Annotated in this window: 105 protein-coding genes and 1 riboswitch (2 of these 106 only partly in view); of the genes, 61 read left to right on the forward strand and 44 right to left on the reverse strand. The window is 61.9% G+C overall.

Features of this window, described 5'->3' with window-relative positions; translation table 11 throughout:
* Positions 1-551: the 3' portion of a WecB/TagA/CpsF family glycosyltransferase gene (locus R0J92_RS00465; protein WP_411050355.1), read on the forward strand. The gene continues 226 nt to the left of window position 1, outside the view; 551 of the gene's 777 nt are visible here — the last part of the coding sequence; its start codon lies beyond the left edge, outside the window; it ends in the stop codon at positions 549-551.
* An 8-nt stretch (positions 552-559) separates the two neighbouring features.
* Here the strand turns inward: R0J92_RS00465 and R0J92_RS00470 are convergent, their stop codons facing one another.
* From R0J92_RS00470 to R0J92_RS00485, 4 genes are all read right to left on the reverse strand, one after another.
* Positions 560-1546, reverse strand: coding sequence for a glycosyltransferase (locus R0J92_RS00470; protein ID WP_411050356.1), 987 nt, complete (start codon positions 1544-1546; stop codon positions 560-562).
* A 69-nt stretch (positions 1547-1615) separates the two neighbouring features.
* Positions 1616-5626: a translocation/assembly module TamB domain-containing protein gene (locus tag R0J92_RS00475; RefSeq protein ID WP_411050357.1), complete on the reverse strand. Its 4011-nt coding sequence runs from the start codon at positions 5624-5626 to the stop codon at positions 1616-1618.
* Positions 5623-7455, reverse strand: coding sequence for an autotransporter assembly complex protein TamA (locus R0J92_RS00480; protein WP_411050358.1), 1833 nt, complete (start codon positions 7453-7455; stop codon positions 5623-5625). The genes R0J92_RS00475 and R0J92_RS00480 overlap by 4 nt, the downstream gene beginning before the upstream one ends.
* A 165-nt stretch (positions 7456-7620) precedes the next feature.
* Positions 7621-8610, reverse strand: a complete 990-nt coding sequence (locus R0J92_RS00485; RefSeq protein WP_317384182.1) for a type I glyceraldehyde-3-phosphate dehydrogenase — start codon at positions 8608-8610, stop codon at positions 7621-7623.
* A 158-nt stretch (positions 8611-8768) separates the two neighbouring features.
* A riboswitch (glycine riboswitch) is annotated at positions 8769-8871 on the forward strand.
* A gap of 187 nt (positions 8872-9058) precedes the next feature.
* On the opposite strand from R0J92_RS00485, the gene gcvT reads away from it, so the two are divergent.
* From gcvT to gcvP, 3 genes are all read left to right on the forward strand, one after another.
* Positions 9059-10183 (forward strand): glycine cleavage system aminomethyltransferase GcvT, encoded by a 1125-nt coding sequence (gcvT, locus tag R0J92_RS00490; protein ID WP_411050359.1) that lies wholly within the window; start codon positions 9059-9061, stop codon positions 10181-10183.
* A gap of 42 nt (positions 10184-10225) precedes the next feature.
* On the forward strand, positions 10226-10585 hold the full coding sequence (gene gcvH / locus R0J92_RS00495; protein WP_106162027.1) for a glycine cleavage system protein GcvH: 360 nt from the start codon (positions 10226-10228) through the stop codon (positions 10583-10585).
* Positions 10586-10711: 126 nt separating this feature from the next.
* Positions 10712-13561 carry an aminomethyl-transferring glycine dehydrogenase gene (gene gcvP, locus R0J92_RS00500; RefSeq protein ID WP_411050360.1) on the forward strand — a complete coding sequence of 950 codons (2850 nt, stop codon included), beginning with the start codon at positions 10712-10714 and terminating at the stop codon, positions 13559-13561.
* 289 nt (positions 13562-13850) lie between these two features.
* Here gcvP and R0J92_RS00505 read toward each other — a convergent pair whose 3' ends face one another.
* Complete coding sequence (locus R0J92_RS00505; RefSeq protein WP_411050361.1) at positions 13851-14786, reverse strand: 2-hydroxyacid dehydrogenase; 936 nt, start codon at positions 14784-14786, stop codon at positions 13851-13853.
* Positions 14787-14884: 98 nt separating this feature from the next.
* Here R0J92_RS00505 and R0J92_RS00510 point away from each other — a divergent pair, with 98 nt between their 5' ends.
* Positions 14885-16120 (forward strand): acyl-CoA dehydrogenase family protein, encoded by a 1236-nt coding sequence (locus R0J92_RS00510; protein ID WP_411050362.1) that lies wholly within the window; start codon positions 14885-14887, stop codon positions 16118-16120.
* On the forward strand, positions 16117-16908 hold the full coding sequence (locus tag R0J92_RS00515; protein WP_411050363.1) for a thioesterase family protein: 792 nt from the start codon (positions 16117-16119) through the stop codon (positions 16906-16908). The genes R0J92_RS00510 and R0J92_RS00515 overlap by 4 nt, the downstream gene beginning before the upstream one ends.
* 43 nt (positions 16909-16951) lie before the next feature.
* Here the strand turns inward: R0J92_RS00515 and truA are convergent, their stop codons facing one another.
* Entirely contained in the window at positions 16952-17731 is a 780-nt protein-coding gene (gene truA / locus R0J92_RS00520) for a tRNA pseudouridine(38-40) synthase TruA (protein ID WP_411050364.1), read from the reverse strand.
* A 172-nt stretch (positions 17732-17903) separates the two neighbouring features.
* Between truA and R0J92_RS00525 the strand changes: the two genes are divergently transcribed.
* The 3 genes from R0J92_RS00525 to R0J92_RS00535 are packed head-to-tail and all read left to right on the forward strand — an operon-like array spanning position 17904 to position 20760.
* The gene (locus R0J92_RS00525; protein ID WP_411050365.1) at positions 17904-19322 is read left to right on the forward strand and encodes a YcjX family protein; all 1419 of its coding nucleotides are present in this window, start codon (positions 17904-17906) and stop codon (positions 19320-19322) included.
* Positions 19319-19783: a GNAT family N-acetyltransferase gene (locus R0J92_RS00530; protein ID WP_411050366.1), complete on the forward strand. Its 465-nt coding sequence runs from the start codon at positions 19319-19321 to the stop codon at positions 19781-19783. The genes R0J92_RS00525 and R0J92_RS00530 overlap by 4 nt, the downstream gene beginning before the upstream one ends.
* Positions 19780-20760, forward strand: coding sequence for a YcjF family protein (locus tag R0J92_RS00535; RefSeq protein ID WP_411050367.1), 981 nt, complete (start codon positions 19780-19782; stop codon positions 20758-20760). Before R0J92_RS00530 ends, R0J92_RS00535 begins: the two co-directional genes overlap by 4 nt.
* Positions 20761-20812: 52 nt before the next feature.
* Here the strand turns inward: R0J92_RS00535 and R0J92_RS00540 are convergent, their stop codons facing one another.
* Positions 20813-21235: a group III truncated hemoglobin gene (locus tag R0J92_RS00540; protein WP_106162035.1), complete on the reverse strand. Its 423-nt coding sequence runs from the start codon at positions 21233-21235 to the stop codon at positions 20813-20815.
* Between the two features lie 369 nt (positions 21236-21604).
* Here R0J92_RS00540 and ileS point away from each other — a divergent pair, with 369 nt between their 5' ends.
* Complete coding sequence (gene ileS, locus R0J92_RS00545) at positions 21605-24529, forward strand: isoleucine--tRNA ligase (protein WP_411050781.1); 2925 nt, start codon at positions 21605-21607, stop codon at positions 24527-24529.
* Positions 24530-24622: 93 nt separating this feature from the next.
* On the opposite strand, the gene R0J92_RS00550 is transcribed toward ileS, so the two are convergent.
* The 6 genes from R0J92_RS00550 to fsa form a co-directional block, all read right to left on the reverse strand.
* Positions 24623-25081 carry a hypothetical protein gene (locus tag R0J92_RS00550; RefSeq protein WP_411050368.1) on the reverse strand — a complete coding sequence of 153 codons (459 nt, stop codon included), beginning with the start codon at positions 25079-25081 and terminating at the stop codon, positions 24623-24625.
* 349 nt (positions 25082-25430) lie between these two features.
* Positions 25431-25745, reverse strand: a complete 315-nt coding sequence (locus R0J92_RS00555; RefSeq protein ID WP_106162037.1) for a hypothetical protein — start codon at positions 25743-25745, stop codon at positions 25431-25433.
* A gap of 188 nt (positions 25746-25933) precedes the next feature.
* Positions 25934-26626, reverse strand: coding sequence for a CDP-alcohol phosphatidyltransferase family protein (locus R0J92_RS00560; protein ID WP_106162038.1), 693 nt, complete (start codon positions 26624-26626; stop codon positions 25934-25936).
* Between the two features lie 239 nt (positions 26627-26865).
* On the reverse strand, positions 26866-27801 hold the full coding sequence (locus tag R0J92_RS00565; RefSeq protein WP_411050369.1) for a tyrosine recombinase XerC: 936 nt from the start codon (positions 27799-27801) through the stop codon (positions 26866-26868).
* The gene (locus R0J92_RS00570; protein WP_106162040.1) at positions 27798-28511 is read right to left on the reverse strand and encodes a DUF484 family protein; all 714 of its coding nucleotides are present in this window, start codon (positions 28509-28511) and stop codon (positions 27798-27800) included. Before R0J92_RS00570 ends, R0J92_RS00565 begins: the two co-directional genes overlap by 4 nt.
* A 196-nt stretch (positions 28512-28707) precedes the next feature.
* A complete protein-coding gene (gene fsa / locus R0J92_RS00575) occupies positions 28708-29361 on the reverse strand; it encodes a fructose-6-phosphate aldolase (protein WP_411050370.1) in 654 nt (217 codons plus the stop codon).
* 176 nt (positions 29362-29537) lie between these two features.
* On the opposite strand from fsa, the gene R0J92_RS00580 reads away from it, so the two are divergent.
* From R0J92_RS00580 to R0J92_RS00595, 4 genes are all read left to right on the forward strand, one after another.
* Positions 29538-31745, forward strand: coding sequence for a primosomal protein N' (locus R0J92_RS00580; RefSeq protein ID WP_411050371.1), 2208 nt, complete (start codon positions 29538-29540; stop codon positions 31743-31745).
* A 130-nt stretch (positions 31746-31875) separates the two neighbouring features.
* A complete protein-coding gene (locus tag R0J92_RS00585) occupies positions 31876-33111 on the forward strand; it encodes an MFS transporter (RefSeq protein ID WP_317384167.1) in 1236 nt (411 codons plus the stop codon).
* A gap of 118 nt (positions 33112-33229) precedes the next feature.
* Positions 33230-34099 (forward strand): 50S ribosomal protein L11 methyltransferase, encoded by an 870-nt coding sequence (locus R0J92_RS00590; RefSeq protein WP_411050372.1) that lies wholly within the window; start codon positions 33230-33232, stop codon positions 34097-34099.
* Positions 34100-34210: 111 nt separating this feature from the next.
* Complete coding sequence (locus R0J92_RS00595) at positions 34211-34558, forward strand: hypothetical protein (RefSeq protein WP_411050373.1); 348 nt, start codon at positions 34211-34213, stop codon at positions 34556-34558.
* A gap of 163 nt (positions 34559-34721) precedes the next feature.
* On the opposite strand, the gene R0J92_RS00600 is transcribed toward R0J92_RS00595, so the two are convergent.
* Positions 34722-34940, reverse strand: coding sequence for a DUF1127 domain-containing protein (locus tag R0J92_RS00600; RefSeq protein ID WP_106162045.1), 219 nt, complete (start codon positions 34938-34940; stop codon positions 34722-34724).
* Between the two features lie 370 nt (positions 34941-35310).
* On the opposite strand from R0J92_RS00600, the gene ruvC reads away from it, so the two are divergent.
* The 18 genes from ruvC (at position 35311) to folD (ending at position 52162) form a co-directional block, all read left to right on the forward strand.
* The gene (gene ruvC / locus R0J92_RS00605) at positions 35311-35808 is read left to right on the forward strand and encodes a crossover junction endodeoxyribonuclease RuvC (RefSeq protein ID WP_106162046.1); all 498 of its coding nucleotides are present in this window, start codon (positions 35311-35313) and stop codon (positions 35806-35808) included.
* On the forward strand, positions 35805-36494 hold the full coding sequence (gene ruvA, locus R0J92_RS00610; RefSeq protein WP_411050374.1) for a Holliday junction branch migration protein RuvA: 690 nt from the start codon (positions 35805-35807) through the stop codon (positions 36492-36494). The genes ruvC and ruvA overlap by 4 nt, the downstream gene beginning before the upstream one ends.
* A gap of 133 nt (positions 36495-36627) precedes the next feature.
* Positions 36628-37647, forward strand: a complete 1020-nt coding sequence (gene ruvB, locus R0J92_RS00615; protein ID WP_106162319.1) for a Holliday junction branch migration DNA helicase RuvB — start codon at positions 36628-36630, stop codon at positions 37645-37647.
* A gap of 211 nt (positions 37648-37858) precedes the next feature.
* Positions 37859-38518, forward strand: a complete 660-nt coding sequence (locus tag R0J92_RS00620) for a hypothetical protein (RefSeq protein WP_317384163.1) — start codon at positions 37859-37861, stop codon at positions 38516-38518.
* Positions 38515-38901, forward strand: a complete 387-nt coding sequence (gene ybgC / locus R0J92_RS00625; RefSeq protein WP_106162049.1) for a tol-pal system-associated acyl-CoA thioesterase — start codon at positions 38515-38517, stop codon at positions 38899-38901. Before R0J92_RS00620 ends, ybgC begins: the two co-directional genes overlap by 4 nt.
* 114 nt (positions 38902-39015) lie before the next feature.
* Entirely contained in the window at positions 39016-39711 is a 696-nt protein-coding gene (gene tolQ / locus R0J92_RS00630; RefSeq protein WP_106162050.1) for a protein TolQ, read from the forward strand.
* 3 nt (positions 39712-39714) lie between these two features.
* The gene (gene tolR / locus R0J92_RS00635) at positions 39715-40212 is read left to right on the forward strand and encodes a protein TolR (protein ID WP_317384162.1); all 498 of its coding nucleotides are present in this window, start codon (positions 39715-39717) and stop codon (positions 40210-40212) included.
* 13 nt (positions 40213-40225) lie between these two features.
* Positions 40226-41374, forward strand: coding sequence for an energy transducer TonB (locus tag R0J92_RS00640; protein ID WP_411050375.1), 1149 nt, complete (start codon positions 40226-40228; stop codon positions 41372-41374).
* Entirely contained in the window at positions 41371-42696 is a 1326-nt protein-coding gene (gene tolB, locus R0J92_RS00645) for a Tol-Pal system beta propeller repeat protein TolB (protein WP_106162053.1), read from the forward strand. Before R0J92_RS00640 ends, tolB begins: the two co-directional genes overlap by 4 nt.
* Positions 42697-42799: 103 nt before the next feature.
* The gene (gene pal, locus R0J92_RS00650; RefSeq protein WP_411050376.1) at positions 42800-43303 is read left to right on the forward strand and encodes a peptidoglycan-associated lipoprotein Pal; all 504 of its coding nucleotides are present in this window, start codon (positions 42800-42802) and stop codon (positions 43301-43303) included.
* A 5-nt stretch (positions 43304-43308) separates the two neighbouring features.
* A complete protein-coding gene (locus R0J92_RS00655) occupies positions 43309-44163 on the forward strand; it encodes a tetratricopeptide repeat protein (protein ID WP_411050377.1) in 855 nt (284 codons plus the stop codon).
* Positions 44154-45434 (forward strand): tRNA lysidine(34) synthetase TilS, encoded by a 1281-nt coding sequence (tilS, locus tag R0J92_RS00660; RefSeq protein WP_411050378.1) that lies wholly within the window; start codon positions 44154-44156, stop codon positions 45432-45434. The genes R0J92_RS00655 and tilS overlap by 10 nt, the downstream gene beginning before the upstream one ends.
* 89 nt (positions 45435-45523) lie before the next feature.
* The gene (gene ftsH / locus R0J92_RS00665; RefSeq protein WP_106162057.1) at positions 45524-47437 is read left to right on the forward strand and encodes an ATP-dependent zinc metalloprotease FtsH; all 1914 of its coding nucleotides are present in this window, start codon (positions 45524-45526) and stop codon (positions 47435-47437) included.
* 190 nt (positions 47438-47627) lie between these two features.
* Positions 47628-48350, forward strand: a complete 723-nt coding sequence (locus R0J92_RS00670; RefSeq protein WP_411050379.1) for a hypothetical protein — start codon at positions 47628-47630, stop codon at positions 48348-48350.
* Between the two features lie 55 nt (positions 48351-48405).
* On the forward strand, positions 48406-48987 hold the full coding sequence (locus tag R0J92_RS00675; protein ID WP_411050380.1) for an MOSC domain-containing protein: 582 nt from the start codon (positions 48406-48408) through the stop codon (positions 48985-48987).
* A gap of 183 nt (positions 48988-49170) precedes the next feature.
* On the forward strand, positions 49171-50847 hold the full coding sequence (locus R0J92_RS00680) for a formate--tetrahydrofolate ligase (RefSeq protein WP_411050381.1): 1677 nt from the start codon (positions 49171-49173) through the stop codon (positions 50845-50847).
* A 62-nt stretch (positions 50848-50909) separates the two neighbouring features.
* A complete protein-coding gene (locus R0J92_RS00685; RefSeq protein ID WP_411050382.1) occupies positions 50910-51215 on the forward strand; it encodes a chorismate mutase in 306 nt (101 codons plus the stop codon).
* A gap of 44 nt (positions 51216-51259) precedes the next feature.
* On the forward strand, positions 51260-52162 hold the full coding sequence (gene folD, locus R0J92_RS00690; protein WP_411050383.1) for a bifunctional methylenetetrahydrofolate dehydrogenase/methenyltetrahydrofolate cyclohydrolase FolD: 903 nt from the start codon (positions 51260-51262) through the stop codon (positions 52160-52162).
* Between the two features lie 88 nt (positions 52163-52250).
* Here folD and pdeM read toward each other — a convergent pair whose 3' ends face one another.
* The 15 genes from pdeM to R0J92_RS00765 all read right to left on the reverse strand — a co-directional run bounded on the left by pdeM (position 52251) and on the right by R0J92_RS00765 (position 67715).
* On the reverse strand, positions 52251-52937 hold the full coding sequence (gene pdeM / locus R0J92_RS00695; RefSeq protein WP_411050384.1) for a ligase-associated DNA damage response endonuclease PdeM: 687 nt from the start codon (positions 52935-52937) through the stop codon (positions 52251-52253).
* Entirely contained in the window at positions 52934-55351 is a 2418-nt protein-coding gene (locus R0J92_RS00700) for a ligase-associated DNA damage response DEXH box helicase (RefSeq protein WP_411050385.1), read from the reverse strand. Before R0J92_RS00700 ends, pdeM begins: the two co-directional genes overlap by 4 nt.
* A gap of 248 nt (positions 55352-55599) precedes the next feature.
* Entirely contained in the window at positions 55600-56907 is a 1308-nt protein-coding gene (locus R0J92_RS00705; RefSeq protein WP_317384152.1) for an ATPase, read from the reverse strand.
* Positions 56908-57065: 158 nt separating this feature from the next.
* Entirely contained in the window at positions 57066-57563 is a 498-nt protein-coding gene (locus R0J92_RS00710) for a prepilin peptidase (protein WP_411050386.1), read from the reverse strand.
* A 15-nt stretch (positions 57564-57578) separates the two neighbouring features.
* Complete coding sequence (locus R0J92_RS00715) at positions 57579-58430, reverse strand: tetratricopeptide repeat protein (protein ID WP_317384150.1); 852 nt, start codon at positions 58428-58430, stop codon at positions 57579-57581.
* Between the two features lie 32 nt (positions 58431-58462).
* Positions 58463-59068, reverse strand: a complete 606-nt coding sequence (locus R0J92_RS00720; protein ID WP_106162067.1) for a tetratricopeptide repeat protein — start codon at positions 59066-59068, stop codon at positions 58463-58465.
* Between the two features lie 11 nt (positions 59069-59079).
* Positions 59080-60051: a type II secretion system F family protein gene (locus tag R0J92_RS00725; protein ID WP_106162068.1), complete on the reverse strand. Its 972-nt coding sequence runs from the start codon at positions 60049-60051 to the stop codon at positions 59080-59082.
* A 10-nt stretch (positions 60052-60061) separates the two neighbouring features.
* Positions 60062-61030 (reverse strand): type II secretion system F family protein, encoded by a 969-nt coding sequence (locus tag R0J92_RS00730; protein WP_106162069.1) that lies wholly within the window; start codon positions 61028-61030, stop codon positions 60062-60064.
* The gene (locus R0J92_RS00735) at positions 61030-62478 is read right to left on the reverse strand and encodes a CpaF family protein (protein ID WP_411050387.1); all 1449 of its coding nucleotides are present in this window, start codon (positions 62476-62478) and stop codon (positions 61030-61032) included. The genes R0J92_RS00730 and R0J92_RS00735 overlap by 1 nt, the downstream gene beginning before the upstream one ends.
* 30 nt (positions 62479-62508) lie before the next feature.
* Positions 62509-63753, reverse strand: coding sequence for a CpaE family protein (locus tag R0J92_RS00740; RefSeq protein ID WP_411050388.1), 1245 nt, complete (start codon positions 63751-63753; stop codon positions 62509-62511).
* Positions 63754-63987: 234 nt separating this feature from the next.
* Positions 63988-64608, reverse strand: a complete 621-nt coding sequence (locus R0J92_RS00745; RefSeq protein WP_106162322.1) for an OmpA family protein — start codon at positions 64606-64608, stop codon at positions 63988-63990.
* A gap of 22 nt (positions 64609-64630) precedes the next feature.
* Positions 64631-66022: a type II and III secretion system protein family protein gene (locus tag R0J92_RS00750; protein WP_106162071.1), complete on the reverse strand. Its 1392-nt coding sequence runs from the start codon at positions 66020-66022 to the stop codon at positions 64631-64633.
* Between the two features lie 215 nt (positions 66023-66237).
* A complete protein-coding gene (cpaB, locus tag R0J92_RS00755) occupies positions 66238-67101 on the reverse strand; it encodes a Flp pilus assembly protein CpaB (protein ID WP_411050389.1) in 864 nt (287 codons plus the stop codon).
* 134 nt (positions 67102-67235) lie between these two features.
* Positions 67236-67409, reverse strand: a complete 174-nt coding sequence (locus R0J92_RS00760; RefSeq protein WP_165798079.1) for a hypothetical protein — start codon at positions 67407-67409, stop codon at positions 67236-67238.
* 99 nt (positions 67410-67508) lie between these two features.
* Positions 67509-67715, reverse strand: coding sequence for a Flp family type IVb pilin (locus tag R0J92_RS00765; RefSeq protein ID WP_106162073.1), 207 nt, complete (start codon positions 67713-67715; stop codon positions 67509-67511).
* 361 nt (positions 67716-68076) lie between these two features.
* On the opposite strand from R0J92_RS00765, the gene R0J92_RS00770 reads away from it, so the two are divergent.
* Positions 68077-68889 (forward strand): lytic transglycosylase domain-containing protein, encoded by an 813-nt coding sequence (locus R0J92_RS00770; RefSeq protein WP_411050390.1) that lies wholly within the window; start codon positions 68077-68079, stop codon positions 68887-68889.
* Between the two features lie 91 nt (positions 68890-68980).
* On the opposite strand, the gene R0J92_RS00775 is transcribed toward R0J92_RS00770, so the two are convergent.
* From R0J92_RS00775 to R0J92_RS00785, 3 genes are all read right to left on the reverse strand, one after another.
* Positions 68981-69607 carry a 3-oxoacid CoA-transferase subunit B gene (locus R0J92_RS00775; RefSeq protein ID WP_106162075.1) on the reverse strand — a complete coding sequence of 209 codons (627 nt, stop codon included), beginning with the start codon at positions 69605-69607 and terminating at the stop codon, positions 68981-68983.
* 3 nt (positions 69608-69610) lie between these two features.
* Positions 69611-70315 (reverse strand): CoA transferase subunit A, encoded by a 705-nt coding sequence (locus tag R0J92_RS00780; protein ID WP_411050391.1) that lies wholly within the window; start codon positions 70313-70315, stop codon positions 69611-69613.
* A gap of 157 nt (positions 70316-70472) precedes the next feature.
* Positions 70473-70898 carry a VOC family protein gene (locus R0J92_RS00785; protein WP_411050392.1) on the reverse strand — a complete coding sequence of 142 codons (426 nt, stop codon included), beginning with the start codon at positions 70896-70898 and terminating at the stop codon, positions 70473-70475.
* Between the two features lie 61 nt (positions 70899-70959).
* Between R0J92_RS00785 and R0J92_RS00790 the strand changes: the two genes are divergently transcribed.
* Positions 70960-71544: a TetR/AcrR family transcriptional regulator gene (locus R0J92_RS00790; RefSeq protein ID WP_411050393.1), complete on the forward strand. Its 585-nt coding sequence runs from the start codon at positions 70960-70962 to the stop codon at positions 71542-71544.
* A 97-nt stretch (positions 71545-71641) separates the two neighbouring features.
* Here R0J92_RS00790 and topA read toward each other — a convergent pair whose 3' ends face one another.
* The 3 genes from topA to tldD all read right to left on the reverse strand — a co-directional run bounded on the left by topA (position 71642) and on the right by tldD (position 77369).
* Positions 71642-74311 (reverse strand): type I DNA topoisomerase, encoded by a 2670-nt coding sequence (gene topA, locus R0J92_RS00795; RefSeq protein ID WP_411050394.1) that lies wholly within the window; start codon positions 74309-74311, stop codon positions 71642-71644.
* Between the two features lie 140 nt (positions 74312-74451).
* Complete coding sequence (gene dprA, locus R0J92_RS00800; RefSeq protein WP_411050395.1) at positions 74452-75603, reverse strand: DNA-processing protein DprA; 1152 nt, start codon at positions 75601-75603, stop codon at positions 74452-74454.
* A 344-nt stretch (positions 75604-75947) separates the two neighbouring features.
* Positions 75948-77369 (reverse strand): metalloprotease TldD, encoded by a 1422-nt coding sequence (tldD, locus tag R0J92_RS00805; protein WP_411050396.1) that lies wholly within the window; start codon positions 77367-77369, stop codon positions 75948-75950.
* Positions 77370-77550: 181 nt separating this feature from the next.
* Between tldD and coxB the strand changes: the two genes are divergently transcribed.
* The 10 genes from coxB (at position 77551) to R0J92_RS00855 (ending at position 86948) form a co-directional block, all read left to right on the forward strand.
* On the forward strand, positions 77551-78465 hold the full coding sequence (coxB, locus tag R0J92_RS00810) for a cytochrome c oxidase subunit II (protein ID WP_411050397.1): 915 nt from the start codon (positions 77551-77553) through the stop codon (positions 78463-78465).
* Between the two features lie 121 nt (positions 78466-78586).
* A complete protein-coding gene (cyoE, locus tag R0J92_RS00815) occupies positions 78587-79528 on the forward strand; it encodes a heme o synthase (RefSeq protein WP_106162083.1) in 942 nt (313 codons plus the stop codon).
* A 5-nt stretch (positions 79529-79533) separates the two neighbouring features.
* Positions 79534-79695, forward strand: a complete 162-nt coding sequence (locus R0J92_RS00820) for a cytochrome C oxidase assembly protein (protein WP_106162084.1) — start codon at positions 79534-79536, stop codon at positions 79693-79695.
* Positions 79696-79700: 5 nt separating this feature from the next.
* Complete coding sequence (locus tag R0J92_RS00825; protein WP_106162085.1) at positions 79701-80288, forward strand: cytochrome c oxidase assembly protein; 588 nt, start codon at positions 79701-79703, stop codon at positions 80286-80288.
* Between the two features lie 25 nt (positions 80289-80313).
* On the forward strand, positions 80314-81129 hold the full coding sequence (locus R0J92_RS00830) for a cytochrome c oxidase subunit 3 (RefSeq protein ID WP_106162086.1): 816 nt from the start codon (positions 80314-80316) through the stop codon (positions 81127-81129).
* 139 nt (positions 81130-81268) lie between these two features.
* Positions 81269-81931: an SURF1 family protein gene (locus tag R0J92_RS00835; RefSeq protein ID WP_411050398.1), complete on the forward strand. Its 663-nt coding sequence runs from the start codon at positions 81269-81271 to the stop codon at positions 81929-81931.
* A 14-nt stretch (positions 81932-81945) separates the two neighbouring features.
* Positions 81946-83337, forward strand: a complete 1392-nt coding sequence (thrC, locus tag R0J92_RS00840; RefSeq protein WP_411050399.1) for a threonine synthase — start codon at positions 81946-81948, stop codon at positions 83335-83337.
* Positions 83334-84596 carry a M16 family metallopeptidase gene (locus R0J92_RS00845; protein ID WP_106162089.1) on the forward strand — a complete coding sequence of 421 codons (1263 nt, stop codon included), beginning with the start codon at positions 83334-83336 and terminating at the stop codon, positions 84594-84596. Before thrC ends, R0J92_RS00845 begins: the two co-directional genes overlap by 4 nt.
* The gene (locus R0J92_RS00850) at positions 84596-85186 is read left to right on the forward strand and encodes a GNAT family N-acetyltransferase (RefSeq protein WP_106162090.1); all 591 of its coding nucleotides are present in this window, start codon (positions 84596-84598) and stop codon (positions 85184-85186) included. The genes R0J92_RS00845 and R0J92_RS00850 overlap by 1 nt, the downstream gene beginning before the upstream one ends.
* Before the next feature lie 340 nt (positions 85187-85526).
* Positions 85527-86948: an FAD-binding oxidoreductase gene (locus tag R0J92_RS00855; RefSeq protein ID WP_411050400.1), complete on the forward strand. Its 1422-nt coding sequence runs from the start codon at positions 85527-85529 to the stop codon at positions 86946-86948.
* Between the two features lie 85 nt (positions 86949-87033).
* Here R0J92_RS00855 and R0J92_RS00860 read toward each other — a convergent pair whose 3' ends face one another.
* The 4 genes from R0J92_RS00860 to R0J92_RS00875 all read right to left on the reverse strand — a co-directional run bounded on the left by R0J92_RS00860 (position 87034) and on the right by R0J92_RS00875 (position 91128).
* On the reverse strand, positions 87034-87516 hold the full coding sequence (locus R0J92_RS00860; protein WP_106162091.1) for a fasciclin domain-containing protein: 483 nt from the start codon (positions 87514-87516) through the stop codon (positions 87034-87036).
* A 228-nt stretch (positions 87517-87744) separates the two neighbouring features.
* The gene (locus tag R0J92_RS00865; protein ID WP_106162092.1) at positions 87745-88284 is read right to left on the reverse strand and encodes an adenine phosphoribosyltransferase; all 540 of its coding nucleotides are present in this window, start codon (positions 88282-88284) and stop codon (positions 87745-87747) included.
* Positions 88285-88500: 216 nt separating this feature from the next.
* Positions 88501-89376 (reverse strand): S-methyl-5'-thioadenosine phosphorylase, encoded by an 876-nt coding sequence (locus tag R0J92_RS00870; protein ID WP_411050401.1) that lies wholly within the window; start codon positions 89374-89376, stop codon positions 88501-88503.
* Positions 89377-89478: 102 nt separating this feature from the next.
* The gene (locus tag R0J92_RS00875) at positions 89479-91128 is read right to left on the reverse strand and encodes a hypothetical protein (RefSeq protein ID WP_411050402.1); all 1650 of its coding nucleotides are present in this window, start codon (positions 91126-91128) and stop codon (positions 89479-89481) included.
* Positions 91129-91409: 281 nt separating this feature from the next.
* On the opposite strand from R0J92_RS00875, the gene R0J92_RS00880 reads away from it, so the two are divergent.
* Positions 91410-93044, forward strand: a complete 1635-nt coding sequence (locus R0J92_RS00880; protein ID WP_106162095.1) for a SulP family inorganic anion transporter — start codon at positions 91410-91412, stop codon at positions 93042-93044.
* Positions 93045-93313: 269 nt separating this feature from the next.
* Here R0J92_RS00880 and R0J92_RS00885 read toward each other — a convergent pair whose 3' ends face one another.
* Both R0J92_RS00885 and R0J92_RS00890 read right to left on the reverse strand, forming a co-directional pair.
* Positions 93314-93955 (reverse strand): CatB-related O-acetyltransferase, encoded by a 642-nt coding sequence (locus tag R0J92_RS00885; protein ID WP_106162096.1) that lies wholly within the window; start codon positions 93953-93955, stop codon positions 93314-93316.
* 1 nt (position 93956) lies between these two features.
* Positions 93957-94562, reverse strand: a complete 606-nt coding sequence (locus R0J92_RS00890) for a flavin reductase family protein (RefSeq protein ID WP_411050403.1) — start codon at positions 94560-94562, stop codon at positions 93957-93959.
* Positions 94563-94673: 111 nt separating this feature from the next.
* Here R0J92_RS00890 and R0J92_RS00895 point away from each other — a divergent pair, with 111 nt between their 5' ends.
* From R0J92_RS00895 to rpiB, 6 genes are all read left to right on the forward strand, one after another.
* Complete coding sequence (locus R0J92_RS00895; RefSeq protein WP_411050404.1) at positions 94674-95174, forward strand: GNAT family N-acetyltransferase; 501 nt, start codon at positions 94674-94676, stop codon at positions 95172-95174.
* A gap of 90 nt (positions 95175-95264) precedes the next feature.
* The gene (locus R0J92_RS00900) at positions 95265-96029 is read left to right on the forward strand and encodes an EcsC family protein (RefSeq protein ID WP_411050405.1); all 765 of its coding nucleotides are present in this window, start codon (positions 95265-95267) and stop codon (positions 96027-96029) included.
* Positions 96030-96234: 205 nt separating this feature from the next.
* The gene (locus R0J92_RS00905) at positions 96235-96708 is read left to right on the forward strand and encodes an NUDIX hydrolase (RefSeq protein WP_317384125.1); all 474 of its coding nucleotides are present in this window, start codon (positions 96235-96237) and stop codon (positions 96706-96708) included.
* An 81-nt stretch (positions 96709-96789) separates the two neighbouring features.
* A complete protein-coding gene (locus R0J92_RS00910) occupies positions 96790-97293 on the forward strand; it encodes a DUF1178 family protein (RefSeq protein ID WP_317384124.1) in 504 nt (167 codons plus the stop codon).
* Between the two features lie 55 nt (positions 97294-97348).
* A complete protein-coding gene (locus R0J92_RS00915) occupies positions 97349-97990 on the forward strand; it encodes an SDR family oxidoreductase (protein WP_106162102.1) in 642 nt (213 codons plus the stop codon).
* A gap of 133 nt (positions 97991-98123) precedes the next feature.
* Positions 98124-98573, forward strand: coding sequence for a ribose 5-phosphate isomerase B (rpiB, locus tag R0J92_RS00920; protein ID WP_106162103.1), 450 nt, complete (start codon positions 98124-98126; stop codon positions 98571-98573).
* A gap of 116 nt (positions 98574-98689) precedes the next feature.
* Here rpiB and R0J92_RS00925 read toward each other — a convergent pair whose 3' ends face one another.
* Positions 98690-100465: a trypsin-like peptidase domain-containing protein gene (locus R0J92_RS00925; protein ID WP_411050406.1), complete on the reverse strand. Its 1776-nt coding sequence runs from the start codon at positions 100463-100465 to the stop codon at positions 98690-98692.
* 297 nt (positions 100466-100762) lie between these two features.
* On the opposite strand from R0J92_RS00925, the gene R0J92_RS00930 reads away from it, so the two are divergent.
* From R0J92_RS00930 to glmM, 8 genes are all read left to right on the forward strand, one after another.
* Positions 100763-101701, forward strand: a complete 939-nt coding sequence (locus tag R0J92_RS00930) for a glycine--tRNA ligase subunit alpha (RefSeq protein WP_411050407.1) — start codon at positions 100763-100765, stop codon at positions 101699-101701.
* Between the two features lie 22 nt (positions 101702-101723).
* Complete coding sequence (locus tag R0J92_RS00935; RefSeq protein WP_411050408.1) at positions 101724-102242, forward strand: DUF6446 family protein; 519 nt, start codon at positions 101724-101726, stop codon at positions 102240-102242.
* Between the two features lie 85 nt (positions 102243-102327).
* Positions 102328-104568, forward strand: a complete 2241-nt coding sequence (gene glyS, locus R0J92_RS00940) for a glycine--tRNA ligase subunit beta (RefSeq protein WP_411050409.1) — start codon at positions 102328-102330, stop codon at positions 104566-104568.
* Between the two features lie 160 nt (positions 104569-104728).
* Positions 104729-107293 carry a putative PEP-binding protein gene (locus R0J92_RS00945; RefSeq protein WP_106162325.1) on the forward strand — a complete coding sequence of 855 codons (2565 nt, stop codon included), beginning with the start codon at positions 104729-104731 and terminating at the stop codon, positions 107291-107293.
* 170 nt (positions 107294-107463) lie between these two features.
* Complete coding sequence (locus tag R0J92_RS00950; RefSeq protein WP_243394914.1) at positions 107464-108108, forward strand: cell wall hydrolase; 645 nt, start codon at positions 107464-107466, stop codon at positions 108106-108108.
* A gap of 151 nt (positions 108109-108259) precedes the next feature.
* Entirely contained in the window at positions 108260-109180 is a 921-nt protein-coding gene (locus R0J92_RS00955) for a dihydroneopterin aldolase (protein WP_411050410.1), read from the forward strand.
* Entirely contained in the window at positions 109177-110172 is a 996-nt protein-coding gene (gene folP / locus R0J92_RS00960) for a dihydropteroate synthase (protein ID WP_411050411.1), read from the forward strand. The genes R0J92_RS00955 and folP overlap by 4 nt, the downstream gene beginning before the upstream one ends.
* Positions 110173-110234: 62 nt before the next feature.
* Positions 110235-111578 carry a phosphoglucosamine mutase gene (glmM, locus tag R0J92_RS00965; RefSeq protein ID WP_411050412.1) on the forward strand — a complete coding sequence of 448 codons (1344 nt, stop codon included), beginning with the start codon at positions 110235-110237 and terminating at the stop codon, positions 111576-111578.
* Between the two features lie 218 nt (positions 111579-111796).
* Here glmM and R0J92_RS00970 read toward each other — a convergent pair whose 3' ends face one another.
* Both R0J92_RS00970 and ilvC read right to left on the reverse strand, forming a co-directional pair.
* On the reverse strand, positions 111797-112717 hold the full coding sequence (locus tag R0J92_RS00970) for a DMT family transporter (RefSeq protein WP_411050413.1): 921 nt from the start codon (positions 112715-112717) through the stop codon (positions 111797-111799).
* A 188-nt stretch (positions 112718-112905) separates the two neighbouring features.
* The gene (gene ilvC, locus R0J92_RS00975; RefSeq protein WP_317384114.1) at positions 112906-113928 is read right to left on the reverse strand and encodes a ketol-acid reductoisomerase; all 1023 of its coding nucleotides are present in this window, start codon (positions 113926-113928) and stop codon (positions 112906-112908) included.
* A 135-nt stretch (positions 113929-114063) separates the two neighbouring features.
* On the opposite strand from ilvC, the gene R0J92_RS00980 reads away from it, so the two are divergent.
* Positions 114064-114519 (forward strand): Lrp/AsnC family transcriptional regulator, encoded by a 456-nt coding sequence (locus tag R0J92_RS00980; RefSeq protein ID WP_411050414.1) that lies wholly within the window; start codon positions 114064-114066, stop codon positions 114517-114519.
* Positions 114516-114741, forward strand: the 5' end (the start) of a protein-coding gene (locus R0J92_RS00985; RefSeq protein WP_411050415.1) for an Lrp/AsnC family transcriptional regulator. Its footprint extends 233 nt past the window's final position; the window shows 226 of its 459 coding nt (coding positions 1-226); its start codon is at positions 114516-114518; its stop codon lies off the right edge, out of view. Before R0J92_RS00980 ends, R0J92_RS00985 begins: the two co-directional genes overlap by 4 nt.

Here is a 114741-nt window from a genome sequence, read left to right on the forward strand (position 1 = left end):
TTGCGAACCGGCCTGTTGAGCTGATGCCCGGATCTGATCTGGTCACGCCCCTATGCAAAATGGCAGCGCAGAGCGGCGTCAAGGTGGCATTGGTGGGATCAACGGAACCAGTTCTTGAAGAGGCGCGGACCGCCTTGATGCACTGGGTGCCGGGACTGGAGATCACCTATGTGCGAGCGCCCAGCAGGAATTTTGATCCCGAGGGGGCCGAATCTCGGCAGATCTTGACCGAATTGGCAGGGCAGAAGGTGGGCATGTGCTTTATCGCGCTTGGTGCTCCGAAGCAGGAACGCTTTGCCGCGCTTGGACGGCAATTGGCACCGCAGGTCGGGTTTGCATCGATCGGCGCGGGGCTCGATTTCGTGACCGGGGCGCAACGACGTGCGCCGCTGTGGATGCGTAAACTGGCGTTGGAGTGGTTGTGGCGCATGTTGAGCAGCCCGGCCCGCCTCGTGCCGCGTTATGCGCAGTGTTTCGCGATCCTGCCGAGACAGGTCACGCAAGCCCTGCGGATCCGGCGACAGAGGGATGTGCGCGCTCAGGACAGCTGACGTGGGCTCTACTTGTACTCGATCAGGGCGCGATGCCTGCCGCGCAAGCGGTTGAGGTGAAACTCAACGACACCCTGTGCCTCGGCAAACTTGCCCAGCATGCTATACCACGCCCGCAGTGGGCCATCGAGTCGGGACAGGCGCAGAAACTGCAGCGGGTAGATCAAGCTGAGCACGCTACCAAGAAGGGGAAGCAGGGGCCATGTCAGTGCAATGAGGCCCGGCAAGACCGCCCCCCAGACCATGGCCCGCCTCGTTTCGGTGACCCAATGACACTCGGGCGGCGCACCATGCAAGTGTGCGCCCTCCGCAAAGGCATGACCTGCCCGTCGCGCCCGTTTCCACCATTGCGAAAACCGTGTCATCTGAGCATCGTGACGGGTCATTTCCTCATCTAGTCGCCAGATTTTCCACCCCGCCTTGCGCAACCGCACACAAAGCTCAGGCTCTTCGCCCGCGATCAAGGTGTCGCGGTATCCGCCAACCTGAAGGATCGCATCGCGGCGCATCAAAGCATCGCCGCCGCAGGCCTTGGCCTCACCGATGGGCGTATCCCACTCCAAGTCACACAGCCAATTGTAGATGCTGCCGCTTGGGTTTTGTTCCCGTCGCCGCCCGCAAGCGACGGCGACATCTGGATGCTGTGCTAAAAAATCCGCGCCTTGCCGCAGCCAGCCAGGGTCAAGACTACAGTCGCCATCCAGAAATTGGACCAACCCGCCGCTGGTATTTGCAGACAGCCGATCCAGTCCTGCGTTGCGGGCCCGCGCCGCGGTGAACGGGCGCGACATATCAAGCGAGACGACCTCCGCCCCGCGGGCTTTTGCGGCTGCAACAGATCCGTCGCTGGAGCCGCTGTCGACATAGATGATACGCCTGACCTGTCCTGCAAGGCTGTCGAGGCAGGCCAGCAGGCGCTCGCCTTCATTGCGACCGATCACAACCGCGTCGATCTGCGGCTGCGGCGCGTCAGGCGGCGGGGGGGCGGTGCTCATGACATGCGGCCTCTGTGGTGCCTTTCGGCCACCCGGACCGTAGTCAGCCTATATGGACGAAATCGCAGCTCAATAATCCCGCTTGAAGAAAACACCAAGCCCGGTTTCGCCCTCGCTATCGGCTTTGCCTGTGACGGTCAGGGATTTGGTAAGATCCAGGTTGATGGTCAGCTCGCTATCGCCTGCGGACGTGATGTTGAGGTCGGTGTAGACGTTGTCTGCGAGATATCCGCCCAGCCCGAGTTGCCCAATCCCGAGGTTATCGGCCCCGATGTCCACGTTGTCGGCGCCGGTACTGTCCCGCAGGGCCTTCTGCGCGCCTCCTCCGCGACCGCTGAGCGTCAGGGCGGAGCTTGCCAGTCGGGCCAGAGCGAGCGGCGAGATATCCTGAATATTGTCCCCGAACAAAAGCAGGGCCAATGCTTCTTCGCTGGGGCGCGGAGGGTCGGATGTGACCTTGATTTGTGGGCTGTCCACCTGACCGGAAATCGACAGGGTTGCGGTGCCCTGTTCCGTGCTCGCGGTGGATGTGAACTCCAGATAGGGCTTCAGGTCTCCAAGCAGAGTGATGCGCCCTTCGTCGAGGTTCAGCCTACGGCCAAGGATGTCGAAGGTGCCGCGGATCAGGCCAATCTGTCCCGAGGGCGCAAGATTTGAAGTTGTGCCCCGCACCGTGATGGCGCCGCCAAGCTCTGCATTGAGGCCGCGGCCTCGGGCAAAGATACGGTTGGGGGCGCTGATCAGCACATTGAGCGCGATATTGGTCTTGCTGCCACCGCCACCGGACCCGGTCTCGATCAGCCCGGCCCGTGCTCTGGTGGTGATCTGTGCCCTTGATTGGCCGCGATGTCGGATGGGTGGGATCGGGGCAGCAGAAACGGCACCACCTGCGGTGTTGAGGTTGATATTTGTCTCACCGACATCGATGCGCCCACCAAGGCTGCTGTTGCCGGCCAGCGCACCGGACAGACGCAAATCGCCGCCCAACGAGGTCTTGTAGGAGAGATTGTCGGTCAAGACGACCTCTGCCAGGGAGATCTGCAAATTGCCGTTGTAAGGCGCATTGAGCGAGACCGGCCCGCTGACTTGAATTTGTCCGCCATCCCGCGGGCGCGCGCTGAGCGACAGCGAGGCAGAGCCATTGCTGAGCGAGACTCGGGTGGTGATACCATCTATTGCTTGGGCCGCTTGCGGCAGGACCAGCTGCGCGTCTGCGGTCGTTACGGTTCCGCTGACGGAGCTGAGTTGTGCCGGTCCGCGCAGGGCCAGATCGAACCGTGCCAGCCCCTTTAGCAGGTTCGGCTTCAGAAAGGCATTGGCGCCTTCAAGGCGCAGCGAGCCTTTGGCGGTGATATCCGCAACCGCCTGTGCTTCGTCCCATGTGCCCGCAATGCGAGAGTCGATCCCAAGTGGGCCATCCGCTGTGGTTTCGACGCTCCAGACGCCATTTTCTCGGCTGGCGTCGCCCTTTGCGGTGAGGACACCATCGAGGCCGGGTATCACCTGCTGCAGTTGCCGCACCATTGCATCGAAATTGATACGGGCTGATCCATCATTCTCATTGAACTGCCCGTCCAGCGTTGCAGAAGCCCCTGCTGGCCCCGTGACATCGCCACCGCCGTTCCATTCGCCGGCGCGGCGGGTGGCCGTGATATCTGCGGAGGCGGAACCTCCGAGGCTGGCGGTGAAAGCGCGTACATTTGCGACCTCGGCTTTCAAGCTCAGATCGACATCGCCGGAGGCTTCGGTAAATGACCCATCAAAGCGCGCCGTGCTGTCGCCGGGAGCGGTCAGATCACCTTCGGCCTGCCATTCACCGTTGCGGCGTGTGGCTGTCAGCTTGGTGGTGGCCTGCCCTTTGATAGAGGGGGCAAATTGTTCGATGCGCGCAATCAAGGCTGAGAGATTCAGATCCACAGCGCCCTGTGCTTCGTCAAACGCGCCCTTGATGCGGGCCTGTGCGCCACCGGTCGCACTGAGATCGGTTTGTGCGGTCCAGCGCCCGTCGCGGCGGGTGGCGGTGCCCTTTGCAGCCAGCGGGGCTCCGGCCAGTTGCGGGGCAAAGGCCTCTGGTGCGGCGACGAAGGCGTCAAACGCAAAATCCGCCGCGCCTTCGAGGGTGAAGCTACCGTCCAGATCCATCGACGTCTTGCGCGGGCCGCGTAACTCCGCTGTCCCATCCAGCCGGTCACCTGTGCGGTCAAAATTCGCAGATAAGGTCAGGGGGCCGGGCAGTTCCGGGACGAAGCGATCAAGCCGCGCGAGCCGGGCGTCCAGACGCAAGGCGCCTTCGCCGCTGTCGAGGGTGCCCTGGCCGGTGGCGCTGATCTCGGTCGCCTGCAGGTCAAACTGATCGATCCGCACACCGGATGTGTCGCGCGCGGCCACCAGTTTCAACGTGCTCTCGCCGGTCAACAAGGGGTCAACATCGGCGATCCCGGTGCCCAGGTCCTGTCCGGTCAATGCCAGATCAACACCAAAGGCGCCGCTCAGCGGTTGGAAATGGCCTGTTATATCGGCGATTGCTGACCCAGACAGCGACAGCCCGGCAATCTCGGAAAAACGTTTCAGGTCGTCGGCGGTCAGCGCAAGCTCGGTTGCAATGCGAAGGTCGTTCTCGACGCCGTTGAAGCGCACATCTCCGCGCGCCGCGTAGCTCTCGCCCTGTACGTCCAGATCGCGGATCAGGAAATCGGCACCCTCTTTGGTGGTCAGGCGGGCGCTCAGGGTAAGGTCGCTGCCAGTGGCGGCGGCGAGGGCTGGATCTGCCAGAACAAACCCGTTCAACCGCGCGTCAATGGCCCCGTCAAGCGCAAAGCCTGTGCTTTGATCCAATGCGCCAGCCGCGTTGATGACGGCGCGGGAAATGGCCATATCGGGTGTTCGTAGTTGGTCCAGCTCACCGTTGATCTGCCAGTTCTCGTCCGCCGGTTTCTGCAGGGTCAGGGAGACACCGGCAACAGTCGTGTCTGCACCGGGCACCGGCAATATGACAGCAGCCTGACCGTCAGGTGGCGTGATCGCAGCCTTCAGGTTTGCGGTCTGCAGGTTTCCCGCCTCCAGGGAGAGGGCTCCGGTCAGTTGCAAGGCGCGGGTGCGTAGCGCGAGGCTCTCCAGCTCTACGCCGCCGCTTGGCAAGGTACGCCCTTTCAGATTGGCCCGCAGGCCCGGACCGAAAAACGGACGATAGGTCGGCCGTAATAGCGGATCGATATTGCCACCCAGATCGGCGGCAAATGCCAGACCTGCGTCCGCGCCGCCGGCAACATCGGCAAGCCCGGTAAGGCTGACAGTCCCGCTGATCCGGTCGTTGCCATTGGTTGCAAATCCAATGTCTGCGGTGAAATCCTCAAGCGGGCCCGCGCCTTTGATCGCGAGGCTTAGGTCCGGACGTCCGGGAATGTCCATCACATCGGACAGCAACCCACCGGAGGCCTCTTTCAAGGCAAGATCCAGTGACAATTGCTCTGTCGAGTTTGAGAACGATGCCGCCAGAGAGAGTGCGTCGCCGCGCCGGTCGAGACGGGCGACACGCAGAGTGGTGTCCAGCGCACCGTCCGCAAGAGACAGGGCGCCGGTCACGGAGAGGGAGGCTTCCTGCCCTGCAAGCTCCTCTCCCAGAAGGATTTCATTTGCGGCGATTTCGCCGATCTCTAGCGCAACGGGCAGATCCGGCAGCGAGAAGGGCGTCGCCTCAGGTGTTGGCAGGTCCGGATCGGCAGGCAGGGATTTGGGGCTGCGTTCAACGATGATACGATCTGCTTTGAGGCGGTTGACCGAAAACCGCCCTCGTACCAGCGCCAACCGGTTCCAGTCGAGTTCAGCGCCTTCGACGGTCAGCCAGACGCCGTCCTCGTCCGAAACTGTCAGACGGGCAATCTTGGCCTGTGAGGAGAATGCCCCTTCGAGCCCCTGCACGTTTATGGAGCGGCTGTCGCCTGATAGCGTGTCTTCCAGAAAAGAAACCAGCAACCCGCCCGATTCCGAGGCGTCTTGCTGCGCAACTGCAGACAAAGGCGTCAGGGCGGTGCAGGTGGTTAGGCCGGTGACGGTGACGAGGGTGCGAACGGTATGTTTCAAAACGCCTGTCCTATGCCGATGTAAAACTGCAGCCCGTCCTCGGTATCACCTGAAACAGGCATCGCCAGATCAAGGCGGATCGGACCGATCCCGGTGACATTATACCGCACGCCGAGGCCCGCGCCTGCGTGGAATTCGCTGTCACCGCTGACAAAGCTGTCTTGGTCAACAAAGCCTGCGTCGTAGAACCCGACGAGCGAAATCGTGTCGGTGATCCGGCCACGCACCTCGCCCGACAGCGCCAGGTATCCGCGCCCGCCTGCTGTCTTGCCGCCGACGTCGATGCCGAGGGACTGGAACTCCTGCCCGCGCACGGAACCGGCCCCGCCAGAGAAATAGAGCAATGTGGGTGAGACGTTATTCTGGTCGGGCCCGATCAGGGAGCCCAGCTGAACACGCCCGGCCAATACGATGCGACCAGAACTGCCGAGCGATTTATATCCACGGGCGTCGATGTTGATCTGCACGCCGGGGTCGCCGCCACCCAGACCGACGAAGGGCACGATCTCGCCATCAAGATAGTAGCCGGCGGACGGATCGGTCTTGACGTTTCGTTTGTCCTTTTCGCCCCTCAGGCGCCCGGCAAAATACTTGAATTCCCGGTTGTCGCCAAAGGCATCATCGGCTTTGACATAGCGCAGTCCCAAAGCACCTTCGACAAATGTGGTGTCAGAGACGATGCGCCGAACCCCGATGGCAGCCGTGGCGCTTCTGGCGGTGTAATGCTCTTCCTGCAATTGCTCCAGCGCAGCGAGGTAAAACAGCGTTCTGTCCGTGCCAAGGGCCGCAGGGCGGTCCAGACGCGCCGAGACGCTTCCGTCGAGTTCGCTGGTGCCAAGGCCGCTGACAGACAGGTCGATCTTCAACCGCTCTGCCGCGCCGAAGAGATTGCGGTGCATCCAGCTGCTGCTGAGTTTTACCGCTTCGGACGAAGACACCTCAACGCCGAAGGTAAAACGGCGCTTGGGCTGGTCTTCCACCTCGGCGATGAAATCAAGCGTGCCGTCCGGGTTTGGTGTCTCTGCCTGCTTTACCGTCACGGTTGAAAAAGCGCCGGTGCGGCGCAGGCGGGTGGCGGATTTCGACACTAGATCCGGGTGATAGGTTTGCCCCGTTGCAAACCCTGCAATGCGCTGTATCGCTTCGCGCCGCACGTCGGACTGTCCGGTGATCCGCAGATTGCCCAGCTGCAGCCGGGGCCCCGGCGCGATCTGTAGGTCCGCATCGAGGCGCTGTTTGACCGCATCGGCGGTGATGGACTGATTTGACAGTTCTGCCTTGGCGTGGCCCGCGCGGTCCCATGCGCCCAGTCCTGCAGTCGCCGCCTGTTGAATGACACCCGTGCTTGCAGGGCGCCCGGATGCAAAATCCGCTGGCAGATCGGCAGGTTCATTGGCTGGCAGTGGTCTGACTACGGCGCGACCGAAGGTGAAGGAGGGGCCGGGATCAACCGAGATGTCGATCTTGTCCACTGATCTCGGCGGGTTCAGCAAATTGATTGCCGCGGCTTCGCGCCCATCGAGACGAATGTTCACGACCGGTGCAAAATATCCGGCGTCATAGAGCACCTGCACCAAAGTACGGTAGTCGGACAGCGCGGCGGCAATGATTTCCTGCAGTTCTGCACCGTCGCCGAGGATCAGCGCGGCGCTAGCGCCCTCCAGCTTGTCGGTGAGCTCCTCCGGTGCTTTGGGTGCGGAGAGGTTTGCCTCAAGCGCATGAAGCGCGGCCCCCGGAAGCGCCACGCCAAAGCCGATAGCCAGAGACAGGGGCCGCAGGGCGCGAAGAAGGCGGCGCGCGGTCGGGCGCGGGTGGCGAAAGCTGGTCATTGGGTCTCCGGCAGCGAGCAATCGGTTTTCTTGTTGTCCGAGGCAGGTAGGCCGGCGGAACATTATGTCGACGCTACACGCTTGGCGAATGTCAGAAAACCTTCGCGCAAGATACAGCTCTACGTGGAGTTGCAGTTGTGGCGCAAGGCGGCGGAAATCTGCCGACTACTCAGGCGCTGTCATGGCCCGTGCAACATCGAGCATCCGAGCCGAAAATCCCCATTCATTGTCATACCAGCCAAAGACCCGCAGTTGCTGACCCTCCACCATGCGGGTCTCAGGGGCCGCCAAAATCAGCGATTCCGGGCGTGCACGCAGATCGGAGGACACCAGTGGTTGATCGGTCCAGCCAAGAATGGGCGACTGCGAAGCCGCCGCTTTCAGTGCCGCGAGGAGATCGCCTTCATCCCACGTGCTGCTGAGGCGCGCGACCAGGTCCACGGCAGAAACGCTGGCGGTCGGGACGCGGACGGCGGCGCCGGAAATCCGGCCTTTGAGATGCGGCAGGACGACATCTATCAGGTGCATCGCCGATGTGGTGGTCGGCACCATCGACTGCGCCCCGCCGCGTGACCGGGCAAAGTCACCGCGGGGGGTGTCCACCATCGGTTGCGAATTTGTGTAGCAATGAATGGTGGTCATGTGACCGGTCTCAATGCCTGCCACTTGATCTACCAGCTGCACCAAGCCCGCAACGGCGTTGGTTGTGCAGGAGGCATTGGACACGATTTTCGCGCCCGCAAGGTCGGCTTGATTGACGCCATAGACGACGGTGACTTCAGCCGCAGGGGACGGGCCAGAGATCAGCACTTTGCTCGCCCCGGCACTTAGGCCGCGTTCTGCCAAGTCGGTGGTGCGCGCGATCCCGGTGCAATCCAGCAGGATATCGACCTCTGACAAATCGAGATTGGTGATATTTGCCTGTTGATGAAGTGGGATGCAGCGGTCGTCGACGCACAAGGTGCCGTCACCCAGCGAGACCGAGCCGGGGTAGGGGCCGAAGGTGCTGTCATACTGAAACAGATAGGCACACATCTCCGGATCGGCGATGTCGTTGATGCAGGCGATCTCGATCTCCGAACCGCGAGGGCTGCTCAGGATCTGACGCAAAATCGTGCGGCCAATGCGGCCGAATCCATTGATTGCTATCTTCATGGGCAAAGCTATGGCAGCGGTTCTCGGCTCCGGCAATCCACCCGCACAATAATGGACGGCCTTGATACAATCGCAGTCCAGCGCGAATTCATCACCATTTGCGACAGGATAGGTACGGATTCCGTCTTGCGCCAGCCCATTGGCGCTGGTAGCTTCCGCCGCAGCACATGGGAGAACCGATCCGGGCGAAAGCGCGTGAACTCGGTGCCGAAGGAGCAACCGCCCCGGAAACTCTCAGGCCAAACGGACCGTGTGCGCGAGACTACTCTGGAGAGAGCCCGGCCAGACCGGGACGCCGAAGGGATAACGATCTCAGGCGAACGGGACAGAGGGGGCATCAAAGCGTGCAGGCGGGGCCTGCGCATAACCTTGGATGCCGGATGCCAATCGACGCGTTGACATGTTGTGAATTGACCGCACCGGCCGCAGACGCGGAAGGCAGGCCGAAATGTCGGATCTGAAGACCACCCCCCTTACGGAATTGCACGAGAGCCTCGGGGCCAAGATGGTGCCCTTTGCAGGCTATGCTATGCCCGTGCAGTACCCGCTGGGGATCATGAAAGAGCATATCCACACGCGCGAAAAGGCCGGGCTGTTCGATGTCAGCCATATGGGTCAGGTGATCTTGCGCGGCGAGAGCTTTGAGGCTGTCGCAAAGGCCTTTGAAAAACTGGTGCCGATGGATGTGCTGGGCCTCTCTGAGGGGCGCCAACGCTACGGTCTGTTCACCAACGACGCGGGCGGCATTGAGGATGACCTGATGTTTGCCAATCGCGGCGACCATCTGTTTGTCGTCGTGAACGCGGCCTGCAAGGAGGCCGACATTGCCCGCATGACAGCCGCGCTGGAACCCGAAATCAAGGTCGAGCCGGTCACCGACCGTGCGCTGGTGGCCCTGCAGGGCCCGGCCGCCGAGGCGGCGCTGGAGGCACTGGTGCCCGGCGTTGCTGCCATGAAATTCATGGATGTGGCGACGTTTGAATATGCGGGGGCCGAGCTGTGGATCTCCCGCTCTGGCTATACCGGCGAGGACGGCTACGAGATCTCCGTGCCCAACGACGTGGCCGAAAATCTTGCCAAATCGCTGCTGGAGCACCCGGATGTTGAGGCCATCGGCCTTGGTGCGCGGGATTCGCTGCGGCTTGAGGGTGGTCTTTGCCTTTATGGTCACGACATCGACACCGAAACGCGCCCGTTTGAGGCCACGCTTGGCTGGGCCATCCAGAAGGTGCGTCGCCCTGATGGCGCGCGCGCGCGCGGCTTTCCCGGTGCGGATGCGATCTTTGCCGATCTTGGCGGGAATGCCCCGCGCAAGCGTGTGGGCCTGAAGCCCGAAGGTCGCGCGCCCATGCGTGAAGGCGTGGTGCTTTATGCCGCTGCCGAAGGCGGCGCGCCCATCGGCACCATCACCTCCGGCGGCTTTGGCCCCACCGTGGGCGGGCCGGTTGCCATGGGCTATGTCACGGCAGAACGCGCCGCCATCGACACCCAGATCTTTGGCGAGCTGCGCGGTAAGCGCGTGCCCGTCACAGTTGCAAAGCTGCCCTTCGTGGCGGCAAACTTCAAACGCTGAACACCCGTCCCCGAAAGAACGGTCAACACAGGAAGAGTACCCATGAAATACACCGAAGAACACGAATGGCTGCAGGTCGAAGGCGAAATCGTGACGGTCGGCATCACCGCGCACGCCGCCGAGCAACTGGGCGATGTGGTCTTTGTCGAACTGCCCGAGGTGGGCAGCGAAGTGACCAAGGATGACGAGATCGTGGTGATCGAATCCGTCAAGGCCGCCTCTGACATTCTGGCGCCGCTGGACGGTGAAGTGGTCGAGGTCAACGAAGCCATCGTGGACGAGCCCAACAAGGTCAACGACGACCCGGAAGGCGAGGCGTGGTTCTTCAAGCTGAAGGTCTCTGACATGTCGCCGATGGACGATTACATGGATGCGGCCGGTTACAAGGACTTCATCGGCTGATGCACTTCTGGCCCGCTGCCCCATGGCGCGGGCCATTTCGTATGGACACTGGCACCAACGGGTTTGCCCGACCCATTGTGCTGTGCCTCTTGGACCTGAATCTGACTGACCTTAAGGAGGCAAGCGATGCCTTTCGAACCGACAGATTACCTTCCTTATGACTTTGCCAACCGTCGCCACATTGGCCCCTCGCCGGATGAAATGGCCGAGATGCTCAAGGTGATCGGCGCCGACAGCCTTGATGCGCTGATCGACGAGACCATGCCGAAATCCATCCGCCAGAAAGAGGCCTTGGACTTTGGTCGCCCGATGTCCGAACGCGAGCTGCTGTTCCACATGCGCGAGGTGGCGGGTAAGAACAAGGTGATGACCTCGCTGATCGGTCAGGGCTACCACGGTACCGTGACGCCGCCCGCGATCCAGCGTAACATTCTGGAAAACCCTGCCTGGTACACGGCCTATACGCCCTACCAGCCCGAGATCTCGCAGGGCCGTCTTGAGGCGCTCCTGAACTTCCAGACGATGATTTCGGATCTCACCGGCCTGGAAATCGCCAACGCATCGCTGCTGGACGAGGCCACTGCCTGCGCCGAGGCGATGACGATGGCGGAGCGGGTGTCGAAATCGAAGGCCAAGGCGTTCTTTGTCGACCGCGACTGCCATCCGCAGAACATTGCCGTGGTGAAAACCCGCGCCGAACCGCTGGGCATCGAGGTGATCGTCGGCAACCCGGACAAGATGGATCCCGAAGCGGTCTTTGGCGCGCTGTTCCAATATCCGGGCACCTATGGGCATGTGCGTGATTTCACCGATCACATCGCCAAGTTGCACGAACACAAGGGCATCGCCATCGTGTCCGCCGATCCCCTGTCCCTGACCCTGCTGAAGGAACCGGGCGCGATGGGGGCGGATATTGCCGTCGGCTCCACCCAGCGATTTGGCGTGCCCGTCGGGGCAGGTGGTCCGCATGCGGCCTATATGGCCACGAGGGATGCCTTCAAGCGCAACATGCCGGGACGCATTGTCGGGGTGTCGATCGATGCCCATGGCAACAAAGCGTATCGTCTGTCGCTGCAGACCCGCGAGCAGCACATCCGCCGCGAAAAGGCGACGTCCAACGTCTGCACCGCGCAGGCGCTGTTGGCGGTGATGGCGTCGATGTATGCGGTCTTCCACGGCCCCAAAGGATTGCAGGCCATCGCGCAGCGCATCCACCGCAAGGCCGTGCGTCTGGCAAAGGGGCTGGAGGAAGCCGGCTTCAAGGTCGACCCGCAGGCGTTCTTTGACACCATCACCGTGGATGTCGGCCCGCTGCAGGCGGCGGTGATGAAATCTGCCGTGGACGAAGGGATCAACCTGCGCCGTGTTGGCGAGACCCGCGTCGGCATTTCTGTGGATGAAACAACGCGTCCCGAAACCATCGAGGCGGTCTGGCGTGCCTTTGGCATCGTGCGGGCGGATGATGACTTCTCGCCCGAATATCGGGTTCCAGCGGACATGCACCGCAAGTCGGACTACCTGAGTCACCCGATCTTCCACATGAACCGGGCCGAGACCGAGATGATGCGCTATATGCGACGTCTCGCGGACCGCGACCTGGCGCTTGATCGGGCGATGATCCCGCTTGGCTCCTGCACCATGAAGCTGAACGCAGCTGCGGAAATGATGCCGCTGAGCTGGCCGGAGTTCTCAACCATCCATCCCTTTGCGCCCGCCGACCAGCAGGCCGGATATGGTGAAATGATCACGGATCTGTCGGCAAAGCTCTGCGACATCACTGGCTATGACGCGATTTCCATGCAGCCGAATTCCGGCGCGCAAGGGGAATACGCGGGTCTGCTGAGCATCGCCGCCTATCACAAGGCGCAGGGCGAGGGGCATCGCAACATCTGCCTCATTCCGATGAGCGCCCATGGCACCAACCCCGCCTCCGCGCAGATGGTCGGGTGGAAAGTGGTCGTCGTGAAATCGGCGGAGAACGGTGATATCGACTTGGAGGATTTCCGCGCCAAGGCGGAAAAGCACGCCGAGAACCTCGCGGGTTGCATGATCACCTATCCTTCGACGCACGGGGTGTTCGAGCAGACCGTGCATGAGGTCTGCAAGATCACGCATGACTTTGGCGGTCAGGTCTATATCGACGGCGCCAATATGAACGCCATGGTGGGCCTCAGCCGTCCGGGTGATCTGGGTGGTGATGTGAGCCACCTGAACCTGCACAAGACCTTTGCCATTCCCCATGGCGGTGGTGGCCCCGGCATGGGCCCGATTGGTGTGAAGTCGCATCTGATTGACCATCTTCCGGGGCATCCGGAAACTGGCGGCAGTGAAGGGCCCGTTTCGGCGGCTCCGCTGGGGTCGGCCTCGATCCTGACCATCTCCTGGGCCTATTGCCTGATGATGGGCGGCGCAGGTCTGACGCAGGCCACCAAAGTGGCGATCCTGTCGGCGAACTACCTCGCCAAGCGCCTCGAAGGAGCCTACGACGTGCTCTACAAGGGGCCGACGGGTCGGGTCGCGCACGAGTGCATCTTGGACACCCGCCCCTTTGCTGACAGCGCGGATGTGACGGTTGATGATGTGGCCAAGCGCCTGATGGACAGCGGCTTTCACGCGCCGACCATGAGCTGGCCTGTCGCGGGCACGCTTATGGTGGAGCCCACGGAATCGGAGACCAAGGCAGAGCTGGACCGTTTTGTCGGTGCGATGCTGTCGATCCGCTCCGAGATCAAGGCGATCGAGGACGGCGACATGGCGCGAGAAAACAACGCGCTGAAGAACGCACCGCACACGATGGAAGATCTGGTGAAGGACTGGGACCGTCCCTACACGCGCGAGGAGGGCTGTTTCCCGACGGGGGCGTTCCGGGTCGATAAATACTGGCCACCGGTGAACCGCGTCGACAATGTCTATGGTGACCGTCATCTGATCTGCACCTGCCCGCCAATGGAGGAGTACGCCGAGGCGGCGGAATAGATCACAGTTACATGGACGCGCCCCCGGTGCCCGGGGGCGCGACAGGTCTCAGCAGGGCCCTTCCCATGCGGGGAGGGCCCTGCGCGTTTGGCGCTGGCGTGATGGTCACTGCGGAGGTTCGGTTCGACCCTCCACCGGTGTCGTCAGCGATATGCGAAGCGCTGTGCGCTGGCCCCCTTGCTCAGGCGAGGTGCGCCAACTAGAAATCTGACACGCGACAGCTGTAAGCTGTCGGCCCCCACACTCACGCGCAGCTGCACCACCGGCCAGAATCACGCTGTCATTGCCTTCAATAGCCGCGGCTGCGGTCGACCTCGTGCAACAGAGGCTCGCCCGCTGTCAGCCGGCGCAGGTTTTCGACGACATCACCGAGTGCATCGCCGAGGTGCCAGCCCGAAACATGTGGGGTGATGGTGACGTGACGGTGCCTCCACAGCGGATTGTCGCTTGGCAAGGGTTCGGTGCGCAGCACATCGAGCACCGCGTGGCCAGGGCGCCGCTGGTCGAGCGCGGATGCAAGGGCGGTTTCATCGATCAGGCTACCGCGCCCGGCGTTGATGACAGTGGCGCCTTCCTTCATCAGTGCGAGGCGGTCCGCATTTAGCAGGTCACGGGTTGCCTCGGTGGCGGGCAGGATGGCGCAAAGATAGTCGCAACTGGACAGGAGGCTGTTCAGCCCGTGGTCGCCGGTGAGGCAGGTGACGCCTTCGATGTCCTTCTGCGAGCGGCTCCAGCCCATGGTGTTGAACCCCATGTCGCGCATAAGCTCTGCCGTGAGGCCACCGATATGGCCGAGGCCGAGAACGCCGACGGTGACGTCTTGCGGACGGTGCGGGGCTATTGGGTCCCAAGCAGCACGGCTCTGCGCCTTTTCATGATAATCCATGTTGCGAGTGCCACGCAGAACATATGCGAGGCAATACTGCGCAATCTCGCGCGCTGGCTCCTGCGGCTTCAGTCGCGCCACGCGGACCTGTGGCGCGAGGGATGGGTGGTTCACGATGGTCTCCACCCCGGCCCCCAGTTTCTGCACCAGCTGCAGGTTTGGCAGCCGCGTCGGCAATTCGGATTTCAGCGATGATACGGCCAGCATGGTGATGTCCGACAAATCGCCTGGCGCGTCTGCTGTCCGGATGTCGGCTGTCGGGGACAGTTTGCGGAACTCCGCGGCCAGAGCCTCTTCACTGTACCAACCGCGGTGTCCGATTTCGATCAACAGTGCCATCTTTCACTCCAGTGTCTCTTCTTATGACGTGCCGTCACTGTGCTGGACAGGACGCAGATTGCCAAGCCATGCTGCGCAAGCAAATCGGGAGGTGCGCCATGGAAATGAATCTGGGACTACGGTCGGAGGTGCAGCTGCTTCTGGATCGGGTGGTTGCGATGGTGCGCGACGATATCATGCCGGTTGAGGCCGAGTATCATTCTGAGATCGGCAAGGGGGACCGCTGGGCCTACACCCCGCGGCAGGCGGAAATTTTCGAAGGCTTGAAAGCCAAGGCGAAGGCGGCAGGGCTTTGGAACTTCTGGCTGACCGACTCGGATTGGGGGCTTGGCCTCAGCACGGTTGAATATGCCTATTTCGCCGAGGCAATGGGCAAGACCCCCTTGGGGCCAGAGGTGTTCAACTGCGGTGCGCCGGATACCGGCAATATGGAGGTGTTTGAGCGCTACGGCACAGATGCGATGAAGGAGCGCTGGTTGAAGCCCTTGCTTGCCGGTGAAATTCGCTCTGCCTACCTGATGACAGAGCCGGATGTGGCCAGTTCGGATGCGACCAATGTCGCAATGTCCTGCGTGCGGGATGGCGATGACTATGTGTTGAATGGCGAGAAATGGTGGATCTCGGGGGCCGGTGATCCGCGCTGCCGCGTCTACATCACCATGGTGCGGACCGGTGGGGACGACGCGCCGAAACATCAGCGTCATTCGATGATCGTGGTCCCGGCAGAGGCATCTGGCATCGAGGTCTTACGACCTATGCAGGTCTACGGGCAAGATGATGCACCGCATGGTCACATGCACATGCGCTTTGCGGACGTGCGGGTGCCGGCGGAGAATATGCTGCTGGGGGAAGGGCGTGGGTTCGAGATCGCGCAGGGACGGCTGGGGCCGGGACGTATTCACCACTGCATGCGGGCGATCGGTCAGGCAGAGGCGGCGCTGGAGCTGATGTGCCGGCGGTCTTTGCAACGCGAGGCCTTTGGTAAGCCATTGGCACAGCTTGGAGCCAACTATGATATCATCGCGGAGTGCCGGATGGAGATCGAGATGGCGCGGCTGCTGTGCCTCAAGGCCGCCTGGTACATGGATCAGGGCGACGCCAAAGCTGCGGCGCCTTGGATCAGTCAGATCAAGGTGATTGCCCCTCGTGTGGCGCTCAAGGTCATAGATGAGGCGGTGCAGATGCACGGCGGGGCGGGGATCAGTCAGGACACGCCGTTGGCGCGCGCCTGGACCCATGTGCGCACGTTGCGCATGGCTGATGGTCCGGATGCGGTGCATCGGCGACAGGTCGCGCGGGCGGAACTCAAACAGTATACACAGGAAAAGATGTGACCGAGGCAGACGCGTTTTTTCACCAGCGCGCCGATGGCGTGTTTGTCGGCAATGATCCGGCGCGCGGCCCATGGTCGGTGGATCATTGCCACGCTGGACCCGTGGCGGGGTTGGTGGCCCGCGCCGCGGAGGTCGAGGTCGGCGCGGAGAAGCAACTCACCCGGCTGACCATGGATGTGCTGCGCCCGGTGCCGCTCGCCGGAATTCGTGTGGCGGCGGAAACCACCCGTCATACCCGGACCCTCGCAACCACGCGGGTGACAGTGCACGACCTGGATGACGCGCTCTTGGTTCAGGCGACAACAATGCATCTGGCAGAACGCGACATCGGCCCGGTGCCGACGCCACAGATCGCCACCCCTCGTATCGAAGAGGCCGAGGCTGGTCCCTTTGCCATCGGGGCAGGGCGGCACGACCTGCCGAATTTCGCGCGCCTGCTGGAGACGAAATACCCGCCCGGCCATGGGTTTGGTCCAGGACCCAAGATGATCTGGTTGCGCACACCGGATTTGGTGGCAGGAGAGCCGACGTCCCCGGTGCAGGGCATCTGTGCGCTTGCGGATTGCGGCAACGGGATTTCCTGGAACCTGCCTGCGACCGAAATGGGCTTTATGAACACGGACCTGACCCTGCAGATCCACCGCGCGCCGGAACCGGGGTGGCACGCGGCTGACGCGATTTCGCATTGGCACGGGAACGGGATTGGCATGTCACAGGCCGTGCTGTTCGACGCCAAGGGGCCGGTGGGCACAGCCCTGCAGACATTGACGCTGTTCCCGGCCAGTTAGGGCGGCTTGCAGGCAGGCGTTCTTGCAGGGAAGGGCCGGGTGGTCAGGCGTGATCGCTGGCGAAAACGGGACCTGGATAGCCCACCCGTGCCAGATAGAGCCCGTGCCCCGGACAGACCGGCCCACAGGCGGCGCGATCCTGTGCTGCCAGCGCGTCGCGCACGTCTTCGGGGGCCCATGCACCTGTACCGACACGTTCCAGCGTGCCCACAAAACTACGCACCTGATTGTGCAGGAAGCTTCGCGCGCGGACGTGAAAGTGGATCTCCGGGCCGGAAAGGCCCTGGACCTGCTCGACCCGCAACTCATCCAATGTCTTGACCGGGCTGGCCGCCTGGCAGATCGACGAGCGGAACGTCGTGAAGTCATGGTTGCCGAGCAGGTGGTTCGCACCCGCCTGCATCGCATCTACGTCCAGCCGGTGATTGATTTGCCAGACCTGACCGGCATCATGGGTCGCCGGCGCGCGCCGCATCAGGATCCGGAACAGATACTGCCGTTCGATGGCGCTGAACCGGGCATGCCAGTCGTCGTCCACACGGGCGGCATCGACAATGGCGACGGGCGCAGGCTTCAGGTGGTAGTTCAACGCTTCACTCAGCCGGAAGGGATCCCAGTCTTTCTGCAGGTCGCAGTGTGCCACCTGACCGAGACCATGCACGCCCGTATCGGTGCGACCGGCGGCGGCGATCGTGTGCGCTCCCGGTTCGAGTTTCGCCAGGGCAGCCTCGATCGCACCCTGCACCGAGGGCTGATCCTTCTGCCTTTGCCAGCCGGCAAATGGCTTTCCATGGTATTCGACTTTGAGAGCAATGCGCGGCATGACGCGCGGCGTAGCGTGCTGGGGCGAAGCTGGCAAGCCCCTGCTCTGCGGGTGGGCAGGATGCAGACTGGCAACCGGTCGTCAGGATGCCTATGTTCATAGGCGCAGGCCAAGGGCAGAGCGTTGAAACACAAGCAAAGACACGGGGCAGCAGGTGGTGCGAGGATCAGGAGTGACAGGGCTGGCTGCGGATGTGGCCGATGGGGTGTTGCGCGGCGCGGAAACGCTGGGCGGCGTGGTGTCCAGCCCGTTTGCAGAGCCGACTCTGCGCTTAGGGGTTACCGGTCTGGCGCGTGCGGGCAAGACGGTCTTCATCACCTCTCTGGTGGCCAACCTGATGAATCGGGGCCGCATGGCGCAATTGTCGGCAGAGCGGGACGGCCGTATCGAGGCGGCCTATCTGCAGCCGCAGCCCGACGACACGGTGCCGAGATTTGATTTTGAAAACCATCTTGGCGCGCTGACCGGGCCAGAGCCCCATTGGCCCGACAGTACCCGCGCGGTGTCCGAATTGCGCCTCAGTTTACGGTTGCGTCCGTCCGGCCTGTTCGGGGTGCTGACCGGGCCGAAGGTGCTGCATTTGGACATCATTGATTACCCCGGTGAGTGGTTGCTGGATCTGTCCCTTCTCGACAAGGACTATGCTGGCTGGTCTGCCGATGTCCTGCGCCGGATCGAGACGCGCGACGAAGCAAAGGCGTTCCGGGCGGCTGTGCGGGCGGCTGATCCGGATGCGGCGCATGATGAACCCCTCGCGCAGGGGCTTGCATCGGCCTTTGCCGACTATCTGCAAGCGGCACGTGCGGGGGGGTATTATGACTGCACCCCGGGGCGGTTTCTGTTGCCCGGCGATCTTGCGGGTTCTCCGGTGTTGACCTTTGCCCCCTTGCCCGAGGGGACCGCGCCGCGCGGCAGCCTCGCCCGCGAGATGGCGCGCCGGTTCGAGGCTTACAAGGCCCAGGTCGTGCGCCCGTTCTTTCGCGATCACTTTGCGCGGATTGATCGGCAGGTCGTGTTGGTGGATGCGCTCGGCGCGCTGCATTCCGGCCCACCTGCGATGGAAGATCTACGCCGCGCAATGACGGATATCCTGGGGAGTTTCCGCCCCGGCTCCAACGGTTTTCTGAGCCAGATTTTGCGCGGCAAGCGGGTGGAAAAGATCCTCTTTGCGGCCACCAAGGCGGATCATTTGCACCATCAGCAGCATCCGCAATTGACGGCAATCATTGAGGCATTGACCCAGGATGCCCGTGACCGGGCGCAATTCGCCGGGGCTGAAACTGCCGCGCTGTCGCTGGCGGCATTGCGTGCCACGACCGAAGAATTGCGCACACATGAGGGAGCGGAATTGCCCTGTGTGCGCGGGCTCTTGGCGGACACAGGCAAGCCCGCGGCGCTTTATCCGGGGCGTTTGCCCGAGGATCCGCGTCAATTGCTGACGCCTGCGCGACAGGGGGCAGAGTGCTGGCTTGATGGGAGCTACGCTTCTATGCGATTTGCGCCACAGCCGTTGGTGTTGAAGCCGGGCGACGGGCCACCTCACATCCGGTTGGACCGCGCGGCAGAATTTCTGTTCGGAGATCGCTTGTGACGCTGCGACTGCGCCCTGCAACACCTCTGGATGCGAGCCGGATCGGTGTCATCTTGCACCGGTTTGAACAGGACACCCCGTGGATGCCCAGGGAGCATTCGCTGGCAGAGGCCATTTCCTTTTGCGACCGTATGATCGCCCGAGGCTGGGTGACGGTGGCAGAGACCGCGCATGCCGGAGAGATCGAGGGCTTTCTGGCGCGGGATGGGGCCGAGGTCTGTTCGCTTTATATCGCCCCCGCCTCCTGTGGACGTGGGATTGGTAAGGCGCTCCTTGATCGTGCAAAGCAGCAGGTCTCGCACCTAGCGCTCTGGACCTTTCAGGCCAACACGGAGGCCCAGCGTTTCTATCTGCGCGAAGGGTTTGCTGAGGTGCGTCGCAGCAACGGGCAGCGCAATACCGAGGGGCTGCCCGACATCGAATACCATTGGCAGGCCGACCAGATGGAGACCACGACATGAGCCGTAAACCCGTCGTTTTTGACCTGCAGCCCGACGATGAGCCAAAGCAGAGCGTCAGCGATGCGCCGCCGGTGCCCGATCTCGACGAACCAACGGCGCTGCAAGCAACGGTTGAGGCGATGGGAGAGGGGCGGCGCTCTGGCTGGGGGAGCTGGATCTGGGCCGGTGTCGCCGGTTTGATCACAACCATCGTCTCTGTTGCCGCTTGGGATTACGCCACCAGCCTTCTGGACCGCATCCCAGTGCTCGGTTTGATCGTTTCGGCGGCATTGATCGGGCTGGCGCTGGCGGCGCTGCTGTTTTGTCTGCGCGAACTGGCTGCGGTGGCGCGGGTGCGTCGCGTTGACGATCTGCGACAGGCATGTGCCAAGGCGCGCACGGGCACTTTGAAAGAGGCCCAAACACAGGTCGTGGCGCTGCAGCGTTTCTATGCAGGCCGCGCGGATCTGGAATGGGCGCAGCGCAATCTCTCTGATCGTAAAGCGGAGCTCCTTGATGCGGATGCGCTGATTGACCTGGCAGAGGCCGAATTGATGCGCCCGCTTGATGCGCGCGCCGTGGTCGAGGTGGAGGCCGCAGCCCGGCAGGTGGCAGGGGTTACCGCCCTGGTGCCGCTGGCGCTTGCGGATGTGCTCACCGCGCTGGTGTCGAGCCTGCGCATGATCCGCCGTATCGCCGAGATCTACGGGGGGCGCTCCGGGTTCTTCAGCTCCTGGCGGTTGACGCGTGCGGTCCTGTCCCACCTGGTGGCAACCGGCGCTGTTGCGGTGGGGGACGATCTGTTGGAGCCTGTGCTCGGCGCGTCTGTTCTGTCCAAGCTTTCGCGCCGATTTGGCGAGGGGTTGGTGAACGGCGCGTTGACTGCGCGAGTGGGGCTCGCCGCGATAGAGGTGTGTCGGCCCATGGGGTTTGAGGGCGCGCCGAAACCACGCTTGGGCAAAGTACTGCAACGCGCGCTCCGGGGCTTCGTGAAGTGAAGATCCAGCAAGACGGCTACAGGCCTTCTGCCGACACTTCAGTGTCTCTGGATCAAATCAAACGCGGCGGTGCGTCTTTAGGTTGACGCATGGCGACAATGCCGGTTCGAAACCCCTCTCCGATACGATCTGCCAGATGACCCCATTGCAGGGCCTGTTCGGGAGTGAGCTCGCGGGCCAGAACATCGTGAAACAGGCCCAGCCAGAGCGGGAAATGCTCTGCTTTGACATCAGGGCGCGACAGGTGCTCGCGCATCGGAGATCCATTGTAGCCCTTTTCACGCAGGATGGCGTTGCGCCAGAAGGCGGCGATCTTGTCTTCATGGGCGGGCCAGTCCTCGACATGGGCCGCAAAGACCGGGGCAAGCTCTGAATGCTGACGGACGTGCGCGTAAAAGACACGCACCACGCGGGCGATCTGCTCCGCAGTGATCTCGAACCGCGCCAGAGGGTGGGCGGCACTCTCGCTCTGCATGATGGCCTCCGAATATTTAAGATCTGCCTTAACCCTAAGTCTGCGGAAGGGCGACGGGAAGGGGGAGAGGTGAATTGCCGCAATAGCCGAGGCTCAGGCGCCATAAGGCTCCGGATGCGATTTGCCGCATGCGCTGAAACGCTTGATATCTGTGAGGGGCGGTTTTGTCAGGGCTGACGCTTTACCCGCGCCCAGCAAGCGCCTATAAGCGCCCCTATGACCCCGACTGCAACACGACGCGTGGCCATCATTATTCGAATTACGACCCCGGCGCTCTGACAGACGAGACGCCGGGCAAAGGTGCTTGAGTGATCGCACCGAACCGAATATCCCCAATCCGACCCGTTGATGCAAAAGGACGCCACCGATATGTGCGCCGATAAGACCGAAGTCACGCCCGACTACAAAGACACGCTGAACCTCCCCAAAACCGATTTCCCCATGCGCGCAGGCCTGCCCAAGCGCGAGCCCGCATGGCTGGAACGTTGGGAGCAGATCGGCGTCTATGACCGCCTGCGCGCCAAGGAAGGCCGCCAGCCTTTCGTGCTGCATGACGGCCCGCCCTATGCCAACGGCCACCTGCACATCGGCCACGCGCTGAACAAGACCATCAAGGACATGATCGTCCGCTCGCATCAGATGATGGGTTTTGACAGCCGCTACGTGCCCGGTTGGGATTGCCACGGTCTGCCGATCGAATGGAAGATCGAAGAGCAGTACCGCAAGAAGGGCAAGAACAAGGACGCGGTGCCGGTCATCGAGTTCCGTCAGGAGTGCCGCAAGTTCGCCGAGGGCTGGATCGACATCCAGCGCGAAGAATTCAAGCGTCTTGGCATCACCGGAAACTGGCCAAACCCCTATATCACCATGGATTTCCACGCCGAGGCGGTGATCGCCGAGGAATTCATGAAGTTCCTGATGAACGGCACGCTCTATCAGGGCTCCAAGCCCGTGATGTGGTCGCCGGTCGAGAAAACCGCGCTGGCCGAGGCCGAGGTCGAGTATCACGACAAGGAAAGCTTCACTATCTGGGTGAAGTTCAAGGTGGCTGAGCCTGCGGATCACAAGCTTGCCGGCGCGCATGTGGTGATCTGGACCACCACGCCCTGGACCATGCCGTCGAACAAGGCCGTCGTTTACGGCGAGGACATCGCCTATGGCCTCTATGAGGTCACCGGCACGCCCGACGAGTGCTGGGTCAACGTGGGCGATAAGTATCTGCTTGCCGACAATCTGGCGGCGGATGTGTTCAAACGCGCGCGCTTGTCCGAGGATCAATATACCCGCGTGGCTGATGTGCCTGCCTCCGATCTGGCAGGCATCGGCCTGACCCACCCGTTCGCCGGGGCCGAAGGTGGCAATGGTGAATGGGATGATATCCGCGACTTCCGCGCCGCCGATTTCGTGACCGACACCGAAGGCACCGGCTTTGTGCATTGCGCGCCGAGCCACGGGATGGAGGAATTTGAACTCTACCGCGACCTTGGCATGCTGGAACAGGTCATCACCTACAACGTGATGGACGACGGCGGCTTCCGCGCCGATCTGCCGTTTTTTGGCGGCAAATACATCCTTAACCGCAAGGGCGGCGAGGGCGACGCCAACACCGCGATCATCAACAAGCTGGTTGAGGTCGGGGGCCTGATGGCGCGCGGCAAGATCAAGCACAGCTATCCGCATTCCTGGCGTTCCAAGGCGCCGATCATCTACCGCAACACGCCGCAATGGTTTGCCGGTGTGGACCGCAAGCTGGATGACGGCATGGGCGAGCATGGCGATACCATCCGCGAACGCGCCCTGCGCTCGATCGACGAGCTGGTGAAATGGACGCCGCAGACCGGTCGCAACCGCCTGCACTCGATGATCGAGAACCGTCCCGACTGGGTGCTGTCGCGCCAGCGCGCCTGGGGCGTGCCGCTCACCTGTTTCACCAAGAAGGGCGCGCTGCCGACCGATGCGGACTACCTGCTGCGCAACGATGAGGTGAACGCCCGCATCACCGCCGCCTTTGAGGAAAACGGCGCCGATGTCTGGTATGAGGAGGATTTCAAGGCCAAGGTTCTCGACGGCATCGTTGCTCCGGACGATTACGAGCAGGTGTTCGACGTGCTTGATGTGTGGTTTGACTCTGGCTCCACCCATGCCTTTGTGCTGCGTGACCGCGAGGATGGCACCGAGGACGGTATCGCCGATGTTTACATGGAAGGCACCGACCAGCACCGTGGCTGGTTCCATTCCTCGCTGCTGCAGGCCTCCGCCACCAAGGGTCGCGCGCCGTATCGCAACGTGGTGACGCACGGGTTCACGCTGGACGAGAAGGGCATGAAGATGTCCAAATCGCTCGGCAATACCATCGTCCCCGAAGCGGTGATCAAGCAATACGGTGCCGATATCCTGCGGCTCTGGGTGGCGCAGACCGACTATACCGCCGACCAGCGGATCGGGCCGGAGATCCTGAAGGGCACCGCCGACAGCTATCGCCGTCTGCGCAATACTATGCGTTTCATGTTGGGCAGCCTGGGCGATTTCAGCGAGGATCAGCGGGTCGAACCCTCCGCGATGCCGGAGCTGGAGCAATGGGTGCTGCACCGTCTGGCAGAGCTCGATCACACGGTGAAAGCGGGCTACAAGGCGTTTGATTTCAACGGTGTCTGGCAGGCGATCTTCAACTTTGCCACCGTGGATCTGTCAGCCTTCTACTTCGATATCCGCAAGGATACGCTCTATTGCGATGGGGATACGCTGAACGCCCGCGCGGCGCGCACCGTGCTCGACATCCTGTTCCACCGTCTGACCACATGGCTGGCGCCGATCCTGGTGTTCACCATGGAAGAGGTCTGGCTGGAGCGGTTCCCAGGCGACGACAGCTCGGTGCATCTCATCGACATGCCCGACACGCCGCGCGACTGGATCAACGAACCGCTGGCGGCCAAATGGGCCAAGGTGCGTCAGGCCCGTCGTGTTGTGACCGCCGCACTGGAGGTGCAGCGCACCGACAAGGTTATCGGCGCCTCGCTGGAGGCGGCACCCGTGGTGCATGTGCGCGAGGCCGACGTGCTGGCGGCGCTGGAGACGGTGAACTTCGCGGATGTCTGTATCACTTCTGACGTGCAGCTCACTGGCGATCCGAGCCCTGCCGAAGCCTATCGCCTGCCGGAAATCGAAGGCGTTTCGGTCGTGTTTGAAAAAGCCGAGGGCGAAAAGTGTCAGCGGTGCTGGAAGATCCTGCCGGATGTCGGTGGCCATAGCCATCCGGGTACGTGTGCACGGTGCAGCAGCGCACTGGACAGCTGACCTGTCGCGATTCCGACAAGACGCTCAAAATCAAGACGCCCGGAGACATTCCCCGGGCGTCTTTTTTCATCCATTGTCGTCAATCAGCTGAGATCAGGAGGCAATCCGGGACAGCACGTCCTGCGTATTGGTGTACATTTCCTGGGCGAAGCTTCCTGAGGACATGCCGCGGAACATGGTATCCTGTGTCAGCGCCTCTGCTTGTTCCATCTGGATGTTCAGCAGGTTTTCAAGAGGGGGCAGGCTGATGGGTTCGGCAGTTTCAATCGGCTGAGCGGGCACAACTTCGGCCCGGCTGGTGCTTTCAGTGACCTGTTCGTCCGGACCTTTGTCATACAGGGCCAGATTGTCGCTGCTCATCAACGTGTCGAGATCCCGATCACGCGGCGCGGCGTCATCACTCAGGAAATTGGCGAGCCGACTGTTGGCAAACTCGGATCCGGTCGCGCCACCAGTCCCGGATGGGCTCGCAACCGTGTCGGTGACAGTAAATACTGAGACGGCGGGGACATTCGCGGGAATGTCTGAGTAGGGGCGTAACGCTGGTAACATTCACTCTTCCTTTCCACATAAGTGTCGGGCCGCACGCCGACCCATAGGAAATTACATCTTCAATATAACGCAATGAGAGGCGTTTGACGCGTGAACACTTTGGTAATGGTTAACGCCCCGGGCGTCGCTCGTCGGACCGTCGACTTCACGGGGGCGGCGATTATCAAAGTCGCGTCCTGTGCGGCGTTGATGCACTGTCGGGAATGTTTCGCCGTGAGTGCTTCGGCCAAGCCTGATAGGGGGGGGCGCCGTTCCGAACTCACCAAGCTCCCACTGGGGGCGTCGTTGATGCTTGGCCGGTTGTTGCTTACAGCCTGGCACCGTGACCTGCGCAGGCGTGCCGGCGCCGTCAGATAATGGTTTTGGCACCTGCGTAGCGGCGGCTTGCCTCGCGTTCTGACGTCTGCTGCAGCTTGTGGCGCGCGAGCAGGGCGTATTCGACGTTGTCCCCACCCTGCCGACGCCCTGCGGTCGAGGGCAGTACAACCGGGGTATCCTTCTTGGTGGCTTCGCGCGGGAAAACCGCACCAGCTGCAGATTTCTGCAATTGTGCCATGGCTTTTGCCAGTTGCTGCGTCGTGGCCGGGGTCACGGCAGCCTTGTATCGCGCTGCGACCTCGGGCAGCTCCGAGCGCCCGGACGGGTCTGCCTCTTGATAGGGCATCAGAGTCTCCTGAACCTTGGGATCGAGAAAAGGAACAAATTCAATTTGATTTTCAGCAATTGTGCTTAAGAATCTGTGTATGCTGACCGACCGCTTGCTGCCTAAATCGAAAATTTGCAGTAAAAAGTATGACGCTGGCGCCAGAAAACACGCGCCCTTGGCGCTTTTTCCGCAGGAGGAGAGCGGCGTTAGCTGCGTTCGGGAACGATCTGTTGTGCGATCCCGACAAGCAACAGATAGACCGAAGTCGCGAACAAGGCGATGGTCACGACCGGGCCCGGAGCAAAGTCGACCCATGCGGTCCACCCGGCAAGGGCGGTCCAGATCAGCGCGATGGGAAGCGACACAAGCCGCCAGCGTTCGGTGCGAACCGGATGGATGAACTTCAATGGCAGGAACTGCGTTGCAGACAGCAGAGTAACGAGGCCAAGGCTGACCCAGTGATTGGGCTCGAGTGCAAAAATGACCAAGATCAACATGTTCCAGCAGCCGGGGAACCCGGAGAAAGAGTTGTCCTTGGTCTTCATCCGCGTGTCGGCAAAGTACATTGCGCTGCTGAAGGTGATGACGATGACCGCGGCCCAGCCGGTCCAGCCGGACATCAAGCCGGACTTGAACAACGCAAAGGCAGGGATGAACACGTAGGTCAGATAGTCGATGATCAGGTCTAGCATAACGCCGTCAAACTGCGGCGCATTGCGCTTTACGTTGTAGTGACGGGCAAGCGGGCCATCGACTCCGTCGACGGCAAACGCCACGACCAGCCACAGATACATCAGATCCCACCGTGCATCCACGGCGGCGAGCATGGCGAGCATGGCAAAAACGGCGCCAGTCGCGGTCAATAAATGTACGGTCAATGCACGGAGTTCAGACGTCATTTAAGTGTGATGACGAATTTCGCCACAGCCCGCAACCCAGAAGCGTGGATGACGGGCGGTGTTTCGTGATTTTGTACGGCTTCGACCTGACAAATATTGATCAAGCCTAAGGTATCGCGAGGCCAACACGAATGACATCAAACGAGGTGTGGCCATTGCCGCTTGCACAGATCGCGCAAATCAAAGCGCACCATTGCGAGACGTCACGTAGGCACAGCCTCTCGGTCTTGTGCGGATGGTCAGGCTTTGGGGTGCGCGCGGGTGTAGACGTCCATCAGATGCGCCGTATCCACCGCCGTATAGGCTTGGGTGGTGGACAGCGAGGCGTGACCCAGCAACTCCTGTATGGCGCGCAGGTCTCCGCCCGCCTCCAGCAGATGGGTGGCGAAACTGTGGCGCATGGCATGCGGGGTGGCGGAAGCGGGCAGACCAAGCTGGCGCCGCGCATCGGCCACCACGCCCTGGATCATCCGTGCATGCAGGGCACCGCCGCGAACGCCGCGAAACAGCGGTTGGTCGCGCTCCTGCGGATGCGGGCAAAGCTGTAAGTAGCGATCCACGGCGTGGCGGGCGGCGGCAAGGACCGGCACAATGCGCTCCTTGCCAGCCTTGCCGGTGATCCGGAGCGTTGCGGGCAGGGGGGCGTCCTTGCCCATCAGGCCGAGCGCTTCGGAAATTCGCAACCCACAGCCATAGAGCAGCGTGACCACAGCCACATCGCGGGCGGCGACCCAATCCTTGAGCGATTGCAGCTCTACCGTGTCGATCATGGCGCGGGCTGCATCCTTGTCGAGCGGGCGGGGCAGCTTCTTCTGGAACTTTGGCGCTCGGGTCGAGAGCACCGCGGTCGGCTCAAACCCTTCGCGCTTAGCCAGCCAGCCGTAGAATTTCTTCACAGCGGAGAGTTTGCGCGCCAGTGACCGCGCGCCGGTGCCTGATGCGCGAGCCGAGGCCATCCAGGCGCGCATGTCGGCGGTGGTGATGCGACTGAGCGCCCCCAGCCCCTGCGGGCCGCCGAAATGTAGGCTCATGAAGGCAAGAAACTCGCTCACATCGCTGCGATAGGCGGTCAGGGTATTTGACGCCGCGCCCTCCAGTGCACCAAGGCCGTCGAGCCAGGTCTGCAGCGCATTCCGCGCTGCCGGAGAAATGAGGGTGGGGTCGCCGGTGCTCAAGACAGCCAGCGGCGCATGCAGCGCTCGAATACCCCGCCAAAGAAGGTCAGGAGGTCGGTGCCGTGTTGCGGGGTGAATTGATGCGGATCCTCGGCGCCAAAGACCAGCAGGCCCGGCAGGCGCCCGGCGCCAAGATCAAGCCGCAAGCAGGCCTCTGAGCGCAGATCGGCACCGCGATCTCCATAGATGCGTGACGGACCAGCCTGGATCTGACGCAGAATCACCGGACGGTCGCCACCATAAGAGCGCCCCTGCGCCACATAGGAATCGACAAAACCGGCCTCGGTGAATTTCAGCACATCACCGACGCGCTCCACCGCGGCGCCAGCCTCTTCCTGCGTGGTTTCCAGAATCAGCGCCAGCGCGTCCACCCGCAGGATGTCGCGCAGATCCCCGCGCAGGATCTCCATGAAGACGGCAAAGCTCTCAGGATCCAGCAGGCGCAGCACGGCGCGGTGGATCTGGTTGGTGCCGGCGAGGTTTTCATAGGCGGCCGCAATCACCGAGCGATGGGTGTCTTCCAGACGGTCGAGCCGGGTTTCCAGCCGCTCCATCGCGATGCCGCGCAGGTCAACGATATTGGTGCCCATGGCGCGTTCGTTGGCGGCCACCAGCGCACGCATCACGTTGGGGTCGTCCAGCACCATGTCGGGCTTTTCAATGATTTTCTTGCGCAGGCTGTCGTCCAGCTCGGCGGTTGTGCTGCTCATCGTCTCGTTCGAACCTCTGATCGGGTTTTGTTTACTATAACATGAGCCATGCGTGGGCGCGCGGGAAAAATCGCCAATTCGCGCCCGGCGGGGGGGTAAAATGCGCCTCTCGGCAGCAACATGCTGATGCGCAAATAAAAATGGCGCCCCCGTTGAGGGGCGCCATGGCTGGGTCTCGCAATTGATTGGGGCGCGATCAGAGGATCTTGATGTCAGCTGCCTTGATATCCGCGAGGAAGGCCGACAGGCCCTTGTCGGTCAGCGGGTGGTTGACCAGCGATTTGATCACGGCCGGCGGCGCGGTGATCACGTCCGCGCCCACCAGGGCACAGTCGGAGATATGGTTCACGCTGCGGATGGAGGCGGCGAGGATCTCGGTGGTGAAACCGTAGTTGTCATAGATGGTGCGGATGTCCTCGATCAGGTCCATCCCGTCGAGGTGGATATCGTCCAGGCGACCGATGAAGGGCGAGATGAACGAGGCACCTGCCTTGGCGGCCAGCAGCGCCTGATTGGCAGAGAAGCACAGGGTCACATTGACCTTGTGACCGTCGTCGGTCAGGGTTTTGCAGGCCTTCAGCCCGTCCCAGGTCAGCGGCACCTTCACGGTGATGTTCTCGGCGATCTCAAGCAGCTTGCGGCCCTCGGCGATCATGGTTTCGGCATCGGTCGCGGTGACTTCGGCGGAAACCGGGCCGTCGACCAGATCGCAGATCTCCTTGGTGACTTCGATGATGTCACGGCCGGATTTCTTGATCAGGGAGGGGTTTGTGGTGACGCCGTCGACCATGCCAAGATCGTTCAGCTCGGCAATGGCGTCGATTTCGGCGGTGTCTACGAAGAATTTCATGGGCTTTGGTCCTCTGGATGGCTTGGCCTCGGTGCGCCTTGGCTTTACCTGATAGGAGGTCTTGCGAAAAGTCCGAAAGACACAAGGGCGGTCAGGGCGCGTTCGCGCGCATGTTAGCGAAAACATTTTCCCGCGCCTACCGTTGGGGCAACAAAAAGAACAGGGTCACGACAGGAATGACGCAGCAGAGCGAGAGTCCGGAGTTTTTTGCCCAGGGCGAGCGAGTCGGAGTACTGACAGCGCAGCCGCTGGACCGGCTGCTGGACTATCGCGCACCCGAGGGCGGCTGCTTTCTTGGCGCCTTTGTCGAGGTGCCGCTGGGGCCGCGCAAGGTCATCGGCGTGGTTTGGGGGCCGGGCGCGGGCGGATTTGATGCCGCCAAGCTGCGCTCGGTGATCCGAGTGCTGGATCTGGCCCCGATGCGCACCGAGATGCGCTGCTTTCTGGAACGCGGGGCGCAATATACGCTGACGCCGATGTCGATGATGCTGCGGCTGGCGACCCGCGCGCCGGGGCTGGCGGACCCGCCCTCGATGCGCAAGATCCTGCGAAGAGGCGATCAGGAGCCGGATCGCCTGACGGATGCCCGTGCCAAGGTGCTCGACGTGATGGACGAATATGAGGGCGCGGCCTTCACCGCGTCGGAACTGTCCGGGCTGGCCGGGGTGACCAGTTCGGTGATCAAGGGGCTGGTGAAGCAGGGCGCAATCCGCGAGGAGGAAGCCCCCCGCGACCTTCCGTTCCCGCCTCTGGACCCGGAACTGCCGGGCAAGACCCTCTCGGACGATCAGGCCGCCGCCGCCGCCGCACTCGAGGCCGGTGTGAACGGGGGGCGCTACGGCACCACATTGCTGAAAGGTGTGACCGGTTCGGGTAAGACCGAAGTCTATCTGGAGGCCGTGGCCGCTTGCCTGCGCAAGGGGCGACAGGCGCTGGTGCTGCTGCCGGAAATTGCGCTGACGGCAGAGTTCCTCAAACGGGTCGAGGCGCGTTTTGGCGCGGTGCCGGCGGAATGGCATTCGGGCGTCACAATGACCGAACGCCGCCGGGTGTGGCGCATGGTCGGGCAGGGTGCGGCGCAACTGGTGATCGGTGCGCGCTCTTCGCTCTACCTGCCGTTTCGCGACCTTGGCCTGATCATCGTCGATGAGGAACATGACACCTCCTACAAGCAGGAGGAGGGCGTCCTTTATAACGCGCGTGATCTGGCGGTCTGGCGCGCGTCGCTCTGTCAGGCGCAGGTGGTGCTGGCGTCGGCAACGCCGAGCCTGGAGACCTGGGCCAATGCCGAAGCGGGCAAATACACCCGTCTTGATCTCACGTCGCGTTTTGGCGAGGCGGTGCTGCCGGAAATGCGCGCCGTCGACATGCGCAACGAAGACCTGCTGCCCTCGACCTGGATCTCACCCACCCTGAAGCAGGCGATGAAACTGCGGCTGGAACGTGGCGAGCAGTCGCTCCTGTTCCTCAACCGCCGTGGCTTTGCGCCGGTGACGATCTGCCGGGCGTGCGGCACCCAGGTGGCCTGCGACAATTGCGATGCGCGCATGGTCGAACACCGCTTCATGAAGCGGTTGATGTGCCACCAGTGCGGCGAAACCAAACCGGTGCCCACCGAATGCCCCTCCTGCAAGGTGGAGGGCAAGATGGCTCCGGTCGGCCCCGGAATCGAGCGGCTGGGTGAAGAAGCGGCCGCGCTGTTTCCCGAGGCACGCATCGCGGTGCTGAGTTCGGATCTGTTTGGCTCGGCCCGGGCGCTGAAGCAGCGGATCGAAGAGATCGCGGCGGGTGAGGCGGATATCATCCTCGGCACGCAGTTGGTGGCCAAGGGGCACAACTTTCCGCTGCTGACACTGGTGGGGGTGATCGACGCCGATCTCGGGTTGCAGGGATCGGACCTGCGCGCCGCAGAGAGGACGTTCCAGCTGATGCGGCAGGTGGCGGGTCGTGCGGGCCGGGCTGAGCGCCGGGGCGAGGCCCTGATGCAGAGTTTTCAGCCCGAACATCCGGTGATCCGCGCGATCCTGTCCGGCGATGAAGAGAGCTTCTGGAAGGCGGAAGCCGCGCAGCGGCAGGCGGCGGGGGTGCCGCCATACGGGCGCATGGCGGGGATCATCCTGTCGGGCACCGATCTGGCGCAGGTCTTTGACCTTGGCGGTGCGCTGGCGCGCAATGATGGCCCGCTCCGGCAGGTGGGCGCGCAGCTCTTTGGCCCGGCTCCGGCGCCCATCGCCCGGGTGCGCGGGCGCCACCGGGTGCGCTTGCTGGTCAAGGCCGACAAGGGCGTCCCGCTTCAGGATGCCATCAGCCGCTGGATCGCACCGTTCAAGCTGAAGGGCGATCTGCGTTTGAATGTCGATATCGACCCGCAGAATTTCTTTTGATCGCGCCTGCGGCCTCATAAAACACGGCCAGCTGACCCTGCAGGAGCGCAGATAGACCTGTGCATGCAGCGGCGTGACTTGGTACAATTCTTGACTAGCTCTGTCAGGCAAAGCGCTCTAAAGCCGGGGCATGTTTACGCCCATGACCCTCGATCAAGCCCGGTCCCTGCCGTTCTGGCGTCGTCCGATCACGCTGCTGTTTCTCATGGCGATCGCCATGCCCATCGCCTTCAACACTTGGTCGGCGCTGCTGAACAACTTTGTTATTGAGGTGGCGAATTTCGACGGGGCGGACATCGGCCTGTTGCACACCGTGCGCGAGATCCCGGGCTTTCTGGCCTTTCTGGTGATCTTTCTGATCATCTTCATCCGCGAGCAGGTGCTGGGCCTGCTGTCGCTGGCGTTGCTTGGCGTGGCCACGGCGGTCACTGCCTGGTTCCCGACCCTGCAGGGCATCCTGATCATCACCGTGCTCAGCTCCGTCGGCTTTCATTATTTCGAGACCGTGGCCCAGTCGTTGCAGCTGCAATGGCTCACCAAGGAACGCGCGCCGCAGATGCTGGGCTGGCTGGTGGCGACCGGCTCTGCCGCCACCCTGGTGGTCTACGGCATCATCGTGCTGCTGTGGGAACCTCTGAACCTGTCCTACAACGCGGTCTATATGGCGGCTGGCGGCTTCTGCGCCGTGGTGGCGATCTTCTGCCTGTTCGCGGTGCCGCAGTTTGACGGTCCGACGCCGCAGAACAAGAAGATGGTGCTGCGCCGCCGCTACTGGCTCTACTACGCGCTGCAGTTCATGGCCGGCGCGCGGCGGCAGATCTTTGTAGTCTTTGCGGGCTTCATGATGGTGGAGCGCTTCGGCTTTGAGGTTCATCACCTCACGAGCCTCTATCTCATCAATCTGCTGGTAAATATGGTGGCCGCGCCATTGCTGGGCCGGGTCGTGTCGCGGTTTGGCGAGCGCCGCACGCTGATTTGCGAGTATGTCGGTCTGACGGTGGTGTTCGCGCTCTATGGTGGCATCTACTGGTTTGGCTGGGGGGTGGTGCTGGCGGCTACGCTCTACGTCGTGGATCATATCCTCTTTGCGCTGGCACTGGCTCTGAAAACCTACTTCCAGAAGATCGCCGATCCGGCTGATATCGCACCCACCGCAGCAGTTGCGTTTACGATCAACCATATCGCAGCGGTGTTCCTGCCGGTGCTGTTGGGCCTGCTCTGGATCGTATCTCCGTTTGCGGTTTTCGGATTGGCCGCCTGTATGGCGCTGATCTCGCTGGCGCTATCCCTGATGATCCCGCGCCATCCTGAGCCGGGGAATGAGACCATTTTCGCCCGTCTGAGAGCGCCCGCGCCTGCGGAATAAGTCTACCAAACCAGGGACCGCGGGCGCGCTGCCCTCTTGACCATATATGCAAGGCTCGCGTAGGCGCTGGACAACCGCGCGCTCGACGCGCCCTTTGTTCCACTGCGGAGATCCCAACATGCCCACATTCACCGCGCTCACCACGCTGACCGGAAAAGCTCAGGCCGAGGCATTGGGCGATGCGATGGAGCGTTTGACGCCAGAACCAACCGGCGTTGGTGTGTTCGAGGTCGAGGATGGGTCCGGTCTCTGGGAAGTGGGTGGGTATTTCACCGAAGCCCCCGATGAGGCAGGGCTGGCGCTGTTGGCCACATTGCATGAGGCAAAGCCCTTTGCGGTTTCCGAATTGCCGGAGACGGATTGGGTTGCGCATGTGCGGCGCGAGCTGGCCCCTGTCGAGGCCGGGCGTTTCTTTGTCTATGGCAGCCATGATGCCGACAAACTGCCGGAGGACAAAATTCCGCTGCTGATCGAGGCCGCCATGGCCTTTGGTACCGGACATCATGGGACGACGCTCGGGTGCCTGAAGGCACTCGATCAGCTGTTGGATCACGGCTTCACCGCGTCCAAAGTGGCCGATATCGGCTGTGGCACCGCGGTATTGGCAATGGCCGCAGCGCGAGTCTGGGCGGATGCGGACATTCTGGCCAGCGATATCGACCAGGTTGCGGTGGATGTTGCAGAGGCCAATATGGAGGCCAACGGCATGAAGGGCGCCGTGAAGTGCCTTGAGGCCGCAGGGTTCGACACGCCGCCACTCAAGGACGCGGCCCCTTATGATCTGATCTTTGCAAACATCCTCAAAGGGCCGCTGGTGGCGCTCAGCCCCGATATGGCAGCACATCTGCGCGATGGCGGATATGCGATTCTGTCTGGCATTCTGAACGAGCAGGCCGATGATGTGATCGCGGTTTATGCACAGAATGGCGTCAATCTGATCAATAGGGATGAGATTGGTGAATGGACAACGCTGATTTTGCGCAAGTAAGCTGAGATCGCGGGCAGTTTAATCGACTTTTAGCTATTTGCCCCGTTCTTGCCTCAATTCGCGCGTAGCTTCGAGCAACCCGCTAGTGGGGGCTAGTTCGGAGTGTTCGCTATGAGCGATCAATATGCAGAATTTCAAAGCCGGCTGCGCCGTTTGGACAGGAAACCCCTGAACAAAGGTCATGGCTACACGGCAAAGATCAGGACCGATGGTCTGATCGTTGTTGAGCCGAGAAAAGTCGTGCGCTCACGGATCTCACTGCGCTCACTGTTGCTCTTCTTGGCTGCCGGGCTTTTGTTCAAGGGCTTCTTGATGGCCACCCTCGGTTTCGCCAGCTACGATCAAAGAGTGTCGCAACTCGCCGAGGGCTCATTCGTCGAGCGAAGTGGCGCTTTTGTCATGCAAAGCGATCCGCTGTCGACAAGAATTGCAGGGCAACTGTTGCCGCTCCTGCGCTGATCCACTTGGTGATGTGACAGCGGCGTTCGGTCAGGAGCCGCGTGTTGCATAGTGCTCAGCATCCGTTCCAAGGTCATCAATGAGAAACGCCGCGCTTGGGATATCCCAGGCGCGGCGCTCTAATTTGGTCAATTCGTAAGACGACCGTCCAAATCCGTGCGTGTCAGACCAGCGGCGAGTTGGCGTCGATGCTGTCGACATCGCCACGGATCAGGCCGATATCGGCCAGTTCACGGTCGGTCAGGGCGCCAAGTGCCTTGCGGGTCGAGCGGGCGTCGTTCCAGGCCATGACATTGGCGGTGATCGTATGAGCAAGAGCGCCGATACGGCCGATCAGGCCGGTGGTGCCTTGGGCGGTGCGGGTGGTGTCGAATGCAGCCATATCCACGTTCTCTCTGATTGAAGTTCAGGTCTTTCGCGTGATGCGATGAGCGGCAGATAGAGATGACATTTCCATCTCACAAGTGCATTTTTTGCATGCGTCCCATGCGCTTTTTGCATGTCGGAAGCCTATATGAATAAGGGAGTTATCAAGGTTTTCGACTTTCGTGCCGAAGGTGTCGCACGTGTATTTCGGTCAGTCGTTTTTGTGCGCAAAATGGTGCGATTTGCGTCTCGCTGGGCATGTGGCGTTGGTGCAGGTAGAACCCGGCGCGATACTCCGGTTCGGGAAAGCGTTTGGCTGTGTTCGCGTTTTGTGCTAGCTCACTTGAAACAATGACCAAACAATCAGGCGTAGATCGGGCAAGCAGATGCGAATACTGGGAATCGATCCGGGGCTCAGAACCCTTGGGTGGGGCGTGATCGAATCAAATGGCGCACGCCTCAGCCATGTCGCCAATGGTCTGTGCCACTCTGACGGTGATGATCTGGGCGAGCGGCTTTTGTCGCTGCACAATCAGATCACCGAGGTGATCGTGGAATATGCGCCGGATCAGGCGGCGATCGAGCAGACGTTTGTCAACAAGGACGGTGCCGGGACGCTGAAACTGGGTCAGGCGCGGGGGGTGGCACTGCTCACGCTCGCCAAGGCGGGATTGCCGACGGGTGAATATGCGCCCAACCGCGTGAAAAAGACGGTGGTTGGCGTCGGCCATGCGGAAAAGCAGCAGGTCATGCATATGGTGAAGCTGCAACTGCCCGGCTGTGCCCCCAAAGGCGAGGATGCCGCCGATGCGCTGGCCATCGCCATCTGTCACGCCTACTACGGCGGTACCAACCAGCGGCAATTGAAAGAGGTGCGCGCATGATCGGCAAGTTGACCGGGCGGCTCGATTACAAGGCGCTTGATCATGTGATGATCGACGTTCGTGGCGTGGGCTACATCGTGTATTGCTCTGACCGCACCATGGCGACGCTGCCCGCAGTCGGGGAGGTCGTGCAGCTATATACCGAGCTTCTGGTGCGTGAGGACCTGATGCAGCTGTTCGGGTTCACCTCCTTGGTTGAGAAGGAATGGCATCGTCTTCTGACCTCCGTTCAGGGCGTTGGCGCCAAGGTGTCGCTGGCTATCCTGAGCGCCTTGGGCCCCGATGGCGTGAGCCGCGCCATTGCACTTGGCGATTGGGCCACGGTGAAGGCGGCAAAGGGCGTTGGCCCTAAAACTGCGCAACGCATCGTTCTGGATCTGAAAGACAAGGCTCCATCGGTGATGGCCATGGGGGGAACGGTGACCGACGCATTGAACGGTCCGGAGCTTGACGGGGTGGTCGAGCCATTGGAGGAGGCGCCTGCGAAACCGGCGCGCACTTCAAAGGCAAAGGCGCCCTCGGGGGCAGCAGCGGCCTCAGCTGGCGCATTGTCGGCGTTGGGGAATCTGGGCTATGGGCCATCCGACGCGGCTGCGGCCGTGGCTGAAGCTGCCGCCGGTAATCCCGATGCGGGCGAGGCCGAGCTGATCCGTGCCGCCCTGCGCCTGTTGGCGCCCAAAGGATGATCGGGCGTGTGAGCCGGTTTAGCGTGCCCAAGGTGCGCTCCGCGTGCAAAGGCGTGCAAGGTACGGGCAGGCTGGGCGGGACCGATTTCCAGACGGCCAACTGCATTTGCATGCATGATACATGGATACAGAGATGACCGACGCCGATCCCACCCTGCGGCCTGATCCGCTTCCCGAGGACAATGACCGCGCTTTGCGCCCACAAGGTTTGGGTGAGTTCATCGGCCAGGCGGAGGCGCGCGCCAACCTGCGCATCTTCATCGAAAGCGCGCGCCGTCGTGGCGAGGCAATGGACCACACGCTGTTTCACGGTCCTCCCGGCCTGGGCAAGACCACGCTGGCGCAGATCGTCGCGCGCGAGCTTGGGGTGAATTTTCGCATGACGTCTGGCCCGGTGCTGGCAAAGGCCGGGGATCTGGCCGCGATCCTCACCAATCTGGAGGCGCGCGACGTTCTCTTTATTGATGAAATCCACCGGTTGAACGCCACAGTGGAAGAGGTGCTCTACCCTGCGCTGGAGGATTTTGAACTGGATCTGGTGATAGGCGAAGGGCCCGCCGCGCGCACCGTGCGTATCGAGCTGCAGCCCTTCACGCTGATTGGGGCAACTACCCGGATGGGCTTGTTGACGACACCGCTGCGGGACCGGTTCGGCATCCCGACCCGGCTGCAATTCTACACAGTTGATGAGTTGTTCGAAATCGTCAGCCGCAATGCGCGCAAACTTGGCGCGCCCGCAGATGACGAAGGCGCACGCGAGATCGCGCGGCGCGCAAGGGGTACGCCCAGGATCGCGGGGCGGCTCTTGCGCCGCGTCGTGGACTTCGCGGTTGTCGAGGGCGACGGCACCATCACCCGGGAACTGGCGGACAACGCCCTGACGCGGCTGGGGGTGGATCAGCTGGGGCTGGATGGTGCGGACCGCCGCTACTTGCGGCTGGTGGCGGAAAACTACGGCGGTGGTCCCGTGGGGATCGAGACAATGTCGGCAGCCCTGAGCGAAAGCCGGGATGCGCTGGAGGAGGTCATCGAGCCCTACCTGTTGCAGCAGGGGTTGATTCAACGCACGCCCCGCGGGCGGATGCTGGCGCAGAAGGCCTGGCAGCATATCGGTCTGACACCGCCGAAGTCGTCCAGCGATCTGTTCGGTTGAGGCCGCGCGCCACGTCGGATCAGGTGCAACCGGACCGCCACGCGATTGAGCGCCCCGAGGCAGAGATGTGCAGGGGGCAAAGCTGTCTGGCAAATTCGACGCTTGTCTGAAGTCATTGCCGAGACTTGGACGGCGACGACTTCCCACTTGCTGCTCAAACGGCGCGCCCGTACAAAACACGCGACGACATTTGATAAAGACGAGGCCGTGCATGTCCGCACTTCTGTTGCCAGAGGAAATCGAGGCGCTTTTCACCCGCGAGGATGGGTCTTACACCTTTTCCCGCTGGGGTCGCCCAATCACACCCATCGTCTTTGGTGTAACGGATGAAACATTGGCCACCGTGAAGGGCGCCGTCGAGGCCGTGGTCACGCTTGCCGGCCACAAGATGGCAGAAACCGATCCTGAACTGGGCGCGAACCTCATGTTCTTCTTCTTTCGGGACTGGAACGAATTGCTGGAGGTGCCGGACCTTGATCGCATGATCCCCGGTCTCGCACCTCTGGTGAGCCGCCTCTCGGAAGAAGATGCCAGCCAGTATCGCGCGTTCCGGTTCGACGAGGATGGCGGCATTCGGGCGGCCTTCGTGTTCTTGCGGATGCAGGGTGGGATGGCAGAGATGCCGGCCGAGGCGCTGGCGCTGACCCAAGCGGTGCAGGTGATGCTCTTGTGGGGGGATCGCGCCTTTGCCGAGGTCTCACCGCTGGCGGTGCTGCCGGAGAACGGCAATACCATCCTGCGGCCCGAAATTGCAGGGGTGATTGCCGCCGCATATGACCGGATGCTGCCCGTTTCGGCGCAGGATGCCAGCCATGCGCTGCGGCTCTACGCTCGACTGCAGGCGCTGCCCGCGGAGGGAAGCACGACGTGACCCATCGCTTTCCGATCACGGTATATTACGAAGACACCGACATGGGCGGTGTGGTGTATCATGCGAACTTCCTGCGTTTTATCGAGCGCGCTCGCAGTGACTATGTGCGCGCGCTTGGCGTCGATCAGAACGCCATGCGCGATACCGGTATCGTCTGGGTGGTGACCCGAATCGAAGCGGATTACCTGTCACCAGCGCGGTTCGAAGATGAGCTGACTGTCGAGACCCATGTCGAGAAATCGACCTCTGCGCGTCTCACGATGGCGCAGGTGGTGCGACGCGACGGGCGGGAGCTGTTCCGCGCGGTCGTGACGGCCGTGTGTATGGACATGCACAGCGGCAAGCCAGTGCGGCTTCCGGCAGAACTTCGCGCATCTCTGTAACAAACGCCGCTGAGGCCCCTGTTTCCTTGGTAATGCCGCTTGTTTTCCGTTAGCGTCGCCTCAAATTAGGCCGCGCGCCACAAACGACGCGGCAACTGGCGATAGAGCAGGCAGATGGAAGCAGAAACTCTGGCACTGGCACAGGAGATTGATTTCTCCATGTGGGGGCTGTTCGCACGTGCGACGCTCACCGTTAAATTCGTGATGATCATGCTGATCGGGGCCTCGATCTGGTCTTGGGCGATCATCTTGCAGAAATTGATCACCTACCGCGTCGCGCGTCGCGAGGCGCAGATCTTCGAGCGGGCATTCTGGTCGGGCAATCCGCTCGACGAGCTCTATGAGGAGATCGGTCCGGACCCCTCAGGGCATTCGGAACGCATCTTTGCCTCTGGCATGACGGAATGGCGCCGCAGTCATCGCACCGATGGCGCGTTGATCCCCGGCGCACAGGCGCGCATCGACAGGTCCATGGATGTGGCGATCTCCAAAGAGAGCGAAGGGCTGCAGAGTGGGTTGCAAATTCTGGCAACCATCGGCTCCACGGCACCATTCATTGGTCTGTTCGGGACAGTCTGGGGCATCATGAACGCCTTCATCGAGATTGCAGAGCAGCAGAATACCAACCTTGCCGTGGTGGCACCCGGGATCGCCGAGGCGCTGCTGGCAACGGGCCTTGGCCTTCTTGCGGCGATCCCCGCCGTCATCTTCTATAACAAGCTTTCGGCGGACTCGGATCGGATCATTGGTGGCTATGAGGCCTTTGCCGATGAATTCGCGACCATCTTTTCACGTCAAATGGACAGCTGACCCATGGGAGCAGCCATTCAACAAAAGGACGGCGGCGGGCGTCGGCGGGGACGCAGGCGTTCTCGCGCACGGCCGATGGCAGAGATCAACGTCACGCCCTTTGTGGACGTGATGCTGGTGCTGCTGATCATCTTCATGGTGGCTGCGCCGTTGATGACGGTTGGCGTGCCAGTCGAGTTGCCCAAAACTGCCGCAGGCGCGCTGCCGGGGGAAGAAGAGGAACCGCTGACGGTGACCATGACCGCTGCCGGCGAAATTCAGATCCAGACCACGCCCGTGGCGCGGGAGGATCTGGTTGCGCGGCTGCGTGCCATTGCATCCGAACGGACGTCGGATCGTGTCTATCTGCGTGCTGACGGCGCTATCGCCTATAGCGATGTGATGCAGGTGATGGGGGCGCTCAATGCGGGTGGCTTTGCCAATGTCGGGTTGGTGACGGATACCGGCGGGCCTGCGCTCGATGGTCGTCCGGCCTCTGCGACCGCCCCGCAGGGCGAGTGATACGGGGGCCAATGTGCAAACCGGCACAAAAATCTCCGTAGCAGGACATGGGATCCTGATAACTTGGGCGCTCGTGGGAGGGTGGTTCAATGCTGAGCCGTTGCCGTTCCAGAGCCAGGATGTTTCGATCATTTCCGCTGAGGAATTTGCGCGGCTGAGCGAACAGCAGGCTGCGCCCGAGGTGGCAGAGGATCCGGTGGCGCCGCAGGTGCCGCCTGAGCCCGAGACGACGCCTGCCATTCCTGAACGCCCGACGCCTGTGCCGGAGACACCTCCAGCGACGCCAGAGCCGATTGAAACACCTGTCGAGGAGGCCGAGCCTGAACCGCCCGCGCCAGAACCGACGCCGGAGGTGCCAAGCATCGTGCCGGATGCGCCCGACGTGCCCGAAATCGTGACCGATCTGCCGCAAACTGCGGAGCCTGAGACTGCGCAGCAGACGGATCGGGTTGCGCCGGAACCTGTCCAGGCGCCGGAACCGGATACGCAAGTCGATGATGTGGCACAGGATGAGGTTGCGCCGGATGAGGGGGCTGATGCCAACCAGCCGGTGCAGGAGGCCACCGCCCCGGAAGCGGCAAGCGACCGGATCGTGACCGAAGCAGAGGCGGACGACGCAGAGCCGACCGCACCGCTGGCGAGCGTTCGGCCTCTCACACGCCCGGCGCGCCCGAGCCCGGAACCAGAGCAACCGCCGGAAACCCAAACGGCAACAGCCGAAGAAAATTCCGACCCCGCGCCGGAACCAAACCCCGAGGTGGAGAGTTCTGCTGTGGACGACGCTCTTGCAGAGGCCTTGGCAGGGAGCGGAGAAGTCGAAGCACCGGAACCATCCGGCCCGCCGATGACACGGGGAGAAAAAGATGCGCTGCGGATCGCAGTCTCGCAATGCTGGAACGTCGGATCGCTGTCCAGCGAAGCGCTTCGCACCTCAGTCGTTGTGGGCGTCACACTTTCACGCGAGGGGGTTCCAGACATTGGCTCCATTCGCATGCTGTCCAGCTCCGGTGGGTCCGACAGTTCCGCCAAACAGGCCTATGAGGCCGCGCGCCGCGCAATCATCCGCTGCGGATCAAGAGGATTTGATCTTCCGGCTGACAAATTTGCGCAATGGCGTGATATTGAGATGACATTTAATCCCGAAGGAATGCGGATCAGATGAGAAACGCGATTGCAACAGTACTCCTTGGCCTTGCGATGCTGCTGCCCGTCGGGGCGGTTCAGGCGCAGGATGGGCCGCTCAGGATCGAAATTACAGATGGCGTGATCGAACCGCTCCCCTTTGCGGCGCCGGATTTCATCGCTGACACGCCAGCCGCGTCACAATATGCGGCGGATATCGCCCGGGTGATTGCAGATGACCTAAGAGGCTCCGGCCTGTTCAGAGAGATTCCCAAATCCGCCTATATTTCGCCCTACAGCGATTTTGATGCGGCGGTGAATTTCACCGATTGGAAGGCGATCAACGCGCAGGCGCTGATTACCGGCGCAGTCAGCCTATCCGGTGATCGGATCACTGTTCGTTTCCGCGCCTACGATGTGTTTGCGGGACAAGAGCTGGGGTCCGGGCTGCAATTGTCGGGCACCACGGACGGCTGGCGACGCATCGGCCATAAGGTCGCCGATACCATTTACGCGCGTCTGACAGGTGAGGGGGGCTATTTCGACAGCCGCGTCGTGTTTGTCTCAGAGACTGGCCCGAAGGATAACCGCAAGAAGCGGCTGGCGATCATGGATTACGACGGCGCCAACGTACAGTACCTGACCAATTCCGAATCCATTGTTCTTGCACCGCGTTTCTCTCCCACGGGCGACAGGGTGCTTTATACCAGCTATGAGAGCGGCTTTCCGCAGATCCATGTGCTTGATGTCGGCAAAGTGCAGCGCCGCATCCTGTCGGCGGGAAATGGCACCATGAGCTTCGCACCGCGATTTGCGCCCGACGGTCAAACCATCGTCTATTCCCAGTCCGCTGGCGGCAATACCGATCTGTTCTCGATGGATATCAACTCTGGCAACACGCAGCGTCTCAGCAGCGCACCTTCGATCGAAACGGCACCGTCCTTTTCGCCGGACGGCAGCCAAATCGTCTTCGAAAGTGATCGCTCCGGCACATCGCAGCTTTATGTGATGCCGGCCTCGGGCGGCGAGGCGAAGCGGATCAGCTTCGGGCAGGGGCGTTACGGCACGCCGGTCTGGTCTCCGCGCGGCGACTATGTTGCCTTCACAAAGCAGAATGCCGGGCGTTTCCATATTGGCGTCATGCGCACGGATGGCAGCGAAGAGCGGTTGTTGACCGCGTCCTTCCTCGATGAGGGGCCGACTTGGTCTCCGAACGGGCGGGTGATCATGTTCACCCGCGAAACCCAAGGTGCGAGTGGCCAAGCGCGGCTTTACTCTGTCGATATTTCCGGGCGGAACCTGAAACCCGTACAAACCCCAGACGGCGCGTCGGACCCTTCCTGGTCGCCGTTGCAGAAATGAGAAACCGTCTGATCGGGCGCGGGGGCTTCAAGCCCGTGGCGCGGTCAGGCAGAACATGCTAACACTTCGGCAAGAAATGTCCGATCACACGAGGCGATTTCAGATGAGCGGTATCAACAAAGCTATTCTCTTGGTTGCGGGCCTGGCCCTTGCAGCCTGTTCCGATGCACGTTGGGATGACACCAACGCAGGCAGTGGCGGCACCGGCCTCGGCGCCGTTGGCAGCACGGCAGACCCGTCCAGCCCCGCCTACTTCCGCGAGGCGATCGGGGATCGCGTGCTGTTCCTGGTGGACCAGTCCAGCATTTCGCCCGAGGGCCGCACCGTGCTGGACGGTCAGGCGCGCTGGCTGAATGCAAATCCTTCATATGTTGTGACCATCGAGGGCCACGCGGACGAGCGCGGCACCCGTGAGTACAACCTTGCACTTGGTGCGCGCCGTGCCAACTCTGCACGCGAGTACCTGATTTCTCAGGGCGTCGCGGCCAATCGCATCCAGACCGTATCCTTCGGCAAAGAACGTCCCATCGAGATCTGTTCGGCACAGAGCTGCTACAATCAGAACCGTCGCGCGGTGACCGTGCTGGCGGGCGGCGCAGTGAGCTGACGCGCATGAAGGGCTTGCGGCAGTTTTTCCTCGCAACGGCGCTGATTGCGGTCAGCGTCGTTCCCGGCGTCACACAGGAGCGGGAGCAGACCTTGGCGGATATCCGTCAGGAGCTTACGGTCCTGCATGTGGAAGTACAGCGCCTTAACCGAGAGCTGTCCACCACAGGCGCACCTTCGGCATCTCTCGCAGGAACCTCGGTGCTGGATCGCGTGACCGCGATCGAGGCTGAGTTGCAGCGCCTGACCTCCAAGACCGAAGAGCTGCAGTATCGTGTGCAACGCATCGTCGAAGATGGCACCAACCGGATCGGGGATCTTGAGTTCCGCCTTGTTGAGCTGGAAGGCGGGGACCTCTCCACGCTGGGTGAGACAACGACATTGGGCGGTGAGATCGCCGGCGAAGCAGCGGTCGGACTGGGCCAGACGCCGGTGCCCGCTGACGGCGATGCCGTCATCGAAGGCGCTGGTGAGCTCGCCATTGGCGAAGAGGCCGACTACAAGGCCGCGATGGGAGATCTGGACGGTCAGAATTATCAAGCTGCCGCCGACAAGTTCGCCACATTCAAGGAGGCCTACCCGGGCAGCCCGCTGACGGCCAAGGTTGATTTTGGTCGGGGCAAGGCGCTGGACGGGCTAGGGGACATCCGAGAGGCCGCACGCGCCTATCTTGCCGCCTTTACCGGCGATACCTCTGGCACGATCGCGCCTGAAGCGCTGTTCGAACTCGGGGCCGCGCTGGGGCGTCTGGGGCAGGTCGATCAGGCCTGCATCACCCTTGCGGAGGTTGCAGTTCGCTTTCCGAATGATCCCGCAGTGACCGCTGCCGAGGCGGAGCGGTCCACGCTGGCGTGCTCCTGATCCCAACAGAAGAGGCCTTGATCACAGAGATCAGGGCCCGCCTCGGAACCCTACCAGAGAAATTGGGCGTTGCCGTCTCAGGCGGCAGCGATTCAATGGCGCTCCTGCATTTGCTCAACGCAATGTCTCGGACCAGTGAGACGGAGGTGTACGTGGCCACCGTCGACCACGGTTTGCGCCGCGAATCACGCCAGGAGGCCGAGTGCGTGGCAGCCCGCGCGGCCGAACTTGGTCTTCAGCATGACATATTGACATGGCACTCCCCTGCCGAGAGCGGAAATCTGCAAGGTGAGGCCCGTGCGGCGAGATACCGTCTGCTTGCTCTGTGGGCCAAAGCGCGCGGTCTTCAGGCCGTCGCGGTTGGGCATACGGCGGATGATCAGGCTGAAACCCTGGTGATGCGCCTGCGCCGAGCGTCGGGGGTGACCGGCCTGTCGGGTATGTCGGTCCGGCACCTGCGCGACGGTATCGAGCTGCTTCGCCCTTTGCTTCGCGTGCACCGAAAGGACTTGCGCACCTATCTGACGGATCGAAGCATTCCCTGGATCGACGACCCTTCAAACAACGATACGCGGTTCGAACGGGTGCGGGTGCGAGAGGCGCTGACAGCGTTGGAGCCGCTCGGACTGACCATTGATGCGCTGACCGCCGTTGCGGACAATATGCGGATGGCGGACGCGGCGCTGGATCACGCCATGCGAGTCGCGGCGGCAGAGCTGGGACAGGTTCGATTGGGGGCGGTAGTGCTTGATCGTGCAGGGTTTCATGATCTTCAGGACGAGGTCGCACGGCGACTGCTGGTCGCAGCGATCACTTACGTCAGTGGTGCTGACTACCCGCCGCGGCGGGCGCCCTTGTTGGATGCGTGCCATGCGCTTCGAGAGGGGCGTGGTCTCACGCTGCAGGGGTGTCAGCTCGTGGTGAAATCCGACCGAATCTGGGTGTGTCGGGAATATGAGGCCGTGCGCGAGACATGCATCGAACATGTCTCTGAGCAGCGCAGCGACGTGGTGTGGGACAATGCCTGGAAATTGAGCGTGCCTCCCAACATTCCTCACGACACAAAACTGCGCGCACTTGGTGACGATGGGCTTCGTTTGATGGAAGATTGGCGCCGTCATGCGGTGCCCCGAGAGGTCTTAAAACCTTTGCCTGCCGTCTGGCAGGGAGGCGAATTGATCGCTGTTCCGCCCCTAGAGCAATCGTCCGTCTGGTCAACTGCGGCAATGCGACTGTCGGAGACTTGGGCGACGCGGTCGTTATCGCATTGAACCTCACCAAATCATCCTTATTTTAGGTGCAACTGATGGTCGTCGCGTGCTAGAGCCGTGGCGTCCTTGGAATTCTTGGGAGAGCCATTTTGGGCAACGCACGCAATATCGCCTTCTGGGTAGTTCTGTTCCTGCTCGTCGTGACCCTGTTCAATCTGTTCAGCGGGTCCGGCAGCACACTTCAGAGCCGCGAGAAGACTTATTCGGAATTTGTGACCGCCGTTGACAACGGTCAGGTCAGTACCGTGACGCTGGATGGCGAGCAGGTCCGCTACACCACCTCTGACGGTCAGAGCTATACGACGATCAAGCCGGGCGATGCCGAAGTCACCCAAATGCTGATCGCCAAAGACATCCCTATCCGCGCGGAAAAGCAGCAGCAGTCGACATTCCAGTCCTTCTTGCTGACCCTTCTGCCGTTCCTGCTGTTGATCGGTGTCTGGATCTATTTCATGAACCGCATGCAGGGCGGTGGCAAAGGCGGCGCCATGGGCTTTGGCAAGTCCAAGGCCAAGATGCTGACCGAGAAGCATGGCCGCGTGACCTTTGACGACGTCGCGGGCATCGACGAGGCCAAGGAAGAGCTGGAAGAGATCGTGGAATTCCTGCGCAACCCGCAGAAGTTCTCTCGTCTTGGTGGCAAGATCCCCAAAGGTGCGTTGCTGGTGGGTCCTCCGGGCACGGGTAAAACGCTTCTGGCGCGCGCCATCGCGGGCGAGGCGGGTGTGCCCTTCTTCACCATTTCCGGGTCCGACTTTGTCGAGATGTTCGTGGGCGTAGGTGCCAGCCGCGTGCGCGACATGTTCGAACAGGCGAAGAAGAACGCGCCCTGTATCGTCTTTATCGACGAGATCGACGCCGTGGGCCGTCATCGTGGTGCGGGTTATGGCGGTGGCAATGACGAGCGCGAACAGACCCTCAACCAGCTTCTGGTGGAGATGGACGGCTTTGAGGCCAACGAGGGCGTTATCATTCTGGCGGCCACAAACCGCAAGGACGTGCTTGACCCGGCGCTGCTGCGGCCTGGCCGCTTTGACCGTAACGTGACCGTCAGCAACCCTGACATCAAAGGCCGCGAGAAGATCCTCGGCGTGCACGCCCGCAAGACTCCGCTGGGCGCTGACGTGGATCTGCGCATCATCGCCCGTGGTACGCCCGGGTTCTCCGGTGCCGATCTGGCGAACCTTGTGAACGAGGCGGCGTTGATGGCCGCGCGTGTGGGACGCCGCTTTGTCACCATGGAAGATTTCGAGAACGCCAAAGACAAGGTGATGATGGGGGCGGAGCGCCGCTCCATGGTGCTGACCGCCGATCAGAAAGAGAAAACAGCCTATCACGAGGCGGGCCACGCTGTGGTCGGTCTGATGCTGCCCGAATGTGACCCGGTCTATAAGGCCACGATCATTCCCCGTGGCGGCGCGCTCGGCATGGTTGTTTCACTGCCAGAGATGGACCGGCTGAACTGGCACAAAGATGAATGTCAACAAAAGCTGACAATGACCATGGCTGGCAAGGCTGCAGAGATCATCAAATACGGCGAGGGCCACGTGTCCAACGGTCCGGCAGGTGATATCCAACAGGCCAGCCAGCTCGCGCGTGCGATGGTGCTGCGCTGGGGCATGTCGGACAAGGTCGGCAATATCGACTACGCCGAAGCGCATGAGGGCTATTCCGGCAATACCGGTGGGTTCTCCGTCTCTGCCAACACCAAAGAGCTGATCGAAGAGGAAGTGCGCACCTTCATCGAAAACGCCTATCAGCAGGCCTATCAGATCCTGCAGGACAAAAAGGTAGAGTGGGAGCGTCTTGCAGAAGGTCTTCTGGAGTACGAGACCCTGACAGGCGAAGAGATCAAGCGCGTCATGAACGGCGAGCCGCCGCAGGTCGACGATGATGCAGACGACGACGCGGATTCCGGCGCGACCTCAATCACTGCGATCCCGAAAGCAAAGTCGAAGAAATCGCCGCCGGACGGCGATATGGAACCCGAACCTTCGGCCTGATAGGGCCCCGGCGTTCCGCCACGTTCTTACAGTTGAAGAAAAGCCGCAGCATCTCGCTGCGGCTTTTTTCATTTATGTATCAAAGGATTGGGCGACGCCCCGGCCGTGTCATAAAAATGTCATGTCCCCCTTGATCGCACTTGCCCGCGTTCAGATATAGGCAGCATCTGTCACCGCCCCGGGAGCCGTCGTGCGTATTCCTTTCACTGATCTGTCGCCCGCTCCCCTCATGCCTGAAGCGGGTATATTCGCGCCGCGCATTCCTGCGCCGCTGGTTTTTGCGGCTTTGGCGACCCTCTGCGGGGGCTTTGCGGTCTGGGTTGCGCAGGTCTACTACAGCCCTCTCAGCGCCGCTCTGCACGAGGGGGGACCGGTCGAGGTGGCCTCCGCCGTGCTTTGGGGCCTATGCGCGATCATGGTGATCTATTTTGCACCGGGACGCGTGTTTGGATCGCAATGGCAGATACTCGCGCTGTTCCTGTTGCTGTTCAGCCGCGAGATGGATTTCGACAAACGCTTTCTCGACGACGGTATCCTGCAACTGCGGCTGTACTCTGGCGACGCGCCATATTTGCAAAAGATCGTGGGACTTGTGGTGATCCTGATGGTGCTGGCCGTAGCCTGGCGCCTGTGCAGGCGCAATCTGCCGGTGCTCTGGGCTGAGGTGCGGCGCGGGGCAGCTTGGGCCTGGTGCAGCTGCGGCGCGCTGGGGCTTTTGGTCGTCGCCAAGAGCCTGGATGGCATCGGTCGCAAACTGGCCGATTTTGGTCTGACACTGGATCCACAAACGGTGGCTACCGCCATGATATATGAAGAGCTGTTCGAATTGTTTGCCGTGGTCGTGATCGTCTGGGCAATCAGTTTGCTTGAGGCACGTGTGCGCCGGGATCATCTGGGCGGATCGCACTTGTGACCGAGGTGTGATCGGCTAGACTGCGCGCTCCCTTCCAGCGCAGAAAGTCGATGACATGCCTGTCCTTACAGAAACCGAATTCAGTGGCGAAATCACTTGGCTTGGCATGGTGCCGGCCGACAGCGGCATCCAGGCCGAGGCGCGTGAGGCGCTCGAATTGGGGTTTCACGGGATCACCGGCGCACGGCATGAGGGCACCGAACGCGCCTCCTGTGTGCGGGTCAAGAACCTCTACGAGACGGGCACCCAAATTCGCAACGTGCGTCAGATGACCATCCTGTCGGAAGAAGAGCTGGCGCTTATCGCGGCTGATATGGGGCTGGATCGGGTTGATCCACGCCATCTTGGTGCGACCATGGTGGTCCGAGGCATACCCGATTTTACATTCGTTCCCCCGTCTGCGCGCCTGCAGGGGGCGGACGGGGTGACCCTGACCGTCGATATGGAGAATCGCCCCTGCATCTTGCCGGGACGCGAGATCGAGAAGGATCACGCGGGCTATGGTCCAAAGTTCAAGACGGCGGCGGCCAACAGGCGGGGAATCACCGCCTGGGTGGAACGTCCGGGGCAGGTCAGGCTGGGCGACATTTTGCGCCTCTATGTGCCCGCTCAACGCGGCTGGGGTGGTGCGCGCTGAGCTATGCGTGGAAGAATATTCTGCCTCAGGGCCTGATCGTGGGCCTTCGAATGCCGCTGACGACGTTCTGAAGCGCAATTATGTCGGAAACTAGGGGCGCGTGTTTTTCATGACGGGATAAGCGTAGGGGAGTACCGGTGCCCGTTGCCGGCCCCTGCCAACTCGACACTTAGGAACCAGGCCATGAGCTACAAGAGTGACATTGAAATCGCCCGCGAGGCGAACAAGCTCCCGATCCAGGAGGTCGGCGCCAAACTGGGCATGAAGAACGAAGATCTGCTGCCTTACGGCCACGACAAGGCCAAGGTGAGCCAGGAGTTCATCAACTCCGTGCAGGGCCGCGAAGACGGCAAGCTGGTCCTGGTGACCGCGATCAACCCGACACCGGCGGGCGAAGGCAAGACCACCACCACAGTGGGTCTGGGCGATGGCCTGAACCGCATCGGGAAGAACGCGATGGTCTGCATCCGCGAAGCCTCCCTCGGCCCGAACTTCGGTATGAAGGGTGGCGCTGCCGGCGGTGGTCACGCGCAGGTCGTGCCGATGGAGGAGATGAACCTCCACTTCACCGGCGACTTCCACGCCATCACCTCTGCCCACTCGCTGCTGTCGGCCATGATCGACAACCACATCTACTGGGGCAACGAGTTGGACATCGACATTCGCCGCGTCGCATGGCGTCGTGTGGTCGACATGAACGACCGTGCCCTGCGTCAGATCACGGCTTCCCTCGGTGGCGTGTCCAACGGCTTCCCGCGCGAGACCGGCTTTGACATCACGGTGGCGTCCGAAGTCATGGCGATCCTCTGCCTTGCAGACGATCTCAAGGATCTGGAAAAGCGTCTCGGCGACATCATCGTGGCCTATCGCCGCGACAAGACCGCCGTCTACTGCCGCGACATCAAGGCCGAAGGCGCGATGACCGTGCTGCTGAAGGATGCCATGCAGCCGAACCTCGTGCAGACGCTGGAAAACAACCCGGCCTTCGTGCATGGCGGCCCGTTTGCCAACATCGCTCACGGCTGTAACTCGGTGATCGCGACCAAGACCGCGCTGAAAGTCGCCGACTTTGTTGTCACCGAAGCGGGCTTTGGTGCTGACCTTGGCGCCGAGAAGTTCATGAACATCAAATGCCGCAAGGCTGGTCTCGCGCCCTCCGCTGTGGTGATCGTGGCCACCGTGCGCGCGATGAAGATGAACGGCGGCGTTGCCAAAGCCGACCTTGGTGCCGAAAATGTCGAAGCGGTGCAGAACGGCTGCGCCAACCTCGGCCGTCACATCGAGAACGTGAAATCCTTCGGCGTGCCGGCGGTTGTGGCAATCAACCACTTCGTCACCGACACCGAGGCGGAAATCAACGCGGTCAAGGAATATGTCGCCACCCACGGTGTTGACGCGGTCCTTTCGCGCCATTGGGAATTGGGCTCCGAAGGCTCCGCACCGCTGGCGGAGAAAGTGGTTGAACTGGTTGAAGGTGGCTCCGCGAACTTCGGTCCGCTCTACCCCGACGAGATGCCGCTGTTCGAGAAGATCGAAACCATCGCAAAGCGCATCTACCGCGCCGACGAGGTTCTGGCCGACGCGAAGATTCGCAACCAGCTGAAAGAATGGGAAGATGCGGGCTACGGTCATCTGCCGGTCTGCATGGCAAAGACCCAGTATTCCTTCTCGACCGACCCGAACCTGCGCGGCGCGCCGACCGGTCACTCGGTGCCGGTACGCGAAGTGCGCCTCTCGGCGGGCGCCGGTTTCATCGTTGTTGTCTGCGGTGAGATCATGACCATGCCGGGTCTGCCGCGCACCCCGGCGTCGGAAAGCATCCGCCTGAACGAAGAGGGCCTGATCGAAGGCTTGTTCTAAGGCCTGAAATAGGCAATCTGCGGCCCGGGGAGGTTCCCCGGGCCGTAGGAGTTTTGAAACAGATGACCCACCGCAAACCGCCGCAAGACTGTGCCGACATGTCCGAACTGCGTCAGGCGATCGATGAGATCGACGTGGAGCTGGTGAAACTGCTTCGAGATCGCGTGGCCTATATCGACCGCGCCGTGACCTTGAAGCAGGCCAACGGATGGCCGGCACGGATCCAGTCCCGGGTGGAGGAGGTCATCGCCAATGCGTGCCGGACGGCCGAGGCCGAGGGGCTTGATCCCAAGCTGGTTGAAGGCATCTGGCGCGATATGGTGGATTGGTCGATTTCGCGCGAGGCGCGGGAAATCCCGGAGACTTGAGCCGCGCCCCCACCGGGGTGTGCACCGAGACAAGGAATAAAGCGATGGCAGCAGAAATCATTGACGGCAAGGCCTTTGCGGCCCGGGTCCGTGGCCAGGTGGCCGAACATGTGGCGCGTCTGAAGGCAGAGCACGACATCACCCCCGGTCTGGCGGTGGTTCTGGTGGGTGAAGACCCCGCGTCCCAGGTCTATGTGCGCTCCAAGGGCAAGCAGACCACCGAGGTTGGTATGAATTCCTACGAGCACAAGCTCGACGTGGACACCTCCGAGGCGGATCTGCTGGCTCTGATCGACAATTTGAACAATGATCCCGCCGTGCACGGCATCTTGGTGCAGCTGCCGCTGCCGAAGCATCTGGACGAGGATCTGGTGATCAACTCGATCGCGCCGGCTAAGGATGTGGACGGGTTTCACATCTCCAACGTGGGCCTGCTGGGAACGGGACAGAAATCCATGGTGCCCTGCACGCCGCTGGGCTGCCTGATGATGCTGCGTGACCATCACGGCTCGATCTCTGGCATGGATGCGGTGGTGATCGGTCGCTCCAACATCGTCGGCAAGCCGATGGCGCAGCTTTTGCTGGGCGACAGCTGCACCGTGACCATTGCCCATTCGCGCACCAAGGACCTGCCGGATGTGGTGCGCCGCGCCGATATCGTTGTGGCCGCCGTGGGTCGCCCCGAAATGGTGCCGGGCGACTGGATCAAGGAAGGTGCCACCGTAATCGACGTCGGCATCAACCGGATCGATGCGCCGGAAAAGGGCGAGGGCAAAACCCGTCTTGTTGGTGATGTGCATTACGAGAGTGCGGCCGCACGTGCCGGTGCGATTACGCCGGTGCCCGGCGGGGTCGGTCCGATGACCATCGCCTGCCTGCTGGCCAATACCGTGACCGCCTGCTGCCGCGCCAACGACCTGGCCGAGCCCGAGGGGCTGACCGCCTGAAGCGACGCTGCTGCGTCGCGGCCTCCGGCGGAGGTATTTTTGAAAAGATGAAGGAACGGCGTGCCCCATCAGGCGCGCCGTTCTTGCGTTAGCGGGGCATCGGGCAGGGCAGGGCCCGCGCGCCGGTCAGAATGGCCAGGGCCTGTTTGTCCATCAGCGCGGTGAGCGCCGGGTCGGTGCTGCGCAGCCCGCCAGTATAGGTGCCGAAGGCCGGCATGATCAGGCGGCTCTTGTCCAGCAGGAAGGCCGGGCGTGACTGACCGCGCAGACGGACCTTTGGGTGGTAGTGGCCACTGATTTCGCCGACCGCATCTGGTGACGCGATATGGCGGAAGGCCAGCGCTCCGAGTCGGAGCTCCGCCACGGGGTCGCCCCCCAGCGCGGGGGGCGCGGGATCGTGGTTGCCTTCGACCCAGATCCAGTGCCGCCCCTGCATCAGGGCCTGCAGCCGTGCCCTGTCGGATGTGGTCAGACTGCTGGCGGCAATATCATCGTCGAACGTGTCGCCGAGGCAGATGACTCGCGTGGGGGACAGGGCCGCAATCAGCGTTTCCAACCGGTCCAGCGTATCGCGGGTCTCGTAGGGCGGCAGAGAGACGCCGGTGCGGCGCGCGACACGTTCGGATTTTCCCAGATGCAGGTCGGAGACCACCAATGTCGTCTCAGCCCCCCACCAGAGCGCGCGAGCGGCCAGTGCGGTCAAGCGGGCGCCGTGAAAGGTGACATCAAAGCCGGCAGAGATGTTGTTCAGCATGACAGCAGGGGATGGCGTCATTGCGCCAGATCCGCAAGGCCGGATGTCTGCATCAGCGCCTCGGCCTCTTGCGCCATCAGGCGTTCAATCCCTGTGCCCTTGATCGGGATCTTGCCGACTTCCAGCAGCAGCGGGGCCGCCAGTGGGGATATCCGCGACAGCCGCACCAGATCGACGCGATCACCGACGCGGGACATCATCTCCTCGATACGGCCAAAGTCGACGAGGCCACGCAGCGCCTCTTCGCGGGTGATGTCCAGCAGCAGGTGATCGGGGTCATATTTGCGCAACGTGTCATACAGGATATCGGAGGAAAACGTCGCCTGACGGCCCGATTTGCGCTGCCCCGGCGTGTTGCGCTCAATCAGCCCGGCTATGGTGGCGGCGGCCCGAAAGGCGCGTTTCATCACCGCATTCTCGGCCAGCCAGCCCTCTAACCCGTCACGCAGGGCGTCAAGGTCGAACAGCGTATGCGGATCAGTGACCCGCTCCAGCCCCCAGATCAGGGTCGCATAGTCGGTCGCAACAAAACCCAGCGGGTCGAGCCCCAGCTCCTCCATCCGCTTTGTCAGCAATAGGCCCAGCGTCTGTTGCGCATTGCGGCCGGCAAACCCATAGGCGCAGATGTGTTCGCGCCCGTCGTGGGGGAAGCTCTCGACCAGCAAGCGACCGGCGCGCGGCATGTGCGAGACCTCGCGTTGAAGCGCCAGCCAGTCGGCGGTGTGGTCGGGCAGCTCTGGCCAGTCCTCCTGGTTCAGAATGCGCAGGATTCGGTCCGAAAGCTGGGTGGAGGTGGCGAATTTCGTGCCGTTGAACGTGGCAACCTTGGGCTTTTTCGCGGCATTCCGGGTGACCTCCACTGTCATGTCGCGCAGGCCTTCGTAACGCACGATCTGGCCGGCGATCAGGAAGGTATCTCCGGCGGTGAGCGTGGCGGCAAAGCCCTCTTCGATCTCGCCCAGCGGCTTGCCGCCGCGGCTGCGACGCAGGCGCACCTTGAGCGTGTCGGTGTCCTGAATGGTGCCGAGATTCATGCGGATGCGCGCCGTCGCGCGGGGATCGCGCAATTGCCACAGCCCATCAGGACGTTGCAACAATCGCTGCCACTGGTCGTAGGCGCGCAAGGCATAGCCACCGGTGGCGCAAAATTCGAGACAGGCGTCGAAAGCGGCGCGAGAGAGTGCAGCATAGGCGCCTGCGCCGGTAACTTCGGCATAAAGGTCATCGGCGGAAAACGGTCCGGCGCAGGCGGCGATCAGGATGTGTTGGCACAGCACATCTCGCGGACCGGGAGGCAGGGGATCTCCGTCGAGCTCGCCCGCACGTGCGGCCTCCAGTGCCGCGCGGCATTCGACCACCTCGAACCGGTTTGCGGGCACCAGCAAGGCCTTCGAGGGGGCGTTGTAGCGGTGATTTGCGCGCCCGATCCGCTGCACCAGTCGCTTGACGTTCTTGGGGGCACCGATCTGTATCACCAGATCCACATCGCCCCAGTCGATGCCGAGGTCGAGCGACCCTGTACAGACCACCGCGCGCAATTCTCCGCGCACCATGGCACCCTCGACCCGCTCACGCTGCAGCCGGTCGAGCGAGCCGTGGTGAATGCCGATGGGCAGTCCCTCGTCATTGGCAAGCCACAGATTGTGAAAGAAGATTTCTGCCTGCGCACGGGTGTTGTGAAAGATCAGTGTGGTGGTGTGTTGGCGGATCTGGTCGAGCACGGCGGGAATGGAATAGGCCGCACCGCCGCCCGCCCAGGGCGGCGCGTCGGAGACCTCCAGCATGCGAATGTCCGGCGCGGGGCCGGGATCCGCCATCAGGATCGGGCAGGGGTCTGGATGGCACGCCAGACGGTTTGCGATCGCCGCCGGGTCATCCACCGTGGCCGACAGTCCGACGCGGCGCAGATCGGGGCAGAGCGCCTGCAGGCGGCTCAGCGCCAGCATCAGCTGATCGCCGCGCTTGCTTTCGGCCAGCGCATGTACCTCGTCCACGATGACCCGCTGCAATCCTTTGAAGGTGCGCGCGGCATCCTCGTAGGACACCATCAGCGCGAGGCTTTCCGGCGTGGTCAGCAGGATATGTGGCGGGTCGGCCCGCTGGCGCCGCTTGCGTGAGGAGGGCGTGTCGCCGGTGCGGTCCTCGATTCGGATCGGCAGGCCCATCTCCGCGACCGGACCGGTGAGGTTGCGCTTGATGTCCGCCGCCAGCGCTTTGAGAGGGGAAACATATAGCGTGTGCAGCCCCGCGTGACTGCCATCGGCCAGCTCTGCCAGCGTGGGCAGGAACCCGGCCATGGTCTTGCCGCCACCGGTCGGGGCAATGAGCAGGGTGGCGGGCGCGTCCTTGCGCGACAGCATGTCCTGCTGGTGCGGGTGGAGCGACCAGCTTCGGGTCGCGAACCAGGACAGAATCTGTTGTGGTAGATCGTGCATGTTCCCCATTTAGTCCAATCATGCGGTGCAGCAACAGAGTAAATGGAGAAAGGAGGCACTACCGTCCTCTGACGGACCGGCCGGCGCTTCGCTCCGGCAGCTGTTTCCCGCCGTCGCGGCGTGCTCCGGCACCGTGCCGTTGCACGGTGCCCGGCCCAACGGGAGCGGATTATATATGATCCGGCGACGGGCGGGAGCGCCCCCTTGCGACTGGTGCAGATGGAAACAGACGCGCGCTGCGGGCGGGCCTATTTCACGATGGTTTCGTCCTTCACAAACATGTTGGCCCAGGCGCGATCAATCAGGTCCGGTGACATCTGATAGGGGATGCCCTCGAATTCACAAATGGAGATCATCTGATCGATCAGGAACACTGGCTGGTAGTTGGCATAGACATTGTTGATGGTCGGGTACTTCGTCTTCAACAGATGCACCAGCGCGGCCTCATCAAGGGGCACGCCCTTCTTGCGGGCAACGAGGGCAAAGATCTTCAGGAAGTTCTCCTGATCCGGCCCGTCGATCTTGATCTTGAAGAAGATCCGCCGCAAGGCCGCCTGGTCGAAGATCTCGTTGGGATGGAAGTTGGTGGAAAAGATCACCAGCGTGTCAAAGGGCACCTCGAATTTCTCGCCGGACTGCAGGGCGAGGATATCCTTGCTCTCTTCCAGCGGGACGATCCAGCGGTTGACCAGCGCCTGCGGGCTTTCGGCCTGACGTCCAAGGTCGTCGACGATGAAGATGCCGCCGGTGGATTTCAGCTGCAGCGGCGCCTGATAGGTGCGTGCGGTTGGGTTGTAGACCAGATCCAGCATCGACAAGGACAATTCACCGCCGGTGACGACGGTGGGCCGCTCGCAGCAGACATAGCGTTCGTCAAAGCGACGGTGCTTGCGCAGGGCATTGGGGTCTTCGACCTCTGGCGCGATGGCGGTGTGGACGATGGGATCGTAGACCGTGATCACCTGACCGGCATATTCGATGGCGCGCGGCACATAGACCCGGTCGCCAAGGGCGTCGCGGATACCGTTGGAGATCGAGGACTTTCCGTTGCCCGGTGGACCATACATCAGGATCGAGCGACCGGCACTGACAGCGGGCCCAAGATGGTCGAGCAGGCTATCGGGCAGGATCAGATGCCCCATGGCGGCCGTGAGCTGCTGACGTGAGACCCGAATGTTGCGGATGGACTGCCGTTTCACCTGCTCGCGGTAGACATCCAGCGGCACCGGCATGGCGCCAAAATACTCTGACTGTGATAGCGCATCCAGTGCCCGCGCGCGGCCCGCATCGGTCAGCTGATAGCCCATCTCGTTGCCAGAATTGGCATTGAGCGTGCCGGTTGCTTCAAGCAGCTTCTGATCTCGGGCGAGGTCGACCAGCTCCTGCGTGACGGACCCGGGCAGGCAGATCGCCTCCGACAGATCTGTCACCGTGTCAAGCGTCTTGCGGAACATCGTCTTCAGCAGGATATCCCGCATCATCACCAGCGGTAGTTTCATCTCTCCCAGGCCTTTGGGGGGCGGGGGCGCGGTGACAGTCGGGGTCTGCATGTTCATGTCGCAAGCGGCCTTTTCGCAAGGTGCGGACGGAGTTTCGCCCGCACGTATCTTTGCAAAGAGACTATTCAATACTGTGGCAAGACCACGGCAGGCTTGCATCAATTCCGCGAAAACCCGGACAGAGTTTCAACGACACCCGAATGGGGCCGGAGCGGTCAGGGCGCGAAAAATGCCGCGAGGCCGAGATACACCGCCAATGTCGCGCCGAGGCAAAGACCCATCGGGAACTTGCTGCCGACATCCCAGCTCTTCCAGGTCGGCGCAAGGCGGCGCAGCGCGGTGTGGCGGGCGACGCGATGGGAGAGGAAACCGGCCAGCAAGATGGCTGCAAAGAGCATAATCACCAGCGAGAGATCTGCAAAGGCAACATAGGGTGCGGCGGCGCCTGCGAACTTGGCGTCTCCTGCGCCAATCAGGCCGCCGGCATAGAAGAGAAACCCGATGCCGATACCGACGGGCAGATGCAGCAGTTGCCAGCCGTAATCCGCCCAGGTTGGCATGACCAGAAGCCCCAGCACGATGTAGACACCTCCCAGAGTGTCCACCGCCCAGTTCGGAATGCGCATGCCTCGCAGGTCAGTCAACGCAACGGCATAGCACAGCGGCAGAACGAAGGGCAGGAACCAGAGGGCGGCCTGAGAGGGGAAGTGCATCACAAAGGCTCCCGATCAGCCGTTTTCGAGCGCTTCCAATGCGCGGGCGGCTGCGTCAAAGTGCTGTGGATGGGTGTCTATCGCTTCGCGCAGCAGACCTTCGCCGGTGCTGACGTCGCCCTGTTTGACCGCAGACAGCGCCATCGTATGCAGCAGCTTTGCGCGCTCGGTCTGGGTCATGGTGATCACGGGCAGGCTGTAGTTGCGCTGTGCCCCCCGTGACAGAACCAGATTGTTCTTGGCGGTGAACAGGTTGGGATCCTGCCGGAGTGCTTCGCCAAACAGACGTTCTGCGCCGGTGTAGTCACCGCGCGTTAGCTTGGAATAGCCCCAGTTGTTGAACACGCCAGCGGGTTTGGTGGTCAGGCCAACCGCGGTTTCGTAAAAACTGTCGGCCGCTTTCCAGTCCTGCTCGGAGTCGGCGATCATCGCTTCCAAACGGTACCGTTTGAAGGTCTCATGTGTCGGCGGCACCGTGTCCAGCACTTCGCGCGCCTTGTCCCAGTCATTGTTTCGGATCAACGCATCTGCAAGCGCGACATGATCATCGCTGCTTGCCTCCGGAAGGTCCACCACACGCTGCCATGCAGCAGCGGCCTCGGTGTAGCGCTTGGCGCGGATCAAAGAACCGGCAAGCCCGCGATTGAGGTCGATCCGATCAGGGGATTGCTGCACGCTGCGCTGGAAGTAGGTGACAGCCTCATTGGGGTCTGAGCTGCTCAGAACGACGCTGTTGAGGTTGCTTTCATCGATGACGTTGACGTCCTGAAGCGCACGTTCGACGGCATCTTTGTCGATTTCCTTGGCGCAGGAGGCCAGGATCAGCGCCCCGAACAGCCCTGCGGACAATAGTCCCAAATGGCGCATTTTTTGCGTCCTTCTCTGCTCTGCCTCTGGCGCTATGGTGTCGTTTCGATGCGGTACAGACCGCCACCTTGTCGCACCAGTTTATCTTGCGCGCCGTTGGCGCCACTATGCCCTGTGTTGTCAAGATTTTCGATAGCGAGCCGCAAATTATCGCGGATTGCGTCACTTTGGCCATTGTCCAATGCGTAGGCGCGTCGCAGGATCTGTTCCGCTTCGGCGTATTTTCCCTGTTCTATCAGGACGGTGCCGAGGTTGTTCAGCGTCTGTGGCCATTGGGGCTCTTCCTTGATGGCGCGGCGCAGCAGGGCCTCGGCCTGGCCAAGGCGACCAAGGCCAAGATTGGCGGACCCCAATCCGGACAGAACCTGTGGCGTAAGCCCGTCTTCTAATGCCGCCCGGTTGAAAGCGTCGATGGCCAGCTCGTATTGCCCTGCGGCCATCAGCCGGTGGCCGACATCCAGTCCGCTTACGCCTTCAGCTCGCGTGTCCACGCCCGGCGCCCAGGTGCCATCCGCTGCGATGGGAGCGAGCCCGTTGCCTGGTCCCGACACGCAAGACGCCGCCAGAGCAAGAGCACTGGCGGCGACCGCGGGTGAGACCAGGCGGAAAAGATGGGTGCGCCTGATCCGAAATATCATGGTGGCTTGGCCTATTTTCCCAAGTTTGCAATGCCCTGTGCCGAAGGACCGACCAGAATGATCAGCAGAGGCGGCACGGTGAGCCCCATTGTGGCAAGGGTCATTTTGGTTGGCAACTTGTTTGCAGCCTCTTCCGCGCGCATCACGCGTTTGTCACGCATCTCGCCCGCATAGACCCGCAGCGCCTCGGCGATCGAGGTACCAAAGGCCGCGGATTGGATCATGACCGTCACGAAGGATGACACATCCTGTACGCCGCAGCGGGTGCCCATGTCGCGCAGGACCCTGTCCTTCTCCTTGCCGGCTTTCATCTCATAGGCGACCACGTCGAACTCTTCGGCAAGCTCGGGGTAGGATGAACGCAGCTCCTGTCCGACACGCACGATCGCCTGATCCAGTGATTGCCCGGCTTCCACGCAGACCAGCATCATGTCCAATGCATCCGGGAAAGCGCGGGTTATGGCCTGTTTGCGCTCTTCGACCCGTCGTGTGATCCAGTAGCGGGGCAGGAAATAGGCGGCCCCCCCCATCCCGATGATGCGCAGCGCCATATCCTGCGAGCTATATTCCACGTCGGCATTCATCACATGGACGTAAAACAGGCCCAGACCGAGGCCAATGAGACCCAAGGCAAACTGCGCGAAGTGGAACAGGCGCACCGCGTCCTTCGACTGGTAACCGGCCTGTTGCAGCTTCAATTCCATGGCCGAAAGTTCTTCGGCGTCCTGGGGTTCCAGAAAGTTCGCAAATTTCTGCAGTTGTTCGTTGCGATTTGCCTGCCGCAGGCGTTGGTTCTGCGGCTTTGTCTTTTCCTGTTCGGTCAGATTGCGCTGCAATTTCTTCAGCGGATCCTCGGGTTGGTTGAGGATCAACCCAACAGCCACGGCGACCAGCACCAGGCCGAGGAAGCCGACCGCCAGAAGCGGACCGAACTCCCCGAACTGCGCGATCAACAGGTCTTGAGCGAATGTCAGCGGGTTCATGGAAGTCTCCTCAGACCTTGATATTGGTCAGCACGCGCATCACGAACAGATTGGCCGTGAGCATGCCACCCACGACGAAACAGGCCGGTATGAACCAGGGGTGGTCGATGACGCTGTCGTAATAGCCCGGGTCCGATATCAGCGTGGAGACGAGGCAGACCAGCGGAAAACCCGATAGGAATTTGCCGGACCATTGCGCCTCGGCGGTGATCGCCTTCACGCGGCGAAACAGGCGGAACCGGGCACGGATCACCTTGGCCAGTCCAGCCAGCACTTCGGCGAGATTGCCCCCGGATTGCTGCTGGATGGTCACCGCCACCGCAAGAAAGCGCAGATCCTGCATGTCCAGACGTTCGGCCATTTCCTTCAGCGCTTCACCAACATCGCGCCCATAGGCGCATTCGTCCGCGATGATGCCAAACTCAGTCGCCAGCGGGTCTTCAACTTCCTTGGCGACAATTTGCACGGCTGACGAAAACGGATGCCCGACGCGGAGCGATCGAACCATCAGCTCGACCCCGTCGGGCAGTTGCTCTTCGAGCATGGCCATCCGTTTTTTGGCCTTGGAGTTAACCCAGAAAAACACTGCACCCACGCCGATGATAACAGACGCAAGGGCGCGCACTGGTGGCTCGGCTTGGGTCCCGACGCTCAGACCGACATAGGCCAGCGCCGCCAGCCCGCACATCACCAGGATCAGTTGCACTGGGGTAAACGCGATGGCGGCTTTCTGCGCCCGTTCAGCCAGCAGCGAGTACAGCGGGATGGATTGGGACTTCAGGTGCTGCTGCATCTCCTTGCGAAGTTGGTCCAGCACCTGCTCACGGTTGGCGCCCTTCTCCATCATCTCGAGACGTCGATTGACGCGACTGTTGAGGCTGATCGATTTGCCAAAGGTGACCAGATAGATGCCTTCGACCAGCACAAGAACCCCGACAAAGATCAGCCCGTAGATGAGCGGTTCAATTCCGATTTGCATCAGCGGGCCTCCATGACAGTGGGTTCGTAGATTGACGCAGGCAGGTCATAGCCCCACAGACGGAACCGTTCCGAGTAGTGGCTGCGCACGCCGGTTGCGGTGAAATGGCCAAGGATCTTGTTGTCCGGCGTCAGGCCGACGCGCTGGAAGCGAAAGATCTCCTGCATGGAAATCACATCGCCCTCCATGCCGGTGATCTCGGTGATCGAGGTCATCCGGCGTGAGCCGTCCTGCAGGCGCGAGGCCTGTACGATCAGGTTCACAGCCGAGGCGATCTGACTGCGCACGGCCTTGATCGGCATCTCGATGCCCGCCATCGCGATCATGTTTTCGAGGCGCGAAATTCCGTCTCGGGCAGAGTTGGCGTGGATCGTGGTCATCGACCCATCGTGACCGGTGTTCATCGCCTGCAGCATGTCGATCACCTCGGCGCCGCGGGTCTCGCCCACGATGATACGATCCGGACGCATCCGCAGGGCGTTCTTCAGACAGTCGCGCGGGCTGACCTCACCCTTGCCCTCGACGTTGGGCGGGCGGCTTTCCATCCGACCGACATGGGTCTGCTGCAGCTGCAATTCTGCGGTATCCTCGATCGTCAGGATCCGTTCCGCATTGTCGATGAAACTCGACAGCGCGTTGAGGGTGGTTGTTTTCCCCGAGCCGGTGCCGCCAGAGACGATTATGTTCAGTCGGGTGGAAACCGCGGCTTGCAGATATGCAGCCATCTCTTCGGTAAATGCGCCAAAATTCACCAAGTCATCGATCTGAAGCTTGTCTTTTTTGAACTTTCGGATGGAGACCAGCGAACCGTCCACCGCGACCGGTGGCACCATGGCGTTGAAGCGTGAGCCATCCTGAAGGCGGGCATCCACATAGGGGTTGGATTCATCGACACGCCGGCCCACCGCAGAGACGATCTTGTCGATGATCCGCATCAGATGTCGCTCATCCTTGAACGTCACATCGCTGAGTTCCAGCTTGCCGCCACGTTCGATGAAGATCTGCTGCGGACCGTTCACCAGAATGTCGGATACGCTGTCGTCCTTGAGCAGGGTTTCCAGCGGGCCGAGGCCTGTCACCTCGTCGTAGAGCTCCTTGTTGAGCTGCTGGCGATCCTCACGGTTCAGAACGATGTTCTTTTCCTGCAGGACTTCGCTGGCGATCGCGGCGATCTCGTTGCGCAGATCGGATTCTGTAGCTTTTTCAAGCGCGGCAAGGTTCAGGTTTTCCAACAGCTCGCGGTGCAGCTCGATCTTGATTTCGCTCAGGCGTTCCTTGCGCTTGCGGTCCCGGTCCTGCTGCGGGGCAGCGCTGGCGGCAGCGCGTTGCTCGGGACGCCGCAGGATGGCCTTGACCCCCTGTGCGGGGGGCGCTCCGGCAACGGATGCGGGGGCGGCAGGTTTTGGCACCGCTGGCGCGGCTGCTTGTTTCTTATACTTGGAAAACATGTTGATACCCCCAGGTGTTCACGCGATCGATCAAGCCGCTTCTGCTTCAGCGCGTCCCAACTCGTGCAGGTTCTTCGCCAGTTTGGCGATTTCCTTGCGCAACGCGTTCTTCGGCGCGGAAATCGCTAATGGTTGACCGTGATCGCAACTTTGCAGAACGCTTTTCCCGCCATCGGGCAGTTGGATGTCGATGGAAATCCCCAAGCTCTCTGCCAAGCGTTTGACGCGGCTCTTGCCGTTGAGATCGGTGAACTTCGGGGCGCGGTTCAGCAGGAAACGCAGCTTGTCAAAGGGCAGATCCTCCGACTGCAGCGCCCGTTTCACGCGCAGCGCGTTCTGAGCGGAGCGCATATCCAATTCGATCATCGCGAAGTAGACATGCGCCAGGTTCAGGACCGTTTCGGTCCATTGCACCATCGTATGGGGCATGTCGATGACCACGAAGTCAAAGTGGCTTCGTGCCATTTCCACCACCCGCAAGATGTCCTCCGGGGTGATGAACTCCAGGGGCACCATGTCGGCAGGGGCGGTCAGAACCTGCATCTTGTCCTGGAACGAAATCAGCGACTGGCCAAAGATGTCCTCGTCCATGGCCTCTGTTTCACTGAGCATCTCCATCACAGCCTCGCGGCGCGGAAGGTCGAGGTAGGTCGACACGGAGCCGGTTTGCAGATCGAGATCCAGCAGACAGACCGAGGGCCGTTCGGAGGCATTCAGCTCTGCCAGCTCCCAGGCCAGATTGACCGCAAACGTCGAAGAGCCGGACCCGCCTGCCAGGCCCTGAGTGACGATGACCGCGCCTTCGCGCTGGCTGTCCGCCTGAAGCTTGTGAGCCCGTGCCGGCGTTGCTGCCGGAGCCGCGGGCGCTGCGGGCTCGCGCAGGCGATCAACAGCAGCAGCCAGTTCTTGTTCGGGAAGCGGGTAGGGGATGAATTCGTCGGCCCCTTGGCGCAGCAGCTTGTGCAGGGCCGCGGGGGTCACGTCTTCGGCCACGAGAATGACCTTGATGCCGCGTGATTTGGCTTGCGTGATGATTTCGCCCATCAGCGGCAGGTTGTCTTCGTCCTCGGCATCCATAGCCAATGCCACGAATTCAACCATTGCAGATTCAGGCTGATAGAAAAACGCCAGCGCTTCGGTAAAGCCCAGGTCGCCCCAAGCTTCGCCCATCACCGCCTCCATGTCTTCGATCAACAGATCGAAGAGTTGCACGTCTCGGCTAATTGTACAGGCTGCGATCGGCGCAGCCTCGGTTTGCGAAATCCCACTCGTCATCGCCAGTATCCCCACATTGTTCGGCCCCGGCGCAAAGCCGATGCTGGACCGACGCCGCCCCCACCACAAGGTACACGGCGCTTATGGGAACAGTGTCGTTCTCAATATAGGCGAGATTGGGGCCAAAAAACTCCGATTGTAGGGAATGTTAAACATACCTAACAAATCGTTACCCTTGCGGCAGGAATAAGGAGCCGTGCCGCAGGTGGAGACGGCGCTGGCTCTTGAGGGTGCTTACTCGTCCAGGCCCGAATCGGTCGACAAGGTGCTGACGGCAGCCGCGCTGGTGATGTAGTCGCGATAGATGACAGCGGCGTATTTGCCGTCCAGCTCATTGACACGCGCGGCCACGAAGCCGCTGACCTCTGTCACTGTGCGACGATTGCGGCGTTCGCGCTGCGCCGTGAGGACGAGAGGTTGGGTTTCACCAAACGAGGCCACCGCCTCCAGGCGTTTTCGTGAAATGCCTCGGGTGACCAGGTAGTTCACGGCCGCGCGTGCGCGCCGCAGACCCAACCGCTTGTTGTAGGATTGGCTGCCGACCGCATCGGTGTGGCCGTACACACGGAACCGAACCTCTGGAAACTGACGGATCCACTCAGCCTGCGCGTCCAGAATCTGACGTGCATTGCCATCAAGGCGTGCGCTGTCAAAATCAAAGGTGATCGTGCTGGGCACTTCGTTGGCAAACCGTGTTGCCAGTTGCACGCGGTAGCTTCGGTCGCCAGACAGGACGGCGGTGTTGTTGTTGGTCGCCACACCGAAGTATTTCGGATCCAGCGGTTCGCCAGCTTCTTTGTAGGCGCAGGCCCCCGTCAGGAGGGCAAGCCCGAAAATTGCTGCGTGTTTCAACATCTGCGCCACCGTTTTGTCAGGGTTAGTCAAGGAGATAGCCGTAGGATCCGTTAAAGTCCTGATTGGCCACTTCACCCGCTGCCCCCCCTTGGGCACGCTCTGTGCGACCAAATAGGAACAGGTTCTTTTCGCTTGGTGGCCGGATCCTGTCCGTGGGCAGCGACAACGCTTCGCCACGTGTCGGGGTCACCAGATGCGCGGAGACGATGATCACCAGCTCGCTCTGGCTGCGTTCGTAGTCCGCGCTGCGGAACAGGGCCCCGAGCACAGGCACATCACCCAGCCATGGGATCTGGGCGGCGCCGTCACGGAATTCATCCTCAATCAGCCCTGCGATGGCAAAGCTCTCCCCGTCACGCAATTCCACTGTGGTCGCGGTTTCGCGACGCGTGAAGGCGTTGATCGAAAACCCGTTCAAGGTCAGGGAGTTGGCAGTGTCGATCGCGGAGACGGCGGCCATCAATTCAAGATTGATCAGATCGCCGTCCACGACGCGGGGGGTAAAGTTCAGCTCAATGCCAAAGGGTTTGAATTCGACGGTTGTCGTCCCTTCGTCCTGTGCGACCGGCACCGGATACTCGCCCCCCGCAAGGAAGCTGGCTTCCTGACCGGAGAGGGCAGACAGGTTGGGCTCTGCCAACGTGCGAACAAGGCCCTTTTGCTCCAGAGCTTCGAGAAGGATGCCGAACTCAACAGAGCCGATGTCAAATCCGACAAACATTGCGCCCAAGGACTCGCCCTGAGGGGTGATCGTCGGTTGGCCGAGCCCATTATTGCCTTGTAGCCAGGTTCCGGTCTCACCAGTGGTGCGACTGGAGCGGAAGGCAACAGAAGAGCCAAGTGACTTGCTGACCGAGCGCTGCATTTCGGCAAAGCGTACCTTGAGCATGACCTGCTGAACGCCGCCGACTGTCATCAGGTTGCTGACGCGATCCGGTGCATAGCGCTCGGCGAGATCAAGGGCGCGCTGCAGGCGTTGCGAACTGGAGACGTTGCCGGACAGGACGATCCCGTCATTGGCGGTACGCACCTCGATTTTCTCGGTGGGCAGGATCTGCTGCAGACGTTTCTTGAATTCGCTCACATCTGCCGCAACGCGTACGTCGACATTGGTGATCAGACGGCCGGAGGCGTCCAGCAGTGTCAGCGTGGTCATGCCCGGAGACTTGCCCAGCACATAGATCGTTCGATCTGACAGGGACGAGATATCTGCGATCCCTGGGTTGGCGATGCTCAGCTCTGCAAACGGAACATCAGCCTCCACCACCACGGCCCGATTCATCGGGACATCCAGAATCGCATTGGTGCCCTTTTTCAGAACGCTGATCCCCTGCGCCAGAGTGGCGTGGGGCTGCGCAACAAACAGAAGGGTCAGCCCAGTGAGGGCTGCCGCACAATAACGTCGAATTGACATGTGACCTGCCTTTCGGATCACGCCTCAGAGTGTGGGGTCTTTGCGCCCCGAATTTGCGGTCAATGTGCGCGACTTCTTGTTTCAATGCAAGAATCAATGACTTCGGAGCGTGTATTCACGCGCCGCGTGGTGATCCCGCGCCACAAGAACAAGGCCCGCGCCTCTGAGATGAGATACGGGCCTTGCGTCCTTAGATCAGGAAATATTCAAAAAATTCAATCACTACAGGGGATCGGGATGTCGACGACATCTGCACCGCGGCGGGTGCGGATCGTACAAACTCTTTTCTCTTCGGTCTGCACTGGCGCGTCCAGTTCTCCCAATCCAAAGAGAGCGCGTTGATCTACCTCGACCAGCGACGCGATCGTATCATCTTCGGCACCGACAAGGGACAGCGTCAGGCGACCTGTCGATTGAGCCTGAGCAAGGGTCGCAACCTGTTCTGGCAGGGCTTTGACCGTCACCGTGCGTGCGATGACCGCGTCCCGAAAGTCGCTGCCTGCGATCTGATCGACAGCGATCAGTTCAATATTCGTCTGGATCAGACGAGTGACTTCACCGTTGTGATCCTGGCCGCGGCGGGCAGGTGGCTGGCCACTCCAGTAGACATCAACCCGGTCGCCGGGCCGCAGGAACCCCGACACGCCGCTGGCGACATCAACACGAATGGCAAAAGCCCGCATGCCTTTTTCAAGGCGGGAGGTAATGCCAGCGTCCTCGCCGGGGGCGGTTACTTTTACGGCCATCAGGGGCTCGTTGCGTTCCATGGTACGCAGGACATAGCGCGCGTCTGTTGCCTTTTCAGACGGGAATAGCGTTGCCTCGTCGCTGAAGACACCCTCTGGCAGGGCATTCTTTGGCCATGCGACGGCCCGCACAGACTCCTTGGTCAGGCGTTGCCCGTACGAGAGCGTTTCATTCGCGACGAATACCGCAACGGTTGGCACGGATGTGGTCCGGTTGGCTTGCTCTTGCGCCAGCGCCGTCTGGTATCTCTCGATGTAGTTCTTTGCCATCATGACGGCGCCGCCAGCCAGGGCGACGCCCACGACGAGCACAAGTCCGAAAACTGCTCTCATGGTAGTCCCTTTCAGTGAAACTCAGGGCGGTGGTGCGCCTACGGCGGACGGTTCTGTGGCATCATCGGGTACCAGCCGCGCCGCCGGGCAATACAACTTGCTGGTCCATCTCTGACTTGAGGTCTCTCAGCCGGTCAGAATGTCAGATTTCTCATGTATTCGACGATGGAGTTGAGATGAGCGAAAGTCTCATCGCTCATGAACTTTGCGGTCAAAGCACATAGGGCGGCCATTGCAGCGGTCAGGACGACCCAATCTACTGATATTGCGCCGTCTTCGCTTGCTCTGAAGGCTTTTAGCGTCTTCATGGCCGTACTCCGCAAACTACATATATTGCTTATCCTGGGCCGATGCGTGTGATGGGCCCAGGATAGTTTTGCAATTCAGCTATCCGCAACGGGTGCGAATTACTCGGTCGGAGTCGGCGCTGTGTAGGAGTCGGCGTCGTTCGTGGTGAGGAAGGTTGATGTGTCAGCGGTCATATCAACCACACCCTGCGAAATCTGGCTGTAAACGAGGGTGCCCAGAACGGCGACAGCTGCGGTCAGTACAACCCAGTCAACTGTTACGGCGCCGTCTTCGTCTTTGCGGAAGTTCTTGAAGAATTTGATCATGGTTCGTCCCTCCTGAGGATCGGTAGAATGTTGGCATCCTGTTGGGCGCTTAGTGTCATCTGCTCTCTCACCTTCAGATGACGTCCCGCTTTGGATGTCCCTGTTATCCGCATGCAGCGTGGCAGGAATTGGGCCGAAATCCGGAAACGCTTCATTAAGATTAAAAAAATGTTAGCAAATTCGGTAAGGTTCTATTCACAAAGGGAATTTGCCGTTTCTTGCTGACGTAGACGCCTCCCGGGTAGCCGGATTGAGGAGCAAATATGGCAAAATGGCCCAATTCCCGACTGTCAGACTGGATTTTTGGTCTGCTTTGGCTCAGGATTCTCTCAAATCAGAGCAGAAAACGAACGGGCGTAATATGAAAAGGGTGCTGGCCGCATGCTGTGGTCTCTTGGTCGCGAGTGCCGTGTGTGCGCAGGAGGCGGCGCAGCCCGTGCCATTTGCGGATTTTGAGGCAAAGCGGGTCCGGCCACCAACTGCGGGCACACAGAAGCGGATCACCGTGCAGATCGACCCTGAAGCAGAGCCCGCGGCCGATGTGTCCGTTGCAGCTGCGCCGGACGGCTCGCTTGCTCCGGCGGCGAAGGCCGCGCGGTTTGCCTGGTTCTGGGATGAGGTGGGCACCGATTTGGCAGGCGCGTCGCCGGGGCGGTTGCAGGACGGGCTTGGGGTGCTTGAGGGCGGCGTCGAGGTTCCCGCGCCGCGCTTGCAGGATTTGCAGGACATGATTGCCGACTATGGCGTGACCCTGCTGACGTCGACCATTGGCACTGATGTCTCTCCCGCGCTGGTGCTTGCGGTCATGGCGGTCGAATCCGGTGGAAAGGCGGATGCTGTCAGCCGGGTCGGGGCTCAGGGGCTGATGCAGTTGATGCCTGACACTGCGACGCAATTTGGCGTTTCGGATGCGTTTGATGCGCAGCAGAACATTCTTGGTGGGGTGAAGTTCCTGGATGTGCTCATGCAGGAATTCTCCGGCGATCCGGTCCTGGTTCTGGCCGGGTATAATGCGGGCGCAGGAGCGGTGCGTGAGCACGGGGGCGTCCCCCCTTATGCGGAAACCCGTGACTATGTACCAAAGGTGCTCGCGGCCTATCGGGTCACGCGCAACCTGTGCACAACGCCGCCGGTCATGGTGTCGGACGGGTGCGTTTTCCAATCCATGAAATGAACGTCGAGGGTCTGGGCGGCGTGCAAAAAAGGCGCGGCGATCTCTCGATCACCGCGCCACGCGTGTCATTTACGACGGAAAAATCCGTCGACTAGTTGACGATGGTTGCCTCGGTGGCGGCGCGCAGCTCGTCCTCGGTGACGCCCTCGGCGACCTCGACGATCTTCAAGCCACCTTCAACCACGTCGAGCACACCAAAGTTGGTGATGATGCGATCCACCACGCCCTTGCCGGTCAGCGGCAGGGTGCATTCCTTCAGCAGCTTGGACTCGCCGTGCTTGTTGGCGTGATCCATTACCACGATGACGCGGCCCACGCCCGCCACCAGATCCATGGCGCCGCCCATGCCTTTGATCAGCTTGCCGGGGATCATCCAGTTCGCCAGGTCGCCGTTCTCCGCCACTTCCATGGCGCCGAGAATCGCAGCGGCGATCTTTCCGCCCCGGATCATGCCGAAGGAGGTTGCGCTGTCGAAATAGGCAGTTCGGTTCAGCTCGGTGATGGTTTGCTTGCCGGCGTTGATCAGGTCCGGGTCTTCCTCGCCCTCAAAGGGGAAGGGGCCCATGCCCAGCATACCATTCTCGGATTGCAGGGTGATGTCCTTGTCGCCGACATAGTTGGCCACCAGCGTCGGGATGCCGATGCCGAGGTTCACATACATGCCGTCTTCGAGTTCCTGTGCCGCCCGTGCGGCCATCTGGTTGCGGTCCCATGCCATGGATCAGGCCTCCTCACGCGGACGGGTGGTCACTTTTTCGATGCGTTTTTCGTGCTCGCCTTGGATCAGGCGGTGCACATAGACGCCGGGCAGGTGGATGTGATCGGGGTCCAGGCTGCCGGTGGGCACGATCTCTTCCACCTCGACCACGCAGACCTTGCCGCACATGGCGGCGGGCGGGTTGAAGTTGCGGGCAGTCTTACGGAATACGAGGTTGCCGGTCTCGTCAGCTTTCCACGCCTTCACGATCGCCAGGTCCGCGAAGATACCGCGTTCGAGGATGTACTCCTCGCCGTCGAATTCCTTGACTTCCTTGCCCTCGGCAATCTGGGTGCCGACGCCGGTCTTTGTGTAGAAACCCGGAATGCCGCAGCCGCCGGCGCGCATGCGTTCGGCCAAGGTACCTTGCGGGTTGAACTCCAGCTCCAGCTCGCCGGACAGATACTGACGCATGAATTCCGCGTTCTCGCCCACGTAGGACGACATCATTTTCTTGACCTGCTTGGTCTGCAGCAGGATGCCGATGCCAAAATCATCGACGCCCGCGTTGTTGGACGCAAAGGTCAGATCCTTGGTGCCCGCCTGTTTGATCGCCTCAAGCAGCAGTTCGGGGATGCCGCAGAGGCCAAAGCCGCCGGCCGCGATGGTCATGCCGTCGAACAGCACCCCGTCCAGGGCCTCGGCAGCAGAGCCGTATACCTTTTTCATGGAACTCTCCCTTCCATTTCCTCTGGATCAAGCTAATCGCCTTAGCTGCGCTGTCGAGTCAACGAATACGGAAAGCTCTGCGTATTTCTACCGATGGTGCGACGGGGCCAATTGGCCCCGTGCCTCCGGCGGAGGTATTTTTGAAAAGATGAAAGGCTCAGCCGGGCAGCGCTTCGGCATTGTATTGAGCGGCAAAGGCCGGGCTGGGGGCGATGGGCGTGATGACGTCGATCAGCACGCCATTGGGGTCTTTCAGGATGAAATGGCGCTGGCCGAAGTCCTCGTCGCAGAGCGGCTTCACCACCTCCAGCCCCAGCGCGCTGAGGCGGTCATACTCGGCCCGGGCGTCCTCCACCTCGAAGTTCAGCAGCATATGGCAGGTCATGCCCCGCGCGCTCTCGGGGATGGTTTCGTGGCTGCCGTCGAGGATCGCGAGGTTCACGCCGGGGTCCGCATCGCTTTGCAGGTGAATGTACCAATCCGAGGTAAAGACGGGCGAGAAGCCAAAATGCGTCTGGTAGAAGCGCGCCGTTGCGCCCACGTCGGGGGTCTGGATCACGGGGTAGAATTGAGTGGGTTTCATCTGTCTCTCTCCAAGAGTAACATACAGGCAGTATGTTTTAATAAGCAAACAGGCTGCATGTATGCAAGAGGAAACCAAACCCACTCCTAATCCAGAGCGTCGGGCGCAGATGCGCGCCCGGCTGATCGCGGCGGCGCGCGCGCTCTTTGTGGAAAAAGGCTATGCCGAGGCCAGCACGCCCGAGATCGTGCGCGCGGCAGGAGCCACGCGGGGGGCGCTCTATCATCACTTCGACGACAAGCGGGCGCTGTTTCGCGCCGTTGTGCAGCAGGAGGCTGAGGCGGTCACGCAGGCCATCCAGGCCGCAGGGCAGGGGGCGGTCGGTGAGGGCGCGTTGACCGCGGGCAGCCGCGCGTTCTTTGCGGCGATGCAGATCAACGGGCGGGCGCAATTGCTGCTGGTTGATGGCCCCTCGGTCCTCGGTGCGCAGGAGATGGATCGCATCGACGCCGGCGGGGGCAGGGCGGCCCTGCGTCTCGGTCTGGCCGCAGCGCAGCCAGATCTGCCCGCCGGAGAGCTGGACGCGCGCGCCACGGTACTGTCGGCGGCGTTTGACCGGGCAGCCTTGGCGATCACGCAGGGGGACGGCGCTCCTGAGGATTTCGAGGCTGCGATGGCCGCCCTTCTGGGCACTGGCTTCGGGTGAAACGCGAGGCGCCGCGCGTCAGCGCGGCGCCGGGCCCAACGGGCGCGTCTGCATTTTCAATGCTGATGAGACGGGCGGGAGCCCCCCGCCAGCGCGGTTATTCGCCAGAGGTTTTGGCCGCTTTCTTCTTGGCAGGGGCCTTTTTCGCTGCGGTCTTGGTCTTAGCGGTGGCCTTCTTGGCAGGTGCTTTCTTCTTGCCCGTCTTGCCAGCCTTCTCGTTGATCAGCTCGACCGCCATCTCCATGGTCACATCCTTGGCCTCGGTGTCCTTGGGCAGGGTCGCATTGATCTTGCCCCATTTGACATATGGCCCGTAGCGCCCGTCCATGATGTTGACCGGCCCGCCTTCGCCGGGGTGTTCACCCAGCTCGCGCAGCGCCTTGGCCGCGGCGGAACGGCCCCGGCCCGGATTGGCCCGCTTCTCCGCCAGCATCTCCACCGCCCGGTTCATGCCGATCTCGAAGACGTCCAGCGTCTCCTTGAGGTTCACATAGACCGGTTTTTCCTCATCCGGGCGTTGGTGCATGATGTAGGGTCCGAAGCGACCAAGGTTCGAGGACACCACGCCCCCATCGGGATGTGCGCCGATTTCGCGCGGCAGGGTCAGCAGGGTCACCCCCTGTTCCAGCGTGATGTCGTTCGGCCCCCAACCGGGCAGGTAGTCCTTGCCCTGTTTCGGCAGCGAGGACCGTGGTGGCTTCTTGTTCTCGGGCGTGGCTTCGCCGCGTTGCACATATGGGCCAAAGCGACCAGATTTCAGGTGGATCTCGTCACCATCATCCTCGCCCAGCACCCGTTCGTAGCCTTCGGCACCCTCGCCGGAGATCGGACGGGTGTAATTGCACTCCGGGTAGTTGCCGCAGCCGACAAACCCGCCGGTGCGCGAGGTCTTCAGATGCAGCTGGCCTGCGCCGCATTTCGGGCATTGGCGCGGGTCGCCGCCATCTTCGCGCGGTGGATAGAGCTGCGGTGCCAGCGCTTCGTCCAGCACATCCAGCACCTCGGAGATCCGCAGATCCGAGGCCTCGGAGATCGCCGCCGAGAAATCGCGCCAGAAGCTGTCCAGCAGTTCCTTGTAATCCTTGCCCCCGGCACTCACGTCATCCAACTGGTTTTCCAGTGCGGCGGTAAAGTCATACTCCACGTAGCGCTTGAAGAAGTTCAGCAGGAAGATGGTCACGATCCGCCCCTTGTCTTCGGGGAACAGGCGGTTCTTGTCCTTGCGAACGTATTCGCGGTCCTGGATCGTGGTGATGACGCTGGCATAGGTGGACGGGCGACCGATGCCCAGCTCTTCCATGCGTTTGACCAGCGTCGCCTCGGTGTAGCGCGGCGGTGGTTGTGTATGGTGCTGCAGCGCCAGCGTAGCGCCATCCTCGGACAGGCGGGAGCCGTCCTTGCCGGGCTTTTCAGCCTGCGCGGCGAGGGAGGAGCCAAATTTCAGGCTCTCGCCCTGCATGATCTGGGGCAGGCGCTTGTCGTCCTCGTCCACCACATCATCGCGGCCTTCTTCATAGACCCGCATGAACCCGTCGAAGAGCACCACCTGACCGGTGGCGCGCAGCACCACCTGCTTGTCGTCGGAGCCGATGTCGACCGTGGTGCGTTCCATCCGGGCACCGGCCATCTGGCAGGCCAGTGTCCGCTTCCAGATCAGATCATAGAGCTTGCGCTGGTCGTCCTCAGAAACCTTGAGGCTCTTGGCGTCACGGCTCATGTCCGTGGGGCGAATACACTCGTGGGCTTCCTGCGCGTTCTTGGCCTTGTTCTTGTAGATGCGCGGCTCGCCCGGCACATAATCCTTGCCATAGCGGGTCGCGATTTCCTCGCGTGCGGCGGTGACCGCCTCGGGCGCCATGTCGATGCCGTCGGTCCGCATATAGGTGATGAGACCGGCCTCATAGAGGCGCTGCGCGGTGTTCATGCACTGTTTGGCGCCCATGCCGAACTTGCGGCTGGCCTCCTGTTGCAGGGTCGAGGTCATGAAGGGCGCCGACGGGTTGCGGGCGGCAGGTTTGGCTTCGACCGACAGCACCGACATCTTGCGGCTGGCCACGGCCTGCACCGCCAGTTCGGCGGCGGTGGAATTTGCCAAGCTGAACTTGTCGAGCTTTTCGCCGCCCAGAACCGTCAGTCGTGCCTCGAAGGACTGGCCGCGCGGGGTCGCCAGATGGGCGCGCACCGACCAATATTCTTGCGGGTTGAAGGCTTCGATCTCCATCTCGCGCTCGACGATCAGACGCAGGCAGACCGATTGCACGCGACCGGCCGACCGGGCACCGGGCAGTTTGCGCCACAGTACCGGAGAGAGGTTGAACCCGACGAGATAGTCCAGTGCGCGGCGGGCCAGATAGGCCTCCACCAGCGGCAGGTCGACTTCACGCGGGTTGCGCATGGCTTCTGTGACAGCTTCCTTGGTGATCGCATTGAAGGTCACCCGCTTGACGTCGGTGTCCTTCTTGATCGAACGGCGCTTGGTCAGCGCCTCCTGCAGGTGCCAGCTGATCGCCTCGCCTTCGCGATCAGGGTCAGTCGCGAGGATCAGGGCATTGTCGGTTTTCAGCGCTTCGGCGATGGCGCGCACATGTTTCTTGGAGTCGTTGCCGACCTCCCAGGTCATGGCAAAATCATCGTCCGGCTGTACCGATCCGTTCTTGGCGGGCAGGTCCCGTACGTGACCATAAGATGCCAGAACGGTGTAGTCGGAGCCCAGATACTTGTTGATCGTTTTAGCTTTGGCCGGTGATTCGACGACGACGACTGGCATAAAAATAGGCACCTTTCCATACGGGTTTAATCGCGCTCTATGGCGGGGCAACATGTGTCGCGCAAGGGGAGAATGTCAATCCGGGCGAAGAAAGCCAGCCCGGATATCCTACAGGGCCGGGCGCATTTGGAGCCCGGAAATCAGCGTTTCTTGATGATCACCCCGCCGGGCCCGCGGCCAATTTCGCCCGCAAGTTCAAGGTCGGTCAGCACCGTGCGCACCCTGCGGGCGGTGCTGTCCAGATCGTCTATCAACTGGCCTTCGGGGGTGGGCGCCATGGCCAGTCGATCAAGTATTTGCTGATGCAGCGCGGCGGTCTGCCGCAGGCTGCGTCGTTCCGGCGGAGGAGGAGGGAGGTCTGCGGGATCTATGGGCCTCACGGGGGCAGGCGAATGGTCGAGCGGCGGCAGCGCGTCGATCACATCTTGGGCGTCGCGCACTAGAACAGCGCCGTCCCGGATCAGCAGGTTGCCACCACTGGCGCGGGCATCAAACGGATGTCCGGGCACCGCCATCACGTCGCGCCCCAGATCGAGCGCGTCGCGGGCGGTGATCAGGCTGCCGGATTTCACCGCAGCCTCAACAACGATGGTAGCAAGCCCGATGCCTGCGATAATGCGGTTGCGCGGTGGGAAGTGGCGGGCCTGGGGTTGCAGTCCCATGGGCTGCTCCGACAGGCGCAGGCCCTGCTTTGCAATGGACTGCGCCAGCCGGGTATTCTCGGACGGGTATATGATATCGACGCCGCCGCCCTGCACCGCAATTGTGCCGGATCCAAGCGCGCCCTCATGCGCGCTGGCGTCAATGCCGCGCGCCAGACCCGAGACCACCGTATAGCCTGCAGCGCCGAGATCGCGGGCCAGCGCATAGGCCATGCGCCGCCCCAGCGACGAGGCATTGCGCGCGCCAACGATGGCGATCGCCGGGCGTGACAACAACGACAAATCGCCCATCGCCCAGAGCACAGGCGGCGGATTGGGGATGGCCGCAAGAGGAGCGGGATATTCAGGATCGCCAAAGCACAAAAGCCGCGCATTGGCGGCTTTTGCTGTGTCAAGCTCGGCGTCTAATTGGTCTTTTGAGTACGTTCTGTACCCTTTTACGCTCGCAGCCGCTGCCACTTCGGGCAGCTTATCCAGCACATTCTGCGCTGATCCATACTCGGCCAGAAGCCGGTAGAAGGTCACTGTCCCAATTCCTCGGGAACGCAACAGACGAAGCCAGGAATACCTTTGATCTTCCGTGGTGGGTGGGAGTGGGGGGTGAGTGGAAGAATTTGCTTCTCCGGTCATGCCCTCGCCTCGCCTTGTTGCAAGACTAGGTTTACGACTTTCGCGGTTAACAGGTGGTGAACACCGCGCGGATTTATCGAGATTTTTCGGTACTTTTCGCTATGTCACTGAAAAAGAACGATATTGGTGTCGCGCATGCATTTGACTGACGCCGCGATCACAGGTTTTGCGGGCGATACTTGGTAAATATGTGTCCGTTTCGGGCTGAATCGGGCTCGATTTTGCCTACTTCGTTAAACAACCGTAAGCGCGCACCCATGGCGGCATGACTGCGGCTGATGGGCTGGAACAGGCGATTCATCACAAGGAATGAATCGCCTGAATGTTTGCGTGTCGACAGTGTCTCAGGTGGCAGAGCCGCCAACCGTCAGGCCACCCATGAGCACGCTGGGTTGGCCAACACCGACCGGCACCCACTGGCCCTGCTTGCCGCAGTTCCCCATACCCGGATCGAGTGCCATGTCATTGCCAAGGCCGCGGATCTTCTGAAGGGCGGTGGCACCATCGCCGATCAGGGTGGCGCCCTTCACCGGCGCACCGATCTTGCCATCCTTCACCCGATAGGCCTCGGTGCAAGAGAAGACGAACTTGCCATTGGTAATGTCCACCTGACCGCCGCCAAAGCCCACGGCCCAGATGCCATCCTTCATGTCCTTGACGAGATCTTCGGGGGCCGCGTCACCGCCCAACATATATGTATTGGTCATTCGCGGCATCGGCGCATGTGCAAAGCTCTGGCGTCGACCGTTGCCGGTGGGTTCGACCCCCATCAGGCGGGCGTTTTGGCGATCCTGCATGTAGCCGACCAGAATACCGTCTTCGATCAGCGTGGTTTTCTGGCTGGGCGTGCCCTCGTCATCAATGGTGATTGAACCGCGCCGGTCGGGGATCGTGCCATCGTCCAGCACGGTGACACCGGGGGAGGCGATGCGGCTCCCCAACAGCCCGGCAAAGGCAGACGACCCTTTGCGGTTGAAGTCACCTTCAAGCCCATGGCCGATGGCCTCATGCAGCAGGATGCCGGGCCAGCCGGGCCCAAGCACCACATCAAATTCCCCGGCCGGAGCGGGTTCGGCCTCGAGGTTGACCAGCGCGATCCGCAGCGCCTCGCGGGCCTTGGCCTGCCAGTCCTGCGGCAGGATCAGCCCATCAAGGCCCACACGCCCGCCGCCACCCGCGGTGCCGCTTTCGCGTCGTCCGCCGTCCTCGACAATGACCGAGACGTTGACACGGGTCATCGGTCGGACGTCGCGCATCCGGGTGCCATCGGCGCGCAGGATCTCAATCTCCTGCAACGATGCGGCCAGAGTGGCCGAGACCTGAACCACGCGCGGATCCAGCTCGCGGGAAAAACTGTCGATCTCCCGCAGGGTCTCCACCTTGACGGGGAAGGCCTGTGCGGCGATCGGGTCGAGGTCACCATAGAGTTTCTGATTGGTGGCCTGCGGGGCAGGGGCCATGGTGCCGCCGCCGGCGCCGACAGCCAGCCGCGCAGTTTCGGCAGCGCGTTTCAGGGCCGAGACGGACATAGTGGTGGAGTGAGCGTAGCCCGCCACCTCGCCGCGGACGGCTCGCAGCCCAAAGCCCTCGGCCGCGTCGTAGCTCGCGGTGCGCAGGCGACCATCATCAAAGACCAGAGCCTCCGACTTGGTGCGCTCGGCAAAAATCTCGCCATCGTCGGCTCCGGCGAGCGCGTCGCGCAGAACCGGCAGCGCCTCATCCTCGGGGAGGGTGGTCTCAAAGGGGCGAAATGCGGGTGTATCCATCAAATGGGCCTCGATTTTTTTGATCTAAGTCAAGAAAGCGACGCTATGACGCGAGCTACCCTCTTTATAACCTCTCCAGAATATGATTTTTAACAGCCTCAAAGACAACGGGCGCAGCAGAGTTTTTCTGAACGATTCCGCGACCCCGTCCCATGCAACGATCAAGCGATCAGGAAACGACATGAAGAATGCTTTGACGCTTTCGGGCTTTATCGCCGCTCTTTCGAGCCTTCCAGCAATGGCGCAAGAAGGTCTGGAAACCATTGGTAAGCCGACAGATGGCAACCTTGGCTTCCAGCCGGCGGCCTCCGAACTGGCGGAAGGTATTCACCAGCTGGACCACATGATTCTCATCATCATCACTGCGGTTTGTATCTTTGTCGCCGGTTTGATGCTCTACGCCATTGTGCGCTTCAACCGCCGCGCCAACCCGGAAGCGTCCAGCTTCACCCACAACACACCGATCGAGATCGCGTGGACCGTTGTGCCGATCCTTATCCTGATCGTCATCGGCTCCTTCTCGCTGCCGGAACTGTTCCGCCAGCAGGAAATCCCTGAAGGCGACGTGACCATCAAGGTCACCGGCTACCAGTGGTACTGGGGCTACGAGTACGTCGATCACGACTTTGCCTTCGACAGCTACCTGATTGGACACCCGGCCACGTTGAACGAAAGCGCGCGCCCGGCTGACGCCGACGTGACACCCTTCGTTTATAACGAAGCGATGGAGCTGAAGCTCAAAGACGCAGGCTATGCGGGTGACGAATTCCTTCTGGCCACGGACACTGCGGTTGTTGTTCCGGTGAACAAGACCATCGTTATGCAGGTGACCGGTGCCGATGTGATCCACTCCTGGGCGATGCCAGCCTTCGGCGTGAAACAGGATGCGGTTCCGGGCCGTCTGGCAGAGCTGTGGTTCAAGCCGACGCAGGAAGGCGTGTATTTCGGTCAGTGTTCCGAACTGTGCGGCAAGGACCATGCCTACATGCCGATTACGGTCAAGGTTGTGAGCCAGGAAGCCTATGACGAATGGCTGAATGGCGCGATCGATGAATACGCCGGCCTGCCGCAAAGCTTCCAAGTCGCCTCCAACTGAGGACGATTCTGCTTCTGCGCCTTGCTCGCCAGAGCAGGTGCGGAGGCACCCATGCCCGTTTCCTGAAAAACGGCCACGCTTAGAATGCGTGGCCGTCACAGACCCGAAAAGAGCTTGAGACATGAGCGACGCCAGCATCAACGCAAGCATGATCCGTGAAGATGACGCCTCCTTGGGCGATTACTTTGCGTTGCTCAAACCGCGCGTCATGTCGCTGGTTGTGTTCACCGCCCTCGTCGGCTTGCTCGCAGCGCCGGTTGGGGTGCATCCGGTTGTCGGTTTTTGCGCGATTTTGTTCATCGCCATTGGCGGTGGGGCGTCCGGTGCGCTCAACATGTGGTGGGACTCCGATATCGATCAGGTGATGAAACGCACCAAGTCGCGTCCAATTCCCGCAGGCAAAGTCGACAAAGGCGAAGCGCTGAGCCTCGGTCTGGCGCTGTCTGGCCTGTCGGTGATCATGCTGGCGCTGGCGACCAACGTCTTTGCGGGGGCGTTTCTGGCCTTCACCATTTTCTTCTATGTGGTGGTCTACACCATGTGGCTGAAGCGTGCGACGCCGCAAAATATCGTCATCGGTGGTGCGGCAGGGGCCTTCCCGCCGGTCATCGGCTGGATCGCGGCAACCGGGTCGATGACCATTGAACCGTGGTTGATGTTCGCGCTGACCTTTTTGTGGACCCCGCCGCATTTCTGGGCGCTGGCGCTCTTCATGCGCAACGACTACGACATCGCGGATGTGCCGATGCTGACCGTGACACATGGTCGTCGATCCACCCGCAAGCATATCCTCGTTTATACCATCATTCTCGCGACCTTCGCTCTCGCCACCGCCTTTACCGGTGTCGGTGGTCCGATCTACCTGACCGTCGCGCTGGTGCTGAATGCGCTGTTCCTCAAAGGGGCCGTGCAGATCTGGCGCCGTGACGAGGCGATCTGCGAGGATGACAACTTCAAAGTGGAGCGCTCTTTCTTCAAGCTGTCGTTGCTCTATCTGTTTCTGCACTTTGGAGCGATCCTCGCAGAGGCGCTGCTGAAACCATATGGTCTGGGAGGCTGGTAACTGAGATGAGCTTGCGCAAGGAACATGAGCTGCACAACCGACGCAAAGGCCGCAACTTTGGCGTTGGCCTGCTGCTGGCCGGATTTGTCGTTCTGGTATTGGCGCTGACCATGGTCAAAGTGACGTCAGCCGGCTTTACGTTCCCCGAAATCGAAGGCGGAGAGTAAACCTGATGGCGATGAGCGGTCCTAAAAAGACAGTGATACAGCTGGTCGGCGTGGTGACCCTGATGGGCGGACTGGCCTGGGCCTCTGTCCCGTTCTACGACTGGTTTTGCCGTGTCACCGGCTTTGGTGGCGTGACCCAGGTCGCTGATGCCGGGTCTGATCAGGTACTGAACAAAACGATCAAGGTCCGCTTCGACGCGTCGAAGGACCGCGATATGCCGTGGGAATTCAAACCCGTCGAACGGATCATGGAACTGAAGATCGGTGAGACCGGGCTGGCCTTCTACGAGGCCTATAACCCGACGGATCGTCCCGTCGCAGGGCAGGCCTCCTACAACGTGGCGCCCTATTCGGCTGGCTACTACTTTGAGAAAATTCAGTGTTTCTGCTTTAATGAGCAGGTGCTGCAACCTGGGGAGCGGGTGATGATGCCTGTGACCTTCTTCGTGGACCCCGAGATTGTCGAGGACGCGGAGGCAAAATTTGTGCATACGATCACCTTGTCGTACACATTTCACGAGATCGATCTGCCCGAGGGCTATGCCGCCCTCGACACCGGAGATACATCCGGGGCAGAGACGGAACTGAACTAGGCCGCTTTGGTGAGGGACACTTAAAATGGCGCATGCTAAAAATCACGACTTCCACATTCTGCCGCCGTCGATCTGGCCGTTGATCAGCAGCATTGGCGCCTTCGTCATGCTCTTTGGCGCCGTGCTCTGGATGCACGACGTTACAGCCTGGCTGTTCTGGGCGGGCCTCGTCGCCGTGCTCTACTCCGCCTTCTGCTGGTGGTCCGAGACCATCGCCGAGAACAAGGCCGGCGATCACACCCCCGTGGTGCTGATCGGCCTGCGGTATGGCTTCATCCTGTTCGTTATGTCCGAGGTGATGTTCTTCTTCGCTTGGTTCTGGTCATTCTTCAAACACGCCATGTACCCGATGGAGCGTTATGTCGGCACCGAATATGTGGCGCCGGAGATCTATCCCGTGGACGCGTTTCACCTGCCGTTGATCAACACGCTGGTGTTGTTGCTTTCGGGCTGTGCCGTGACCTGGGCGCACCATGCGCTGGTGCACGAAAATGACCGCAAGGGCCTGATCAACGGTCTGGCCATTGGTATCGTGCTCGGTGTGTTCTTCACCGTCCTGCAGGGCTACGAATATGTGCACCTGCTGCACGAAGGCTGGGAGTTCGGTGGTGACGAGTTCTACTCCAACTTCTTCATGGCGACCGGCTTTCACGGCTTTCACGTGGTGCTCGGCACGATCTTCCTTATCGTCTGCCTGATCCGTGCGATGAAGGGTGACTTCACCCCGAAACAGCACGCCGGTTTCGAGATGGCAGCCTGGTACTGGCACTTCGTCGATGTGGTCTGGTTGTTCCTCTTTGTTGCGGTCTACATCTGGGGCACCGCCGGACTGGCGCACTGATCTCAATGTAGCGGATACATGATTGCGGTTTTCCTTTTGGCAAACAGCACGTATCTAACGGGGCGCGCGGGATCATCCCGCGCGCCCCTTGCGGTTCCAGGGGGACAACTATGACCACCGGATCAGGAGCACGCGCGCGATGCGACGGATGATCTTTCTCGGCCTTGTGGGCGGGCTCGGCCTTGCGGCGCTGCTGGCGCTTGGGGTCTGGCAGCTGCAGCGACTGGCGTGGAAGGAAGATATCCTCGCGATGATCGAGACCCGCATCGCCGCCGCACCAGTGCCCTTGCCGGCCAACCCCGACCCGCAGACCGACCGATATCTTGCCGTGGCCATCGCAGGCGAAATCGCCCTGCAAGAGCTGCATGTGTTCTGGGTGACCGAAGCGCAGGGCGCTGGCTACCGGGTGATCTCCCCCTTTGTGACCGCGTCGGGCCGCCGGATCCTGCTGGACCGGGGCTATATTCGCGACGCGGACAAAGACAGTGCCCGTGCTGGCGGCCCGGTCGAAATCACCGGCAACCTGCTGTGGCCGGACGAGGGCGATTGGACCACGCCGCCGCCGGAGGAAGACACCAATATTCTCTACGCCCGCGACATCGCCTATATGGCAGAGCGGCTGAACACCGAGCCGCTTCTGGTGGTGCTGCGCGACGGGGCCGAGGCGCCCCGCCCGCTGCCGGTCTCCACCACGGGCATCCCGAACAACCATCTGCAATATGCCATCACGTGGTTTTCACTCGCCCTGATCTGGGCTGCCATGACTGCCGCCTTTCTTTTGCGTACGCGCGCCAAAACCTGACAGGAACTGACGCCATGAAATACATCTCCACCCGCGGCCAAGCGCCGGAACTTACGTTTGAAGAGGCCATGCTCACAGGGCTTGCGCGCGATGGCGGGCTGTATGTCCCTGCCGAAATTCCGACGCTGTCCGCCGAGGATATCGCGGAGTTTGCGGGTCAGCCTTATGAAGAGGTTGCGTTCCGGGTGATGTGGCCCTTTGTCTCCGGCTCCTTCAGCGAAAGCGAGTTTCGGGAAATTATCGCCCGCGCCTATGCGGGGTTTGATCATGCCGCTCTTGCACCTCTGAAACAGCTTGGTGCCAATCACTTCCTGCTGGAATTGTTCCATGGGCCCACGCTGGCGTTCAAGGATTTCGCCATGCAGCTCATCGGCCAGCTGTTCCAGACGGCGTTGAAGCGCCGCGGCGACAGCGTGACCATCGTCGGGGCAACGTCGGGCGATACCGGCTCTGCGGCGATCGAGGCCTTTCGCGGGCTGGATGCGGTCAATGTGTTTATCATGTACCCGCATGGTCGCGTCTCCGAGGTGCAGCGCCGCCAGATGACCACGCCGACAGAGTCGAACGTTCATGCGCTTGCCGTGGATGGCGATTTTGACGACTGTCAGGCCGCCGTGAAGGACATGTTCAACGACTTTGATTTCCGCGATTCGGTGCAGCTGGCCGGGGTGAACTCGATCAACTTTGCCCGTGTGCTGGCGCAAGTGGTCTATTACTTCACCGCCGCCACCGCCCTCGGCGCGCCGCACCGCAAGGTTTCCTTCACCGTGCCCACCGGCAACTTCGGCGATATCTTTGCCGGCTTTATCGCCCGCCAGATGGGTTTGCCGATCGAACAGCTGGTGGTCGCCACCAACCAGAACGACATCCTGCACCGCTGCCTGTCCGGCGAAGGTTACTTCAAGGGCGAGACAATCCCCTCTATCTCGCCGTCGATGGACATCCAGGTCTCGTCGAACTTCGAACGGGCGCTGTTTTACGCCTATGGTCAGGACGGTAAGGCGGTGGCGCAGCTGATGGACGAGCTGAAATCGGGCGGCGGCTTCAAGGTGTCCCAGGGCGCCATGCAGGCGCTGAGCGAGATTTACACCTCTGGTCGTGCCTCCGAAGAGGAGACGATGGCGACCATAAAATCCGAGCTGGCCTCCTCGGGGGAGCTTCTGTGCCCCCATGGCGCGGTCGGCGTGAAGGTTGCCAACGAGCATCTGACGGACGGCGTGCCGATGGTGACGCTGGCCACCGCGCATCCGGCCAAGTTTCCGGCGGCGGTGGAAGACGCCTGCGGGGTGCATCCGCCTCTTCCCCCGCGCATGGCAGATCTGTATGAAAGATCGGAACGTGTGACCCGGATCGCCAATGATCTCGGCACAATCGAAGAACACATCAGAAAGCACATCGCCAATTGACCGTTAAACAAGACACCCTGCCGAACGGGTTTCGTATCGTCACTGAGTACATGCCGGGGCTGCAGTCTGCTGCTATCGGCATCTGGGTTTCGGCGGGCGCTCGTCACGAGCGGCTCGAACAGAATGGTATCGCCCATTTCCTGGAACACATGGCCTTCAAGGGGACCAAGCGGCGCAGCGCGTTGCAGATCGCCGAGGCCATCGAGGACGTGGGCGGCTATATCAACGCCTATACCAGCCGCGAGGTTACGGCCTATTACGCGCGGGTGCTGAAGGAAGATGTGGACCTTGCCTTTGATGTGATCTCCGACATCGTGCTGAACTCCATCTTCGATGACCGTGAGATCGAGGTGGAGCGCGGCGTGATCCTGCAGGAGATCGGCCAGACGCTGGACACACCCGACGACATCATCTTCGACTGGCTGCAGGAAGAAAGCTACCGTGATCAGGCCATTGGCCGCTCCATCCTCGGCCCGGCCGAGCGGGTGCGCAGCTTTTCCAAGGAAGACCTGCGCCGCTTTGTGGCCGAACACTATGGCCCCGGTCAAATGGTCCTGTCTGCCGCCGGTGCGGTGGATCACGACAAGCTGGTGAAAGCGGCGGAAGCGCTGTTTGGCGACCTGGAGCCAAAGCAGCAGGAAGGGGTTGAGACTGCGAGTTTTGTTGGTGGCGAGATGCGCCGCGACAAGGTGCTGGAGCAGGCCCATGTGGCACTGGCCTTCGAGAGCCCGAGCTACCGCGCTGATGACATCTACACCGCGCAGATCTATGCGGCAGCACTTGGCGGCGGCATGTCCTCGCGCCTGTTCCAGGAGGTGCGCGAGAAACGCGGCCTCTGCTACACGATCTTCTCGCAGGCGGGCGCCTATGAAGACACCGGCATGATGACCGTCTATGCGGGCACCTCCGGCGATCAGGTTTCCGATCTGGTGGGGATCACCGTGGACGAGCTGAAACGCGCCGCCGACGACATGTCGGATGCCGAGGTCGAACGCGCGCGCGCGCAGATGAAGGCGGGCATGCTGATGGGGCTGGAAAGCCCCTCCAACCGCGCCGAACGTCTGGCCCGTCTGGTGCAGATCTGGGATCGTGTGCCGACGCTGGAGGCGACGGTGGCAAAGATCGACGCGGTCACCACCGCCGATGTGCGCGCCATGGCGGCACAAATCTCGCGCGAGGCTCCGGCTGCGCTTGCCCTCTACGGACCGGTGGCTGACGCCCCGAGCCTGGAGGAGATTGCCCGGAGGCGTGCGGCCTGATGCTTCTGTCCCGTCGGACGCTTAAACTGGAGACGGAGCGCTTGACGCTCCGGCTGCCGGTGCATGCAGATTTCCGGCGATGGGCCTCACTGCGTCAGCAAAGCCAGGCCGCGCTGGTGCCCTGGGAACCCGCGTGGTCCCCGGATCATCTGAGCCGAAAGTCCTTCACCAACCGGGTCTATTGGGCCAAACGCTCTACTGCGCAGGGCTCTGCCATGCCGCTGTTCCTGTTCCGTCGCGAGGATGATGCGCTGGTCGGGGCCATCACGCTTGACAATATTCGCCGGGGACCGGCCATGGCGGGGACGATTGGCTATTGGACCGGCACCCGTTTTGCGCGCAGAGGCTACATGCGTGAGGCAATCGGCGCCGTGGTCCACCACGCCTTCACCCGCCTTGATCTGAGCCGCATCGAAGCCGCCTGCCTGCCGGAAAATGCCGCCTCGCGCGGGCTGTTGGAGCGCTCCGGCTTCAAATACGAGGGCGTCGCGCAATCCTACCTGCAAATCAACGGGCGCTGGCGCACTCATGTCCTTTATTCTGCGCTGCGTAGCGACCGGCGGGGCAAGACCATGGTTGGTCAGGCCTGAGCCTGCCGCCATAGTTCCACTGCGCAACTCACGTAAAGATCACGGTGCGTTCACGAAAATGGGAATGGCGCCGTGCAGTTTTTACGTGATGATCCCGGTGCAGCAGATAAACTCTACCTGTGCGAGTGATGTGGTGAACTGTACCTTTGGCTGACAAAGCCAAACGGCTGGTGCGGTCTCCAGACAGGAGACCCGCGCCAGTCTACTTGTGCCAACCGTCATGATTTTCTGAGACCAGAGCAAACTGGTATCGCGCCTCTGGCGTGCAGTTGCGCGCGATGCGACCTCGCGGCCCGACTGTGGGCTTGCCTTTGCTGTGCAGATTGCCGATGCAGTGTTCATGAGCCTCAAACCCGCAGATCCCGCCTTTCTCGATGCGCTCTCGGCCCGCCTTCCGGCGGACACGCTGCGCACGCCCGAAACCCGCTATTTGGAAGAGCCCCGCGGGCGCTATAAGGGGCAAGCCGCTGCCGTGGCGCTGCCTCGAAACGTCGATGAGGTCGCCGAAATTATCCGCGCGGCCCACGCGGCGCATGTCGGTGTGATCCCCTACGGCGGTGGCACCGGGCTGGTGGGGGGGCAGGTGATGCCTGACGGTCCGGCACCGATCCTGATGTCCACCGAGCGCATGCGCCAGATCCGCGCCAGCTATCCGGCGGAGAATGTGATCATCGCCGAAGCGGGCGCGGTGCTGGCCGATGTGCAAGCTGCCGCAACAGAGGTGGGGCGTCTGTTTCCGCTGTCCCTCGCTGCCGAAGGTACGGCCCGCATAGGGGGGAACCTTGCGACCAACGCGGGCGGTGTGAATGTGCTGCGCTATGGCAACGCCCGCGATCTTTGCCTTGGTCTGGAGGCCGTCCTGCCGACAGGAGAGATCTGGCACGGGCTGTCGCGCCTGCGAAAGGACAACACCGGGTATGATCTGCGGAACCTGCTGATCGGGGCCGAAGGAACCCTCGGTATCATCACCGCTGCGGCGCTGAAGCTCTCGCCAATCCCTGCAAGCCCGGGCACGGCCATTTTCACCATTCGCGATCCCGCAGCTGCGATAGAGCTGCTGAGCCTTGCCCGCGATGCCGTGGGGGAGGGTGTGAGTGCCTTTGAGCTTATCCACCGTCAGGGTCTGGAGTTTCTCGCCGAGACATTGCCGGATCTGCGGCAACCGTTCGAGACACATCCCGAGTGGTGCGTGCTGATCGAACTTGGCCTCGGCAAGGGGCAGGATGCAGAGGAGGCGCTGGCAGACCTGTTCGGGGCGGCCATGGAGGCTGGTCTGTCCGACGATGGTGTCATCGCTCAGTCCGAGGCACAGCGGCTGTCGCTCTGGTCTCTGCGAGAGCATATCCCGGAGGCCAATCGGCGCATCGGGTCGATCTCCAGTCATGATATCTCCGTGCCGATCTCCCGTATTCCGGAGTTCATTCCGGCAGGCTGGGCGGCGATCACCGACCTTGAGCCAAGTCTGCGGATCAACTGTTTCGGGCACCTTGGCGACGGCAACCTGCACTACAACGTCTTCCCCGGCGCCGGCGACACGCGTGCTGACTTTGAGCATCTGCGCGGCGAGGTGAAACGGATCATTCATGATCTGGTGTTCGAGTTCGGTGGGTCCGTGAGTGCAGAGCACGGCATTGGCCGATTGAAGGTCAGTGATCTTGACCGCTATGGCGATCCGACCAAACTGGCGGCCATGCGCGCGATCAAGAACGCCCTTGATCCACACGGCATCATGAACCCGGGCGCGGTGGTTCCGGGTCTCTGATCCGACAGGCGCAAACCGCAAAAAAAGGGGAGCCCGGAGGCTCCCCTGTCGTACATATCGCTAGATCCGTGAGTGTGGCCGGGTCTTAGCTTCCCGGCATGATGACCTTGTCGATCACATGGATGACGCCATTCGACGCCTCGATGTCGGCCTGGATCACAGAAGCCTCATCGACCATTGCACCACCTTCAATCTTCACGGTGACCTCTTGGCCTTGAACCGTTGCGGCCATCATGCCGTCGGTCAGATCGGAGGACATCACCTTGCCGGGCACCACGTGGTAGGTGAGGATGGACACCAGCTGATCCTTGTTTTCCGGCTTCAGCAGCGTTTCCACGGTGCCGTCGGGCAGCGCCTCAAACGCAGCATCGGTCGGGGCGAAGACAGTGAACGGCCCGTCGCCTTTCAGCGTGTCCACCAGATCAGCCGCCGTTACGGCGGCGACCAGAGTTTCGAAGTCGTCGTTGCCCGCGGCAATGTCGACGATATCCTTGGAATGACCATCAGCAAAGGCAGCGGTGGCGAGGGCGAAGCTTGCAACGGTACCAAAAGCGATCTTGCGGAACATGAAAACTCTCCTGTCATTTGTATCACTGAGGACGCCGCAACCGCGACATCTGTGGGGTACAACGAGACAGGCGCCGCTTTGGATGTGGCGGATGTTTGCCGGTTGGCATTTGACCCATGAAAAAAGCCCCCTAAGCAGGGAGCTTTTTGAATTTCCAGTCACAGATGCGTGTGTACCTGTGATCCTGTGTGAGAATTCTGTGCTGATCCAGCGGCTTTTATGCGGCGTTCAGAGCCCGTCGAATTCGCACAGGACATGCACATCCATCCCAAGCTCTTCGAGATGCTTGCGGCCGCCCAGCTCGGGCAGATCAATGATGAAGGCGCAGGAGATGATCTCGCCGCCGAGCTTTTCGATCAGTTTGATCCCGGCGCCGGCGGTGCCACCGGTTGCCAGAAGGTCATCGACCACGAGGATTTTCTCACCCGCCTGGATCGCGTCCTTGTGCAGTTCGACCACGGCCTCGCCATACTCCAGCTTGTATTCCTGGCTGATAGTTGCGCCGGGCAGTTTACCCTTCTTGCGGATCGGGACAAAGCCGGTGCCCAGCTGGTGGGCGATCGCCCCGCCGAGGATGAAGCCGCGCGCCTCAAGCCCGACCACCTTGTCGATGCGCTGGCCCGCATAGGGGTGCAACATCTGGTCCACTGCCATTCGAAACCCGCGCGGGTCGGCGAATAATGTGGTGACATCCCGGAACATGATCCCTTCATGCGGGAAATCGACAATGGTGCGGATGTAGTCCTTGACGGTCTTCGTCTTGTTCATGGGCGTGTAATCCCTGGCTTTGCTTCGTGATCGGCGCGCCCGACACTCTAGGTCATTCCGAGGGCGCCGCGCCGGTGCGGTTTGACCGAAGCACGTCCGCCATGCAAGCGTCAACGCCTGACGGGCGCGCCAATATCCCTTTACAAAAGGCTCAGGCGCCTGACGCGGATTGCGCGCGCGGGCGCCTGAGCCCTGTGCTCACGGCCTGTGCTCAGATCAGCCAAGCACCCGGCCTGCAACCGCATCCAGCTTGGCCACAAGCGCCGGGTCGCGCTTCTCCGGCGCGGTCATGATGGCATACTCCAGCGCCCGGTCACACTGATGAGGGCAGGGCGCGCGTTCGGCACCAAGAAGCGCTGGCAGCCCCTTCACCAAGGCGCGTCCCTTGTCGGAATTGCCCTGCAACGTGCCGATGATCTCGGTGATATCCACTACGCCGTGATCGGGATGCCAGCTGTCAAAATCGGTGACCATGGCGATGGAGGCATAGCACAGCTCCGCTTCGCGGGCGAGTTTGGCCTCCGGCATGTTGGTCATGCCGATCACATCCGCGCCCCAGACCTCGCGGTACATCTTTGATTCCGCCATTGAGGAGAACTGCGGCCCCTCCATCGCCAGATAGGTGCCGCCGCGGTGGGTCTTGATCCCGGCGGCGCGGGCGGCCTCTTCGCAGGCATCGCTCAGACGCGGGCAGGTGGGGTGCGCCACCGAGACATGGGCAACGCAGCCGGAGGCAAAAAAGCTCTTTTCTCGGGCAAAGGTCCGGTCGATGAACTGGTCGACAATGACAAAATCCCCCGGCGCCATCTCCTCGCGGAAGGACCCGCAGGCGGAGACTGAGATCACGTCGGTGGCGCCCAGTCGTTTCAACGCGTCGATATTGGCGCGGTAGGGCACATCGGTGGGGCTATGCACATGGCCGCGCCCGTGACGGGGCAGAAAGGCCATCTTTACGCCATCAAAGCGTCCGGTCAGGATCTGGTCCGAGGGGGCGCCCCAGGGGCTTTTGACCGTGGTCCATTCCGCGCCCTCCAGCCCGTCGATGTCGTAAATTCCGGAGCCGCCGATCACGGCAATCATCGTTTCGGTCATTTGGATCTCTCCTGCGGGTGTTTGCCGAGCTATGGCCGAGGGCGGCGCGGTTTGGCAAGCGTGGGATGCCTCCGGCGGAGGTATTTGGGAAAAGATGAAGGCTCAGTCGCGGCGGATGATGCCGGTGAGGGCGGCAGCCCCCAGCGCGGTGACGATCCAGCCTGCGGTGGTGAAAACCCAGCGCAGCCACCAGAGGCGATAGCCCCAGGTTCCGCGTTCGGTGGAGGGGGCCCAGGCGTCGGTCTGACCGAATTCGACGATGGGGATCACGACGTCGGCGGCATAGGCGAGGGGGTGGAAGCTTTCCCAATCCTCGCCGGGGATGGCATTGTGTTTTGCCCATTCGGCAGCGGGGTTGGGGATGCTGCCGTCGCGTGCCAGAGCTTGCCAGCTTTCGGAAAGAAGAATGGGGGCGGAGTTGGGAGCGAAGCTGCCCGCGTCCCAGGCCCGTTGGGCTGGAAAGGTTGCGGCGGCAATGAGCAAGATCAGCGCATAGAGGCTGCGTTGAGGTTTGTAGCCATGGGCGGTCAGGACGAGGGAGACGCTGTCTTTTGCACCGAGGGTGAGGCGGCAGATGTCACGCCAGATGCTGTGAAGCCCGGTGCCGAGGTCACCATCGGGCGTGATGTGCAGTTTGGCGCGGGCATCCTGGCGCAGCTTGCGTGCGAGCATGATGCGGACTTGTTGGGCGTCGCTCTCATGGCCCATGTCGTGCAGGGTCTTGGCGAGCTGTTTGTAAGGCTGCGGGAAGAATTCCCCGTTCCAGCGGTCGCCTTTGGCGAGCCAGTCGAGCCGGGTCTTGGCGTCGGTGGGGCCGTTGATTCTGTCATAGGTGAAGCCATCGAGATGCAGCTTGCCCACCGCGGGCCAGCATTGAGCATCATCAACCAAGGTTGAGGTTTTGGCGTCAATTAGATCAAGGCTGCCGTCAATTTTTGCAAGCGCGCGGAGGAAAAGGCCGCCGATGATCTCCGCATCTTGCAGGTTGAGGGCCATGCCATCCGGTGTGTTGAACTTTGCGCAGTTGCAGGTCAACTGCCCACCGATTTTGATGCCATTGAGGTCGACAGATCCATCGAGTGTTGCGGAGCGGAGGAAGAGGTCTCGCTTGACCTCGGCTCCTTGCAGGTTGATGGCCTTACCCTTTGGTGTGTTGAACTTTGCGCCCTCGCAGTCCAACTGCCCACCGATTTTGATGCCATTGAGGTCGACAGATCCATTGAGTGTTGCGGAGCGGAGGAAGAGGCCGTCCTTGACCTTGGCTCCTTGAAGGTTGATGGCCTCACCCTTTGGCGAATTGAAATTTGCGCCCTCGCAGGTCAACTGCCCACGAATGTTGGCCCCGGAGGCCCGCAGCGCGGGGACGCCGCAGGTACGCAGTCGTAGGTTGCTCGCCCATTTTGATCTGGGGGCGAACATTTCATCTTGGAAGCGACAGCCGTTCAGCAGCAGGTTGCCGGGGATGGTGCAATTGGTCAGATCCAGACAGCCGCTGATATATGCGCCGGCCATCATGACGCCCTTTTCGCTGATGTTGCAGCTGTCGCGGTTCAGCAGGATCAGGCGCAGCACCTCAGCGCGGATGTGGCGGGATTCTTGCGCCTCGGTCAGGTTGTGCCAGTCTTCAGGACCCTCGGGGATTTGATCGTGGGGGCCGAGTTCGCAAAACTCGCCTGCCTCGGCGGCGGCTTTGAGTTTCTGCTCTGCCGCGTTTGGGGGCGGGGCGATGTCGTCCCAGGTTTTGAAGTGCATGTGGCTGCTCAAAGTCTCTTGCTGCAATACCCGCAGTCTGCGGAGGTCCGCGCAGGCGAGCAAGGGTTAAGGTGAGGTTCACGGCAGACAGCGCTGCTGACCTATTGTTTCGCGCGCGAAACATTGCGGCAGAAGGGCTGACCTATTGCGCGGGGGCTGCCCTTGGATGTGGCAGGGGAGGCGCTCCGGGGCCTTGTTTTCCTGCCTTCCCTTGTGTCGCGGGGGCATTGACGCTAACAGGCGGTCAAATCTTCCCTCCCGACTTCACAGGTTTTGGTGTCATGACACGCGGCGTTTTCGGTCTTTTGGCCAAGAATATCTCTCCTCCCAATCTCTCCATCATGCAGGATGAGGGCTTTACCGTTGGTCGCGTCCGCACCGAGTTGCTGTCCGGCCTCACGGTGGCGCTGGCGCTGGTGCCCGAGGCGGTGGCCTTTGCCTTTGTCGCCGGGGTGCATCCGTTGGTGGGGCTTTATGCGGCCTTCATGGTGGGGCTGATCACCGCCGTGTTCGGGGGGCGTCCGGGGATGATCTCTGGCGCGACCGGCGCGCTGGCCGTGGTCATGGTGGCGCTGGTGGCGGATCATGGGGTGGAATATCTCTTTGCCACGGTGGTCTTGATGGGGCTGTTGCAGGTGATTGCCGGTGTGATGCATTGGGGCAAGTTCATCCGGCTGGTGCCGCATCCCGTGATGCTGGGCTTTGTGAACGGTCTGGCAATCGTGATTTTCCTCGCGCAGCTGACGCAGTTCAAGAAGCCGGGCACGGTGGAGAACACCGGCCATGGCGCCGGTGGCGGTGAGTGGTTGGCCGGGGGCCAGCTGGCGGTGATGCTGGGGCTGGTGGTGCTGACCATGGCGATCATCTGGGTGATGCCGCGCCTGACCAAGATTATTCCCGCACCATTGGCCGGGATCGGGATTACTGCGGTGATCGTGATTGCCTTTGGCCTCGACGTGCCGCGGGTGGGCGATCTGGCCTCCATCCAGGGCGGTCTGCCGATGTTCCACATCCCGATGGTGCCGCTGAATTTCGAGACCCTGGAGATCATCCTGCCCTATGCGGTGATCCTGGCGGCGATCGGGCTGATCGAAAGCCTGCTGACGCTGAACCTTGTGGGTGAAATCACCGGCAAGCGCGGCGGCGCCAGCCAGGAATGCATCGCGCAGGGGGCCTCCAACATTGCCACCGGTTTCTTTGGTGGCATGGGCGGTTGCGCGATGATCGGCCAGTCGATGATCAACGTGAATTCCGGTGGCCGCACCCGGATCGCGGGCATCGCGGCGGCCTTGTTCCTGTTGCTGTTCATCGTCGCAGCCTCGCCGCTGATCGAGCAGATCCCGCTGGCGGCTCTGGTGGGCGTGATGTTCATGGTGGTGATCGGCACCTTTGCCTGGAACAGCTTCAAGATCATGACCAAGGTGCCCTTGATGGATGCCTTCGTGATCGTGCTGGTGACCGTGGTGACGGTGATGACTGACCTGGCGATCGCCGTTGTGGTGGGGGTGATCGTCTCGGCGCTGGCCTATGCCTGGAACAACGCGCGCCGCATTCATGCGATCACCCGGGATAGCGCCAGCGAGGAGGGCGCCAAGGTCTATGAGATTCAAGGGCCGCTGTTCTTTGGCTCCACCGACGGGTTCATCGAACTGTTCGAGATCGAGAACGACCCGGATGTGGTTATCGTGGACTTTGCCGCCTCGCGCGTGGTGGATCAGTCGGCGCTGCAGGCGATCGAGGCAGTCGCAGGGCGATATGCGGCGGCAGGCAAGACCATCCAATTGCGTCATCTGAGCCGGGATTGCCACGAACTGCTGTCCAAGGCCGGGCATTTGGTAATCGATAGCGATGACGATCCGGAATACGGCGTGGCGGTGGATTACTCGGTGCGTACGGGGATCCTCGGCGGTCACTGAGACCTGCCTTTGCGATTAAAAAAAGGTCGCGGCCCCCGGTGGGGACCGCGGCTTTTTCGTTTTTGGGGCAGGGGCTCGGGTTCACCAAAGCAGCAACCTGCAGAGCCAGCCTCGCCTGTGCCCTGCCTGATGGACCACGTCCCGCCGCGACAAGGAAAATGGCCGCATCCCCGCCCATGCGGGCGCGGAGCCTCGGCAATTTGCCTTGCACGCCGTGCCGTGGTCCATCCATTTGGGGGCGGGCGAGGGTGGCTCCGAAGCAGCAGCGGTCAGTCGGGGGCGAGCGCCTCCAACATATCGAGGTCGCCGGAGGTGATGGCCGGTTCCGCGCGCAGGATCAGCTCTGCCGGCCAGTCCCACCATTTGAGGGTGAGGAGGCGGGCGATCTGCGGCTTGGGAAACCGGTGGCGGGCCACCGTCGCCGGGTTGCCTGTCATGATCGCGTAAGGAGGAACCGTGCCGCGCACCACCGCGCCTGCACCGATGATGGCGCCGTCGCCGATACGAGCGCCGGGCAGGATCATCGCGCCGTAGCCGATCCAGACGTCATGGCCGATCACCGTGTCGCGGGTGTCGGGCTGGAACCCGGCCATCTGGGCGGGATCGAACACCGGGAAGGGAAAGCAGCTGAGCCCCTCCTGCGCGTGGTTGGCCGAGGCGGTGATGAACCTGACCCCATGGGCGATCTGGCAAAACCGTCCGATCCGCAGCCGTTCGCGCGCACCGGCAAAGAGATAGGGCGCCAGGTGGCTGCTCCAGTCCCTGGGCGGGTCGAAATCAGAGGCGTAGGTGTAGTCGCCAACGCTGAAATTCGGGTTCTCCACCACGCGCGATAGCATAACCGTGCCGGTATGGGGCTGGCCATCCGGCAGGATGATCGGGTGGCGCAGATTTGGATCGGGCAGGGGCATCTCAGTCGTCCGGGCGGGTCAGGGAGAACAGATCGCTCACCTTGGCATAATCGCGATAGCCGAGGCGCGACAGCGGCTGGTAGCGGGTGACGTCAAAGATGCCGTCCACCAGGCAATCATCGCGCAGGTGAACGCCGACCACCTCGCCAAAGGCGACCTTGTTGGCCGCGCCCGGCAGGTCGATGATCTGCGTAAGTTTGCATTCCAGCGCCGCTGGAACACCGGCGACCCGGGCGCAATTGATGGTCTCGCAGTCGATGGCCTCCAGCCCGGCATGGGCGAATTCATCCGTGCCCTTGTCCAGGGCAGCGGAGGATTTGTTCATCGCGTCGCGCATGGCGTATTCCACGATGTTGACGCAAAAGACCCCGGTCTCGCGAATATTGGCAATGGAATCCTTGGTGCCGTCCTGATCCGCCTTGGTGGAGGTGGAGGCAAACATCACCTGCGGCGGCACATAAGCCACGGCATTGAAGAAAGAATAAGGTGCCAGATTGTTGACGCCGTCGCCCGAACGGGTGGAGATCCAGCCGATGGGACGCGGGGTGACAACGGCGTTGAATGGGTTGTGGGGCAGGCCGTGGCCGTCCTCGGGGCGGTAGAACATTGCATGTCTCCAAGTGTTTGCCCCAGACTTACGCGCGTGCTAGGGCGAAATCCACCCCCGCGTCGAACCGGCCCCGTGCCTGCGCGACACAGCTGACGGAGCCAGAGAGACGTGATCACCATCGCGGCGGAGATGCCGGAGGATTCCTGGGAGGTCGAAGCCCTCTATGACCTGTGCTTCGCGCCGGGGCGCACGGCGCTGTCGTCCTATCGGCTGCGTGATGACGTGGCGCCTGTGCGCGCATTGAGCCAGGTGGCACGCGACAGCGACGGGATCCTTGCCGGTGCGATCCGCTTCTGGCCGGTGCATGTGGGGGCTGCCGAGGCGCTGCTGCTGGGGCCGGTGGCGGTGCACCCGACGCGGCAGGGCGAGGGCATCGGTGCGGCGCTCATCCGCGACAGCCTGTGGAAGGCGGAGCACAGCCATTGGGACCGGGTGATCCTGGTGGGCGATGCGCCCTATTACAAACGCTTCGGGTTTCAGAAGCTGAGCGGCGTCGAGATGCCGCCGCCAACCAACCCGGATCGCATTCTTGGCCTGAACCTCAATCCCGATGCCTGGACGGGCGTGTCGGGGCTGGTGCGACGTTGGAACGGTGCGGCGCAAGGGTGACAGACCCGGACGTCGCGTGAGCAAGGGCCTTGAAACGCGTGCCCAAACTGCTGATCTGTAAGAGCAGAGCGGCAGGGAAGAGGGCCACGGATGGGCGAAATACTGACACAGGATGCGCGGAACCTCACGGCAACGGATGTCGAGGCGGAGCTGGATGCGATAGCCGCCCGCTACCGCGCCGCCGGGAGTTTTGGCATGCGATTGCTGAACACGCTTGGTGGTGGTGCCGAGGACTTGCTGCAGCGTTTGCCCAAACCGTTGCGCGGGACCGTGGATGTCGCCGTGCAGCAGGCGCTGCATCTGGCGGTCCGAGGTGCCGCCCAGAGCAGGAGGCTGGTGCCCGATCAACCCTCCCAGACCAATCGTTGGGTCAGTACCACCATGGGCATGGTCGGTGGCGCCGCGGGATTGCCGGGCGCGTTGCTGGAGTTGCCTGCCACAACGACCTTCCTGCTGCGCAGCATTCAGGGGGTGGCGGTGGAATACGGGTTTGATCCGGATGCGGAGAATGTGCGCTTTGACGCGATAGAGGTTTTTGCCGCGGCAGGCCCGCTGGCCCATGATGACGGTGCCGATACCGGCTTTCTGACCATGCGCCTGGGGCTGTCGGGGGCTGGCTTGTCACAGCTGATTGCCGCTGTGGCGCCTCGGCTGGCGGTGGCGCTGGGACCAAAGCTTGCAGCGCAGATGGTGCCGGTTCTGGGGGCAGTGGCTGGCGGCAGCGTGAACTACGTTTATGCCGGTTACTATCAGGAAATGGCTCATGTGCATTTTGCCCTGCGTCGCCTTTCACTGGATGCGGATGCGCCCTATCCGCAGATGGTGGAGCGGTTGCAACAGCGGCTGCTGGCCTGATCAGATACCTGCTGCGCCTTGCGCGCTGTCATCCCCCTGAAATGGGGCGCTGCCACATGTTTGAGGAGGCCGCGTGCAATCGGGGCGAGAGCATGTATGGGCAGGAGTGGGCTTGCGGTGGTCGCTCAGGGGCGAGGGTGCGTGCAGCCGTCTCACCGGTTCCGCAATCCAATGACTGCCTGCGCGTTGAAGGGGAGCAAGGCTGATGACGCGACCCCTGAATGGGCAATCATTTCACGGTCATTCCGAAGATGGTCGGCCGCTGCACCAGCAGGTTGGCGCGCTGTGTTATCGGGTGTCGAGCAAAGGGCGCGTCAAGGTTTTGATGGTGACGTCCCGCGGCACCGGGCGTTGGATCCTCCCCAAAGGCTGGCCGATCAATGGTCTGACTGCGGCGCAGGCTGCGGCGACCGAAGCCTGGGAAGAGGCTGGCGTGTCGGGGCAGGTGTTGGATCGGGTGGTTGGACAGTTCACTTACGACAAGGCCCGCGACGGTGCGCCGCCGCTTGCGTGCCGGGTCGATGTGTTCCCGTTGCGCGTCGATGCGCTATCGGCGGATTTTCCCGAATGTACAGAGCGAAAACGCGAGTGGATGTCGCTTGAACGCGCGGCTCTGCAGGTCGATGCGGCGGATGTTTCGGCATTGCTCAGAGCCTTTTCGCCTGACGATCTTGTGTGAACGGGTTACATAGGAAGGATGCTGCCCTTGCAAACACCGCTGAGCCGGTTTTAATCGGCGCTTCCGAGTACGGGACATGAGATGATACGATATGCACTGAAATGCGCTGAGGGACATGGGTTCGAGAGCTGGTTCCAGTCAGCTGCGGCCTACGACAAGCTTGTGGAGGCCAATATGGTTGCCTGTACGCAGTGCGGGTCCACACAAGTGGAGAAAGCGCTGATGGCACCGCGTGTAAGTCCGGGCCGCAAGGCGGCGATGCCAGCGGAGGCGGAACCTTCTCCCTCTGACAGGCCCGCGGTCACGCCAGCTGTGCCAGTGCCGCAAGCGCCGCAACAGGCCGCACCGCTCAGCGCGCCCGCGTCGGATCTGGAAAAGGCAATCACCGAGCTGAAGAAACAGGTCGAGGCCAACTCCGATTATGTGGGCAAGGATTTCGTCAAACAGGCGCGCGACATGCACCTTGGGGACGCGCCCGCCCGCTCCATCCACGGCGAGGCAAAGATTGAAGATGCCAAGGCGTTGATCGACGACGGGGTGCCGGTTCTGCCGCTCCCCTTCACACCGAACCGAAAGATGAACTGAGGCGCTCGACCGGGCATCAGTCATGAATCCACTGAGCAGGAAAAGGAGACCGCCAATGCATGTGGTCGTGACAGGCAGCAGCCGCGGTATAGGGCGTGAGCTGAAAACAAGGCTGGCTGCACGCGGTGACCGTGTGACGGGAACTTCGCGGGATCATTCGTCGGGCACCCGGCTCGATGTGAGCGAACCAGGGCAGCAGGCGCGCTTTGCCGCGCAAATCAAGGGCGACCCAGTGGATCTGTTGATCTGCAACGCGGGCGTCTACCTCGACAAGACAATGAGTATCAGTGACTACACCGCAGAGGTCTGGGCAAAATCACTTGCCGTCAATGTGACCGGCGTATTCCTGAGTGTGCAGGCAATGCTGCCGAACCTGAAGCTCGCCAGTGCTCCGAAAATTGCGATTATTTCCTCTCAGATGGCCAGTCACGCACGTGCACCGGGGGGATCATATGCTTATCGCGCCTCTAAGGCCGCGGCGCTCAACATCGGGCGCAACCTCGCCACGGACCTAAAACCGGAGGGGATTGCCGTTGGCATCTACCACCCCGGCTGGGTCCGCACCGACATGGGGGGCGATGAAGGGGATATCTCGGTTGAGGAAAGTGCCGAGGGTCTGATGCAACAATTCGATGAGCTTACTCTGGAAACCTCGGGCTGTTTTCACACCTGGGACGGGCGAGTTCACGCATATTGATCGTGGCGGACAAGCATGCGCACCACGCGAGGTCTAGGCCTTGCGTGCAAAACCGGGTAAGGCACGCCCGAACCCTCCTAGATCCACCACGGCCGGGCCGCTGCAGGCCCCAGGCAAACGGGACGACTTCAACATGACTGCCAGCAAACGTATCGTACTCTCCAGTGATCACGCCGCCATCGCGCTGCGCCAGACCCTTGCCGAACATATCGCGGCCAAAGGCTGGGAGGTCACCGACCTTGGCCCGACCTCACCCGAAAGCACGCATTACCCGAAACATGGTGAAGCGGCGGCGCGTCATGTGGCGGCTGGCGACAGCGATGTCGGCATCGTGCTGTGCGGCACGGGTCAGGGCATCATGATGGCGGCCAACAAGGTCAAGGGGATCCGCTGCGGCGTCTGCGCGGATGCGTTTTCTGCCCGGATGATCCGCGAGCACAACAACGCCAACATGTTGTCGATCGGCGCGCGTGTGGTCGGCGAAGGGCTGGCACTCGAGATTGTGGATGCCTTCCTGGATGCCGAGTTCGAAGGCGGTCGCCACGCCACCCGTGTCGAGATGATCGACGCGCTGGAGGCCTGACGCCTGCTGTCGGGCGGCATGCCCGGCTCAGTCAGCTGAACAACCGAACAAGAAAAAAGGCTCCCGAAGTGATCTTCGGGAGCCTTTGTCATGTCAGGGATGCGGACGGAGCCTTATCACTCCCAGCAGCTGACCAGCGTGGTGAGGCCTGTGGCCTCTCGCTGAAGCAACGACAGGGGTAGCTCGCCGGTGGCCGCAGCTTCGGTCGCGGGCAGGCCAACACCGGCCTTGTCCAATGCCATGCGGATCACTTCGCCTTTCAGCGCGAAACGCACACCCTCTGGCAGCACCGGACCATCTGAGGCTTCCGGCAGCAACATGCCATGCACGGTGCCTTCCTTGTCCAGAAGGGGGCCGCCTGCATCGCCGGGCTGAGCTGTCAGCTCCAGACGGGCCAGATAGCTTTCGCCCTGCAGCCCCTGAAGGTCGCTCAGCGATCCCCAGGTGAGGCTTGGAGCACCAAGCACGCCGCCGTAGGAGTAGCCCGAAACCGCCAGCGCGCTGCGCAGACGGGGTGTGTTTGCCGCAAGCGGTGCGGTGGCCATCGGGGACAGCGCCTCTGTCGGCTTCAGCACGGCAATGCCGGCCTCGCCATCGGCCAGCAGCACATCTGCACTGACGTCACGGTCAATGGTCACGCGACCGCAGCCGTTGACCACATCTGCCGTGGTCACGACAACACCATCCCCGGTCACGAAGAAGCCGCTGTGTGACAGGCGCGGTTTGCGGATTTCCAGACCGGAGACCAGATCGATGGACTGCGCGTCCTCCATGCCCTCTGCCGGATCAAGCACGCCGTCGAGCCGGGTAAAGCTTTGTTGCATGGCGGAGAGGATACGCCCGCGACGGGCCTCGTCACCAGCCGGCCAGACAAGGGTAAAGCCCTTGATCTCGCCATTGTCCAATCGCGCTTCGGTGTAGGAGACGATCTCACTGTTGCGCCCCTCAAGCGTGAAGCGGTCACCGGAGCGCTCGCGCGGCCCTTCCAGCGGCACGATTTCCAGTGTCTGCATGATGTCATACAGACCATAAAGCGTGCGACGGTCGCCTGGTTGCGAAATCAGCAGGACCCGGGCGCCAAGGTCCCCGGCGGGGTCAAAATGCGCGAAGGGCGGTTCGTAGCGGCTGAAGGCGACCTCGTTCAACGGCAGATCCAGCGTGATGCCTGCTGCTTCGTCGGTATATGACGCCATGCCAGTGGAAATCAGCGGTGCGTTGTATTCATCCATCAACGCCTTGCGCTGCAGGGTGGTCAGGACGCCGGTGGGTTCAAAACCGCGCGCGAGCTGCCAGTCGGACATCGAGGCACGGGTGCCGCGCCCGAATGCGCCGTCAATGCCGGAGGAATAGAACCCGGCGGCCTTCAGTGCGACCTGAAGGTCCATGCGCTCTTCACGCGACAGGGCGCGTTCACTGCGGCGGGCCTCGGCCGGTGTTTCATCTGCAACAGCGATTTCCGGCTCCGGGGCCAGCGGGGGCTCCGTCACCGTGTCGTCGTCAGATGTCGACGAAATGACTGGCGCAGTGGAGGGGGCGTCAGTCTCGGCGCCAACCGGATAGAAACGGGTGCGGAAGTTGCTGGAGAAGGTGATGAAGCTGTCACGCGGGATTTGCCCTTCGGCGCGGTAGACACGCAGCACCTGTTCGGCGTCGGGACGGGCATAGGGGCCGACCACGATGCCGTACCAGCCGCCGCCCAGGGCATAGCCGGAGACGTCCGGCAGGCGGGCGGCAAAGTCGCGGGCCTCGTCCTGCGCCTCGCGAAGTGAGGGACGGGCCGCCACCTGGATCCAGACGCCACCCGCGTCGGATTGCTGTGCCTGCACGAGGCCCGGAAGCGCCGCGAGGCAGACGGTCAATGCCCACAAAAGCGAGGCAAATAGGTTCTTCATTGTTTAACCTCTGTACGAAGAGACGGAATTAGTTCGCGGCGCAGGTAACCATCTTGCGCCCGAAAAGGAAACGGCGAGAAACCGCACATATGCAGGTAAAGTGCGTTTGTTTCTCATCTTCGACACATCAGGACGAATTTTCCCCCTGCCGTGAGGCTTCGGGTGGCCTGCTGCGCACGGGGCCGTTGACCCCGCCGGGGGGCTTGCATAGGAAGACGGTCGAACATTGCACCGTCTGTGCTGGCCCTGCGTGGCTTGATGGAGGCGGGCGCGCCGATGCCGCCGAAGGGAAAAGACATGACCCAGACCACCGCCCCGCGTTCGTTTCAGGAGATCATCCTGCGTTTGCAGACCTATTGGGCCTCCAAGGGCTGCGCCATCCTGCAGCCCTACGACATGGAAGTCGGCGCGGGCACCTTCCATCCGGCGACCACCCTGCGTTCCCTCGGCAGCAAGCCCTGGGCGGCGGCCTATGTGCAGCCCTCGCGCCGCCCCACCGACGGGCGCTATGGCGAGAACCCGAACCGCTTGCAGCATTACTACCAGTATCAGGTGCTGATCAAACCCAGCCCGCCGGAGCTGCAGGAGCTGTACCTCGGCTCCCTGCAGGCGATCGGCGTCGACATGGAGTTGCACGACATCCGCTTTGTCGAGGACGACTGGGAAAGCCCGACGCTGGGCGCCTGGGGGCTGGGCTGGGAGGTCTGGTGCGACGGTATGGAAGTCAGCCAGTTCACCTATTTCCAGCAGGTCGGCGGCCATGACTGCCACCCGGTATCGGGCGAGCTGACCTATGGTCTGGAGCGTCTGGCGATGTATATCCTTGGCGTCGATCACGTGATGGACATGCCGTTTAACGATCCGCAGTCACCGCAGCCGTTGAGCTATGGTGACATCTTCAAGCAGACCGAGGAAGAATACGCCCGCTGGAACTTCGACGTGGCCAACACCGAGGTTCTGCTGCGTCACTTCGAGGAGGCCGAGGCCGAATGCGCCTCCATCCTGTCGCAGGAGCATATCGACCCGAAGACCGGCAAACGCATCATTATGGCGCATCCCGCCTATGACCAATGCATCAAGGCCAGCCATATCTTCAACCTGCTGGACGCGCGCGGTGTGATCTCCGTCACCGAACGTCAGGCCTATATCGGCCGGGTGCGCACATTGGCCAAGCAATGCGCCGATGCCTTTGTGCTGACCGAAGCGGGTGGGTTCACCAACGAGAGTGCGGCCTGAATGGCCCGGGGGAAAAGCTGATATGACTGGCAAGATCCTGTCACTCATCCTCGTTGTCTCCGGCCTCGCGGCGGGGATCGCGATGTATTACCTGCAGGTTTACGGCTACTATGATGATGTGGCCGCGCGACCGGGCGAGGACGTGCTGCTGCTGCCGATCGGCGGCGAGACGCCCGAGCCCATTGGCTATGGGGATTTTGAGGCGATCGATGCGGACAGCTCTCCGATCCGCTACCGAGCCTGCTTCACCACGCCGCTGAAACCGGCAGAGGTGGCGCAGCTCTACGAGATTTCCGAGGCGCGCGATCCGCGCAACGCCCCGGGCTGGTTCAACTGTTTCGATGCCGCTGCCATCGGCCAGGCACTGCGCGACGGGCGGGCGACGGCGTTTATCTCTGAAAAGAACATCGAATTCGGCGTCGACCGCGTTGTGGCCATCACCGAAGATGGCCGGGGCTATGTCTGGCACGAACTGAACAACTGTGGCGAGAAGGCTTATGACGGCACCATCGTGGGCGAGGAATGCCCCAAGCGGCCGTAAACCGACCGATGGGCGCAGCCGCGCCCGTCGCCACATCTTTTTTCGCCGTGAACGCACGGCAGATCCGAACCGTTGAGGACACGTAATGGCTGATCTTCTGATCGAACTTTTCTCCGAGGAAATCCCGGCCCGCATGCAGGCGCGCGCGGGTGAAGACCTGAAGAAACGGATGACCGACGGTCTGGTCGAGGCGGGTCTGACCTATGCGGGTGCCCATGCGCTGACCACGCCGCGCCGCCTGACGCTGGCGATCGAGGATCTGCTGGAGCATTCCCCCACCGTGCGCGAAGAGCGCAAGGGCCCCAAGGTGGGCGCACCCGACAAGGCCATCGAGGGGTTCCTGCGGGGCGCAGGCGTGAGCCGCGATCAGCTGGAAGAGCGCGATACCCCCAAGGGCGCGGTCTATTTCGCGACCATCGAAAAACCGGGACGCCCTGCGGCGGAGATCATTGCCGAGGTGCTGGAAGACACCATTCGCAACTTCCCCTGGCCCAAGTCCATGCGCTGGGGTGCGGGGTCCTTGCGCTGGGTGCGTCCGCTGCATTCGATCCTCTGCCTGCTGTCGCGCGAAGACGGCAGCGAGGTGGTGGCGCTGGACATCGACGGCATCAAGTCGGGCGACAGCACGGCCGGGCATCGTTTTATGGCTCCGGCGCGGTTCTCCGTCACCGGATTTGAGGACTACGCTGCAAAGCTGAAACGCGCCTTTGTGGAACTGGACCCCAAGGAGCGCGAGGCGGCGATCTGGCAGGATGCCACCAATCAGGCCTTCGCCTCCGGCCTTGAGGTGGTGGACGACAAAGGCCTTCTGACAGAGGTTGCCGGTCTGGTGGAATGGCCCGTGGTCCTGATGGGGTCCATTGACGCGGAATTCCTCGACCTGCCGCCGGAGGTGCTGCAGACCTCGATGAAGGAACACCAGAAGTTTTTCTCGGTGAAGAACCCCAAGACGGGCCGGATCGAGAAGTTCATCACCGTCGCCAACCGCGAGACGGCGGATGATGGCGCGACCATTCTGGCGGGCAACCAAAAGGTGCTGAGCGCCCGTCTGGCGGATGCGAAGTTCTTTTGGGAAAACGATCTGCGCATCGCGAAATCCGAGGTCGGCATGGAAGGCTGGCTGGAGAGCCTGTCCAATGTGACCTTCCACAACAAGCTCGGCACGCAGGCCGCACGGATCGACCGGATCGCGGCGCTGGCGCGCGAAATCGCCCCCGTCGTGGGCGCGGATGTGGATCTGGCGGAACAGGCGGCGAAGGTCGCCAAGGCGGACCTCAGCTCCGAGATGGTCTATGAGTTCCCCGAACTGCAGGGGTTGATGGGGCGCTACTACGCGGAGGCCGCAGGTCTGCCGCAAGAGGTCGCCAATGCCTGCCAACAGCATTATTCGCCGCTGGGCCCCAGCGATGAGGTGCCGACAGAGCCAGTATCGGTCGCCGTGGCGCTGGCCGACAAGATCGACACGCTGACCGGGTTCTGGGCGATTGATGAAAAGCCCACCGGGTCCAAAGACCCCTATGCGCTGCGCCGGGCCGCGCTGGGTGTGATCCGGCTGGTGCTGGAGAATGATTTGCGTGGTGGGCTTGATCGGTTTTTCGATGCACAATTGTTGAGGCATGAAATTTCGGCGCATCACCCAAAAGGCTCACTTGGCGAGGCCATGCTGCAGACTCTCTTGGTTGAGATTGCCAAGAATGGTGCGTTTGGTTTGGCTTTCCGAGCAGTTCAAGGTGAAGTCCTAGGGGGGACAGATCTTCCATCTCCGATTGAGAACCTGGATCAGAAGATTCCCGATACATCGACCGACCTCCTCTCCTTCTTCCACGACCGTCTAAAAGTCTTCTTGCGCGATCAGGGTATTCGTCATGATGTGATCGACGCCTGTATCGCGATGGAGGGTAATGACGACCTGACGCTTTTGGTGAAACGCGCCCGGGCGCTGGAGGAATTCATGTCCTCCGAGGATGGCGGCAATCTGCTGCAAGGGTTCAAGCGCGCCAACAACATCCTGTCTCAGGCCGAGGAAAAGGACGGGGTTGAGTACTCCTATGGGGCCGACAAGAAATTCATCGAGGACCCGGCAGAGACCGCCTTGTTTGATGCGCTTGCAGCGGGCGAGGGGGCGATCTCCTCGGCCATCGAGGCCGAGGATTTCGCGGCCGCCATGGGCGGCATGGCCGCACTGCGCGCGCCGGTGGATGCGTTTTTCGAGGCAGTGCAGGTGAACTCCGACAATTCCGTGGTGCGCCGCAACCGGCTGAACCTGTTGAGCCAGATCCGCAAGGTCTGCGGCCAGGTTGCTGACCTCAGCCGCATCGAAGGCTGACACCCGTCTGCCATGCGCTGAACCCGCGGCCCTCGCCCAATCCGGCGGGGGCCTTTTTGTTGCAGCTGCGGCATGGTTCCCCTTGCAGGGGCGTTTGCCATCATTATGCTCGACCCTACGGAGGATTGCTGCATTGCAGAAACAGACAGGGGACGCGCGCATGGACGATATCTCGAAGGCCACGCTGATCACGTCCACGGCGCCGATTGCCAACCATAGTCACGGCGGGCGGGCGAAATGCCTGCAGCGGCTGGTGCGGCTGAAGCTGCCGGTGCCGCAGACCGTGGCGCTGTCGTTTGATGCGGTGCATGCGATCGCTGAAGGGTATATGGTCGACGTCAAGGCGATCCTGTCCGAACTGCGCCCGGATGCGCTGTTGTGCGTGCGGCCCTCCTCGGAAGATCCGGATTGGGGTGGCCCCGGCGCGGTGCTGAACATCGGTATGAATGACGCGCGCTACGTGGATCTGAGCGACACGCTGGGCGCGGATGCGGCGGCGGCGCTCTATCTGCGGTTTGTGCAATCCTATGCAGTGCATGTGGCGCGGCTTGACCCGGATGTGTTCGAGGATGTCGAGGACGGCGGCCCCGATGCGCTGAGCGAGATGCTGCAGGCCTATGAGGCCGAGGCCGAAGAGCCGTTTCCGCAGGATCCGGGCGAGCAGCTGGCGGCGGTTTTGCGGACCATGGCGCGGGCCTGGGAAGGCACCTCGGCGCGTCTGTTGCGGGCGGCCAAGGGCGCGCCGGAGGATGCGGGCCTTGGTCTCGTGGTGCAGGAGATGGTGCCGGGGCTTGGGCAGGGGGAATGCGGCTCGGGCGTGCTTCAGCTGGTGAACTCGCAGACCGGCTTGCCGCAGATTACCGGGCGTTACCTGAGCCAGAGCCAGGGACGCGATGCGCTGGGCAGCGATGCGGAGTCGATCTATCTGGAGCAGGATGATCGCGGTCCGTCACTGGAAGAACTCGCCCCCGAAGCCTTTGCCGAGCTGAAGGTGCACGCGGCCCTGATGCGCGAGAGACTGCGTGCCGAAATGCAGGTGGAATTCGTCATTGAAAACGGGCGCGTGCATATCCTCGACGGGATGCGGGTGACACGGTCTGCGCGGGCAGCTGTGCGGATCGCGGTGCGCCTGGCCGAGGACGGGATTATCTCGGCTGAAGAAGCGGTGATGCGGGTGAATGCGCATTCCCTCAATGAACTGTTGCACCGACAGGTGGATCCCGACGCCAAGCGCGATGTGATCGGCAGCGGGATCGCCGCCAGCCCCGGTGCCGCGACCGGGCGGCTGGTGTTCACGGCGGCAGAGGCGCAGGCCAGCAAATCGCGTGGGGAACCGTGCATTCTGGCGCGGCGCGAGACCTCGCCCGAGGATGTGCGCGGCATGCATGCGGCGGCGGGGGTACTCACTGAAAAAGGCGGTATGACCAGCCATGCTGCGGTCATCGGGCGCGGGCTTGGTCTGCCCTGCATCGTGGGCGCGTCCAGTCTGCGGTTTGACAGCCGTCGCAAGCAGTTGACCGCACCGGATGGGCGCATCTTCAAGGCGGGCGAGACGATAACGGTCGACGGAACCTCCGGCCAGCTGCTGGTGGGGGAGCCTGCGATGACCGAGGCGGCAGAAGACGATGCTTTGCTGACGCTGATGGGCTGGGCGGATGCGGCGCGCGACATCGATATCCGTGCCAATGCCGACACGCCCGCAGATGCCCAGACCGCGCGCAACTTCAATGCGCAGGGGATCGGGTTGTGTCGCACCGAGCATATGTTCTTTGATCCCGGTCGCCTGACGGTGATGCGGGAGATGATCTTTGCCGAGACCTCCTCGGGGCGGGCGGCAGTGCTGGCGCGTCTTCTGCCGATGCAGCGCAATGATTTCCGCGAGCTGTTTCGCATCATGGAGGGGCTGCCGGTCTGCATCCGTCTGTTCGACCCGCCCCTGCACGAGTTCCTGCCCACCACAACCGCCGGTCAGCGCGAGCTCTCCGAGGCGCTGGGCCTGCCGGTCAGCGATGTGACGCGCCGTGTGGAGGAGATGGGCGAATATAACCCGATGCTGGGTCTGCGCGGCGTACGCCTTGGGGTCACGGTGCCCGAGATCTATGACATGCAGGCGCGGGCGATTTTCGAGGCCACGTTGGACGCATCGCGCGACGGCGACCCGGTGGTGCCGGAGATCATGATCCCGCTGGTGTCGGCCAAACGCGAAGTGGAGCTGGTCAAGACCCGCATTGATGCGGTGGCCGCTGCGGTGAAATCCGAGCGTGGCGTCGATTTCACCTATCGCCTCGGGGTGATGGTCGAGACACCGAGGGCCGCGTTGCGGGCCGATGAGATCGCGGTGCATACCGCCTTCATGAGCTTCGGCACCAATGACCTCACGCAAATGACCTATGGTCTGTCTCGCGACGATGCGGGGCGGTTCATGTCGGATTATGTGCAGCAGGGCGTGTTCCCCGAGGATCCGTTCCATGTGCTGGATGTGGATGGTGTCGGCGAGTTGCTGCAGCTGGGCGCACAGCGCGGGCGGTCGGCGAAGCCTGACATCACGCTGTCGATCTGTGGTGAACATGGTGGCAACCCCGAATCGATTGCGTTTTGCCGCGCCGCGGGGTTCGATTACGTCTCCTGCTCGCCGTTCCGTGTCCCTGTAGCACGTCTGGCCGCAGCGCAGTTGGCGATCGCGGACAAGACAGGCCAAAATGTGCCTACATACTTAAAAAGGTAATGAATTCAGGATCATCCTATCGCGCCCTCCGCATCGGCGTTGTGCTCTAAGCCTTCGAGCATAGCAGCTATACGTCCGGTCGGCTGGACGTTTTGAAGCATTTCCGTTACCCGGTGCCGTCGCTGGCGGTCGGAATGCCGCTGCGTGCAGTTGGACCGGGGGTACCCTGAATGAAACGGAATCTGATGTGGGCCGCAGTGATCGCGGCAACACTAGGCGGTAGCATGGCCTCTGCTGACATGGGGCTGGATGCGCTTTTCAAACAGGAGCAGTCGACGCTTCAGGCCGCACCGAAGGAACGCATGTTGCGCTTTCTCGGGGGCAAGCGCCAGACGCGCACCAAGAATGTCACCAAGGTTCAGTACACGCGTGCCTTCCTTGATACGCGCCCGGAGGCGACCGGCGGCAGTGAATTTGCCTGCCTTGCGGAAGCGCTCTATTTCGAGGCCCGGGGCGAGACCGTGCAAGGTCAATTCGCCGTGGCCGAGGTGATCCTGAACCGGGTGAAAAGCGCGCAGTTCCCGAATACCATCTGCGGCGTGATCAATCAGGGCACGGGGCGCAAGTACCAGTGCCAGTTCACCTACACCTGCGACGGTATCAAAGAGGTCATCGCCGAGCCGCGTGCGTTTGAGCGTGTGGCCAAGGTGGCGCGCCTGATGCTGGATGGTGTGAAGCCAAAGCTGACCGAAGGCGCCACCTACTACCACACCACGGCAGTGAAACCGCGCTGGTCACGCAGCTTCACCAAGACCGCGCGTATCGGCGTGCATCTTTTCTACCGCGACGAGCGTTACCGCACCGCATCGAACTAAGACCCCGCATTTTGCGTGCCAGTGTTGGAAAAGCGCCGCTTTCCGTCTCTGGCACGGCGGGTCTGGGCCTGTTATCTGCTTTGAACGGACATAAACCTGTGACTCCTGACACAGTCGCCCGTTACGTTCAAAGCCAGACAAAGGCCACGCCATGAGTTCCGATATACATCTCGCCTTCGCGCATCCATCCGAGCGATCTGCCGCGACTGCGCGCCCCGGTCCGCTGGACCGGATCTCTTTGCGTGACCATATCGTCGAGGTGGAGATCGGCGCATTCCAGCAGGAACGCGGCACCACCCAGCGGGTGTGTTTCAACGTGGTGGTGGAGATCGCGCCATTGCCGGCGGATCTGGACGACGACGTGGACCGGATCCTGTCTTATGACAAGGTGACCGAGGCGATTGCCCATGAGCTGGCGCGGGAACGTCTGGCGCTGCTTGAAACTCTGGCCGAACGGGTGGCAGAGCGCATCCTGTGGGAGCCGCAGGCCGTGCGTGCCTTCGTGCGTATCGAAAAGCTGGATCGCGGACCCGGGGCGTTGGGTGTCGAGGTAGTGCGGTCCTCGGATCAGGTGACCCATGAGGGTGAGGAGGATGTGAAGCCACATCCCCGGCTGATGTTCCTGTCCAATGCGGCGATCAACAGCGCTCATCTGAACAATTGGATTGACCAGATGGAGTGCCGCGAGCGCCCGCTGATCCTCTGCGTGGGCGCACACGAACTTGCCGTGCCGCAAACCGGGCACAAATGGACCCAGCGTCGCATTGATCTGCTGGCGATCGAGCAGAATGCCTGGCGTCTGGCGGCAAAGGATCCCCGTTGCGTCGTGGTCGAGACCCGCACCGAGTTGGACTGGGCAATGAAGAACGAGCAGATCTGTGTCTGGGCGCCGTCCAAGATCGTGCTTGATGCGGTCGAAGGACCGAGCGAGCCGCCGTCGAATGCGGTTGCACTTGCGGCCTGGTTCGCTTCTACTTTTGAAGCTGAAGAAATGATCGTGATTGGCGCAGAACTGCCGGACAACCCCGGTGTTCCCCTGCGCGCCCATGCTGAGGAGCACAAGACCCTGTGAGTTATTACCGTCCTTTGGTTCGTCATGGTGATGCGCGTCCTGAGGGCGCCATTCACCTCGCCGGTAGCGCGCTCTGGTTTACCGAGGTCGAAGTTCTGGATCGCAGTGCCCCGCCGCGCATCGTGCCGGCGGGATTGCTGCCGGAAGAGATCCGGCTCCGCCTGATGAGCCGTCGTGCCACAATCGCCGGCTTGGATATGACCCAGCCGCAGATCATGGGCATCCTGAACGTCACACCCGACAGTTTCTCCGATGGTGGCAAGCATGACGAGCTGTCAGCGGCCCGCGATGCGGCGCTGCAGATGGTGGCTGATGGCGCCTCGATCATCGACATCGGCGGCGAAAGCACCCGCCCCGGCGCGGTCGAAGTTGAGGAAATGGAAGAGATCACCCGCACCGCGCCGGTGATCGCCGCCCTGCGCGACGCCAGCGCCGTGCCGATCTCGATCGACACCCGCAAGGCCACAGTGGCGATGGAGGCGCTGGAAGCGGGCGCTTCGCTGGTCAATGATGTCTCAGGCTTCACCTTCGATGCGGCCTTGGCCCCCCTGGCGGCACAGGCCGGTGTACCGGTCTGTGTGATGCATGCGCAGGGCGACCCGCAAACGATGCAGAAAGATCCGCACTACGACAATGTGGTGCTGGACGTCTATGACTTCCTGTCCGCGCAGGTGGATCAGCTGGAGGCCATCGGCGTGCTGCGCGAGCAGATCGTGATCGACCCGGGCATCGGCTTTGGTAAGAGCGAGGCGCATAATCTGGCGCTGCTGCGCAATCTCAGCGTTTTTCACGGCATAGGCTGTCCGATCCTGCTGGGCGTCTCTCGCAAGGGTTTCATCGGAACCATCGGCAAAGCACCGCAGGCCGAGGCCCGCGCTCCGGGTTCCATCGCGGTGGGTCTTGCGGGCGTTGCCCAAGGCGTGCAATTGCTAAGGGTGCATGATGTTGCCGAAACCGCCCAAGCGTTGCGCCTGTGGCAGGCGACACGATAACAGACTTTGGCGGCTGTCGGCGTGTCTAGCCCGGCAGCGCACCGGGTATAGGAGCGGCAGAAATGCGCAAACTCTTTGGAACCGACGGCGTGCGGGGCCAGGCCAACCTGCACCCCATGACCGCGGACATGGCGCTGCGTATTGGCGCAGCGGTGGGTCGGTATTTCCGTCGTGAGACCGAAACGGTGCATCGTGTGGTGATCGGCAAGGATACTCGATTGTCAGGCTATATGTTCGAGAATGCGTTGACGGCGGGGCTGACCTCCACCGGGATGAACGTGCTGCTGCTCGGTCCCGTGCCGACACCGGCGGTCGGTTTGATGACGCGTTCAATGCGCGCGGACCTTGGCGTGATGATCTCCGCCAGCCACAACCCGGCAGAAGACAATGGCATCAAGTTCTTCGGTCCCGATGGCTACAAGCTTTCAGATGAAGTGGAACTTGAGCTGGAGGCGCTGATTGAGAGCGGGGTCGAACTTGCCCAAGCCCATAACATCGGCCGCGCCAAGCGGATTGATGATGCGCGGTTTCGCTATGGCGAACGAATCAAGAGCTCTTTGCCACGCGACATGCGTCTCGACGGTCTGCGTGTCGTGATCGATTGCGCCAATGGCGCGGCGCACCGGACGGCGCCGGAAATCCTGTGGGAGCTGGGTGCGGATGTGATCCCGGTCGGCGTCTCTCCCGACGGCAAGAATATCAACCGCGGTTGTGGTTCGACACAGCCTGGCGTTGCTGCAGAAACCGTTGTGGCGCATGGAGCGCATGTGGGGATTTGCCTGGACGGGGATGCGGATCGGGTGATCCTCATCGATGAGACCGGGACCGTGGCGGATGGCGATCAGCTGATGGCGCTGTTGGCCTCGGCTTGGGCGGAGGACGGACGTCTGACGGGCGGGGCGCTGGTTGCGACGGTGATGTCGAACCTCGGCCTGGAGCGGTTCCTGCAGGATCGCGGTATTGGCCTTGAACGCACAGGCGTCGGGGACCGCTATGTGGTCGAGCGCATGCGGCAGGGTGGTTTCAACCTCGGCGGCGAGCAGTCCGGCCACATCGTGATGAGCGACTATGCCACCACCGGGGATGGTTTGATGGCGGGGTTGCATTTCCTCGCCGAGATGGTGCGGAGTGGTCAGAAGGCGTCCGAACTGGCGCGTCAGTTTGAGCCAGTGCCGCAGTTGCTGAAGAATGTGCGGTTCGAGGCCGGACAAGTTCCTTTGGAAGCCGGGTCTGTTCAGGATGCGATCGCCCGGGCGGAAGGACAGCTGAACGGGCAGGGGCGCTTGCTGATCCGCAAGTCCGGGACCGAACCGCTGATCCGGGTGATGGCAGAGAGCGAAGACCCCGAGTTGTTGAACCGGACCGTCAGCGATGTGGTTTCTGCGGTAGAAGCGGCAACGGCTTGATCCGTTTCTGTTTCCGCCCGGTTTGCCCGGGCGGACCCGCGCGCCGGACCATAGGCCCGGCGCGTGGTAGGGGCGCTGCCCCCTCGGGCGGACGCCCTCACCCCCGAGATATTTGTGAAAAGATGAAGCGCAGGCGGAGGCGCCGTGCGTCAGCGCGGGGCTGTGCCAAACTGGATTGCCTGCATATGTGATTCAGACAAGATCGGCGAGCGCTTCGGCTATTGCTGTGCCGCGGCGGGACGGGCCAGACCGAACAGCCTCTTGAGGGCGCCGAATTGGCTGAGCGCCACACCGGCGAGGATCAGCGCCAGCGCCCAGATCAGCGTTCCGGGCAGCGGTTCGCCGAGGATCAGCGCGCCAAAAAACACCGCGCAGACCGGCACCAGGTAGTTGGTGAGGCTCATGAAGGTCGGGCCGGCGCCGCGGATCAACAGCACACGCAGCAGGTTTGCCCCCGCCGTCGGGATCAGTCCGAGGATCGCGAGCCACATCCAAGTCTCCTGCGAGATCGCGGGCGGCGGGCCCTCGACAAGCCAGGCCGCAGGGATGATCCCCACCGCGCCAATCAGCAGCAGCACCGCCGCCAGTCCCACAGGGTCCACCTCCGGCAGGCGGCGCACGGAGATTGAGGAAACCGAGTAGCAGGCCGCCGCCCCGAGGCAGGCCAGACGCCCGGCCCATTCCAGATCGGTGCCGATGCTCTCGAAGGCCTGGCCGCCGATCAGCAGCGCCACGCCGAAAAAGCCGATCACCACTCCGATGAGGCGACGCAGGGTCAGCGGCTCGGAGGCGAAAAAATGCGCCAGCGGCAGCACCATCAGCGGGATTGCCGACATGCTGACCCCGGCAAAGCCTGAGGTCACATGCTGCAGCCCCCAGCTGATCAGAATGAAGGGCAGGGTGGAGCTGAGGATGCCGACCATCACCACCACGGGCCAGTTGCTTGCGCCGGTAAACAGGCGAAAGCCGCGCAGTCCCCAGACCGCCGTTAACAGAACCGCCGCAAAGCCGATGCGCCCGGCGGCAAGCCAGAATGGGGTGATGCCCTGCAGCGCCAGTTCCACCACCATGAAGGTGGCGCCCCAGGTCAGGCCGAGGGCTGCGACCATGGCCCAGTAACGGGGTGCAATTTCGGGCATGACAGCTTCCTTCTGATCGGTAATGGCGCGTGCTGAAGCAGGCGCTGACAGTTGCGCTCCGGCGGGGCTGGCGCGATCCGTTCGCTGCGGATGTGATACAATTGGCCGGACAGCAATAAGGCGCCCCGGTGGTCCGGAGCGCCTTTCCAAGGTCCGGGCTGCGGCCGTGACAGCCGCAGGCGGGAAGCTTAGTTCTTGGACTTGTCGACCATCTTGCCCGCAGAGATCCAGGGCATCATTTCACGCAGCTTGGCGCCGGTGGCCTCGATCGCATGCTCGTCATTGGCACGGCGGGATGCCTTGATGGTCGGCTGACCCACGGCGTTCTCCAGCATGAAGTCGCGCACGAACTTGCCCTGCTGGATGTCGGCGAGGACTTCCTTCATGCGGGCTTTGGTCTCGTCGTACTTCAGGATGCGCGGGCCGGTGACGTACTGGCCGTATTCTGCAGTGTTGGAGATCGAGTAATCCATGTTGGCGATGCCGCCTTCATAGATCAGGTCCACGATCAGCTTCACTTCGTGCAGGCACTCGAAGTAGGCCATTTCCGGCGCGTAGCCGGCTTCCACCAGAGTCTCAAAGCCGCAGCGGATCAGCTCGACCAGACCGCCGCAGAGAACGGCTTGCTCGCCGAACAGGTCGGTTTCGCATTCTTCGCGGAAGTTGGTTTCGATGATGCCCGAGCGACCACCACCGATGGCGGAGCAATAGGACAGTGCGGTTTCCAGCGCGGAGCCGGAGGCGTCGTTGTGAACCGCCACGAGGCAGGGCACGCCGCCGCCTTTGGTGTATTCGCCGCGCACGGTGTGACCGGGGCCTTTGGGCGCCATCATGATGACGTCGACGCCTTCTTTCGGCTCGATCAGGCCGAAGTGCACGTTCAGACCGTGGGCAAATGCGATCGCCGCGCCGGGTTTGATGTTGTCGTGCACGTATTTCTTGTAGGTCTCGGCCTGCAGCTCGTCGGGCATGGTGAACATGATCACGTCACACCAGGCCGCGGCTTCGGCGATGCCCATCACGGTCAGGCCTTCGCCTTCGGCTTTCTTGGCGGAGGCGGAGCCTTCGCGCAGGGCCACGACGAGGTTCTTGGCACCGGAATCGCGCAGGTTCAGCGCATGGGCGTGACCTTGCGAGCCATAGCCCAGGATCGCCACTTTCTTTTCCTTGATGAGGTTCACGTCGCAGTCGCGATCATAATACACACGCATCGGATCTATCCTTCGTCGAGTTTCTGTCTGACTGCGATCATAGGTGGCGCAATGATAGATGCGAGGCAGCTATGCGCATGAAGTGAAGAAATTTCGCGATAGATATTCGCGTAGATAGAGAATAATGTAGTTTTCATGCTTGATGATCTCGACCGACGCATATTGCGCAACCTTCAGGGCGACCCCGGCCAATCGCTGCCGGATCTTGCCGACCGTCTCGGGCTCACGGCCTCACGCCTGTCGCGGCGGCTGGAGAAGCTGCGCGACGGGGGCGTGCTGAAAGGGACCCGGGCCGTGATCGACTGGGCGGCTCTTGGGTATGCGGTGGAGGTCTCGTTGCGGGTGACGCTGGACAAGACCAACCCACGCGCCTTTGACGAATTCATCCCGGCGGCGCGTGAGATCCCGGAGGTGCTGGAGATCCAGACGTTCCTCGGTCAGGTCGATGTGCGCCTGAGTGTGATCGCACGGGACATGCCGCATTATCAGGCGATCTATCGCGACCGCATCCTGCAGCTGCCCAATATCGCCGATATCGAGGCCTTGATGCATGTGGCGAAGATCAAGACCAGCATGGGGCTGCCTCTATGAACGCGCTGGATCAGATCGATCTCGCGCTGCTCCGGGCGCTGTCGCAGGACGCAGCCCAGACAGCCGGAGCGCTGGGGCGCGCGCTTGGCCTTAGCCAGCCGGCCACATGGCGGCGGATAAAGCGGCTGGAGGCGGCGGGCATTCTGTCGCATCGGGTGCTGGATCTGGACACCGAAAAGCTGGGCTTTGGCGTCACCGTCTTCCTTGGTATCAAGCTGGCCA

Origin of the sequence: Tritonibacter sp. SIMBA_163 (genome assembly GCF_046535935.1) — a bacterium.
In the GTDB taxonomy this organism is placed as follows: domain Bacteria; phylum Pseudomonadota; class Alphaproteobacteria; order Rhodobacterales; family Rhodobacteraceae; genus Epibacterium; species Epibacterium scottomollicae.

Bases quoted from the DNA above. Each gene is read 5' to 3' on its own strand.
- R0J92_RS00470 (WP_411050356.1), bottom strand. From the start codon at position 1,546: ATGAGCACCGCCCCCCCGCCGCCTGACGCGCCGCAGCCGCAGATCGAC.
- R0J92_RS00480 (WP_411050358.1), bottom strand. From the start codon at position 7,455: ATGACCAGCTTTCGCCACCCGCGCCCGACCGCGCGCCGCCTTCTTCGC.
- R0J92_RS00485 (WP_317384182.1), bottom strand. From the start codon at position 8,610: ATGAAGATAGCAATCAATGGATTCGGCCGCATTGGCCGCACGATTTTG.
- gcvT (WP_411050359.1), top strand. From the start codon at position 9,059: ATGTCGGATCTGAAGACCACCCCCCTTACGGAATTGCACGAGAGCCTC.
- gcvH (WP_106162027.1), top strand. From the start codon at position 10,226: ATGAAATACACCGAAGAACACGAATGGCTGCAGGTCGAAGGCGAAATC.
- gcvP (WP_411050360.1), top strand. From the start codon at position 10,712: ATGCCTTTCGAACCGACAGATTACCTTCCTTATGACTTTGCCAACCGT.
- R0J92_RS00505 (WP_411050361.1), bottom strand. From the start codon at position 14,786: ATGGCACTGTTGATCGAAATCGGACACCGCGGTTGGTACAGTGAAGAG.
- R0J92_RS00510 (WP_411050362.1), top strand. From the start codon at position 14,885: ATGGAAATGAATCTGGGACTACGGTCGGAGGTGCAGCTGCTTCTGGAT.
- truA (WP_411050364.1), bottom strand. From the start codon at position 17,731: ATGCCGCGCATTGCTCTCAAAGTCGAATACCATGGAAAGCCATTTGCC.
- R0J92_RS00535 (WP_411050367.1), top strand. From the start codon at position 19,780: ATGAGCCGTAAACCCGTCGTTTTTGACCTGCAGCCCGACGATGAGCCA.
- R0J92_RS00540 (WP_106162035.1), bottom strand. From the start codon at position 21,235: ATGCAGAGCGAGAGTGCCGCCCACCCTCTGGCGCGGTTCGAGATCACT.
- ileS (WP_411050781.1), top strand. From the start codon at position 21,605: ATGTGCGCCGATAAGACCGAAGTCACGCCCGACTACAAAGACACGCTG.
- R0J92_RS00550 (WP_411050368.1), bottom strand. From the start codon at position 25,081: ATGTTACCAGCGTTACGCCCCTACTCAGACATTCCCGCGAATGTCCCC.
- R0J92_RS00555 (WP_106162037.1), bottom strand. From the start codon at position 25,745: ATGCCCTATCAAGAGGCAGACCCGTCCGGGCGCTCGGAGCTGCCCGAG.
- R0J92_RS00560 (WP_106162038.1), bottom strand. From the start codon at position 26,626: ATGACGTCTGAACTCCGTGCATTGACCGTACATTTATTGACCGCGACT.
- R0J92_RS00570 (WP_106162040.1), bottom strand. From the start codon at position 28,511: ATGAGCAGCACAACCGCCGAGCTGGACGACAGCCTGCGCAAGAAAATC.
- fsa (WP_411050370.1), bottom strand. From the start codon at position 29,361: ATGAAATTCTTCGTAGACACCGCCGAAATCGACGCCATTGCCGAGCTG.
- R0J92_RS00580 (WP_411050371.1), top strand. From the start codon at position 29,538: ATGACGCAGCAGAGCGAGAGTCCGGAGTTTTTTGCCCAGGGCGAGCGA.
- R0J92_RS00585 (WP_317384167.1), top strand. From the start codon at position 31,876: ATGTTTACGCCCATGACCCTCGATCAAGCCCGGTCCCTGCCGTTCTGG.
- R0J92_RS00590 (WP_411050372.1), top strand. From the start codon at position 33,230: ATGCCCACATTCACCGCGCTCACCACGCTGACCGGAAAAGCTCAGGCC.
- R0J92_RS00595 (WP_411050373.1), top strand. From the start codon at position 34,211: ATGAGCGATCAATATGCAGAATTTCAAAGCCGGCTGCGCCGTTTGGAC.
- R0J92_RS00600 (WP_106162045.1), bottom strand. From the start codon at position 34,940: ATGGCTGCATTCGACACCACCCGCACCGCCCAAGGCACCACCGGCCTG.
- ruvC (WP_106162046.1), top strand. From the start codon at position 35,311: ATGCGAATACTGGGAATCGATCCGGGGCTCAGAACCCTTGGGTGGGGC.
- ruvA (WP_411050374.1), top strand. From the start codon at position 35,805: ATGATCGGCAAGTTGACCGGGCGGCTCGATTACAAGGCGCTTGATCAT.
- ruvB (WP_106162319.1), top strand. From the start codon at position 36,628: ATGACCGACGCCGATCCCACCCTGCGGCCTGATCCGCTTCCCGAGGAC.
- R0J92_RS00620 (WP_317384163.1), top strand. From the start codon at position 37,859: ATGTCCGCACTTCTGTTGCCAGAGGAAATCGAGGCGCTTTTCACCCGC.
- tolQ (WP_106162050.1), top strand. From the start codon at position 39,016: ATGGAAGCAGAAACTCTGGCACTGGCACAGGAGATTGATTTCTCCATG.
- tolR (WP_317384162.1), top strand. From the start codon at position 39,715: ATGGGAGCAGCCATTCAACAAAAGGACGGCGGCGGGCGTCGGCGGGGA.
- tolB (WP_106162053.1), top strand. From the start codon at position 41,371: ATGAGAAACGCGATTGCAACAGTACTCCTTGGCCTTGCGATGCTGCTG.
- pal (WP_411050376.1), top strand. From the start codon at position 42,800: ATGAGCGGTATCAACAAAGCTATTCTCTTGGTTGCGGGCCTGGCCCTT.
- R0J92_RS00655 (WP_411050377.1), top strand. From the start codon at position 43,309: ATGAAGGGCTTGCGGCAGTTTTTCCTCGCAACGGCGCTGATTGCGGTC.
- R0J92_RS00675 (WP_411050380.1), top strand. From the start codon at position 48,406: ATGCCTGTCCTTACAGAAACCGAATTCAGTGGCGAAATCACTTGGCTT.
- R0J92_RS00680 (WP_411050381.1), top strand. From the start codon at position 49,171: ATGAGCTACAAGAGTGACATTGAAATCGCCCGCGAGGCGAACAAGCTC.
- R0J92_RS00685 (WP_411050382.1), top strand. From the start codon at position 50,910: ATGACCCACCGCAAACCGCCGCAAGACTGTGCCGACATGTCCGAACTG.
- folD (WP_411050383.1), top strand. From the start codon at position 51,260: ATGGCAGCAGAAATCATTGACGGCAAGGCCTTTGCGGCCCGGGTCCGT.
- pdeM (WP_411050384.1), bottom strand. From the start codon at position 52,937: ATGACGCCATCCCCTGCTGTCATGCTGAACAACATCTCTGCCGGCTTT.
- R0J92_RS00700 (WP_411050385.1), bottom strand. From the start codon at position 55,351: ATGCACGATCTACCACAACAGATTCTGTCCTGGTTCGCGACCCGAAGC.
- R0J92_RS00705 (WP_317384152.1), bottom strand. From the start codon at position 56,907: ATGAACATGCAGACCCCGACTGTCACCGCGCCCCCGCCCCCCAAAGGC.
- R0J92_RS00710 (WP_411050386.1), bottom strand. From the start codon at position 57,563: ATGCACTTCCCCTCTCAGGCCGCCCTCTGGTTCCTGCCCTTCGTTCTG.
- R0J92_RS00715 (WP_317384150.1), bottom strand. From the start codon at position 58,430: ATGCGCCATTTGGGACTATTGTCCGCAGGGCTGTTCGGGGCGCTGATC.
- R0J92_RS00720 (WP_106162067.1), bottom strand. From the start codon at position 59,068: ATGATATTTCGGATCAGGCGCACCCATCTTTTCCGCCTGGTCTCACCC.
- R0J92_RS00725 (WP_106162068.1), bottom strand. From the start codon at position 60,051: ATGAACCCGCTGACATTCGCTCAAGACCTGTTGATCGCGCAGTTCGGG.
- R0J92_RS00730 (WP_106162069.1), bottom strand. From the start codon at position 61,030: ATGCAAATCGGAATTGAACCGCTCATCTACGGGCTGATCTTTGTCGGG.
- R0J92_RS00735 (WP_411050387.1), bottom strand. From the start codon at position 62,478: ATGTTTTCCAAGTATAAGAAACAAGCAGCCGCGCCAGCGGTGCCAAAA.
- R0J92_RS00740 (WP_411050388.1), bottom strand. From the start codon at position 63,753: ATGACGAGTGGGATTTCGCAAACCGAGGCTGCGCCGATCGCAGCCTGT.
- R0J92_RS00745 (WP_106162322.1), bottom strand. From the start codon at position 64,608: ATGTTGAAACACGCAGCAATTTTCGGGCTTGCCCTCCTGACGGGGGCC.
- R0J92_RS00750 (WP_106162071.1), bottom strand. From the start codon at position 66,022: ATGTCAATTCGACGTTATTGTGCGGCAGCCCTCACTGGGCTGACCCTT.
- cpaB (WP_411050389.1), bottom strand. From the start codon at position 67,101: ATGAGAGCAGTTTTCGGACTTGTGCTCGTCGTGGGCGTCGCCCTGGCT.
- R0J92_RS00760 (WP_165798079.1), bottom strand. From the start codon at position 67,409: ATGAAGACGCTAAAAGCCTTCAGAGCAAGCGAAGACGGCGCAATATCA.
- R0J92_RS00765 (WP_106162073.1), bottom strand. From the start codon at position 67,715: ATGATCAAATTCTTCAAGAACTTCCGCAAAGACGAAGACGGCGCCGTA.
- R0J92_RS00770 (WP_411050390.1), top strand. From the start codon at position 68,077: ATGAAAAGGGTGCTGGCCGCATGCTGTGGTCTCTTGGTCGCGAGTGCC.
- R0J92_RS00775 (WP_106162075.1), bottom strand. From the start codon at position 69,607: ATGGCATGGGACCGCAACCAGATGGCCGCACGGGCGGCACAGGAACTC.
- R0J92_RS00780 (WP_411050391.1), bottom strand. From the start codon at position 70,315: ATGAAAAAGGTATACGGCTCTGCTGCCGAGGCCCTGGACGGGGTGCTG.
- R0J92_RS00785 (WP_411050392.1), bottom strand. From the start codon at position 70,898: ATGAAACCCACTCAATTCTACCCCGTGATCCAGACCCCCGACGTGGGC.
- R0J92_RS00790 (WP_411050393.1), top strand. From the start codon at position 70,960: ATGCAAGAGGAAACCAAACCCACTCCTAATCCAGAGCGTCGGGCGCAG.
- topA (WP_411050394.1), bottom strand. From the start codon at position 74,311: ATGCCAGTCGTCGTCGTCGAATCACCGGCCAAAGCTAAAACGATCAAC.
- dprA (WP_411050395.1), bottom strand. From the start codon at position 75,603: ATGACCGGAGAAGCAAATTCTTCCACTCACCCCCCACTCCCACCCACC.
- tldD (WP_411050396.1), bottom strand. From the start codon at position 77,369: ATGGATACACCCGCATTTCGCCCCTTTGAGACCACCCTCCCCGAGGAT.
- coxB (WP_411050397.1), top strand. From the start codon at position 77,551: ATGAAGAATGCTTTGACGCTTTCGGGCTTTATCGCCGCTCTTTCGAGC.
- cyoE (WP_106162083.1), top strand. From the start codon at position 78,587: ATGAGCGACGCCAGCATCAACGCAAGCATGATCCGTGAAGATGACGCC.
- R0J92_RS00820 (WP_106162084.1), top strand. From the start codon at position 79,534: ATGAGCTTGCGCAAGGAACATGAGCTGCACAACCGACGCAAAGGCCGC.
- R0J92_RS00825 (WP_106162085.1), top strand. From the start codon at position 79,701: ATGGCGATGAGCGGTCCTAAAAAGACAGTGATACAGCTGGTCGGCGTG.
- R0J92_RS00830 (WP_106162086.1), top strand. From the start codon at position 80,314: ATGGCGCATGCTAAAAATCACGACTTCCACATTCTGCCGCCGTCGATC.
- R0J92_RS00835 (WP_411050398.1), top strand. From the start codon at position 81,269: ATGCGACGGATGATCTTTCTCGGCCTTGTGGGCGGGCTCGGCCTTGCG.
- thrC (WP_411050399.1), top strand. From the start codon at position 81,946: ATGAAATACATCTCCACCCGCGGCCAAGCGCCGGAACTTACGTTTGAA.
- R0J92_RS00850 (WP_106162090.1), top strand. From the start codon at position 84,596: ATGCTTCTGTCCCGTCGGACGCTTAAACTGGAGACGGAGCGCTTGACG.
- R0J92_RS00855 (WP_411050400.1), top strand. From the start codon at position 85,527: ATGAGCCTCAAACCCGCAGATCCCGCCTTTCTCGATGCGCTCTCGGCC.
- R0J92_RS00860 (WP_106162091.1), bottom strand. From the start codon at position 87,516: ATGTTCCGCAAGATCGCTTTTGGTACCGTTGCAAGCTTCGCCCTCGCC.
- R0J92_RS00865 (WP_106162092.1), bottom strand. From the start codon at position 88,284: ATGAACAAGACGAAGACCGTCAAGGACTACATCCGCACCATTGTCGAT.
- R0J92_RS00870 (WP_411050401.1), bottom strand. From the start codon at position 89,376: ATGACCGAAACGATGATTGCCGTGATCGGCGGCTCCGGAATTTACGAC.
- R0J92_RS00875 (WP_411050402.1), bottom strand. From the start codon at position 91,128: ATGCACTTCAAAACCTGGGACGACATCGCCCCGCCCCCAAACGCGGCA.
- R0J92_RS00880 (WP_106162095.1), top strand. From the start codon at position 91,410: ATGACACGCGGCGTTTTCGGTCTTTTGGCCAAGAATATCTCTCCTCCC.
- R0J92_RS00885 (WP_106162096.1), bottom strand. From the start codon at position 93,955: ATGCCCCTGCCCGATCCAAATCTGCGCCACCCGATCATCCTGCCGGAT.
- R0J92_RS00890 (WP_411050403.1), bottom strand. From the start codon at position 94,562: ATGTTCTACCGCCCCGAGGACGGCCACGGCCTGCCCCACAACCCATTC.
- R0J92_RS00900 (WP_411050405.1), top strand. From the start codon at position 95,265: ATGGGCGAAATACTGACACAGGATGCGCGGAACCTCACGGCAACGGAT.
- R0J92_RS00905 (WP_317384125.1), top strand. From the start codon at position 96,235: ATGACGCGACCCCTGAATGGGCAATCATTTCACGGTCATTCCGAAGAT.
- R0J92_RS00910 (WP_317384124.1), top strand. From the start codon at position 96,790: ATGATACGATATGCACTGAAATGCGCTGAGGGACATGGGTTCGAGAGC.
- R0J92_RS00915 (WP_106162102.1), top strand. From the start codon at position 97,349: ATGCATGTGGTCGTGACAGGCAGCAGCCGCGGTATAGGGCGTGAGCTG.
- rpiB (WP_106162103.1), top strand. From the start codon at position 98,124: ATGACTGCCAGCAAACGTATCGTACTCTCCAGTGATCACGCCGCCATC.
- R0J92_RS00925 (WP_411050406.1), bottom strand. From the start codon at position 100,465: ATGAAGAACCTATTTGCCTCGCTTTTGTGGGCATTGACCGTCTGCCTC.
- R0J92_RS00930 (WP_411050407.1), top strand. From the start codon at position 100,763: ATGACCCAGACCACCGCCCCGCGTTCGTTTCAGGAGATCATCCTGCGT.
- R0J92_RS00935 (WP_411050408.1), top strand. From the start codon at position 101,724: ATGACTGGCAAGATCCTGTCACTCATCCTCGTTGTCTCCGGCCTCGCG.
- glyS (WP_411050409.1), top strand. From the start codon at position 102,328: ATGGCTGATCTTCTGATCGAACTTTTCTCCGAGGAAATCCCGGCCCGC.
- R0J92_RS00945 (WP_106162325.1), top strand. From the start codon at position 104,729: ATGGACGATATCTCGAAGGCCACGCTGATCACGTCCACGGCGCCGATT.
- R0J92_RS00950 (WP_243394914.1), top strand. From the start codon at position 107,464: ATGAAACGGAATCTGATGTGGGCCGCAGTGATCGCGGCAACACTAGGC.
- R0J92_RS00955 (WP_411050410.1), top strand. From the start codon at position 108,260: ATGAGTTCCGATATACATCTCGCCTTCGCGCATCCATCCGAGCGATCT.
- glmM (WP_411050412.1), top strand. From the start codon at position 110,235: ATGCGCAAACTCTTTGGAACCGACGGCGTGCGGGGCCAGGCCAACCTG.
- R0J92_RS00970 (WP_411050413.1), bottom strand. From the start codon at position 112,717: ATGCCCGAAATTGCACCCCGTTACTGGGCCATGGTCGCAGCCCTCGGC.
- ilvC (WP_317384114.1), bottom strand. From the start codon at position 113,928: ATGCGTGTGTATTATGATCGCGACTGCGACGTGAACCTCATCAAGGAA.
- R0J92_RS00980 (WP_411050414.1), top strand. From the start codon at position 114,064: ATGCTTGATGATCTCGACCGACGCATATTGCGCAACCTTCAGGGCGAC.